Origin of the sequence: Pseudoalteromonas citrea (assembly GCF_000238375.3) — a bacterium.
In the GTDB taxonomy this organism is placed as follows: Bacteria; Pseudomonadota; Gammaproteobacteria; order Enterobacterales; family Alteromonadaceae; genus Pseudoalteromonas; species Pseudoalteromonas citrea.
In genome coordinates, this window is sequence record NZ_AHBZ03000016.1 from 1 (window position 1) to 115,343 (window position 115,343).

Annotated in this window: 86 protein-coding genes, 4 pseudogenes and 1 riboswitch (1 of these 91 running past the window's edge); of the genes and pseudogenes, 53 read left to right on the forward strand and 37 right to left on the reverse strand. The window is 39.6% G+C overall.

Annotated elements, in window-relative coordinates:
* From PCIT_RS10335 to PCIT_RS10345, 3 genes are all read left to right on the forward strand, one after another.
* Positions 1-480 (forward strand): hypothetical protein (locus tag PCIT_RS10335; protein ID WP_021032345.1); only part of this gene is annotated, 480 nt, incomplete at its 5' end.
* 206 nt (positions 481-686) lie between these two features.
* A complete protein-coding gene (locus PCIT_RS23115; RefSeq protein WP_238348016.1) occupies positions 687-905 on the forward strand; it encodes a hypothetical protein in 219 nt (72 codons plus the stop codon).
* A gap of 134 nt (positions 906-1,039) precedes the next feature.
* On the forward strand, positions 1,040-1,291 hold the full coding sequence (locus PCIT_RS10345; protein ID WP_010367552.1) for a hypothetical protein: 252 nt from the start codon (positions 1,040-1,042) through the stop codon (positions 1,289-1,291).
* Positions 1,292-1,333: 42 nt separating this feature from the next.
* On the opposite strand, the gene PCIT_RS10350 is transcribed toward PCIT_RS10345, so the two are convergent.
* The 5 genes from PCIT_RS10350 to PCIT_RS10370 all read right to left on the reverse strand — a co-directional run bounded on the left by PCIT_RS10350 (position 1,334) and on the right by PCIT_RS10370 (position 7,004).
* Positions 1,334-1,519 (reverse strand): hypothetical protein, encoded by a 186-nt coding sequence (locus PCIT_RS10350; protein WP_010367550.1) that lies wholly within the window; start codon positions 1,517-1,519, stop codon positions 1,334-1,336.
* Between the two features lie 286 nt (positions 1,520-1,805).
* Positions 1,806-2,360: a DUF4136 domain-containing protein gene (locus PCIT_RS10355; protein ID WP_010367546.1), complete on the reverse strand. Its 555-nt coding sequence runs from the start codon at positions 2,358-2,360 to the stop codon at positions 1,806-1,808.
* 63 nt (positions 2,361-2,423) lie between these two features.
* Entirely contained in the window at positions 2,424-5,207 is a 2,784-nt protein-coding gene (locus PCIT_RS10360; RefSeq protein WP_010367544.1) for a hypothetical protein, read from the reverse strand.
* On the reverse strand, positions 5,204-5,755 hold the full coding sequence (locus tag PCIT_RS10365) for a condensin complex protein MksE (RefSeq protein ID WP_010367541.1): 552 nt from the start codon (positions 5,753-5,755) through the stop codon (positions 5,204-5,206). The genes PCIT_RS10360 and PCIT_RS10365 overlap by 4 nt, the downstream gene beginning before the upstream one ends.
* Positions 5,742-7,004 (reverse strand): hypothetical protein, encoded by a 1,263-nt coding sequence (locus tag PCIT_RS10370; protein ID WP_010367538.1) that lies wholly within the window; start codon positions 7,002-7,004, stop codon positions 5,742-5,744. Before PCIT_RS10370 ends, PCIT_RS10365 begins: the two co-directional genes overlap by 14 nt.
* 149 nt (positions 7,005-7,153) lie before the next feature.
* Here PCIT_RS10370 and nhaD point away from each other — a divergent pair, with 149 nt between their 5' ends.
* The 4 genes from nhaD (at position 7,154) to PCIT_RS10390 (ending at position 12,195) form a co-directional block, all read left to right on the forward strand.
* Positions 7,154-8,401 carry a sodium:proton antiporter NhaD gene (nhaD, locus tag PCIT_RS10375; protein WP_010367536.1) on the forward strand — a complete coding sequence of 416 codons (1,248 nt, stop codon included), beginning with the start codon at positions 7,154-7,156 and terminating at the stop codon, positions 8,399-8,401.
* Between the two features lie 118 nt (positions 8,402-8,519).
* Positions 8,520-8,693: riboswitch (Lysine riboswitch) on the forward strand.
* Between the two features lie 86 nt (positions 8,694-8,779).
* Positions 8,780-10,126: a lysine-sensitive aspartokinase 3 gene (lysC, locus tag PCIT_RS10380; RefSeq protein WP_010367535.1), complete on the forward strand. Its 1,347-nt coding sequence runs from the start codon at positions 8,780-8,782 to the stop codon at positions 10,124-10,126.
* A 103-nt stretch (positions 10,127-10,229) separates the two neighbouring features.
* Positions 10,230-10,760: a DUF924 family protein gene (locus tag PCIT_RS10385; protein ID WP_010367532.1), complete on the forward strand. Its 531-nt coding sequence runs from the start codon at positions 10,230-10,232 to the stop codon at positions 10,758-10,760.
* Between the two features lie 112 nt (positions 10,761-10,872).
* On the forward strand, positions 10,873-12,195 hold the full coding sequence (locus tag PCIT_RS10390; protein ID WP_010367531.1) for a sodium-dependent transporter: 1,323 nt from the start codon (positions 10,873-10,875) through the stop codon (positions 12,193-12,195).
* Between the two features lie 56 nt (positions 12,196-12,251).
* Here PCIT_RS10390 and PCIT_RS10395 read toward each other — a convergent pair whose 3' ends face one another.
* Complete coding sequence (locus PCIT_RS10395; RefSeq protein ID WP_010367529.1) at positions 12,252-13,559, reverse strand: NAD(P)/FAD-dependent oxidoreductase; 1,308 nt, start codon at positions 13,557-13,559, stop codon at positions 12,252-12,254.
* 148 nt (positions 13,560-13,707) lie between these two features.
* Positions 13,708-14,574, reverse strand: a complete 867-nt coding sequence (locus tag PCIT_RS10400) for a helix-turn-helix domain-containing protein (RefSeq protein ID WP_010367527.1) — start codon at positions 14,572-14,574, stop codon at positions 13,708-13,710.
* 316 nt (positions 14,575-14,890) lie between these two features.
* On the opposite strand from PCIT_RS10400, the gene PCIT_RS10405 reads away from it, so the two are divergent.
* The 4 genes from PCIT_RS10405 (at position 14,891) to PCIT_RS10420 (ending at position 22,686) form a co-directional block, all read left to right on the forward strand.
* On the forward strand, positions 14,891-17,854 hold the full coding sequence (locus tag PCIT_RS10405; RefSeq protein ID WP_010367525.1) for a TonB-dependent receptor: 2,964 nt from the start codon (positions 14,891-14,893) through the stop codon (positions 17,852-17,854).
* A 185-nt stretch (positions 17,855-18,039) separates the two neighbouring features.
* The gene (locus tag PCIT_RS10410; protein ID WP_010367523.1) at positions 18,040-19,299 is read left to right on the forward strand and encodes an MFS transporter; all 1,260 of its coding nucleotides are present in this window, start codon (positions 18,040-18,042) and stop codon (positions 19,297-19,299) included.
* The gene (locus tag PCIT_RS10415) at positions 19,296-20,162 is read left to right on the forward strand and encodes an ROK family protein (RefSeq protein WP_010367521.1); all 867 of its coding nucleotides are present in this window, start codon (positions 19,296-19,298) and stop codon (positions 20,160-20,162) included. Before PCIT_RS10410 ends, PCIT_RS10415 begins: the two co-directional genes overlap by 4 nt.
* Positions 20,155-22,686: a family 20 glycosylhydrolase gene (locus PCIT_RS10420; protein ID WP_010367519.1), complete on the forward strand. Its 2,532-nt coding sequence runs from the start codon at positions 20,155-20,157 to the stop codon at positions 22,684-22,686. Before PCIT_RS10415 ends, PCIT_RS10420 begins: the two co-directional genes overlap by 8 nt.
* A gap of 88 nt (positions 22,687-22,774) precedes the next feature.
* Here the strand turns inward: PCIT_RS10420 and PCIT_RS10425 are convergent, their stop codons facing one another.
* Both PCIT_RS10425 and PCIT_RS10430 read right to left on the reverse strand, forming a co-directional pair.
* Complete coding sequence (locus PCIT_RS10425) at positions 22,775-23,755, reverse strand: 2-hydroxyacid dehydrogenase (protein WP_010367518.1); 981 nt, start codon at positions 23,753-23,755, stop codon at positions 22,775-22,777.
* Entirely contained in the window at positions 23,721-24,236 is a 516-nt protein-coding gene (locus PCIT_RS10430) for a glutathione peroxidase (RefSeq protein ID WP_010367516.1), read from the reverse strand. The genes PCIT_RS10425 and PCIT_RS10430 overlap by 35 nt, the downstream gene beginning before the upstream one ends.
* Positions 24,237-24,375: 139 nt before the next feature.
* Between PCIT_RS10430 and PCIT_RS10435 the strand changes: the two are divergent.
* Positions 24,376-24,765, forward strand: a pseudogene (locus PCIT_RS10435) (NAD(P)-dependent oxidoreductase); the annotation flags it as partial.
* A 174-nt stretch (positions 24,766-24,939) separates the two neighbouring features.
* Here PCIT_RS10435 and PCIT_RS10440 read toward each other — a convergent pair.
* Positions 24,940-26,019 carry a hypothetical protein gene (locus PCIT_RS10440; RefSeq protein ID WP_010367513.1) on the reverse strand — a complete coding sequence of 360 codons (1,080 nt, stop codon included), beginning with the start codon at positions 26,017-26,019 and terminating at the stop codon, positions 24,940-24,942.
* A 182-nt stretch (positions 26,020-26,201) separates the two neighbouring features.
* On the opposite strand from PCIT_RS10440, the gene PCIT_RS10445 reads away from it, so the two are divergent.
* The 4 genes from PCIT_RS10445 to PCIT_RS10460 are packed head-to-tail and all read left to right on the forward strand — an operon-like array spanning position 26,202 to position 32,348.
* Positions 26,202-28,271 (forward strand): hypothetical protein, encoded by a 2,070-nt coding sequence (locus PCIT_RS10445; protein ID WP_010367511.1) that lies wholly within the window; start codon positions 26,202-26,204, stop codon positions 28,269-28,271.
* Between the two features lie 25 nt (positions 28,272-28,296).
* On the forward strand, positions 28,297-30,480 hold the full coding sequence (locus PCIT_RS10450; RefSeq protein ID WP_010367509.1) for a hypothetical protein: 2,184 nt from the start codon (positions 28,297-28,299) through the stop codon (positions 30,478-30,480).
* Positions 30,470-30,994 (forward strand): hypothetical protein, encoded by a 525-nt coding sequence (locus PCIT_RS10455; RefSeq protein WP_010367507.1) that lies wholly within the window; start codon positions 30,470-30,472, stop codon positions 30,992-30,994. The genes PCIT_RS10450 and PCIT_RS10455 overlap by 11 nt, the downstream gene beginning before the upstream one ends.
* Entirely contained in the window at positions 30,969-32,348 is a 1,380-nt protein-coding gene (locus PCIT_RS10460) for a tyrosine-type recombinase/integrase (protein ID WP_010367505.1), read from the forward strand. The genes PCIT_RS10455 and PCIT_RS10460 overlap by 26 nt, the downstream gene beginning before the upstream one ends.
* Positions 32,349-32,372: 24 nt before the next feature.
* Here PCIT_RS10460 and PCIT_RS10465 read toward each other — a convergent pair whose 3' ends face one another.
* The 3 genes from PCIT_RS10465 to PCIT_RS10475 all read right to left on the reverse strand — a co-directional run bounded on the left by PCIT_RS10465 (position 32,373) and on the right by PCIT_RS10475 (position 35,085).
* Positions 32,373-33,581, reverse strand: a complete 1,209-nt coding sequence (locus PCIT_RS10465) for an IS256 family transposase (protein WP_192992771.1) — start codon at positions 33,579-33,581, stop codon at positions 32,373-32,375.
* Positions 33,582-33,820: 239 nt separating this feature from the next.
* Positions 33,821-34,375, reverse strand: a complete 555-nt coding sequence (locus tag PCIT_RS10470; RefSeq protein WP_010363059.1) for a hypothetical protein — start codon at positions 34,373-34,375, stop codon at positions 33,821-33,823.
* A 497-nt stretch (positions 34,376-34,872) separates the two neighbouring features.
* Positions 34,873-35,085 (reverse strand): hypothetical protein, encoded by a 213-nt coding sequence (locus tag PCIT_RS10475; protein ID WP_010363058.1) that lies wholly within the window; start codon positions 35,083-35,085, stop codon positions 34,873-34,875.
* Between the two features lie 317 nt (positions 35,086-35,402).
* Here PCIT_RS10475 and PCIT_RS10480 point away from each other — a divergent pair, with 317 nt between their 5' ends.
* Complete coding sequence (locus PCIT_RS10480) at positions 35,403-35,708, forward strand: hypothetical protein (RefSeq protein ID WP_010363057.1); 306 nt, start codon at positions 35,403-35,405, stop codon at positions 35,706-35,708.
* Positions 35,705-36,958, forward strand: a complete 1,254-nt coding sequence (locus PCIT_RS10485) for a type II toxin-antitoxin system HipA family toxin (RefSeq protein WP_010363056.1) — start codon at positions 35,705-35,707, stop codon at positions 36,956-36,958. The genes PCIT_RS10480 and PCIT_RS10485 overlap by 4 nt, the downstream gene beginning before the upstream one ends.
* 298 nt (positions 36,959-37,256) lie before the next feature.
* Here the strand turns inward: PCIT_RS10485 and PCIT_RS10490 are convergent, their stop codons facing one another.
* The 4 genes from PCIT_RS10490 to PCIT_RS10505 all read right to left on the reverse strand — a co-directional run bounded on the left by PCIT_RS10490 (position 37,257) and on the right by PCIT_RS10505 (position 40,392).
* Entirely contained in the window at positions 37,257-37,646 is a 390-nt protein-coding gene (locus PCIT_RS10490; RefSeq protein ID WP_010363055.1) for an antitoxin Xre-like helix-turn-helix domain-containing protein, read from the reverse strand.
* Between the two features lie 53 nt (positions 37,647-37,699).
* Positions 37,700-38,308 (reverse strand): hypothetical protein, encoded by a 609-nt coding sequence (locus tag PCIT_RS10495; protein ID WP_010363054.1) that lies wholly within the window; start codon positions 38,306-38,308, stop codon positions 37,700-37,702.
* Positions 38,309-38,432: 124 nt separating this feature from the next.
* Complete coding sequence (locus tag PCIT_RS10500; protein WP_010363052.1) at positions 38,433-39,842, reverse strand: DEAD/DEAH box helicase; 1,410 nt, start codon at positions 39,840-39,842, stop codon at positions 38,433-38,435.
* A gap of 7 nt (positions 39,843-39,849) precedes the next feature.
* Positions 39,850-40,392 (reverse strand): hypothetical protein, encoded by a 543-nt coding sequence (locus PCIT_RS10505; protein WP_010363049.1) that lies wholly within the window; start codon positions 40,390-40,392, stop codon positions 39,850-39,852.
* Positions 40,393-40,486: 94 nt separating this feature from the next.
* Between PCIT_RS10505 and PCIT_RS10510 the strand changes: the two genes are divergently transcribed.
* The 13 genes from PCIT_RS10510 (at position 40,487) to PCIT_RS10570 (ending at position 64,181) form a co-directional block, all read left to right on the forward strand.
* Positions 40,487-40,705, forward strand: coding sequence for a helix-turn-helix domain-containing protein (locus PCIT_RS10510; protein WP_010363046.1), 219 nt, complete (start codon positions 40,487-40,489; stop codon positions 40,703-40,705).
* Positions 40,706-40,814: 109 nt separating this feature from the next.
* A complete protein-coding gene (locus tag PCIT_RS10515) occupies positions 40,815-41,681 on the forward strand; it encodes a WYL domain-containing protein (protein ID WP_010363044.1) in 867 nt (288 codons plus the stop codon).
* A 51-nt stretch (positions 41,682-41,732) separates the two neighbouring features.
* Entirely contained in the window at positions 41,733-44,210 is a 2,478-nt protein-coding gene (locus PCIT_RS10520) for a type I restriction-modification system subunit M (RefSeq protein WP_010363043.1), read from the forward strand.
* Between the two features lie 2 nt (positions 44,211-44,212).
* Positions 44,213-45,514 carry a restriction endonuclease subunit S gene (locus tag PCIT_RS10525; protein WP_010363041.1) on the forward strand — a complete coding sequence of 434 codons (1,302 nt, stop codon included), beginning with the start codon at positions 44,213-44,215 and terminating at the stop codon, positions 45,512-45,514.
* A 12-nt stretch (positions 45,515-45,526) separates the two neighbouring features.
* Complete coding sequence (locus PCIT_RS10530; RefSeq protein ID WP_010363039.1) at positions 45,527-47,095, forward strand: DUF262 domain-containing protein; 1,569 nt, start codon at positions 45,527-45,529, stop codon at positions 47,093-47,095.
* Positions 47,088-49,142 (forward strand): DUF262 domain-containing protein, encoded by a 2,055-nt coding sequence (locus PCIT_RS10535; protein WP_010363037.1) that lies wholly within the window; start codon positions 47,088-47,090, stop codon positions 49,140-49,142. Before PCIT_RS10530 ends, PCIT_RS10535 begins: the two co-directional genes overlap by 8 nt.
* A 2-nt stretch (positions 49,143-49,144) precedes the next feature.
* Positions 49,145-51,907 (forward strand): NERD domain-containing protein/DEAD/DEAH box helicase, encoded by a 2,763-nt coding sequence (locus PCIT_RS10540; RefSeq protein WP_010363035.1) that lies wholly within the window; start codon positions 49,145-49,147, stop codon positions 51,905-51,907.
* On the forward strand, positions 51,900-53,312 hold the full coding sequence (locus tag PCIT_RS10545; protein WP_010363033.1) for a tetratricopeptide repeat protein: 1,413 nt from the start codon (positions 51,900-51,902) through the stop codon (positions 53,310-53,312). Before PCIT_RS10540 ends, PCIT_RS10545 begins: the two co-directional genes overlap by 8 nt.
* A gap of 12 nt (positions 53,313-53,324) precedes the next feature.
* Positions 53,325-56,366: a type I restriction endonuclease subunit R gene (locus tag PCIT_RS10550; protein WP_010363031.1), complete on the forward strand. Its 3,042-nt coding sequence runs from the start codon at positions 53,325-53,327 to the stop codon at positions 56,364-56,366.
* Positions 56,367-56,446: 80 nt separating this feature from the next.
* Entirely contained in the window at positions 56,447-58,522 is a 2,076-nt protein-coding gene (zorA, locus tag PCIT_RS10555; protein WP_010363028.1) for an anti-phage ZorAB system protein ZorA, read from the forward strand.
* Positions 58,523-58,524: 2 nt separating this feature from the next.
* Positions 58,525-59,268, forward strand: a complete 744-nt coding sequence (locus tag PCIT_RS10560; protein WP_010363026.1) for an OmpA/MotB family protein — start codon at positions 58,525-58,527, stop codon at positions 59,266-59,268.
* A 12-nt stretch (positions 59,269-59,280) separates the two neighbouring features.
* Positions 59,281-60,723 (forward strand): EH signature domain-containing protein, encoded by a 1,443-nt coding sequence (locus PCIT_RS10565; protein ID WP_010363024.1) that lies wholly within the window; start codon positions 59,281-59,283, stop codon positions 60,721-60,723.
* Positions 60,723-64,181 (forward strand): SNF2-related protein, encoded by a 3,459-nt coding sequence (locus tag PCIT_RS10570; RefSeq protein ID WP_010363022.1) that lies wholly within the window; start codon positions 60,723-60,725, stop codon positions 64,179-64,181. Before PCIT_RS10565 ends, PCIT_RS10570 begins: the two co-directional genes overlap by 1 nt.
* A 267-nt stretch (positions 64,182-64,448) precedes the next feature.
* Here PCIT_RS10570 and PCIT_RS10575 read toward each other — a convergent pair whose 3' ends face one another.
* The gene (locus PCIT_RS10575; protein WP_010363020.1) at positions 64,449-65,321 is read right to left on the reverse strand and encodes an NAD(P)-dependent oxidoreductase; all 873 of its coding nucleotides are present in this window, start codon (positions 65,319-65,321) and stop codon (positions 64,449-64,451) included.
* 243 nt (positions 65,322-65,564) lie between these two features.
* Between PCIT_RS10575 and PCIT_RS10580 the strand changes: the two are divergent.
* A pseudogene (locus PCIT_RS10580) lies at positions 65,565-66,074 on the forward strand (NAD(P)-dependent oxidoreductase); the annotation flags it as partial.
* A 51-nt stretch (positions 66,075-66,125) separates the two neighbouring features.
* Here the strand turns inward: PCIT_RS10580 and PCIT_RS10585 are convergent.
* The 3 genes from PCIT_RS10585 to PCIT_RS10595 form a co-directional block, all read right to left on the reverse strand.
* Positions 66,126-68,891: a methyl-accepting chemotaxis protein gene (locus PCIT_RS10585; protein ID WP_010363016.1), complete on the reverse strand. Its 2,766-nt coding sequence runs from the start codon at positions 68,889-68,891 to the stop codon at positions 66,126-66,128.
* A 130-nt stretch (positions 68,892-69,021) separates the two neighbouring features.
* On the reverse strand, positions 69,022-70,848 hold the full coding sequence (locus PCIT_RS10590; protein ID WP_010363014.1) for a di-heme-cytochrome C peroxidase: 1,827 nt from the start codon (positions 70,846-70,848) through the stop codon (positions 69,022-69,024).
* A gap of 160 nt (positions 70,849-71,008) precedes the next feature.
* Complete coding sequence (locus tag PCIT_RS10595; protein WP_040697816.1) at positions 71,009-73,558, reverse strand: TonB-dependent receptor; 2,550 nt, start codon at positions 73,556-73,558, stop codon at positions 71,009-71,011.
* 156 nt (positions 73,559-73,714) lie between these two features.
* Here PCIT_RS10595 and PCIT_RS10600 point away from each other — a divergent pair, with 156 nt between their 5' ends.
* Positions 73,715-74,239, forward strand: a complete 525-nt coding sequence (locus tag PCIT_RS10600; RefSeq protein WP_010363010.1) for a YaeQ family protein — start codon at positions 73,715-73,717, stop codon at positions 74,237-74,239.
* A gap of 34 nt (positions 74,240-74,273) precedes the next feature.
* Here PCIT_RS10600 and yfaE read toward each other — a convergent pair whose 3' ends face one another.
* The 5 genes from yfaE to ubiG all read right to left on the reverse strand — a co-directional run bounded on the left by yfaE (position 74,274) and on the right by ubiG (position 79,741).
* Positions 74,274-74,546: a class I ribonucleotide reductase maintenance protein YfaE gene (yfaE, locus tag PCIT_RS10605; protein WP_010363008.1), complete on the reverse strand. Its 273-nt coding sequence runs from the start codon at positions 74,544-74,546 to the stop codon at positions 74,274-74,276.
* A complete protein-coding gene (nrdB, locus tag PCIT_RS10610; RefSeq protein WP_010363006.1) occupies positions 74,546-75,676 on the reverse strand; it encodes a class Ia ribonucleoside-diphosphate reductase subunit beta in 1,131 nt (376 codons plus the stop codon). The genes yfaE and nrdB overlap by 1 nt, the downstream gene beginning before the upstream one ends.
* A gap of 47 nt (positions 75,677-75,723) precedes the next feature.
* Positions 75,724-78,009, reverse strand: coding sequence for a class 1a ribonucleoside-diphosphate reductase subunit alpha (nrdA, locus tag PCIT_RS10615; RefSeq protein ID WP_010363004.1), 2,286 nt, complete (start codon positions 78,007-78,009; stop codon positions 75,724-75,726).
* Positions 78,010-78,386: 377 nt separating this feature from the next.
* Positions 78,387-79,034, reverse strand: a complete 648-nt coding sequence (locus PCIT_RS10620; protein ID WP_010363001.1) for an HAD family hydrolase — start codon at positions 79,032-79,034, stop codon at positions 78,387-78,389.
* On the reverse strand, positions 79,031-79,741 hold the full coding sequence (ubiG, locus tag PCIT_RS10625; RefSeq protein WP_010362999.1) for a bifunctional 2-polyprenyl-6-hydroxyphenol methylase/3-demethylubiquinol 3-O-methyltransferase UbiG: 711 nt from the start codon (positions 79,739-79,741) through the stop codon (positions 79,031-79,033). Before ubiG ends, PCIT_RS10620 begins: the two co-directional genes overlap by 4 nt.
* Positions 79,742-79,935: 194 nt before the next feature.
* Here ubiG and gyrA point away from each other — a divergent pair, with 194 nt between their 5' ends.
* The 9 genes from gyrA to pyrF all read left to right on the forward strand — a co-directional run bounded on the left by gyrA (position 79,936) and on the right by pyrF (position 90,255).
* Positions 79,936-82,629 (forward strand): DNA gyrase subunit A, encoded by a 2,694-nt coding sequence (gene gyrA, locus PCIT_RS10630; protein ID WP_010362997.1) that lies wholly within the window; start codon positions 79,936-79,938, stop codon positions 82,627-82,629.
* 68 nt (positions 82,630-82,697) lie between these two features.
* The gene (gene serC, locus PCIT_RS10635) at positions 82,698-83,780 is read left to right on the forward strand and encodes a 3-phosphoserine/phosphohydroxythreonine transaminase (protein WP_010362996.1); all 1,083 of its coding nucleotides are present in this window, start codon (positions 82,698-82,700) and stop codon (positions 83,778-83,780) included.
* Positions 83,780-85,060: a 3-phosphoshikimate 1-carboxyvinyltransferase gene (gene aroA, locus PCIT_RS10640; protein ID WP_010362995.1), complete on the forward strand. Its 1,281-nt coding sequence runs from the start codon at positions 83,780-83,782 to the stop codon at positions 85,058-85,060. The genes serC and aroA overlap by 1 nt, the downstream gene beginning before the upstream one ends.
* A 161-nt stretch (positions 85,061-85,221) precedes the next feature.
* Positions 85,222-85,935 carry a (d)CMP kinase gene (gene cmk / locus PCIT_RS10645; RefSeq protein ID WP_010362994.1) on the forward strand — a complete coding sequence of 238 codons (714 nt, stop codon included), beginning with the start codon at positions 85,222-85,224 and terminating at the stop codon, positions 85,933-85,935.
* A 93-nt stretch (positions 85,936-86,028) separates the two neighbouring features.
* Positions 86,029-87,696: a 30S ribosomal protein S1 gene (gene rpsA, locus PCIT_RS10650; RefSeq protein WP_010362993.1), complete on the forward strand. Its 1,668-nt coding sequence runs from the start codon at positions 86,029-86,031 to the stop codon at positions 87,694-87,696.
* A 60-nt stretch (positions 87,697-87,756) separates the two neighbouring features.
* Positions 87,757-88,047 (forward strand): integration host factor subunit beta, encoded by a 291-nt coding sequence (gene ihfB / locus PCIT_RS10655; protein WP_010362991.1) that lies wholly within the window; start codon positions 87,757-87,759, stop codon positions 88,045-88,047.
* A gap of 27 nt (positions 88,048-88,074) precedes the next feature.
* Positions 88,075-88,338, forward strand: a complete 264-nt coding sequence (locus PCIT_RS10660; protein ID WP_010362990.1) for a lipopolysaccharide assembly protein LapA domain-containing protein — start codon at positions 88,075-88,077, stop codon at positions 88,336-88,338.
* A 2-nt stretch (positions 88,339-88,340) separates the two neighbouring features.
* Positions 88,341-89,477, forward strand: coding sequence for a lipopolysaccharide assembly protein LapB (locus PCIT_RS10665; protein ID WP_010362989.1), 1,137 nt, complete (start codon positions 88,341-88,343; stop codon positions 89,475-89,477).
* Positions 89,478-89,550: 73 nt separating this feature from the next.
* Positions 89,551-90,255, forward strand: a complete 705-nt coding sequence (gene pyrF / locus PCIT_RS10670) for an orotidine-5'-phosphate decarboxylase (RefSeq protein WP_010362988.1) — start codon at positions 89,551-89,553, stop codon at positions 90,253-90,255.
* A gap of 185 nt (positions 90,256-90,440) precedes the next feature.
* Here the strand turns inward: pyrF and PCIT_RS10675 are convergent, their stop codons facing one another.
* Together PCIT_RS10675 and sbcB are read right to left on the reverse strand one after the other, a co-directional pair.
* Positions 90,441-91,481, reverse strand: coding sequence for a metallophosphoesterase (locus PCIT_RS10675; RefSeq protein ID WP_010362987.1), 1,041 nt, complete (start codon positions 91,479-91,481; stop codon positions 90,441-90,443).
* A 174-nt stretch (positions 91,482-91,655) separates the two neighbouring features.
* Complete coding sequence (sbcB, locus tag PCIT_RS10680) at positions 91,656-93,125, reverse strand: exodeoxyribonuclease I (protein ID WP_010362986.1); 1,470 nt, start codon at positions 93,123-93,125, stop codon at positions 91,656-91,658.
* Between the two features lie 292 nt (positions 93,126-93,417).
* Between sbcB and PCIT_RS10685 the strand changes: the two are divergent.
* The 3 genes and pseudogenes from PCIT_RS10685 to PCIT_RS23120 all read left to right on the forward strand — a co-directional run.
* Positions 93,418-94,262, forward strand: a pseudogene (locus PCIT_RS10685) (transposase).
* A 1,073-nt stretch (positions 94,263-95,335) separates the two neighbouring features.
* Complete coding sequence (locus tag PCIT_RS10690) at positions 95,336-96,466, forward strand: hypothetical protein (RefSeq protein WP_010362984.1); 1,131 nt, start codon at positions 95,336-95,338, stop codon at positions 96,464-96,466.
* A gap of 490 nt (positions 96,467-96,956) precedes the next feature.
* A pseudogene (locus PCIT_RS23120) lies at positions 96,957-97,301 on the forward strand (IS110 family transposase); the annotation flags it as partial.
* Positions 97,302-97,447: 146 nt separating this feature from the next.
* Here PCIT_RS23120 and asnS read toward each other — a convergent pair.
* A complete protein-coding gene (asnS, locus tag PCIT_RS10695) occupies positions 97,448-98,845 on the reverse strand; it encodes an asparagine--tRNA ligase (protein WP_010362982.1) in 1,398 nt (465 codons plus the stop codon).
* A gap of 309 nt (positions 98,846-99,154) precedes the next feature.
* On the opposite strand from asnS, the gene PCIT_RS10700 reads away from it, so the two are divergent.
* Positions 99,155-99,589 (forward strand): AAA family ATPase, encoded by a 435-nt coding sequence (locus PCIT_RS10700; protein ID WP_010362981.1) that lies wholly within the window; start codon positions 99,155-99,157, stop codon positions 99,587-99,589.
* An 86-nt stretch (positions 99,590-99,675) separates the two neighbouring features.
* Here the strand turns inward: PCIT_RS10700 and PCIT_RS10705 are convergent, their stop codons facing one another.
* The 3 genes from PCIT_RS10705 to PCIT_RS10715 all read right to left on the reverse strand — a co-directional run bounded on the left by PCIT_RS10705 (position 99,676) and on the right by PCIT_RS10715 (position 101,600).
* Positions 99,676-100,386, reverse strand: coding sequence for a DUF1963 domain-containing protein (locus PCIT_RS10705; protein WP_162144420.1), 711 nt, complete (start codon positions 100,384-100,386; stop codon positions 99,676-99,678).
* Between the two features lie 275 nt (positions 100,387-100,661).
* Positions 100,662-101,174 (reverse strand): methylated-DNA--[protein]-cysteine S-methyltransferase, encoded by a 513-nt coding sequence (locus PCIT_RS10710; protein WP_010362978.1) that lies wholly within the window; start codon positions 101,172-101,174, stop codon positions 100,662-100,664.
* 75 nt (positions 101,175-101,249) lie between these two features.
* Positions 101,250-101,600, reverse strand: coding sequence for a hypothetical protein (locus PCIT_RS10715; protein WP_010362977.1), 351 nt, complete (start codon positions 101,598-101,600; stop codon positions 101,250-101,252).
* Positions 101,601-102,338: 738 nt separating this feature from the next.
* Between PCIT_RS10715 and PCIT_RS10720 the strand changes: the two genes are divergently transcribed.
* Together PCIT_RS10720 and PCIT_RS10725 are read left to right on the forward strand one after the other, a co-directional pair.
* The gene (locus PCIT_RS10720) at positions 102,339-103,130 is read left to right on the forward strand and encodes a hypothetical protein (RefSeq protein ID WP_010362976.1); all 792 of its coding nucleotides are present in this window, start codon (positions 102,339-102,341) and stop codon (positions 103,128-103,130) included.
* Between the two features lie 228 nt (positions 103,131-103,358).
* Positions 103,359-103,664 (forward strand): hypothetical protein, encoded by a 306-nt coding sequence (locus tag PCIT_RS10725; protein ID WP_157592852.1) that lies wholly within the window; start codon positions 103,359-103,361, stop codon positions 103,662-103,664.
* Here the strand turns inward: PCIT_RS10725 and PCIT_RS10730 are convergent.
* From PCIT_RS10730 to PCIT_RS10740, 3 genes are all read right to left on the reverse strand, one after another.
* Complete coding sequence (locus PCIT_RS10730; RefSeq protein WP_010362974.1) at positions 103,648-106,800, reverse strand: SPOR domain-containing protein; 3,153 nt, start codon at positions 106,798-106,800, stop codon at positions 103,648-103,650. The two genes, PCIT_RS10725 and PCIT_RS10730, sit on opposite strands and share 17 nt — an antisense overlap.
* 31 nt (positions 106,801-106,831) lie before the next feature.
* Positions 106,832-107,596 carry a fimbrial biogenesis chaperone gene (locus PCIT_RS10735; protein ID WP_010362973.1) on the reverse strand — a complete coding sequence of 255 codons (765 nt, stop codon included), beginning with the start codon at positions 107,594-107,596 and terminating at the stop codon, positions 106,832-106,834.
* Between the two features lie 115 nt (positions 107,597-107,711).
* Positions 107,712-108,218: a hypothetical protein gene (locus PCIT_RS10740; protein WP_010362972.1), complete on the reverse strand. Its 507-nt coding sequence runs from the start codon at positions 108,216-108,218 to the stop codon at positions 107,712-107,714.
* Between the two features lie 614 nt (positions 108,219-108,832).
* Here PCIT_RS10740 and PCIT_RS10745 point away from each other — a divergent pair.
* Positions 108,833-109,270: a GNAT family N-acetyltransferase gene (locus PCIT_RS10745; RefSeq protein WP_010362970.1), complete on the forward strand. Its 438-nt coding sequence runs from the start codon at positions 108,833-108,835 to the stop codon at positions 109,268-109,270.
* A 77-nt stretch (positions 109,271-109,347) separates the two neighbouring features.
* On the opposite strand, the gene PCIT_RS10750 is transcribed toward PCIT_RS10745, so the two are convergent.
* Positions 109,348-110,685 (reverse strand): KamA family radical SAM protein, encoded by a 1,338-nt coding sequence (locus PCIT_RS10750; protein WP_010362969.1) that lies wholly within the window; start codon positions 110,683-110,685, stop codon positions 109,348-109,350.
* 151 nt (positions 110,686-110,836) lie between these two features.
* Complete coding sequence (gene bioA, locus PCIT_RS10755; RefSeq protein WP_010362968.1) at positions 110,837-112,126, reverse strand: adenosylmethionine--8-amino-7-oxononanoate transaminase; 1,290 nt, start codon at positions 112,124-112,126, stop codon at positions 110,837-110,839.
* Between the two features lie 122 nt (positions 112,127-112,248).
* On the opposite strand from bioA, the gene bioB reads away from it, so the two are divergent.
* The 4 genes in view from bioB to bioD are tightly spaced (each overlapping or abutting the next) and all read left to right on the forward strand, a layout consistent with a single transcriptional unit that may run on beyond the window.
* On the forward strand, positions 112,249-113,286 hold the full coding sequence (gene bioB / locus PCIT_RS10760) for a biotin synthase BioB (protein WP_010362966.1): 1,038 nt from the start codon (positions 112,249-112,251) through the stop codon (positions 113,284-113,286).
* Complete coding sequence (locus PCIT_RS10765; RefSeq protein WP_010362964.1) at positions 113,286-114,419, forward strand: aminotransferase class I/II-fold pyridoxal phosphate-dependent enzyme; 1,134 nt, start codon at positions 113,286-113,288, stop codon at positions 114,417-114,419. Before bioB ends, PCIT_RS10765 begins: the two co-directional genes overlap by 1 nt.
* Positions 114,416-115,198: a methyltransferase domain-containing protein gene (locus PCIT_RS10770; RefSeq protein WP_010362961.1), complete on the forward strand. Its 783-nt coding sequence runs from the start codon at positions 114,416-114,418 to the stop codon at positions 115,196-115,198. The genes PCIT_RS10765 and PCIT_RS10770 overlap by 4 nt, the downstream gene beginning before the upstream one ends.
* A protein-coding gene (gene bioD / locus PCIT_RS10775) for a dethiobiotin synthase (RefSeq protein WP_010362960.1) crosses the window boundary here: on the forward strand, positions 115,195-115,343 show its start. It continues 535 nt past the right edge of the window; only the first 149 of its 684 coding nucleotides appear in the window; its start codon is at positions 115,195-115,197; its stop codon lies beyond the right edge, outside the window. The genes PCIT_RS10770 and bioD overlap by 4 nt, the downstream gene beginning before the upstream one ends.

Genomic DNA, 115,343 nt, shown 5'->3' on the forward strand with positions numbered 1-115,343 from the left:
CTCACTGGGTGCAGTGTGTTAAGCGGTAATATTGATTATATGCTGGTTGGCTCAGGCACAGTGCACGGCAATGAGATAATGGTCAGTGAACTCAAGTTTGATGATGCGTGGGGTGGCGCACCGGGCCGCTTAGGCTGTTGCCCGCTCAGCGCCGGTAAAACAAGTAGTATTAGTGACGTTCCTTTTCCGAAAAAACTATCAGTCACATGGACTGATATCAGTCAAAATCGAATTTACTTTGGTGAGGTGGCCATTGACAGTAAAAAAGGCACGGCATTTACAAAGAATATGCCGCCGTATACTTATGGTTCAGGCAGAAAAAATATGGACCCCAACCCTTATCTAATGGTTGAGTTTGGTGAAAACGGGGAGATTGGAGTATGGGTGGCCAGCGCAGCTTATGTGAGTTACTCCGACCGAGTCATCACTCAAGTAGGGGCGGGGCAAGCCCAGTGGCGAGCGGTACCAGAAGATAATTAAATGGCTTAGCTATTATTTTATTTCCTTTTAAAATCAATGTTATATAGACACGCATCATATACATAAATACCGCAAGGAGTGAGTACTGCATGGTAAGCAAACTAGGAAACATATTCAGCAGCAAGATAAAATTTTTTAAAATAAAGGCCTGTAAAATACTAGGCTGTCTAGTTTTAGGGTATACCGCACTGCTCAGTGGGTGCAGTGTGTTAAGCGGTAATATTGATTATATGCTGGTTGGCTCAGGCACAGTGCAAGGCAATGAGATAACGGTCAGTGAACTCAAGTTTGATGATGCGTGGGGTGGCGCACCGGGTCGCCTTGGCTGTTGCCCGCTCAGCGCTGGAAAACGCAGCAGTATTCGTGATATTCCTTTTCCGAAAAAACTATCAGTCACATGGACTGATATCGTAAAGAATAAATAACTTTGGTGTTTTCAATCTTGTTTTCACTGAGCTTTGCGTTTTGAAATGTTTTGTCAGGTAGTGAGGCGAAATTAGAATACACAAACATAGCGCTATCTCTGATATACTGTCGCTCTTTATTTTTGGGGGGTGTTATGGAGTGTCGTCTGCATTGTGGGGCATGTTGTATTGCACCGAGTATTAGCTCTAGTTTTCCTTTGCATCCAAATGGTAAAGCCGCAGGTGAACGTTGTAAAAATTTATCTGACGACAACCTATGTAAACTATTTGGCCTGCCAGAACGACCCGCAGTATGTCATGATTTTAAAGCGGTAGAGTGGGCATGTGGCAAAACGTCGGCAGAAGCAATGGCAATTTTAACTGAAATGGAAACGCTAACAGGTTAATCGAAGCTGCATCACATCTATGCAATGCAGCAGTATGCGTTATTACTGTTCTGCTTTATCTGATAGCGGTCCGCCATCACGCACATAATCCAGAGAATCACCGCCAAAACACTCTCCTTGAGAATAGTTATCATAGGCTCTTGTATCAACATAGCAAAAAACTGAATTGGCCAATGCGGTGTCGTTCAATACGGTTGCGCCGAGTAACGCTAATATAGACTTTTTCATTATTAATTTCCTTTTAAGAATAATTCAATGCAACCTTGGTGTTCAATATAGCAACTTATGTGGGTTTTTATTGTTCAATTTGAGGTCGGTTGTTCTTGGGCTTCAAGAGGAGTATTGATTGATAATGCACACTTGCCTTACTTCAAGTTAATACGAGTATACAGGCGTTTTATTGAGGTGGTTTTTCAAAGTGTGTTAGATAAAAGTGAGCTGTGGCGAGATAATTTATTTGACGTGGAGGGATAAAAAAGAAGCCACAACAGCAATGTGTTGTGGCAAGTTTTGTTTAGTGTGCTTGATTTGGAGGGAAGTTACCCAAAATGGCAGACACTGTTTTATTCACTGACGCTGTGCGTTGATCTGGAGTTTGTTTATTGCGTAAACGACCTTCTTTGGCACCACGCCAAACTAATTGGTTTGATGTTTTGTCTATGATATCGATGACTAATGTGCCTACATCATACTCACGCGCGTGGGTTTGCGTTTGGTAGCCAAAGCCCCAATAATTCCAGCGTGCTGTGTAGCTGGTATTAAAAGAATCCGCTTCAATTTTACTGTCTACTGAGGCATGGTAATTCACTAGAATATCGGCATTTTTAGCCTCAACGAGTTTGATATTGTGTTTAAGCATTGCCTCTATTATGGCGTTACGCACACGTTTTTCCATTAGGTCATTTATTTGGTAAGCATTACCGCCATTATTTTTTAGATCCGCATCAGCAGACCAAGCAAAGGTTTTGTAGTTGGCAAACTCTACAGATTTGTCATAGTCCCAATCAGGGGTATTAGTACATGCACTTAAAATAAGCACTGAAGCGGCTAAAATGATATTTTTTAACATATTTTATCTCCTTGAGGGCTGAGGTTATATCAGCCCATACTGCGTGATGCCGTGTCTGACTCTTTAATTAGTGGAATGTTCCACTTCTATCCAATCTTTTTCTGAAACCCAGTTTTGACTGCCATTTTTAACACTGCGTATCGGTACAATATAGTCGCAGCTTATTTGTGGCTTAACCGAGGCGAAAATTGGCACAAACCCAAAACTCAAAGCGGTTTCAATAATTGCTTTTTGGTTTTGTGGGTCAATATCTGCGGCCTCATCAATGTAAATAGGAATACGGTATAAAGATTGTTCTTGATCAGATAATAAGTAACGTATGAATAACATACCACATAATAGCTTAATGGTAATACGAGTACCGTTTGATCCTGCTGAGTCTATTTTATCAAAGTGCTCAGTGTCGCCTGCACGGTTAACAATTTCAAAGCGGATATCAAAGAGATCGGTGAGTGTTAAGCCTGCTTTATCACTGGCTAGCTTGATAAGATGATCTTTGGCTTCGTTGAGTGCTTTTTCGTCTGAAGGTTGCTCAGATAGCAAGTCTAGGTTATCACCTTGTTCATAGCTGTCTGATGTACTAATAATAGTATCAATACTCTCTACCAGCATTTTACGTGGAATAATGTTAATTTTGAACGATTTGAGGTTAGAGATTCGGTGTTGACTGATCCCTCGGTTAAAGCTGTTCATTTCTCGACGTAGTCGGTCTAAGTCTTCACGAAGGCCTTTAATGGTTGCAGCAACTTCTGTGAGGGCAACCCGTGCTTGGCGGTCAACGGCATCACGTTCATTATCAATATTATGATAAGCCCCAATGAGTTTCTGATACTTGCTTGTATCATCGGTTTCATTGTCGAACTTGGTGATCCCTGCGTTATAAATATGCAGGTACGTATTTTTGACGTTAACGGCTAAATTACGTAACTCATTAGCGTCTTTATTAAATTGGTGAACAACCTCTGACAAGTTATCAAATTCGATATTTATGTCAATTGGGTAGGGGGTACTTGAACCGTTATACAAATCGAGCGTGTGGTCTATTCGTTCTGATTTAACTTGACGCAAGCGGTCGGCCTGACGCGTCAGTAAATCTTGTTTACTCTTGATTATTGAGCGCCTATCAGAAATAGAGCCGGCGTTACGTTGTACATCTTGTAAATACTCGTCTACTTGCTCACGCTCTGCGCCAAGTTGCTCTTTTAATAACTCTTGTGCATCGACTGATTGCAACATGGTTTGATATTGCTCAAAGCGTTTAACCGCAGCCTCTAGTGCCATGAGTTCGTCGTATAGTGTATCGCGTTCTTGTTGTTTCTGCGCGACATTGGCTGCAACATCACGTTGCTGCTGAAACTCTTGCAATGATTGTTGCAATGCACTTAGCTGAGCTTCTAACTGAGCTTTATTCTCACCACTTTGCATTTGTACCGGGGTTAGCTTTTTCAGCTTGATGGTCGCACCGGGTACCTTGAGCTCTGAGCCTTTTACTGATGTTGATAGTTGACTTAAAAATTCACCAAATGCGTCATCATCGGTGATTGTGATTTCCCCTTGGCTGGTTGTAGCAAACGACAGTAAATCAGGGTTTAGAATACGAGAGATCTCTTCGACTTCTTTTAATGACAAGTCTTCACGCATGCGAGTGAATAAATTGAATTCCAAGTTTTTAAGTTGCAGCTTTAAACTTTTTATCTGTTTTTGGGTTTCACTAATTCTAAAATCAAGCGTATGCAAACTTTGCCCGTGTGCGCTATTAATTGAAAAAGACAGCTGTTCGTATTCTTTCTTTAACAACTGCAAGCTGGTTTTAAGTGTCGCGTGATTAGTAAGCTCAAATTCTGTTTTTAATGCATGATAGTTTACAAACCATTGCTCTATTTGTGTTTGGCGGCGTTCAATATCTCGCGACTGTTGCAGGTATAGTTGCTGCTTTTGCTCAAAATCATGTTTCTCTTGCTCGATATTGTGTAGTTGCTCGGTAAGCTCGGTGTGCTGAGATTGCTGATACTCCTCAAATTCAACCAGTGCAACATCAATTTTTGGCGCATAAGCCGCCAGCTTGCCTTTGAGCGTTGCGTCAGTGCTAAGCATATTCTCCAATGCTGCAATAGGTTCTTGCATTGACTCTAACGCACTGAGCTCGCGCCGTGAGCGATTTACTTTGTCGAATGCACGACGCCACACTTCATAAAAGTCGACTCGCGAGTTAGACATATGGCGCTCAAATACTCTTAGCATAAAGCGTTTAACATCTTGCGCCCCTAATTTGTGTAAATTAAGAATGCGTCGGAATATTTCTTTATAAATTGCGGCATCTTGCACGTTGTTGAGCGGGATCATTTTTAAATTGATATCGCCATCAAACTGTGTGGCTCCCCCGGTTAACAGCGCATTTAGTTCTGCGGCCTTTAGTTCAACGGGCTTCATGCCTTTACTTTGTAGGTGTTTGAATAGCTTTGTATATTTTATGATGCTTTTACCTTCGGTAAAGTCATCAAGATTGAGTTTACCTGGGTAGCAAAAAAATTGATGGGCAAAGCCGGCTATTTTACCAAGGCCAGCAACACCAATTACCACATCGCCATGGGGCAGGTTTGCTTCAAGTAAAATGTAGGATTGATCAGATGAAAAGTAGAACTTTCGGGTTTCTTCTAAATCATGGCCATCCCACTCGGTGAGTCGCAAGTCGTTGATCAATGGAAATTGTAAGGCATTAATTACTGAGCTTTTACCGGTATTATTAGGGGCACAAATTGAGGCACTTTTGTCTAATGGGATCACGCACTTTGCATAGCCGGCGGTATTTAATAATGCGAGTTTGCTTAGGCCGTATAAGTCGCTCATAGTGCTTCCTCTAGTCCATCAAAATTATTTTCATTGACTTCCATTAATGCATCAATGTATCGGTATAAAGGTGCCAAATGCATAAAACCTTGTTCGGTTTCGCGGGCAAGGCCTAAGCGCACCATTCTTAAATACACATCTTTACGTAAGTCTGAGCCTGAGAAAATTTCGAGTTGATCGAACAAGTGCTTATTAAGTTGCACTAAGGTTTGCATTAATTCTAAATCGGCGGTTTCATCAAAAATAGCGCGCAGTGGATCTTTACCCTGATTGGCAAAGTGTTCAATAAGAATAAACACAGTCAACGCAATCGCGCGAGAAATTTTCCCCATATTCGGTGTACTTTCATCACTTGCTAAATAGTAAAAACCACGAGCATCGTGTTGTAAGTCATGGCCTAAGGCGCAAAATAGCGCTTGGTAGGTCTCTATATTTTGGTCGAGCTGCTGCCATAAGGTGGTGTCTTGCTCACTGATATGGTAACCACTGGCCAGCTTTTTATTGATGGCTTGCAGTTCAGTTAAATCTGCTAAATTAATTGTTGTCATTGGTATGTTCTATTTTTGTACTGGCATTAAATGGATATAATAAGAAGTTTTGCTCTGCAATGGTCACTGTGACGCGCTGCTGATCTTGCTGTAGTTCTAGTGCGTCGTCACTGACGAGTTTTTGGTATAAAAATAATAATTCGTCTGCATCCAAGGCCGGGTAATGCTCGGTTAAAAAGCCTAACAATGCTTTTTTGGTTTTTGCCGTGCCTGAAAAGCGTTTTTTAACTTCGCTATAATCTGGAATATTTGGACTTTGATATTCAGGTACGTCATTTTGGTCGGGTAGTTGATATTCTTCGTGCTCAAATTCAGCAAGTCCAGCCATATAAGCCACCATATGACGCTGTTGTCCGAGTGAGAAGCGTTGTATATCTGACACAAATTCAGGTTGAACTGGGCTTAGCATTCTATCTACGCCATTTTTTCGGATCATGCCTAGTACTTTTGATGCTTGACGTGTGATCAGCGAATTTCTGCGTAATTCCTCACGCAAAGGCATTAACATATCGGCACTTTTTCTTAAGCTTTCACGGCCAATCAGGTGCATATCTAAAATACGTGTGCGCAACTGCTCAAGCATTCTTTTGTCTTGGGAGCCTCGACCATAGAGTTCTATGTTGTCTATTTGTTGGCTAAGCTGCGTTTCGATGATGTGGAAGCAGGCATGAAATTCACCGCGAATATCGACCATTTCAAGCATAGGTTCTATGTATTCATCAAACGCTTCAATCACGGCGCGGTAGCGCTTTTGCAGTGATATGGCGCTACTATCTGATTTTGCTTGTTCTACAATATTAAAAATTGCATTCTCATTATGAATAAAGAGCTTGATGATTTTTCTAACCCGTTCATCCATGATCCGGCTAAATCGACGAAGTTCACTGTGATCGTTTTCATCAGCAGCTTGTTCTAGACGATTCCCGAGTCGTTCGAGATCTTGCACTAGTACAGTGATCTCTTGCGCTAAACCAAGGTGCTCTTCTTGCAATAAAAAGCTGGCAAAATCAGCTACCGCCCGATTAATTTCTAGCTGGGATGATTTGGCTAAGGGAATGATAATCTCTTGATTAAGCAGCCGGTTTGTTTCTCTAAATATTCTTTCGCTGGTCCATTGAGGGTTTTTATGTTTTATGATGTTTTGCACATCTTTAACGCTGAAGTCGGTCATTTTAAAGCGTTTAAAAAGTAGCTCTAATACACTCCAATGTTCATTTAGCGTATTTAAAACTTTTTTAGCTGGGATCATAACTTTCCAGTGTGTATCTTTTATGTGACGTTTATCGGAAATAAATTGAGCTTAGTCATAGCGCATCCTATACGTAAGTGCTAGACTCCGCGCCGAATTACCTTACCGTTCTAAATTTTTAACTTATAATTACAGGTTGTTTACGCATTATGGTTACGCCCATTATCCTTACCCTGATAGCGATTGCGTTTGTGCTTATCGTTATAGAGGATATCATCCATGTAAACAAGGCCAAAACTACCCTTTTTTTTGGTACTTTATGTTGGATTATCGCTTTTATTTCTCCCATTCATGGTCAAAGCCCAGAAACTGTACAACATGAGCTAGATCATAATATTCTTGAAATCGCCACGTTGTGGTTGTTCTTAATGGCTGCGATGACATTTGTGGCTTATTTGAACTCAAAAGGGTTTATACAAAACATCGTGCATCGTGTGATGCCATCGCAGATCAGTGAGCGTAAGCTTATGTTCTTAGTTGGTATTGCTGCTTTTGTATTTTCTTCTATTTCTGACAATATTACCGCAACTTTGATTTCTTTGGCAGTAGTTATGTCGTTGAAGCTAGATCCAAAGAAGTTAATTAAGTATGCAACGTTGATTATTTTTAGTGTTAACTCTGGTGGTGTATCACTCATCACCGGAGATGTAACAACATTAATGATTTTCTTAGCGGATAAAGTCACTATTCCAAACTTATTATTACTGGTTGGCCCTGCGCTGGTGAGTGTCATGGCACTGGCTGCCATGTTGTCAATTGGTATGAACGAGCAACTCCATTTTGAAAAACAAACTCAAAGGCGTATTGAAAAAACAGATATTACCATTGCAGTAATATTTACTTCGACGATTTTCGCGACGTTATTTTTGAGTGTACAGTATCAAGTTCCCCCTCTACTTACATTTTTGTTTGGATTGTCATTGATGTTTTTGGTTGCGCAATTCTTGATGCGAAAAAAGGATGTGAACAAGAAGATTATCGATTATATCCGCGAGATTGAATACGATACCTTGCTGTTTTTTGTTGGGGTGTTACTCCTTGTTGGTGCGCTAAAAGAAGTAGGGGTGCTGGCTATGTTTACTGATCTATATGTCTATATTCCTCCGGAATATGCAAACTACTTAATGGGGCTACTTTCAGCAGCGGTTGACAATGTGCCGTTAACAGCCGCGTTATTAAAAGCAGAGATTGTCATGACGCCTCAACAATGGCTTATGTTTACTTATGCTACGGGTGTAGGCGGGTCGATGTTAGTGATTGGTTCTGCGGCAGGTATTATTGCAATGAGCAAGGTAAAGGCGCTTACGTTTATGAGCTATTTACGTATGTTCTTGTATTTATTAGTTGCGTATACCGTAGGCTATGCAGGCGCTTATGTTGCGGGTCAATATATTTAGAGACGTGTAGCCGGGCCAAATTATTACTTGACACCTAGACGTCTAAACGGTACTTTGTTTTTAACCCGCAGTAATTGCGGGTTTTTATTTTGTGTGTGTTCAGTTTTGAACGGGCAAAATAGACAGAAGAGGTGCGATACTTAGGTATTTAGTGAGAGGTGACGAACGCCGCAGACCACTAAAGAGGGGAGTACTCGCCGAGGAAGTTCATAATACGTCATTATGCACTTTCGGTTTACGAGGTTGAATCCTTGGAACTGTCACCGTTTTATGGTGGAGAGCTTCTGGCAATGGTTACTTCTTTTCATACAAAGCACCTTAATTGCCAAGTTCTCCTTTTTATTGATGATTGCTCTGCAGCAATCATGAGGAGATATCATGAGTTCACAGTACACGGTCGCTAAATTTGGCGGCACAAGTGTAGCCGATTTTGACGCCATGCACCGCTGTGCACAAATTATTCACGATGACACGAATGTTCGCATTGTCGCGGTTAGCGCCAGTGCCGGTGTTACCAATCATTTAGTAACGTTAACCCAGCAAAAATCCAATGAAGATGAACGTTTAGCGTTGGTCGATAATATAATTACAATTCAAAATGCGATTTTGGCGAAGTTAACTTTAGATGCAGATTTAGCTCAGTCTTTTGAATTGACGCTAAATGAACTTAAATCACTTGCGACTTTACCTGCGTTAAGTGCGCAACAATGCGATGAAATGCTGAGCTTTGGGGAGCGTTTGTCGTCATTTTTGTTCACCCAAGTATTACGTGATCTTGGTGTTAAAGCGCAGCGATTTGATGTACGTAAAGTATTAAAAACAGATAACCGGTTTGGTAAAGCAACTCCAGATATTGCCGCGACGGCATTGGCTGCGCAAAAACATCTGATCCCGCTGCTCGAAGAGACAGTGATTGTCACTCAAGGTTTTATTGGTAGTGATCCATACAACCAAACAACCACATTAGGCCGTGGCGGTTCTGACTATAGTGCTGCTTTATTGGCTGAGGCAATAAAAGCGAAAAGTGTGCACATTTGGACCGATGTAGTGGGTATATTCAGTACAGATCCGCGTTTGTGTACTAAAGCATCGCCGATAGCGAAATTAAGCTTTGATGAAGCCGCGGAAATGGCAACATTCGGTGCGAAAGTGCTACACCCCGCAACGATCTTACCTGCGAGTAGAAGCAATATTTCGGTGTTCGTTGGGTCAAGTCGAGACCCCCAAGCGGGCGGTACATGGATTGAAAAAAACACCTCATCGCAAGCTGGGATCCGAGCTGTCACACAGCGCAAAAATCAAATATTACTGACGCTTAAAAGTCCTGAAATGTTATTAGCAAGTGGCTTTTTAGCACGTATTTTTACCACGTTAAGTGCCTATAATATTTCCGTCGATTTAGTGACAACTTCTGAAATCAGTGTGGCGATCACCCTAGATAATGCATTTAATGCGTCACGTCCAGAGTTGGATCAACACTGCTTAGATGAACTGAGCGAGTTTTGCCATGTAACAGTTGAAAATAATCTGACTTTGGTTGCCTTGATTGGCTCGCAAATTCAGTTACGTCAGCATGAGGTGAACTTGATGGAAGTTTTGAGTGACTTTAATATTCGTTTAATTTGTCATGGCGCGAGTAAACATAATTTGTGTTTTTTAGTTGAGCAGGCAGACTCGGATAAAGTTGTTCAATCTATTCATGCTAAGTTACTTGAAGTAGCCTAATTATTGGCAACATTTATAAAACAATATCTAGTGATTAAGTTTTAGATTGCATGACGGTAAAATCCCGAGTAAAGTGCTAATTAAGCCGTATTGGGGAGCCGTCATGCAGTATCAAGATATATATCAATTTTGGTTTGTTACTTGTTCAGAATCAGACTGGTGGAACAAATCAACTCACTTCGATCTTAAAATTCAATCACAGTTTTCAGTACATCATCGGATGGCGATGCATGGCGAACTTGCGCATTGGCGTAGTGACCCTATCGGTGCGTTATGTGAAATAATCATCTTAGATCAGTTCTCGAGAAATATGTTTCGAGATACACCCGGTGCGTTTGCGTCTGATGCGCTGGCATTATGCCTTGCACAGCACGCTATCGAAAAAGGAGTCGATAAACAGCTTAATGACACGGAATTAAGCTTTTTGTATATGCCTTTAATGCACAGTGAAAGTAAAGTTATTCATCAACAAGCCGAAAAGCTTTTTCGCGACTTACCCAATTATGAATTCGAGTTGGCTCACAAAAAAATTATTGACCAATTTGGTCGGTACCCACATAGAAATCACATATTGAATCGAGTTTCTAGTGACGATGAATTACAGTTTTTGACGCAAGCAGGGTCTAGTTTTTAAATCTTACTCAGATTTGTTTTGGCAGGTTCCTTAATTTGGGCCTTGGAGAGTCGCATTTTTTAACAAGTTAAGTATAATCAGCGGTCCAAAACAATAATCATATAGAATCGGTATGGCTCAATTGCGCGATGGTTTTCAAAGCCGACTTGGCTTTGTTCTTGCTGCTGCTGGCGCAGCGGTCGGGTTAGGTAATATTTGGGGGTTTCCCACTCAAGCTGCAAACCATGGTGGTGGCGCTTTTTTACTAGTCTACTTCATTGTTATTTTTCTTTTGGCATTGCCTGCGCTTTACACCGAGTTATACCTTGGTCATCAAGCGCAATCAAACCCGGTAAAAGCACTTAAACAAGCATGGCAAGAAAAAGGGCCTAAAATAGGCGCATCCGCCGGATATATCGGCCTGTTCGGCGCTATAATTATGCTGAGCTTTTATTCAATCGTTGCCGGGTGGATGCTCGCTTACTCAATCGAGCCCATTGCGCGCTTTTTGGGCTTTGAGCAATTAAGTGCCTTTTTAATTGGTGATTCAACACTACGTAACTTTATTTTTACGCCCATTATGTTGTTGCTGACCGCAAGTATTATATTGAAAGGGGTCAAATCTGGCATTGAAGCTTGGTCTCGTCGTTTGATGCCTATGTTATTGCTATTGTTAGTTGCTTTAATTGGTTACATTGGCACCTTAGATGGCGCAGCTGAAGGGTTTAAAGCCTATTTAGTCCCAGATTTCTCACAAATTACGGATCCAGACTTGGTCATTGCTGCTATGGGTCAAGCGTTTTTCTCACTATCACTGGGTGTCGGGTGTATGATGATTTATGGCTCATACCTCAAACCTAATGCAAATTTACCTAAACTTACCGCCAGTGTGGCGCTACTTGATACCGGTGTTGCGTTTCTTGCCGGTCTGTTGATCATACCCGCTATTTTTGTTGCGCAGCAAAATGGTGTTGAGGTTTTTCAAGATGGTAAGCTTATTGGTGAAGGGCGTTTAATTTTTGCGGTTCTACCAGAGTTGTTTGCCAGTATGGGGGAGGTGGGTTTACTTGTAGGGCTGACGTTCTTTATTTTAATGTCGATAGCCTCTTTGACCTCTACAATTTCATCAACAGAAATCCCAGTTGCGTTTTTGGTTGAAAATCACAGTTTTAAGAGAAATAGCGCTACTTGGTGGGTAACGGCAACAATTTTACTTGTCTCAAGCCTCATTATTTTGAACTTTGATTGGTTATTTGGGTTGGTGATAAGTTTATTTACACAATACCAGTTACCACTTATGGGCTTGTTTTACTTCATTACAGTAGGCTGGATGTGGAAGCGCGGTAACCAATTGCATTTAGAGTGTAAAGGGCCACATTATTGGTTTGCGCAATACGTGCGCTTTGTATGCCCGATATTAATGACAGCCGTGTTTGTTAATGTTGCGCTAAAATAACGTACAATCTTTTAGGCTGAGCAGTGTGCTCAGCCTAAATCAACGTTGTAGATATACTAATGCAGCTTCATTTTTGGTCGCACTATTTTTAGCATTTTCTCGCTTATCCAAAGAATAAACGTACGTAACGAACCATGTATAGCACGCTGGTGCATTCGATATAGTGATACATACATAAGCCGCGCAATTTTTCCTTCTATAAAAAAACTGTTTTTTGTTAAATTCCCCATGAGATTACCGACGGCGCTAAACTGAGATAAATTCACCAGTGAACCATGGTCTTGATAATTGAATTGCTTTAGGGGCTGGTCGAATATTTCAGCAATTAGATTGTGTTGAACACATTTAGCCATTTGATGTGCTGATTGCGCGCGCGGAGGTACAATGCTCCCATCGGCTTGAGTGAATGAACAGCAATCACCAATGGCATAGACTGAATCACACTGGGTACTTCGCAAGTATGTATCGACGTTGATTTGGTTATTTGCATTGAGCTCAAATATATTGAGTTCTTTAATAAAATCAGGTGCTTTAACCCCAGCAGCCCAAACTTTTATATCTGCATCAATCTCTGTTTCTTGATGGGTTTTAAACGCCGTTGCAGAGGCAGATTTTACCTTAGTATTTTCAAATACTTTTACGCCGAGTTTCAATAGTTCTCGTTTTGCTGAACTGGCTATTCGTTCAGAAAGGGCGGGAAGTATACGAGGTCCAGCTTCGATTAAGTTTATTTGCAGCTGCTCAGCGGTCATATTGTTTAGCCCATATGTTTTTAGTAAATATGTCACATGGTAAAGTTCAGCTGCTAGTTCAACACCCGTTGCACCGCCGCCAACGATAGCAATATTCAGAGTTTTATTTGGGGCCATGTTGCTTTGATGAATACGGGTGAAATGGTCTAGTAGTGCGTGTTGAAAACGCTCAGCTTGTGCATGAGAGTCTAAAAAGTAACAATGCTCTGTTACACCTGGGGTATTAAAGTCGTTACTGACACTCCCAATAGCAAGTACAAGCTTATCGAATTGAATATGTCGCTGCGGTAGTATCTGTTGCTGACACTCATTAAGTAAAGGCTTGAGTGTGAGCTGTTTTTGGTGTGTATTTAATGCAGTAAATTCACCTAAGATAAAGCGATAATGATGCTTAGCGGCATGTGCCGAATACACCACGCCATCTAAATCAGCATCTAAAGATCCTGTGGCTACTTCATGGAGTAAGGGTTTCCATATATGATTTCGATTTTTGTCAATTAGTATAATGTCTGCGTGCTTTTTCTTTCCTAATTTATGGCCCAATTGTGTCGCAAGTGCTAACCCACCAGCACCACCACCAACAATCACGATTGTAGGGCGTTGTGTAGACATAAGTATTCCTCATAAAGTAATAAAGGAATACTTATTATTGAGCGTGTCAAGATTGCTATATCGCGCTGAGTAGTCCTTTACAACCTAGTAGCATGAGGATGTATACCTACAAGTTAACATGGATTTGACTCCAAATTAAAGACGAATACTAAATTAATGTTGCTTGATGAATTCGTGATCTAAATTCACTCGGCGTACATAGTTTTATGGCTAAGAAACGTCGGTTAAAATTGGAGATATTATTAAAACCACATTGGTCACTTATTACTGATATGGGAGCTGAGCTGTTAACCAGTAATTTACAGGCTTTGGCGATCCTAAGTTGGTTGATGAACTCAGTAACGGTGCACTCAGTACGTTTTTTGAAAAAACGATGAAAGTGGTTGGTACTCATATGGGTATACTGAGCGAGAGAATCAGCACTCAGCGGATCACAGTAATTATCGTAAATGTAGTTGAGTACTTTTTCGAACTTGTCTTTAGCAGGATCCAGCGTTCTTGGGAAAGAAAATTCCTGGCTGGATAGGGTATATGATTCACTCACGCTTAATGTATGGAGTAAAGACATCAATAAGTTGAATCGGACCATGGGTTCAGCAGTCTCCATTGCTTCAAATAGAGGACGCAGAGATTTTGCGGTTTGCTCGCTAAAACGCACTCCGCAGCGTGCTTTACGTAATAAATGATTTAAATCGGCTAATTCCGGATTGCTTTGTACTAACCCTTCAATCCATTGAGAGGGGATTTGGGCAACATGTACCAGTTGTTCAGTGCCATCAAAGTTAGGCTTCGATTGCCAAGTATGTGGTAAATCAGGGCCGAGTAATACCAAGTCAAAGTCACCATATGGTGCTATATGATCACCAATATGGCTGACACCTTTGCTGTTAAGGGTTAAGCAAATTTCATATTCGGCATGATAATGCCAATTGAATGGAATTTCGTTTAATTTGTAGAGGCAATATCGCCATGAACAGTTATTTGATGGGATGATTTTCTCACATAGAGCCCTCATAAATCACTCCTTTTATTTAAGCTTAACAAACCATTAATACATGATGAATAGTTAAACACTTTGTAGTGATACGATTCTATTAACCGTTAGTATAATTCTCACCACTTTGGTTGTAACTTACTCAGAAATATACATTAAATTTTTATTTTGTGTAAATGGCGTGTAATGACAGCGATGTCAACCAAGTAGATAAGTACTAATAGATGATAGATATTGCGCACTTTTAATAAAAACAACTGTTGAAATAAGGGGGTACCAAATTTTTGGTAGCAGATATGAAATTACCTAACAATATAAAAATTATCAGAGGAATGACATGAACAACAAGAGATCATTCAAGCTTTCCCTTATCAGTTACGCAATTTTAGCAGGTGTTATGTCTAGTCATGCCTTAGCGGTTGACGGGCAAAGTGAAGAGGAACTTGAAGTTATCGAAGTGCGTGGTATTCGGGCTTCTACAGAAAAAAGTTTAAATACCAAGCGCTTTGCTGATGGAGTTGTTGACTCTATCACTGCTGAAGATATTGGTAAGCTCCCAGATGCGACAATTGCAGATTCGCTGCAGCGTATTCCTGGAATTCAAATTAGACGCAGTGCGGGTGAAGGGTCGACAATTAATGTTCGGGGTATGCCTCAAGTCACGACGTTGCTTAATGGCGAACAGTTTTTAAGTGCGGGTTCATTAACGAAGGTACAGCCAGACTTTACAGACATTCCATCCAGTTTGGTTGGGGCAATGAATGTAATGAAGTCACCGACTGCAGATACATTAGCTGGTGGTATATCAGGTACTGTTGATTTACAAACGAGAAAGCCATTTGATTTAGCTGAGGGATTCACCGGTGCTGCGTCAATTGAGGCTGCGAGGGGCTCTTATTCTAAAGAAACAGATCCTAAAGCCATGGTATTTGCAGGCTACAATGGCGATAAATTTGCGGTGTTAGCTACCTTATCAAAAGATGAAGTGACATTGGCAAACTATCGCTTAGGTGCCACGAACCACGGTTGGGTTGGGGCTGTTCCTGAGTCCGGTGAGTGCTGGTATTGTCCGCAAACAGATATGAACGGCGACGGTGATACAAATGATGCGGAGTACACCTATGTCAGCTATGGTATGGTCAATCGCTTTACTGACCGTGAAAGAACGGGGGCAAATGTCAGCTTTCAGGCGCAGTTATCAGAGTCATTCGAATTAAGTGCCGATGTGTTTTATACCAAAATGGATGATGCAGACCGTCAAAGAGGATTAATGGCGGACAATGCGTGGGGCGGGCATTGGCAATGGCAAGACCAACATGACCCAATTAATCGAGGTGAAATATTAGCGTCTGGCCATAGCTTGTATACTGCGCAAGATATTACGTTGAATGCCCCTCGTGTGGTTGCGCACTCAGAAAGCCACACCAATAAGAGAAAATCGACCAATTACAATATTGAGCTTGTTTACCAAGGTGATGGCCCTTTTTCAGGCAAAATGCGCTTTATCACGGCAGATGCATCTCGCAGTCATACTGAAAATGTTGCGCAAGGTTATTTAACCAATGGCTTAGCGCATGGTCTGCGCCGAAATGAAGGTAATGGCCCGATAGCGGTTAACCCGGGTGGATATGGCCCAAATACAGTGCCAATGCGTTTTGACTTTACGGGTAAATATGCGAGATTAACGCCGCCAGTCTCGTTAGAAGGTGAAGCTTTTGGCTCCAATATTAATCGCTATTCCGTCACATCGACTTACTCAGAAAATAATTATGATGAAGATGCATCTTTAGATGTATTACGTTTGGATGGTGAATACGAGTTTGACAGAGACCATCTAAATGCGATGCGTTTTGGCGTACGCTTTTCTGAGCGGGATATTTCGCGAGATCAATATGTGCTATTAGCGCCATTTAATAACCCTTTGGGTGAAGGTAGCGTTAATGTTATGTGGAAAGATCAAGGGTTAGCGGCATTTGATACAGATGGAAGTGGTGGCACGCCAAGTGCTTCAGCAGGTGATTTAACCATGGGCCATGATAATCTGATCACTTTTGCGAGCCTCCCTGAAGGCTGGGTGCAATCAGTTTCTGATTTTGGCCCTAATAGCATCGGTAGTATCTACTTTATTGATCCAAAGCAATTAGATGATCCTTTTGCTTTCCAAAATAGGTTTTATCCGGGGAATGTGCGGGGCATGGTACCTGGCAGTTCTTATAAAGTGACTGAGCAAACGCAGTCTCTTTATTGGCGTGCAGACTTTACTGGGGATAATTACCAAGCTAATGCGGGTTTCCAATACATTAAAACTGATTTGGAAATAGCTCAAAACGTGATAGGAGATTCTATTTGTACTAACTGCCCAGGCACCGTTGCCGAAGATGCAGGTGATGTGATCACAGATAAGTCTTTTTCAGATTTTTTACCGTCGTTTAATTTAAGTGTTAATTTAAGTGATGACGTTGTCTACCGCGCTGCGTGGGGTAAGACAATGACAAAACTGGATCTGCAGCAAATAGCTGGGGGGCTAACCATCAGTCGCACTCGTGCAGGTGATGACCTAGCTGCTCGAGAAGGGATTTCTCCAGATTTACTCATCGCGACAAATGCAACGATGCAAGGAAACCCAGAGTTAAACCCTTGGCGAGCAGAAAATAGCGATATGGCTGTAGAGTGGTACTTTTCACCGAGTGCGATGGCAAGTATTGGTATCTTTAATATTAAATTGGCTTCATTTATTGAATCAAGTACCTGGTTACAGGCAATGCCTGATGGTGATGAAGTCGTTCGTAGGGAAGTCACCGTTAATGGCTTGGTAAACGGGGCTGGTGGCACTATGAGCGGCGCTGAGTTTTCATATCAGCAAGCGTTCGACTTTTTACCCGGTATGTGGAGTGGGTTAGGGGCATCTTTTAACTATACTTATAGTGATAGCGAAAGTGGCCGCACTGATTTAGATGGCGAGCCATTGCCGTTGGAAGACAACTCTAAAGAATCTGCCAATGCAGTATTGTGGTATGAAAAATCAGGGTTTCAATTCAGATTGGCGGCTAATTACCGTTCTAAACGGTTAGCTGAAATTTCGGTTCCTTACGGAATGGGCGATACGGCAATTTGGACTGAACCTACTACTTACATCGATATTTCAGCCAGTTATGATGTTGATGATAATTTCACGGTGTTTATGTCGGGCAGTAACCTGACCGAAGAGTATGAAACTAATTATGCTCAGTGGAAGGATAATCGCATTTCTCAAAATATTTATGAGCGACGGCTGACGTTTGGTCTTCGTGCACGTTGGTAAATATATAACGCTTAAAGTGAGTGCTGCATGAGCGGCACTTACTTTATAAAAAGCGCTTTATAGCAAACGCTTGATAGTACAAAAAATCTCCCAAATCTAAGGCAATGCACCCCTTGAGTCATGTGTTTATATCGTTATGAACATACTCTAACGCTATTGCCTTATCTAAATTTCGAGGTATGAACATGAATGTGAAATATAGGGTTGTGGTGTTGGTATTGATTACTTTTTTTATGGTGTCGTTTATTACCAATATACTTGGCCCGATTTTCCCTGAACTCATCGATGACTTTAATATTGGTATTACGTTGGCCGGCTTTTTTCCGTTTGCTTTTTTTGCAGCATACGGAGTGATGTCAATTCCTGCTGGCTTGCTGGTGCAGGCGAGAGGAGAAAAGCCGGTGATGCTACTCGCATTCACCTTGGCTGGCGCTGGATCTTTGAGCTTTGCGTTGTCCCCGTCTTTTTTGGTAGCAATGTTTGCATTATTTACCATCGGATGTGCGATGGCACTTTTACAAGTTGCCATAAACCCATTATTACGTGTGAGTGGCGGGAGTAAACATTTCGCTATGTACTCAGTACTTGCACAGCTGATGTTTGGTGGTGCAGCGACTTTGTCTCCGCTCATATATAGTGCTTTTGTCGAAGGGATTGCGCTCAATAAAGGAGTCGGTCATTTATTTATCGGGTTAGTACCCAGCTCTATGGCGTGGTTAAGTATGTATTGGCTGTTTGCAGCATTGTGCTTGGGTATGGTGGTTTATATTATTATTACCCCGATAAAAAAGGTAGTGCGTAATGATGATGAATTACTCACTATGAAACAAAGTTTAGCACTGTTAAAAAACCCAATTGTTGTTAAGTTTTTCTTTGCGATTGTCGCGTATGTTGCTTTAGAGCAGGGAGTTGCAAATTCAATGTCATTGTTTTTACAGTCTTATCATGGTCTAGATGCAAAAACTCATGGTGCAACCGCAGTAAGCCAATTTTGGTTATTTCTGACATTAGGCTGTGTGATTGGTTTATTACTTTTGAAGCTTGTTGATGCTCAGATGCTATTAATGGTCTTCAGTATTGGTGCAGCAGGTGCCTTATTGCTTGCGTTATTTGGGAATAAATTAACATCGTTGTGGAGCTTTTCGGCCGTGGGGTTCTTTTTATCTATTATGTGGTCGGTGTTGTTCTCGCTCGCGCTTAACTCTATGCAAGTAGGCCATGGTGCAGTGGCGGGTATTTTGTGCACGGGGATTGTCGGGGGGGCAATTGCTTCTCCCATTTTAGGGTTGGTGAGTGAACTCGCTGGCTCTTTGCAATTAGCAATGCTGGTGTTGTTGATCCCGCTTGTCTATATATTCAGTGTCGGTATGTGGGCCAAACCCCTTATTAAGAATCATACGGTGAGTTTATTTAATCGTCGAACAGAGGTATCACAATCATTATGACCGGTGTTCTGTGTATTGATTTAGGTGGTACGAAGGCCCATGTTGTTGAAGTTTCGCAAAATGGTCTTGGCAAAGTACATCGTTACGATGTGCCTTCACAAGGCTCAAAGCGTGAGGTGTTGGCGTTTATATATCAGATTATTACCTCTCATTTGAATGCGAGTTGTATTGGCATTTCGCTCGGCGTACCAAGCAGCGTTAGAGTGGCTGACGGCTATATTATCGAAACTGTTAACATTCCGAATTGGCATTCAGTCTCATTGAAAGAGCTGCTATGCAGTAAATTTGGTTTACCGGTTGTGGTACATAATGATGCGAACTGTTTTACGTATGGGGAATACCAGTATGGTTCACATTTACCATGCGATAATTTCGTCGGGATCACCTTAGGGACTGGGTTAGGCTCCGGGGTGGTACTTAACGGAGAACTCTATACCGGGAGTAATGGTTTTGCTGGAGAATTTGGCAGCTTTACATATTTAGAGGGGATCGTAGAAGGGTATAGCAGCGGGCAATTTTTTAAACTGCAGGGGCTTGATGGTGCACAAGAAGCAGAAAAGGCCATGCTCGGAGATGCTAAATCTCAAATGTTATTTGATCAATTTGGCGTGCACCTCGGTCATGCATTATCTCTGATATTGTTGGCGTTTGATCCGGATAAAATAGTACTTGGAGGATCTATTTCTTTGTCATATTCGTTATTCAAAAGCAGTTTATTTTCCTCTCTTAGCGAGCATAGTCACGAGATGCTTGTATCACGTCTTTGCGTGCAGCCTAGTCGATTGCAATATGCCCCCTTGCTAGGGTCATTTGCTTTATTTATTAATGAAATCCCCCATGCTAAGGAAGTATTAAATGGTTAAGTATTTAATTGCAGTGTTGTTTATTATTAGTTTTAACGCTATTGCATTAGAGCAAGTTGATTTAGATAAGATGTCACGTCAATTAGATGTGAAATATACACTGATAGAGGCAAGTGCAACGTGCCCTGCACATGTGGCGCAGTGTTATTTATCTGAGCTTGCACTCACATTACCTTATGATTTCGTAGATAAGAGTTGGGTGATTTATTTTAGTCAACTCATGCCAATCATACATGGCTCAAATCAGCAGTTTGACATCACGCATATTAACGGTGATCTGCATAAAATTAGCCCATCAGAGTCCTTTACTGGGTTTATTGCTGGGAAAGCGCATAAACTACGGTTTTATACTCAAAATTCACAGATCACTCGTTCTGAGTTTATGCCTAATTATTTGCTCTCAGACAGTAAAAAGGTGTTGGCAGCGAAGGTTATTGAAAGTACTTTAGTTGATGAAGATGCAACGACAGGTCTTGAAACTCAGCCCTACCTTGCACCGTTTACTTCACTATCACAATTGCGCACGAGTAAAAATGACAAAACCCCTTGGATGGGACCGCGTTATCATTTTGAAAATAGCGACCAACCGATAGAAACAAATTCTCCTGAAGGGATCATTCCAAAACCAAGCTCTATGCAGATTACTTCAGATAGAATAGTTGATCTGTCAGGGGGGATTCGCTTAGCTCTTAATGGCATTAAGCGAGCACATATTTCAGCAGCTTTAGAGAGAATGTCGGCTTTAGGAGTAAATGAGCGAGAAAGCGGAGTGTTACTTGATATCTCATTACGCAAAAAGAGTGAAACGAGGGATGAAGCCTACACTTTATCGGTATCAGAAACGGGTATAAATATTACGGCTAACACCAGTACAGGGGCTTTTTATGCACTGCAAAGCTTGATGGGGTTATTAAGTGGTAAGTCTTTAGCTGTTAAAGAAGTTGAGATCACAGATGAGCCACACTACGCATTTAGAGGGCTTCATATCGATGCTGCTAGAAATTTCCGCTCTAAACAGTTCGTGTTTGACACCATCAAGCATATGGCTAGTTATAAATTAAATCGCCTGCATTTACATTTAGCAGATGATGAAGGTTGGCGATTAGAGATTGATGGACTTGCAGAGCTTACTGAGGTCGGCGGGTATCGTTGTTTTGATTTATCAGAACAACGCTGCTTATTGCCGCAACTGGGCGCGGGGAACGATAAGGGATCACCTGTAAATGGGTATTACAGCCGCCAAGACTATATTGATATTCTTCGTTATGCCGATAGGCATCATATTACTGTGATCCCGTCGCTTGATATGCCCGGGCATTCTCGTGCTGCTATCGTATCAATGGAAGAACGCCATCGGCGTTTAATGGTGCTAGGTAAACATGCAGCTGCGCAAAAGTATCGTTTAGTTGATGTTGATGATAAGACCTTATATAGCTCTATTCAACACTACAATGACAATACGTTAAATGTATGTTTGCCACAAACCTATGCTTTTATAGATAAAGTGCTAGACGAGGTGCAGCGATTGCATCGTCAAGCTGGCGTGCCGTTAACGACTTATCATATTGGTGCAGATGAAACGGCAGGTGCTTGGTTAAAGTCACCGGCTTGTATAGATTTGCTGAAAGGTAATGCGTCACTTAACGGCTATTTTATTGAGCGGATCAGCCAAATGGCCACTAATAAAGGGATACAAGTTGCTGCATGGAGCGATGGTTTAGGCGATGTTCGGCCAGAAAAAATGCCGCCAAACGTGCAAAGTAATGTGTGGGGAACGTTGGCAGAGGGCGGACATGTAGTTTCACATGAACATATGAATAGAAAATGGCAAGTTGTTATCTCTAACCCCGACGTAACCTATTTCGATTTTCCATACACATCACACCCTATGGAGCGAGGTAACCATTGGGCGACGAGAGCGGTAGATACTCGCAAAGTGTTTGAGTTTATGCCTGACAACTTACCCGCTCATGCAGAATTATGGCGTAATAGTCATTTCCACCATTACGAGGCAAGAGATATTCAAAGTGCCCTAAAGGAAGGTGCAATGGCAACGGGCATTCAAGCGCATTTATGGTCTGAAATGATCCGCACCGACAAACAAGCTGAGTATATGTTATACCCGCGTTTACTCGCGTTTGCCGAGCGAGCATGGCATAAGCCTAAATGGGCATTAGAGTATAAAAAAGGGCGTATTTATAATGTATCTTCCGAGTATTTTGACAAGACGGCTCAATTAGAAAAAGAGGCTGATTGGCAGCGGTTTATCAGTATTTTAGGGTACAAGGAGCTGCCGAAGCTTGCCAAAGAAGGTGTTTTCTATCGTGTACCACATGTGGCTATTGGGTTAAATAAATACGGAAAAACGACCTTTTTTACCCCAATACCTGGGTTTGATATTGAAATTAAAACGGCGCAAGGTTGGCAACTTGCAAAGGGTGATATCCCTTTATCACAGGTGTTGGCTGTACGAGCTAAAAAAGAAGATAGGGCAGGTCGAACACAGTTAATGACCAGACATTAATATAGTGTGATATACAATATTGGAATAGCACTTTACTGTAGTACGTTGACGAAGCATATTGTGGCAACGATATGCTTCGTTTTAATCGTTATGTTACTTGGTTAGTAAGCGCTGCACCGGTATTACCTTCATTAAGGTTTTCGATGGTTACTTGGGCTATTTGGGTAAGTGCTTCTTGTGTGAAGAACCCTTGGTGGCCAGTTATCAGTACGTTAGGGAAGCTAACAAGGCGAGTGAAAATATCATCTTGAATTATTTCGGCGCTACGGTCCTTGAAAAAGAGTTCTGACTCTTGTTCATACACATCGAGCCCTAAATAACCAATTTTTCGACCTTTTAGTGCCTCAATACAGGCCTTACTATCAATCAGTGCACCGCGGCTGGTATTAATTAACATCACGCCGTTTTTCATTTTGCTAAATGCTTGTGCATCCAACATGTGAAAGGTGGCGTCATTTAAAGGGCAGTGCAGGCTAATAACATCACTTTGCGCCAAAAGCATGTCGAGCGTCACCTTAGTATAACTTCCTTCGCCAATATTTGGGTCGTAAACCAATACATTTGCACCAAAGCCATTTAATATTGAGATCAGCGCTTGGCCTATTTTACCTGCCCCAATGATGCCAACGGTTTTATTATGTAAGTTAAACCCTAATAAGCCATTTAAATCAAAATTGTCTTCTCTGACACGGTTGTATGCTTTGTGCGTTTTACGGCTTAGCGTTAGCATCAGAGCAATACAATGTTCAGCTACGGCTTCTGGGCTATAGGCGGGCACTCTGACTACCTTTATATTCAGAGACTTCGCAGCGTTTATATCAACATTATTGAACCCTGCACATCTTAGCGCGATAAAGCGCACTCCTAAGGTCGCTAATTGACTTAGTATATGTTCACTCACATCATCATTTACAAACACACAGACGGCATCGAAACCCTCACACAGTGGCGCAGTGCGTTCTGATAAAGGTTCGCTGAAATACGTTAGGTTTAGACTTGGGTATGGTGATTGTGCAGCATCAAAAAATGGCTTTTCATAGCTTTGCGAACTGAATAGGGCGATCTTCATTATATAAATGGCTCTCTATAACCGGTTTTAGGGTGTCAGGTTTGGTGCGAGGGGCATATCTTGAGACGAGCTCGCCCTCTGAGTTTACTAAAAACTTAGTAAAGTTCCACTTAATTGCTCGGTTTTGTGCGATGCCTCGAGTGTTTGATTTTAAATAGTTAAATAATGGATGAGCATCGGGGCCATTCACTTGCACCTTACTGCATACTGGAAAGCTCAGGTCAAAATGACTATTGTAAAACTCTTTAAGCATGGCATTTTCTAAAGGCTCATTTCTCCCAAACTGGTTGCAGGGAAATGCTAAAATTTCAAGGCCTAGTGGCTTGTATTTTTTATAAATTTTCTCCAGTGCGCTAAGCTGGCCAGCAAAACTACATTTACTAGCAATATTTGTGATCAAAACTGGCTGACCTGCTAGTTTTTTTAGTGGCAGCGTTTCACCGTTTAGCAATTGAACGCTGTACCGATAAATTGTTTCCATTTTACGCATACTCCTTCACGGGCATGTTGTAAATTAGTGTTTTTAATATCTAATTCGTGTTTTAAATTTGCTATACGCCAATTAATTGGGGTATAAAATCTCCATTGTTAATACCATATCAGCGAAATAGGACAGAATTATGTCAATCAAAGTGGCATTTATCGGATTAGGAGTAATGGGTTATCCAATGGCAGGGCATTTAGCCCAAGCAGGATATGACGTAACGGTGTATAACCGAACAACACAAAAAGCACAAACGTGGGTTGAACAGCACGGAGGCAACTATGCAGAAACACCGAGACAAGCGGCAATCGGTGCGCAGTTTGTTTTTATGTGTGTAGGTAATGATGACGACCTTAGATCTGTTGTGTATGGCGATGAAGGCGTTATAGCGGGTATGGCCGCTGACACCATTTTAGTCGATCACACGACAACCTCAGCTAAAGTGGCACGTGAAGTTGCTGAGAATGCAAAAAAATCAGGTGTTCACTTTATTGATGCGCCAGTATCGGGTGGCCAAGCGGGTGCTTTTTGTTGATTGTAACTCGTTGTCAAAATACATAATGCTACCATTTATCCATTTGAATTATATAGTTTTGTTAACATATTCTCACGAGTTAGTTTTTATATTTATCGTTTGACAATTGTCAAAATAATCACCTTTTACAGCTATTCAAATTTATACGCTTTCCTTAAATGCAAACTAGTTAATACTGATTTTATTTCGAAGGTGTGTGTTAAGGTCTGAAATTAGCCAGCGTAGACCATTACTGCTATCTGCTAGCTCATATTCTTGATGATTTAATACCTTTCCCATTTCTTCAAATATTAGTTGTTTGTTACCTTTCTCAGATGTCACAAAAATATGTTTGAGATTTTTAGGGGTAATATCTATACCGAGTTTAACGCAGCATTTAATGTATTCACGATTTTTGTTAATCAAATCAAAATGCCCAAAACCTGGTCTATTGAGACTGTGACAAAAATTTCTATCATATATACTAACGTCAGCATCAAGTGCCCTGTATTTATTAACAAGAATGTTGAGTATTTCTTTTTTGCTGTCTTTAAAGGCTGGATTTGCCAAGATCCACCCTGCAAGTTTTGCTATGGCTGAAGAGAGTTTAAAACCCCTTACATGCAGCGGTGAAGCTCTATGTATTGCTATTGCACAAGCAAGAGCTTCTATATCACCTTCTTTCAAAAACTGTTTACAAGTAAATTGGTTAACCCCTTTTATTTCTGACATACCATCATCGTCACATTTTAAAGCAATTGCTTGAAGTGATGGCCTAAGAGTTTTAAAGAATCTAAGCCAGTGTAGTTGCCTCTCTTTGAGGGTTTGCTCTTTTTCTTTTATCTCTTCAGCGTTCAATTGACAATTTTGTATTTTTTGATCTTCTGTTTTGTCTAGATAAAGGGAATCATATGAAATAATCCCATCTTCAAAATCAGTTTTATGTGGAGATAATGCCTCCCAAAGAGAGCTATAGTATAAAGCTAACGAGTTTTCAGTATTCTCCATTTCACTTATTTGTTTAAGCGTACTTTCAGAAATTGTATGTACGCCGTTGAATAGGCGATAAAATTTTTGCTTTCGCTGTATTGTGTCGTCTTCTCTTGGGTCGTATGTCGTGGTTTCAAAAACTTTTTCAAATTGGTAAGCATTGCAAGGGATCTTTTGTTCATAACAAAGACTGCGGCATAACGTTTTTGTACGCATTATTTGTATTGGACATTTTTTAGGACGTCCCATTTTTTTAGGAATCCGTTCATTAGTCATATAACTAAGCCTCGATAAAAAATCATAAAAGCCAACCAACTATCTGTATTTATTAAATAAACATGAACAGTGTAGACCCTAAATTGTAGGATCGAAAGTCGTAAGCGATCCTCCTACACTTAACCAGAATCGCTAACTATGTTTTTAAACTGGCTTTCATACAAACTTTTTGAGAGAAAACTATGAGTGAAGATAATATTAATCCTTACATAGCTTCTGTTAGTGACGGGTTTACTCTTCGCCATCCCAACTTTGAATCTTTTTCTATTTGGGGGGAAACAGGCAAAGAGTTAGTTCAGGCATACAATGACTTATTTTCTAGATACAACGGTTCATCACCTTATAGCGTTGTACGTACGGTGTTACTGCAAATGCCTGATTTTGCTCAGCAGTCGTTTGTTGATTTTAAAAGCGAAAAATCAGTAACTGACTTTCTTTATGGTTTTCGAACACATATTTACACTACTTCAAACTTAAAAGCTTCTCTACCAACTAGAAATAATTATTGGATGGCATTTCGGCTGTTTATTGAATTTGCAATGCAAGAAAAAGTTATTGCTAAAGGGCTTATTCCCCCTGGAAATAGGAAGCTCAATAATCGAAATGTTACTAGAAAGAATCAATTAACAGAGAAATTAAATGGCGACAATCCTATTGATAATAAAACTGTTATAAACATTAGTTTGTCTCGAACAGAGGATGAGTATCTAGATGAATTAGAGCAAGAATTTCGCGCCGTAAAAAATGCATTCATGAGCGCGGCCTTGAAAGAAATAAATGATGTCAAAGAAAAGTATTTAAAAGGCAGAGAGTTAGCGAGTGAAGTAAATTGGTGTAATTTACGCAAAAAGCTAAATGATGCTGTATTAAGACGTAGACCATTTCGTGACAAAGATACCGACTACAAGTTACATTTGTTTAGCCACAACCACCCTAACTTTTTACCAAACTGCTTGTGTTATATTTTTAACAATCACGACGGTTTATTCCTTGGATATGAAAATTGCGGTTTAGGTTTGTCTCCGGATCTTGCTCTTAAATACTTATCAAAAAATGAGAATACAATCACAAGCACTGAATTGGATGGGTATCTTGGTCGAGTTACGTCTCGGATTCTTGTTCCATTTTTTGTTTACTTTCTTCTAAAATTCCCCAATTTCAGGATGTACTCTCTACTCAATGCAGAGATAGAAAGTGAGTCTGATTCAAGCACAACATTGACAAGTGTAGGCGAAGATAATGACGTATTGCGTTTTACAATTGATAAAGCACGAGCACACGAAGAGAAGTCAGGTTATTTAGATAAAGAAGCACAAGAAATACTAAATTTATTAATTGATTTGACAACCCCCTTTAGAAATAAATTGAAACACGATAAAAACCCCAAATATAAGAAATTATGGTTAGTCGTGAATGGCGGAGATAGCTTCGGTGTTCCCAGAGCAATGAATCACAAATCGCTCCGAAGAACATTTGGGCTGAATGCTCGACACATCGAAAGTGGCCGGTTAGCTAGAAATGATCTGGCTGTAGCTAAAAAATCGTTTCTTGCGTCTCACGAAGAGCTTAAAAACTACATAACAACTACAACAATTAAAAAGCTTCCGGTTATTCAAGGGATTATAACATGGTTTGATACGTTGGGGGATGCAGCAAAAGCAGCAAAGGTACTTGGAAATACAAAGAAAATGGCAATGGATAGCTATATTCCGAAACCCATTCAACATTTAATGAATGTGAGAATAATACGGAGATTTCAGAACTTAATTATTTGTGCTGCGACAGCAGGTAAAGATTATATGCTAGAGGCTGCTGACTTTAATAATACTGAAGAGTTAAACGCATTCTTAACGGATATGCTATTGGGTGAACCGGAAGGCGCCAAAGATGCTCAACATACTCTTACAATAAAGGAAATATTGAATCAAAAATTACGCACACATGGTAATGAAGCTGAACGGCTCGAAACTTCTCAAGAATTAGATGGGAAAACAAATCAAGTTAAAGTTTCAATATCTGTGGACTCTTTAGCTGCACTATTTCTTTATGAGGAGCATATTGATGCTAATGATATAAATTTGCCACCCTCCCAAGATACCAACTGTCCAACCTTTTGGCGTGATTTGGCAAAAACACTGCATAGATTGTTACCTGAACATCCTTCGAATCGGGAACTTAGCTATATATACCATCAATCGTTAATTAGGACTGATGAATTAAGGGATAAAGTTACTTTTCCTAAATTTAGTTAAAAATTGAAATAGAAGGGTGTTAACTATGTATGATGGTCAATTAGCGTTTTTAAATGAAGAACCACCAAATGATGATACTAAACCAGATGCATACTGGCTGGAAGACTATTATGCTGATGTTTGGGTTCTGAAAGCAGGTCAAGAAAAGATTGAATTAAGTTGGGATTTTGTACTACCTGATGGAAGTAAACTGGTAGACCTGAGTAATTCAATACTACTGGAAGCTTGTCGTCGCACATTATTCAACTTAAAGAATCCATACTACACCACTAGGGATGTGAGTTGTAAAAGAATTAAATATTATTACCACTCAATTGTTTGTGTCGCAGAGTGGGCAATTCTCAACAATGATTTATACAACACCAAAAAATATGGCTTTGCTAGACTTGATAGTGACGCTATTCGAGATTTAATTAGAATATTTGTTAATGACGGCAAAGATGGTTTGCAAGGACTAATTAAGCGAACACAAACGGGATTCGAAAAGTTGCTAGCCGACACTAGTACAATGGAGTATGTATCAAGAAAGTTGCATTCAATCCCCAAAAATATAATTCGGTCAGACTGGGTTAATCTTAATTTAATAACATTTTCTATAGATGAATCTAGCAAACTGAGAGCATGGTTATATCTAAACGGATTTTACCATAAAGTGTATACACGTTCATTTACTGATATTGACAATGATAGTGTTGCATATGTTTTAAATAAAAATTTCTTGAGCGCTTTCATTAAAACACGCAATATTCAAATCGGATGTAAAACTAGGCTATTTTTACGCCAGTTTGAAATGGCTGAAGATTTTGAAAAAGTAGATTTAGCTGGCAGGTATGAAACGATTGAGTATCTTCCTTCAGATTATTTAAGCCTCGAAGAAAAAGCCTTGATCCCAGCAACTTTAGGCTCCAGTAGACATATTACCGATTTGTTGGAAGTTTTTCGTGCTTTATCACCTTACGTTAAAGGGTTACCCGACCAAAAAGTTTTGACGTCGATCAACTTTACTAAACTAGCTATTCATTTTGGTGCTGGAGGAGATAAGCATCATCGGACCACACCACCTGAAATAGCGTTAAAGTTAATCGATTTAAGTATCGAGTACATTATCGAATACGGCGATGACATCATTGATACTTACCTCGACTGGAAAATTATTTGGCGAGAAATAGAAGATAAAAATAAAGGGATATGGAATAAGCCTAGAAGTGAGCTTAAAGAAGAATGTTTCAAAGAGTTGGTATTTCCGCAACGACTAAGAAAGTTAAACATCCACAAGGAAATATCAGTCTGGAGAAATGAAGTAGGTTTTATTCGAAATGAATTTGGAGGTCATCCTTGTGCTAGCATTAGCAGAACTAAAATGACGCTAAATGATTCAGTAAAACTTTTGTTTGCTTCAACATACTGCCTTATAGCATCTTTCTCTGCGAGAAGAAGAATGGAGCTAGCTGAACTAAAGTGTGGTTGTGTTAAAGGCTCCCATGGTTCGTATGAACTTGAGTTTTATTTGCGAAAATCAGAGTTTGAAGGTAAGCGGACAAAAATTAGGAGGCCAATTCCAAATATAGTTGCTAGAGCTATATTTTTATTAGAAAAATTACATAAAGGACTGAAACAGATTTATGGTAAATCAAATAAAGCTTATTTATTCTCAGTTCCTTATAACGCTCAGAATTATGACAATAATAAACCATCAAATAAGAGCATTGACCTGTTTGTTTTCCATTTTTGCGACTACATAAACCTAGACACTGTAGAAGTAAACAGAAGGTGGTATCCGAAATCTCATGAATTTCGTAGATTCTTTGCAATAGTCTTTTTCTGGCAGTTTAAGTTTGCAAATTTGGCTGCTATATCCTGGATGTTGGGCCACGTTGAAACTGAACACACATATGCATATATAAAGGAGATTATTGGAGGTAAAGAGTTAACCCGGGTCGAGGCTGTATATTCTGCCGAAGCTATGCTCAATTCTAATAGAGGTGCTGATAACGAAGGTTCTTTAAACATACTTCGAAATATAGCCATGCAGCACTTTCAATGTGAAGATATAGAAGTTATTGAAAAAAGCGATCTGGAACTTTACCTCGAAGAATTACTTGAAGAAGGAGTTTATAAAGTTAGACCTCATTCATTTATTACAGCTCAAAATGTAAAGCATAAAATGGTATTTGAAATTGCTTTGGAGGGAAAACTAAATGAGCAATGATAATTCTAAATTTACCAGCATCACTAATACATTCAACCTCCTAGAACGTATCATTTCAGACGTTAAAACGGCAAAAAACATCGATATTTCATTTTTTGAAGATCAAAAAAGGTTTGCTCATCTTGATTTACCACATGAGAGCATAGTGCCTATGAGTTTAAACTGCTGGAAGCATTATGCTGATGAGGTTTTACCAAATGGCTGGAAAAGCCTTGACACACTGAGAAAAAGAGCGTTACAAGCAATAATTAAAAAAAACAAACAAAAAGAGACATCACGAGGATCAAAAAAAGACCTTCAGCGAAAGCTAGACGAGTCTGATTACCTAGCTCAATCATATCTAAATGATATTCTCCGTTTTTCTGAACAATATAAACACCTCCTTGAGATTTGCCACATTCAAGCAAGAAATGATGCTGACTTCGCCGGTTTATTTTCTAGACATTTGAAACGATATGCGAACATCGATGTAACCCTGAGCGTTATCAATGGTAAAAAAACTAAAGATGAATAATAGGCAACTTTGGAAGAAAACAAGTAATGAATGCCAACTGGTAGATTTTAGTAACGAAAACGGTTCTACACTTGTTAACGCGCCAAATATTCCAGTTATGTTTTGGCCTGATGGAAGTGTGTGTTGGCCAATAACAATATGGCTTATGGAACGGGGAAAATCCTATTTAGCTAGGTCTAATTCAAAGGGAATAAGAAATTCAAATGGAGGAAGCTCGAATACACATGCTAGTTTAATTTCGCATTTTGTTAGATTTGTACATAATTATCACAGTAAAGATTTTACATCGTTGTACGATGATGACCTCAAGAGGTGGGCTAAAAATTTAAAAGAAGAAATCGACACTAAAAGGCCTAATTCAAAAAAAAGAAAAAATACCCAAATCGGCACTATCATGAGAAGTGCGTTAACGTTTTTGTTTTGGTATCAACGACACATGCTTTATCACAACAAACTTATTGGAGAGGATATTGGTAATCAAATCACTATTTCATATAACACTATAAAGACCAAAAGCAAAACGGGAAAAACCTCTCGTCAGAAATATATCCATCATAGACACATTCCGGACAACAACACTCCTAAAAAAATTTTCGCAATAGGTCATGAAAATATCACTAAGTTATATGATGCATTACGAGAAACAACGTTAAATATTCAGGTTAGAAAGAGAAATGAATGTATTTTAAAATTACTTGAGGCTACAGGAGGACGGCGTGTAGAAGTTGCTGAACTAACAATTGATGATATTGAATTGGCACTTACTACTGAGCGACTAATGCTGAGGACAGCGAAAAGCAACAATAATGAACGTGAAGTGCCTGTTGCGAAACAATGGATAGAACCAATTGCGCGATATATTAATACATTTAGGAAAAAGAAGGTAAAAGAACTAATTAAAAATGGTAAAATCAGTGCAGACCCTAGATCGTTGTTCATCAACTTAAACAACGGATCGAAATTGTATGAAACCTACATTTCTAAGTTAGTGTCAGATCTCAGAAGAGCAGCGAATATCAATGAAAAAACATGTGCTCATATGTTTCGTCACAGGTTTATCACTATTCAAGTTGCAACCCGTTTAAAAGACTTTAGAAAAGGTGATTTACCAATAGATGTTGCGAACTCTATATTGACCAAAGTAGCTTCTTTGTCAGGTCATTCCAACCCCGAAAGTTTAAGACCTTACATTGATTTAGCTTTTGCTGAATTAGACGCATGGGGTACTGCAGATAAGGTATTAGAAATGCGCTCTAAGCTTGAAGGAGCATATCGAGAAATACAAATTATTAAAGGCGAGCTAGAAATAGATAAACTTTCTAAACAACAACTATTTTATAAAATGACCCTGTAAATAATTCTGTGTAACTGCTCTTAGTTACAAGTATTCAGTTAGTCGGTCTTCAAACATAATCATAAAACGGTTTAGAGCTTGCTTCCAGTTATGAATAGGCATTGTCCACCTCTTGGAAGCATCCATTATCGCTAAGTACACCACCTTGCTAGCGGATTCATCTGTCGGGAACAGTTTACGTTTCTTGGTCGCTTTTCTGATCACACTGTTCAGAGATTCAATAGCATTTGTCGTGTAGATAGCTTTACGAATATCTTGAGGGTAGCTAAATAGAGTATTGAGATTATCCCAATGAGCCGTCCAGGAGCGGCTGATTTGAGGGTACTTTTCATCCCATTTATCACCAAAGTGCTCTAACGCCAACAGGGCTTCATCTTCCGTTGTTGCTTGATAGATTTCTTTTAAGTCAGCGGTAATTGCCTTGTAGTCTTTCCATGGGACGTATTTCATTGAGTTTCGCACCATGTGTACGATACAGAGCTGAATTTGAGTTTTTGGATAAACAGCGTTGATGGCATCAGGAAAGCCCTTCAGGCCATCTACACACGCGATGAGGATATCATTCACGCCTCGATTTTGAAGTTCGGTGAGCACGCTAAGCCAGAACTTCGCTCCTTCGGTTTCGGACATCCACATCCCAAGAAGTTCTTTCTGACCTTCCATATTTACGCCAAGTGCGAGATAAATGGCTTTGTTGATAACCTGTTTATTCTGGCGTACTTTCACGACGATGCAATCGAGATAAACGATGGGATAGACCGTATCAAGCGGGCGAGATTGCCACTCAACCACTTGTTCTAAAACAGCATCTGTAACTTTAGATATTAGACTGGCGGAGATATCCGCATCGTACATTTCTTTGAATGTTGCGACGATTTCACGGGTGGTCATTCCTTTGGCATATAGGCTTAAGATCTTGTCGTCCATCGATTGAAATCGGGTTTGATGTTTACGAACAAGCTTGGGTTCAAAGGACGCGTCACGGTCACGAGGGACTTCTAACTGGATCTCACCATCGTCTGTAATTAGGCGTTTAGATGAGTAGCCATTTCGACTGTTACTATCGTTAGTTGGTGAGTTTTTTTCGTAACCGAGGTGCTCATTAAGTTCAGCATTTAAGGCTGTCTCAACCGTCACCTTGGTTAACATTTTCCTAAAGTCATCAAGATCAGAAGGAGTCTTAATCGACTTAGCTGCTTCGCGAGCGAAGGCTTCTAGAGCTTTCTTATCCATATTGCTTATCCTCAGCCATTACTGGCTTAATTATAAGCAGATACACAATTTAAATTACAGGCTCTATAAAATTGACAGTCTTTTGGCGGAGCTTTTATCGGCAACTAGTTAGCTGTATTTGTATTAGCTCAGATGTACCAGATCAGACATGACCTGTCAGGTTTGCTTTTAGAGCCCATTGAAATTTATTAGTTTCATGGTGCCATTTTCTTGCGGTAATAACACCATCATTTCATATATTATTGATTCCTAGAAGATATATTCCATAGCCTTTCAGCTTCACTCTCACAAAAAGCAATATGGCTAATAATTTCAATAGCCGATGAATCTATGATACAAAGACTTACTTCTTCTTTTGTCTTACTTTCTACTACATTTGGGTAACTAATTGCCTTAATACCGTGTTTAATTAACACTTCAGCAAATTCTTTTCTTTCTTTAAGAAGGTCTGTTTTGCCATTAGCTTCTTTTTTTGCATTTATAAGTTTAACTCTGACTTCTTCGATATCTTTGGCTAACTCATCAGATATTTTATTTCGCCATCGTTCTTTAAGCATTTCTACTGCGAAACTTTTTGGGTTTGGAGACCCTACATCGATAAATTCAAATACTTCGTTTTCATTTATTTTTAACTTCACTTCAACTATATAGGGATCCCCGTTATGGCCATCTTTGTACTTTTTATTTGCACAAACCATTTTTGCAGATTCCACATCTCCAAAGTGCGATAAAGGCCAAAACTTCGTAATATTTTCAGTTCGAGTTCCGTGATACCACGATTCTTCTAAATCCATAATTTAATAGTTCCAAAATATTAATATTAGCTCGAGACCTATTACAGCTTATTAGTCAGACATTTCTTGGCACCCAACATATTAAGGTTGAAATGGCGATAAACCATAAGTTGAAATGGCGATAAACCATAAATAGGTGAACAAATAAGGCTTCAAAAATTATATTAAACCCAACACTAATCAAAATAATAAGAAATCACAACAGCATGAACTATTTATACCACCTAAAGACATTCGAGATATAAGAAGAATAATCGAAATCAGAGATTACGATATTGAAAACCCATAACTCATAAACTTGAACTGTATAAAACAGCTCTGAGCGATTGTAATAATGTCCTTTTCAATTAAAGACTTTGAAAAAAGCGTATTGGTTGGCGTGATATTGTGAAATCATTCACCATCATTATCAAATGAGTGAACTCCTGACTCACTCCATTACAATAACTGTGACAAGAATTCTTAATTATTGACGATATTAATTATTAATGTTCGGGCTAGTTATTGTAAATACCGTAAGCGTCAAGTGCATCAGCTAGCTCATTCATGATAAGTGAGTTATCAACTTCGTTATCCTCAGCTACAACTAGTTGCAAGGCATGATTTACGATATCAGCAACACTTTTGTCACTTAAAGTAACCTTTCTAGCTTCTGGCATAACAACCTCTGCGTTACCATTGAATTCTGCTACAGGGATAGTTATTTTCATTTTTTGTTCTCTTCTTATTGCGTTCTGAGTGGATTAAACGCGGATAGATATTTCTTTATTAAAGTTATTTTAGCAATCTAACACTTATACAATTTTTACTTCAATTATGAGGCGTTATTGAAACCATGAGTATCTAATGACGCACTCGAATTTTCATTAAAATGGATAGCTATCCTCTTTACAATGCAATTAACGGGATAATTATCCCTAATCAAAACAGCTACCTTAAAACTCAAACTTGAATGATTTTATTTTTAAGGGATAATTATCCATATTAGGGTGTAAATAACGGGATAATAATCCCTTGCGAGTTGAGTATGGCAAGTGTAGCTGGTCACAAAAAACTGTTTCCCAAACAAAAGAAGATCCTTACCACTTTTGGTGAAGACTTATTTCTCGCTATGAAACGAAGGGAATTTACTAAGTCATTGGTATCTGAGCGCACCGGACTAGATCCGAAGACAATAAATAAAGTATTCAACGGCGACCCAGGTGTAGCCATTGGCGCTTACTTAAAAGTGATGGCGGTATTTGGCATGGAAAGTAACTTTGCTGAGATGGCTGGTAATGATGAATTGGGAAGAAAGCTTCAGGACATGAAGCTACTGGTGAAAAAGCGATGAGCCTAGTTACCGCTGAAGTTTATGCTTCTTGGTTTCCAATAAAAGAGCCTACTTTAGCTGGCCACCTTTTATTTCAGGAAACATCACGAGGTGGCGTATTTAGCTTTGAATACGATAGAGATTTCTTAAAATCTCCATTTCGCATGCAGTTAGACCCATCACTGGCATTAACATCTGGCGAACACTATAACGACAGGAGCGCTAAGAACTTCAGCGTGTTTCTTGATTCTTGTCCAGACCGTTGGGGCGAGTTATTAATGAAACGACGAGCAGCGCTCGATTTTAAAAATGGCCACAGAGCGACCGCCAGAATGACAGCCATGGACTATTTACTTGGCGTTCATGACTCATACCGAATGGGTGGCTTACGATTCAAAACAGCACCAGAGGGTAATTTTTTAGATGATAATGCTGAGTATGCCGCATCGCCAATGGCCTCACTTAAACAACTAGAATACGCCTCAATGATGATCGAAAACGATGAAAACATTGATAGTGATGAGTATTACCGTTGGTTAAGTATGCTTATTGCACCTGGCTCTTCATTAGGTGGTGCTCGCCCTAAAGCGTGTGTGCACGATGACAACAATGATCTGTGGATAGCCAAGTTTCCAAATAGTAACGACATTACAGATGTTGGCGCTTGGGAAATGGTCTGTCACAAGTTAGCCCTTGGTGCTGGCATTGACATGTACCCATGTGATATTCAAAAGTTTAACTCCACTCATCATACGTTTATCACTAAACGATTCGACCGGGATAAAGGTCAGCGAATACATTTTTCATCAGCTATGACTCAACTTCAATACTATGATGGCAGAGACGAAACAGAAGATGCAAGCTATTTAGAGCTAGCAGAATTTTTAACAGTAAATGGCTCACAAACTCAAAAAGATTTAGCGCAACTATGGCGCCGTATTGTGTTTAATATAGCTGTATCTAATACAGATGACCATCTACGAAATCACGGCTTCTTACTGACAAAAAAAGGATGGGCACTTTCACCTGCTTATGATTTAACCCCGTCTATTGATATGACCGGCTTGCAACTTAACATTGACGACATATCAAACGAGCTCGATTATGACTTGGCATTTAGTGTCGCTGATTACTTTAACTTGAAAGAATCTGAAGCTAAGAAAATCTATGATGATGTGATGCTCTCAGTGAAAAATTGGGAAGTGATAGCATCTGGCATTGGTATTAGCAGGCAAGAGCAACTTGGAATGCAAAAAGCATTTAGAGTATAGAATAATCACAACCTTGGATTTTAGGCTTAAGCATTAATTGACCAGAAAATAGTCAAACACTCCCTTCGTACGCAACTATCTATATAAAAAAGGTAGATAGTTGCGCGTGAAGCGCTCTAGGTGAAACTATCTATAAATAAAATATTCTTAAGTATAGTGCCGTTTGGCGTTAATAAATAAATATAAGAGCTGAGCATGTTGGTATAGGATTCATGGTTTGGTTTTCGACGTTTTTGATTCAATTTATGGTTTGGTTTTCAACATGTAAGTTAGTTAAATGAAACTATCTTTAGATTTACTAGCGACCATAAACCAAATTTTCGATGTGCCGATAGGTGACTCGCATATTTTCTATGCTGCCTTCAAGCAGCAAGTCAACAGGCCTTCTTCCATTAAATTCGCTGTTATAGTTTTTTAGGAACATGAAGTTATCGACATTGACTTGATTGTTAAATATCAGTCGAATTAATTGGTAAATATTTAGAATGTAGCTCAGTCGTGTTTGTTGATCGCGTGAGAGACTAGCTTTCTCTGGTGTTTTTATATAGCGGCTAAGTGTGCTTCGAGGGATTGCCAATATGATGGACATTTGAGAGCGACTACATGACCATGACTCCATGATTTTAATAACCACCCTTAACGCGGTTGGCGTAGCTTTTGATAACTTTTCTTTGTTTGGCTCTTTCAAATTGCACCTCTCAAATTTCATGAGCTTGTTTAATAGCAGATATTATTTATTCACTACAATGAATATTGCAAAAGTGTCTTTAAGTAAAGCCCATAAGCATGATCTACTTCAGTTTGACTTAAAGGCATAACACTATCCTTGTTAGTCAGTTTTCTATTTGCTGGCATCAAATAGTTAATCTGGTCGATTGAATAACCAAATAAAGATAATAGGTTTGATTGAATAATCGTAATATCGGTTAACTCAAAGCAGTGTATTGCCAATTTTAGCCTGTTACTGAAATTTTGGTTTGACTCACATATTTTGTGTTTTAGATCACAAAATACTTTATTCAGAGCCATTGATTTAAAGCCGGAGTCAATGCAAAACTGCTCACCAGAAAATGTATGTTCAATATAGCTAGTACACGGCAGCTTATATATACCATCAGCATATTGGAAAAATACGTGTTGCTCTTTAGCCTCTAAGCTTTTCATTGAAAGCAGCACATCAATGGGAGCAAAAATATCACAAGTCATTTGCAAAATTGTGTTGAGTACTACAAAGCTATTACCCTCTATATCAGGATGTTGTGCTAACAAGTTGCTGTTACTTAAAATGAGCAACCATACTCGAACTTTTTCGCTTAATTCGTCTTCAGAAAAGGGTAAATGTACTGCCATTAGTTTTCATACTTACTTGATTTTGTATGACGCGACCGTACATGAAAACACGAATACCCTACAGAAGAATCGTTTGTCATCGATTAAATGTGATCGTTCATCGTAAGCTGGAATAATTTTATCGTTAACCTAATAGCTTTAGCTCGATATCAAGCGCTTCCTGTTTATACTTCCCGAAAATATTTACCATGCTCTCATAGGTGGCAGAAAGCAGATTATCTTTATCATCATCTAAAGCATTAGTTTTATAACTGTTAGGCAGTGTTACGAGCTCTAAACTAGTTTTATGGTGTGAACTTTGTTTTTTCTTATTCTCTAACTTCGAGCTTTTGATGGCTTTAAAATTGGCACTAATTTTTTCAAAGTGAACAACACCAGCCTCTACGGGAACGTCTTGAGAAATACGATATGCATACTCTATAAGCTTAGGTTCGGCTGGCATATATAGGATTGCTTCCTGATTTGGTTCATTGGTCATACGTAAAATACGCCCAAGAATTTGTCTGAAATGCATTTCCGTTTTTATATTGGTTAGGTGACAACAAACCTGCAAACGTGGGACATTCGTTCCCTCACTTATCATTCCAACTGAGATCACCCACTTAGAACAACTATATCGATAGCTATGAATTATTTTTGTTGGTTCATCTTCTAAGTAAGTAACTATCGTTGCTTTTTCATCAAAGTGTTCGAACAATAGTTTTGAAATTAGGTGAGCATGATCTACAGAAGAGGCAACAATAAGACCTCCCGCAGAAGGCGAGCTTTTTCGTAATAGGTTTAGCTTTTGATTGGCTTGCTCGATTAAATGTATAATTAACGTTTCGTTGTATATGATCTCTAGATAAGGAAATACTGATTGAGTCAATAGCTCTTTGAAACTATTAAACGACTTTTCCCCATCATGTTCTTGCAAAGATATATTGTCATTATCAATAGCTATTACCTTAGGAATACGACACACTTTATCTTTAATTGCGTCTGCTAGCCCATAAACGTAATCACATTGAACTTTATCTGTAATATCAGAGTATGTTGCAAGTGCAATCGGAGAAGCATCTGAACGCCAAGGAGTACCAGTTAGTGCAATGGTAAACTTAGCGCTTCTCTGAATGTTCAAAATGATCTGTTCACCCCAGGCATTTGCATTTTCAACACTCGAACCAGAACAATGATGAATCTCATCAAAGATCACGAACACGCGGTATTTTTTAAATATACTCCAAAAGTCACTATCGAGATATTGCATACTCTGGTAAGTCAAAGACTGACCTTTTGAGCCGATTAACCCATCGAACTTTTCGCCAATTACTTCTTCAAGTGCTTTGCTAAAATCAACGCATACAACAGAGGAAGGTGAGAAGCACATAACAAGGTCACATAATTTGTTCTCAAGCATCTGCTTTGCAAGTGCTGATGCCATGATAGTTTTACCTGCTCCGGGTGTTGCTAAAGCTAAAAAATGCTTTAAACCAGATTTATATTTTTGTAGAGCTAAACCAATACACTCAATCTGCCAATTTCTCAATTTCATGTTGTTTTTACTGCTTATTTAACGTTAAGTTTTCTATAGCTCTTATACTTCCAAGTAGCTTACTGTTTTGCTCCCTAATTAGATTGTATTTGGGCTGTAATGTTGTACATAGCTCAGGAAATTTGTTGCATAGTTGTTTGTACTCATCAGCTTCTCCAAGGCCAGACAACAGTTCATTTTTATAATGGGCAAGACGTTCAATAAGTTGTTTGTTGATAGCTTCATCTGCACCTGATGAATTGCCAGAATTTACAGTTTTGTATTCTTCTCTGAAATCTAACTCATTTGGATTAAAGTCCTCTGTTTTTACAAAAGTCGTGATAGCTTTCTTTTTAGATATAGACTTTCTAAGCCAACCTTTTTTCACCAGTTTTAATAGTTCTGTATACACAAAGCGACGCGCATAATTTGGATCTAAATTTGGGTCTCCTTTCATTGCTAAATAAGCAGTTCTTAACTCTACAGCAGTAAAGTGATTGACGTTATCTAGAGAAAGTATGTTGCCAACGATGTTGTCTATCTTCATCACAAAAATACCTAATTCAACCATAAAGATGCTTATAAGCATCAAAATGGTTATTTTAAGCGGTCGAGTGGGTTAAGGCAATATGGCATATTTGTTCATTTAATCTTAAGGCTATTAAATGAATGAAATTGCGGAAGTTTTAGGGAAAAAAATTAAGTTGCTTCGGATTGAAAAAGACTTCACTCAACTAGATCTGTCATTTAACGCCAGGATAAACAGAACTTATCTCGGAAAAATAGAGAGAGGAGAAGTTAATCTAACCATAGATAAACTTAATAATATTGCTAATGCGTTGGGTTGTAAGCCATCTGATATATTAGCTGCAGTTGATATGTAGGTAATAGTCTATGTGTTATTTTAATGATGTTATCAAAATGATTGCTTCTCATAACTAAATCATGTAACTTTATAATTAATAATCATAAAAATCACTTATGAATTACTAGATGGATTTAGAAAAACTAAATTATGCACAACGCGAGCGCCTTGCGTTTATTGATTTTTGCCTGCAATTTATAGGGCAAATAGCGCGTGCAGATCTGATCAATCACTTCAAAACAGGCCTTGCTTCATGTTCTCGAGACCTGACGCTATATAGAGAATTAGCGCCTAATAACCTTGAATTAAAACACGAAGACAAGCAGTACTATCGTAAAAACGAATTCCAGCCTCTATTTACCCATAATCCTGAAGCCGTTTTGAACAGCCTTTGCAGAGGTTTTGGCGATGGTTTATCGAATGGTTTACACCCTTCAAGTCATTGTTTTGATGCAACTCGTTTGATACACCCTGATTCAAATGTAATTGCGACTTTAATGCGTGCGATCAATAACAAAAAACCAGTCAGGTGCGATTATGTTTCTCTGTCGTCTGGTGAAAGCCGAAGAGAGATTGTTCCACACTCCATTGCGAACAACGGTCAACGTTGGCATGTAAGAGCTTTTGATCGTAAAACCGATGAGTTTCGTGATTTCGTTTGTACTCGATTACAAAACGTTTCAGAAATTCACCAGCCAGTAAGTGACAATCAACTCGCAGCAAATGACATCAGTTGGAATAACATTATCAATGTTGAGTTAAGAGTTCATCCTTCTGTTAAGCACAAAAAGGCAATAGAGCTAGATTACAACATGATTAATGGTGTATTGCGCTTAGAAGTAAGAGAAGCTCTGCTTGGCTACCTTATGCGTCAGTGGAACGTTGACTGTACAAAAAATGCATCTTTAGAGGGTGATGAATATCACCTTTGGCTAAGCCATATAAACGAATTAGAAAATGTGGCGAGTATGAAAATCTCGCCCGGGTACCAATAGAATTTTAAGAATTAACCAAAGCGAAAGAGTCGCTTTATTTTAGGAAAAACAATGGATCACAGCGCACATAACAAACTTATCTCTTTTATCTGGTCAATTGCTGACGACTGCTTGCGTGATGTATACGTACGTGGTAAATACCGTGACGTAATTTTACCTATGGTAGTATTACGCCGTTTAGATACCTTACTTGAGCCCACTAAAAAAGCGGTGCTTGATGAAGTTAAGTTTCAAGTTGAGGAAATGGAAGCAACAGAGCTTGATGATGCGCCGTTAATTGATGCCGCAGGTTATGTGTTTTACAACACCTCTAAATGGACATTAACCAGTATTAAAGAAACCGCAACTAATAACCGCCAAATTATTTTGGCGAATATTGAAGAATACCTAAACGGTTTCAGCGCCAACGTTAAAGAAATTATCGAATGCTTTAACCTAAAATCTCAATTTCAACATATGGCAGGTAAAGATGTACTACTTGATGTATTAGAAAAGTTTGTTTCACCAACTATAAACCTAACACCTGATGAAGTTGAAGATCCTGAAGGTAATAAACTGCCAGCCTTAAGTAATTTAGGTATGGGTTATGTGTTTGAAGAGTTGATCCGTAAATTTAATGAAGACAACAACGAAGAGGCCGGTGAACACTTTACCCCACGTGAAGTAATTGAGTTAATGACTCACCTTGTATTTGATCCTATCAAATCCGATTTACCACTAACACTTACTGTTTATGATCCTGCTTGTGGTAGTGGCGGTATGCTTACCGAAACGCAAAACTTTATTAATGAAAACTACCCAGTAGAAAACACCACCCGCGATATTAATTTATACGGTAAAGAAATCAACGACGAAACCTACGCTATTTGTAAGTCAGACATGATGATCAAAGGCAACGATCCTAAAAACATCAAAGTAGGCTCAACCCTTTCTACTGATGAGTTTGCCGGTCAACGCTTTGATTTTTGTTTATCAAACCCGCCGTACGGCAAAAGCTGGGCAAGTGAGCAAAAGCATATTAAAGAAGGCTCAGACGTTATCGACTCACGCTTTCAGGTCGTGTTAAAAGATTACTGGGGTAACTTACCAAAAGAAGGCTTTGTTGATGCCACGCCACGCTCATCAGACGGCCAATTACTGTTCTTAATGGAAATGGTTAGCAAGATGAAATCAATTGCTACCAGCCCGTTAGGCTCTCGTATTGCCTCTGTTCATAACGGCTCAAGTTTATTTACCGGTGATGCAGGCTCTGGCGAAAGTAACATTCGCCGCTACATTATCGAAAACGATATGCTCGATGCCATAGTACAGCTTCCTAATAACCTATTTTATAACACAGGTATCACGACCTATATTTGGTTACTGAATAATAGCAAACCAGACCAGCGCAAAGGCAAGGTACAACTGATTGACGCTAGCTTGTTGTTTAAAAAGCTGCGTAAAAACTTAGGGAATAAAAACTGTGAGTTTTCACCAGAGCATATTACTGAAATTACCCAAACCTATCTTGATGCAGCAAGTGTCGAACGCCAATTGACGCAAGAGAAAGGTCCAACAGGCATTGCAGCCAAAGTATTTAATAATGATGATTTTGGTTACTACAAAGTAAATATTGAACGCCCAGATAGACGCAGCGCTCAGTTTAAAGACGACCTTATTGCACCACTGCGTTTTGATAAAACCCTTCGTGAACCAATGGAGCACCTTTACGTTGAATATGGCGACAAGGTTTATCAAGCTGACTTTTTTACAGCTGACAATAAAGCGATGGAAAAGGACGTTATTGCTTGGTGTGAAGATAACGACATCAACTTAAACGCTAAAGCGAAAGCTAAGTTGCTCGCAACTGATACTTGGCTTAACGGTAAATTATTGGTCGAGCTTGCAAACAAACTTGCTGAAACCATTATCGCAGAGTACAACGACTACAACCTGTTTAAAGCTGATGTCGAAGCCCAATTCAAACAGATTTCAGCTGACGTGCTAGCAGACATTAAACCAAATAAACGCAAAGCTTTTTACATTACAGTGGTTAATGCTATGAGTTGGTACGACGAAAATGCTGAAAAAGTCATTAAGAAAGTGGTTAAATTCAAACAAGACAAACTAGATGAGTTATTACATCACTTAGGCTGTGAACAAGCTGGCTCTTTATCTGAGGTGATGGCTGACTTTGGTTATTACGCTATTGAAGATAAAAAACTAGAATTCACCACTTATGAATCAAATTCTGATTTACGTGATGCTGAATCTGTACCGCTAACTTACAACGAAGGTAATGATAGCGATAACTCTGAAATTCACCAATATTTCCTTGATGAAGTACAACCACATGTTTCTGAAGCGTGGATAAACCTAGATAGCACCAAAATTGGTTATGAAATTAGCTTCAATAAATACTTTTACCAACATAAGCCATTGCGAGCAATGGATGAAGTAGCAACCGATATTATCAACCTTGAGCAAAAAGCCGAAGGCTTAATTGCTGATATTCTTGGTGTTGATATTGCTAAAGTACATGGAGCGTAGTTATGGGTGAACTAACGACTATGCCTAAGTATGAGGCATATAAAAATTCTGGAGTAGAATGGTTAGGAATTGTGCCTAAACATTGGGATTTAACTCGAATTGCTACACGGTTTGAAGAAAGAAGAACAAAGGTTTCTGATAAAGATTTTCCTCCTTTATCAGTAACAAAAAATGGTGTTGTGCCTCAGTTATCTAATGCTGCGAAAAGTAATGACGGTGATAATCGAAAGCTAGTAAGAAATGGCGATTTTGTAATCAATAGTCGTTCAGATAGAAAAGGGTCTAGTGGCGTAGCTGATCGTGATGGTTCTGTTTCATTGATAAACATTGTAATGGAACCCAAAAATATAGTTCCTAAGTATTGTGAGTATTTATTAAAAAGTTACAACTTCATTGAAGAGTTTTACCGTATGGGGCACGGTATAGTCGCTGATTTATGGACTACTCGATATGATGAAATGAAAGCTGTGATCATCAGTATACCACCAATACCAGAACAAACAGCTATTGCCAACTTTCTCGATAAAAAAACAGCACAGATTGATGAAGCGATAGCCATCAAAGAAAAGCAAATTGAGCTGTTAAAAGAACGCAAGCAAATCATCATCCAACAAGCGGTTACTCAAGGCTTGAACCCTAAAGCTCTAATGAAAGATTCAGGCGTCGATTGGATTGGTGAAATACCTGAGCATTGGGAAGTAAAGAAGATTAAGTATCTCACTAAAATATTTAGAGGCAAGTTTACTCACCGACCTAGAAATGATCCTGCTATGTACGATGGTGAATATCCGTTCTTTCAAACTGGAGATGTTGCTCGTGCTGGAAAGTATTTATCAAAATATAGACAAACCCTTAATGAAAGAGGTTTACAAGTATCAACTTTAATTCCAAAAGGCACTGTTGTTATTACTATTGCGGCTAATATTGGAGATGTTTCAATATTAGATCTAGACGCCTGTTTTCCTGATAGCATCGTAGGTTTCAGCCCAAAAAAAGGAGTCGTTCGAGACTTTTTGTATTATGCACTTGGTAATATGAAGCAACAGTTTATGGATTCATCGATTAAAAATACTCAGATGAATTTAAATGTTGATCGCATAGGTAGCAACTCCTTGTGCCAACCACCATTCGAAGAACAAAACCAAATCGTTGAGTTAATTGAGAGCAAGTCAAAATCTATTGATGATGCAATAGGTCTTCAAAAGAAACAAATAGGAAAACTCAAAGAATACAAAACCACGCTAATTAACAGTGCGGTAACAGGCAAAATTAAAGTACCTAAAGTGGATTCAGAAATTAACTAACAAGGAAGTGGTATGTCGGTTGAAGTGGCAAGTTGTACCTTAGCGCAGTTATTCAGTAATGAAAGTATTGTTAGTGCTAATAATACTGAAATTCATGGCGAATTAGCTATACCTGAATATCAGCGCCCTTATCGTTGGGGTGAAGTGCAAATAAAAAAACTGTTAAGTGATTATCAGCTTTTTTTAACTGATCTAGCACAAAGTGACACTGCTTACGGTTATTACCTAGGCAGTGTTATTTTGCACCAGTCAGCTGAAAATGGTCAGTTAAATATTATTGATGGTCAGCAACGCTTAACCACTTTAGCATTGATTGCCTATGTACAATATTTAGCTAACACGCCTAATGGGCAAGTTGAGCTTAGCCCTTTTGAATTATCGCTTAGCTACGACTCACCAGAATCGCAACAACAAATCATCAAAAACCTGACTTGGTTACAGGAGTGGCTACAAAGCAATGCTAGCCATATAGTCACATTTGATGCTAATAAAATAAACTTAACGCTGGTTGTTACACGCTCAGAAGACGATGCCTATCGCTTTTTCGAAACCCAGAATACAGGTGGGGTAAGGCTAAGTGGCCCAGACATTATAAAAGCACATCACCTTAGAGCCATTGCACGACAAAGCCAAAATGAGTTTGCTGCTAAATGGGAAGCATTAGGCGATTTAAACCCAGTTGTTGGTTCATTAGTTAAAGGGCGCTACTGGCAAAAACTGTATAACCGTAATGTACCTTCTCATCGTCAACCGCATTTAGTAAGAAGTGCTGTAGTCAATGAGCTTGGAGAAACTACGGGCAAGGGTGATGACATAGCCTTTGGTCGGTTTGAGCGAGCATATTTACCTGATGGTGGTCAAATAGATAAACAAGCACAACAAGGTTATGAACTAAGACAGCCATTAAATAGTGGTATTAATACCATTCACTACTTAAGCTATTTTGAACAATTAAGAAGCAAATACTTAACCAGTCTAGTTAAAAACAATAAGGTCAAAAACAAAAAGATAACTGCAAAAACTTCCGTTCAAGCGTTAAATCAAGGAGAAAATACCCTTGTACGCTTTTCTCACTTTTATCAAAACCTGATCTGCGAACTTGACGGTTGTAGCTATGTAAAAGGGTTATACGATACTGCACTGCTTATTTACATTAGCCAATTTGGCGAACAGCAATTAGACATAGCTGCGAAGAAACTGTTTCGGGTTATCTACTCCCCAAGAGTAAGCAATCAAAAAGCGGTGAGAGAAAACTCTATATCAGCGTTTGTCCGTGATAACCCTGTACTTGACTGGATTGCAGCCAGTTATACACCAAACATGTGTTTCGATTACTTAGATCGTTTTAGCTTTAAAGCTGACCCCGCCAACTTAGCCGTTGATAAAAACAGTGTAAAAAAACGCTTTATAATTAACGTATTAAAGCATTTTGGAATAGAGGTAATTGAAGGTGGCTCAGCTCAAGCACTTGCTAACACTTATACCGCAGGGTTGGATGCTTATATCCTTCCTTTAGGCACTGAAACAGTAGCTGCGAATCAGATGAGCATGCGCAAAAATAATGGAGAGCAACATGGGTAATGTATTTACAGATGAAGCTAATGCAAAAGGATGTCAGGTGACACAACATCATGTTGAAACACAAGTGCTCACGTTAAATTACATTCAAAGCAATGAATATCAATTTAGTATTCCAAGTTATCAGCGTCCCTATGTTTGGCCAGATGAAGCTGTATTAAAGCTATTTAAAGATATAAATGATGCTCGTGTTGCAAAAGAGCCTAATTACTTTATTGGTACGGTGCTTACTTCAATAGAGCAAGATGAAGATGGTAATAGTATTTATGAGCTAATTGATGGGCAGCAACGCACCACTACGTTAATGCTTATTGCGCTTGCCTTTAAAATGGCAAAAGTTGATTCAGCTATTGCCGGTATTGCGGCTTTTAAAAAGCAACCGAGACTGCAATTTACTATTCGTGATCAAGTTCAACACTTATTAGGTAGTTTAGCTGGCTTAGATGATTATGTATTTCCAGGGCTAGAAGCCATTGGTGAAAACCCATATTTAAAACGCATATATGCAGCGTTACAAGTTTTAGAGCAACAAGTTAAAGCGCTTGAATATGAGGATCGTATTTTATTAGGTGATTATATTTTTAATCATGTGCAATGGGTGAATAATATTGTACCTCAGCAAATGGATTTAAATCGCTTATTTGCCACCATGAATACAGCCGGTATACAGCTAGAACAGGCTGATATTTTAAAATCAAAACTGCTTAAACAGGTTTCTACCGATAAGCCTTTATTCGATGCTATGTGGTTAGCATGTGAACACATGGAAAATTACTTTGAGCGCAATGTTCGTAAAGTGTTTCCTAACGCTCCGTGGAATGATATTAAATCAGAACATTTAGCTTGTTTTGATGAAGCGTTATTTGTGAAAAATTCAGGTAGTACTGCGCATAAGCAGGGCTTAACCATTTTGCAGTTAGCAGAGCAATTGAAAGCAAGTGCAGCGGACACAGATAAAAACATTGATGCTAGTACAAACACGGATCATGGCAACGAGCAGGATTCTGGTATCTACGATTTAGAAACCGAAACCGTTTATTGTCGCCCAATTATTAGTTTTCCATTATTACTTATCCACGCTTATCGCATCTATTTAGCTAACCGTGCTGTTGCGTTAGGCGATGGTACAGACGATGTTATTCCTCGAGTGCATGCTGACAAGTTACTAGAAACCTTTGAACCACTGACCAAGGCCAGTGAAGACGAAGTAAAAGAATTCATCAAAACCTTGTGGCAAGTACGTTATCAGTTTGACCGTTGGGTGGTTAAGTGGGTAGAGCGTGACGATAGTGATGATGAACAGTTACGTTTAACGTACCTGACAAGAAGTGAATCAAGTGGAAAACAGTACATTAACCGTACTCAAAAAGAGTTAAACGAATTAGTGATGCTGCAAAGTGTGCGTAACTTTACTGGTGAACGCAGTGCTCAGTATTGGATCACGCCTTTCATCGCAGGCTTGATGAAAGATAATATAACTGAAGATTCACAAGCTATAGCCTTGCTTGAGAAAATTGATAACGATTTATCATTGGCTGGTGAGTCGGAAACTCAAAAAACAGCTAGCTTCAAACAAGCAAAACAACAGCAACCTGAAGTAAATTCTTGGCAAGCAAACGTTGATTATTTTGCCCAAGCGAGAGGTACTAGTTTTGAACATTATTGGTTTCAAAAACTAGAATATATATTATGGAAACAAGAGCCAGATAGGCAGCTAGAGCAGTTTAAAAAATACCGTATAACGGCTAAGAACTCTGTTGAGCACGTATATCCTCAGCATGAAGAGCATCAAAACATGTTGGAACGAGACTTCTTAGATGCATTTGGTAATTTAGTTTTATTAAGTCCAGGTGAAAACTCGTCATACAGCAATCAAGCGGTTAAGAAGAAGTTGGTTGATTTTGAAGCTAAGCCACAATATGACTCTTTAAAATTAAAAGCCATGTTCAAATTATTAAAAGAACAAAACGATTGGCAAGAAACACAAATAAGACAGCATCAAAAAGAGATGTTAAGTGCTTTAGCAGCGCATTATGGTGACAAGGAGTAACTATGGGATTTAAAGCCTTTAGAGGGAGCGCATTTAACCACAGTCATGAGAACCAAGCGTTTAATGCTTTGCATGACATGCTGCAAGCTGAGTGGGATGAACGTGATGATCAGTTATATTTGTTCGGTAACTTTTTTGTTGCAGGCAAAGAGTTTGATGCATTAATCGTTAAGAATAATGCGATCATTGTTATCGATTTTAAAAATTTTGGCGGTGAGCTAACATTTTCTGAAAATGGCCCTTGGTACTGTGATGATGTTGTTGTTAAAGGCGGTAACAGTCGAAATCCATTTTTACAGCTTCGCAGCAATAAGTTTGCTCTACTCGATTACATAAAAAGCGGGCATATTGAAATTCAATCTAAACCAAACCTTGGTCATATAGCGGGTTTAGTGATGTTTCATCAACCAATAGAAATAGATGATACTCAGATACCACAACAAATTAAAAGTTGGTTTCATATATGTGACTTAAGTAAAGCTATTCGAACAATTGACGGTATAGCAAGCGCAGAGATTGATATGTCTTTGCATGAGCTTAATATGATTGCTGATGCTTTTGCCGCGCCTGAATACTTCCCTGATGGTAAGCCTGTTACTAGAGCAATATCTGTTGATCCTGATACCTCATTCGAAACTGAATTTACGCGTATTGGGTTTCAAAAAGCAGCCTTAGAACAAGCAGAGCGATGGTTAACATCCGATATATGTGCTTTGGTTTTGAAAGGCATGTCTAGCACGGGTAAACGAACCTTAGTTAGAGAAATAATTAAGCGAATAGAGAATAAAAATAAGAGTTTGTTGCTCTTGACCCCGAATGCGCGTATTGCGAATAAATATACGGAGATGGGGCTTGGAGAATTTAACTCAATATATCAAGTACTCTACAGCAGTAAGAGTGATGGAGTAGTTAAGAAATCAAATGGTGTTGAGTTAGCTAAGCACCCAGTGATTCTTACTAGCGAACAAGTTAAAGACAAAGTTTTGGTTGTTGTTGAGTCGCATTTAATTAGCAATAGTTACTATGACATGGATAATGCGATTTTTGGGTCAGGTCATATGGTTAATGATCTATTAACTGCGTTTGAGAATAATCCGCCCAAATTACTTTTGGTGGGCGACCCATATCAATTATCTCGTGGCGACCTAGACCAATGTTTGCTATCTGGTCAGGCTATTCGAGACAAAGAATTAACGATTGACGAAGCATTTTTAGAACAACAGATCGAGTCTGATCCTAAAGAGTTACATGACTTTCAGTTTGAAATTGCACAACAGATGCAACACAAACACTTTAATAAACTGCCTAATGCAGATAGTGAAGTCGTATCACAGATAGAAAATAGTCCGACAATTGGGACTGATATTACATCAGGGCGCTATCACGGTGTTTATTTAACAGCATTGAATGATATGGCTCAGAAAATCAATTTTGCCGCTAAGCAAAAAGTTCTTAAACAAGCCAACCCTTATGTTCTAAATGCTGGAGATCTCATTGATTTCCACACTAGTACTCCAGTTAACAATCCACTCAATAGCAACACTGAAATCGAGCCAAGCAATGATTGGGTACATTCAGGAGAAATAGCTACCGTTACTTCTGTTGAAGAAAAGATTGATACCATTGAACTGTCACTAAAAGGCCGCGATAAGCCGTCAGTTGTGCGTATAGGTTATTTGAGTTGCCGAGTGCCAAGCTTAGGTGATGTGAACGTTTCTTACATTATTGATTATTTACATGCAGAAAAGCCGGAATTAAGTACTGATCAAATGTTAGTGCTAAGCATTAAAGCAAGAGAGCAAGCTGTCGAAGCATTTAAAGGGCTTAAAGGTAAATTAGACAGCATCAATGACAAGAAATCTGATGAATATCGATCAGAGAAGAAAAAGTATTCTGAATTAATACAAAATCATATCGCCCATAGTCCTTTATTAAATGCGGCTAGAATTAGATATGCATACGCCATGACGGTACATAGAGCGCAAGGAAGGCAATGGAATTTAGTTTATTTGGATGCTAGTAGAGGCCCTAGTGGTGACTCTATTACCAATGATGGTTTTTTTAGGTTTTTATATACAGCAAGTATGTCTGCTGAAAATGGTTTGAAGTTACTCAAGTACCCTAAATTAACTCCGCTATACCAGACCCAATTCATTCCAAACAACAATTGTAAAATTGGAATATTCCCTGTAAGTAAAGGTTTTAACTATCAAATTCCTGAACAAACAGAATTAGAAAAGTTCAATTACCCTGTTGGAATGAATACTGATGTAGTTGAGCTTAAAGCAATTTGTTTTTCGGTTTCAAATTGTTTGAGTAACTCTTCGTGGCGAATAAGCGAATTAAAGCAGCATAGCTATCAAGAGCTTTATACTTTTGAGCACAGTACAGGTAAGAAAGTTCGTGTTCGATTTACCTATGACAAAAATATTAAAGTCAAAACATTAGCTTTTCCTGATGAGTCAAAAGAGCCGAGTTTAAGCGAAGAGTTAAAAACACTCTTAGCAAGCGAAATAACTTTTGATGAATCTAGACTAAATACGGCTCTACAATCACTTCGAAATTTTGTGGAAGAATTAGGTTTCGAAGTAGTTGACGCAAAGCGTTCAGGTGACTGGGAGATGCAAGTTCTTTGCGCGAAAGGTAATGAGGCCATTCAACTTAAAACTTGGGTCGTAAAAACTGGATTACTATCAAAAATAATGCCTGAAAAAGCGACTTCTGAAGAGGTTATAGTTCTTTTTAAGGAAGCTTTAAATGAGTAGTGAAGTATTTGCCCAAATTCGTGAACTGAAGCAGCAAGGAAATTTTGTCGATGCATGGAATTGTGGTTATATGGCTTTTCAAAATGAACCACAAAATACATATTTAAGAACATCCTTATTTTGGGTTTGTTATGCTGCAATAAAGGCGATTCAAGACCCGATTTTAGCTAGGCAAAGTAAGGCTCCCAATGTCAATGAGCAGGAAATAGTTAATTCATGGATTAATTGTATAGGACAACTCAATTTAACAGTGCCATGTGAAGAACTAGATTTCAGATTCTTCAATTTATTTAAGGGCTGTGGAGAGCATTACCAGTCTTATATCCAGATGTTAACTTATTATGGCTCTAACCTTTATCAACCTGCTGATCTAAAGCCATATAAAACAGAAAAAGGAGAATACCCAAGTTTACTAGTTAGGTTATCAAGGCAAACAAGTAAAGCGTGGTTACAACATCATAAACAATGGGATTTGAATCTGGATGGTATATTAAATTTACTTAATTATGCGCTGAATAATGCTCTTGATAGGAACAAAACTTGGCTTCAGTTTGATATTTCTAAATGCTTGGTTAGTGCGGGTAGATATGATGAGGCAAGAGAATCTGCTTTATCAGTTTTACGACAAAAAATGTCTGAATCTTGGGCTTGGGGCGCTTTAGCTGATACTTATATTAGCCAAGAGCCTAAGGCCGCAATAGCTTGTTATAGCAAGGCAATTTTGGAAGCTCACGAACCTCCTTTTTGTATTCCAATGTTTTACGGGTTAGCCCAGCTTTTTGCCAATAAACAAGAGTTTGATTTTGCATCAGCGGCGTTGAGTAAATTAATAGAAATATACAACGCAAATGGTTGGCAGATAAAACCAGAGCATGAAGAGCTTATTCAGCAAGGGTGGTTTGATGCCTCTGCTATTGAATCTGTTAACTTTAATGAAGTTATTAAAACCAGAGCAAATGATGCTCTTCAATATGCAACTAAGAAGTTAGAAGTGGCGGTAGGTATTGTTGATTCGCATCATCGTTCAGGTAAGGGATTTAGTATATATCTCGACTTAAACAAAAAAGTAAGCGCAAGAAAAGGCGTGTTTTTTGGCAAAGGATTACCTGAGGTGGGAACATGGCTAGAGTTAAAAATTGCTAATGACGGACAACAGTTAGATGTAATGGAAGCACACAAGGTTGAACCAAAACAAAGTGAGCGAGTGAAATTAATTGAAGGCACTCTTAAGTTGAATCCCAAGGGCTTTGGCTTTGTTGATGATGCTTTTGTTGCTCCTTATTTATTGAACGGTTTCAATGATCAAGAGCATGTCGAAGCAACAAAAATTTGGGATAAAGATCCCAAGAAAGGAACCCCTAGTTGGCGTGTAATTAAAATAGTTAAAAGCCAGTCAACGCATTAAGGAGAATAAGAAATGGTTAGTCAAACAAACGAACAAGCGCTTGAAGCTGCAATAGAAAAAGCATTAACAGGAATTTGCTTAGAAGACATCAAAGCAGGTGTGCAAGAAGCTGCGCCTGATTTTGGCAACAAGTTTTATAAGCTTGGTCAACCGACTGACTTTGACATGCATTATGCGTTAGACACTAATTATTTCTGGCAGTTTTTAGAAAATACTCAAGAAGATGAGTTGGAAAAACTTAAGCGTAATAGCCCTAATGATTGGCAGCGCAAAGTACTTGAGCGTTTTGATAGGCTTATTAAAAAACATGGCATTTTGCATTTACTTAAAAAAGGCTTAAGTGTTGAAGATGCACACTTAAACCTGATGTATCCAGCACCATTAGCTAGCAGTAGTGATTCTGTTAAACAGAACTTTAATGCCAATATATTTAGCTCAACGCGCCAATTAAGGTATTCAAAAACTAATCCGTTACAAGAAATTGATATGGTGCTGTTTATCAATGGTATTCCGTTGATAACACTAGAACTGAAAAATGCATGGACCGGCCAAAATGCACGTTACCATGGTCAAAAGCAGTATCGTAATGATAGAGATACCTCGCAGTCGTTATTGCAGTTTGGTCGTTGTTTAGTGCATATGGCTGTTGATACTGACGAAGTGTATATGACCACCAAGTTAGCAGGGAAAAGCACCTTCTTTTTACCGTTTAACAAAGGTAACAATCATGGTCAGGGTAATCCACCAAATACTTCTTTATTTGGTTCAGGGGGACACAAGACGGCATATTTATGGGAAGAAGTGTTTACCAAAGAAAGTTTGGCTAACATTATTCAGCACTTTGTTCGCTTAGATGGCTCAAGCAAAGATGACTTAAAAAAGCGCACGCTGTTTTTTCCTCGTTATCACCAAATGGATGTTGTTCGTAAGTTAGTAGATCATGCCGCCACGCATGGTGTGGGCCAAACCTATTTGATACAGCACTCTGCTGGTTCTGGTAAATCAAATTCTATTACTTGGGCTGCGTATCAGCTTATTGAAACTTACCCAAAATCAGCAGATGCTCCAGGAAGCAGAGGGATCGAACAGCCGCTATTTGATTCGGTGATTGTTGTAACCGATAGAAGGCTTTTAGATAAACAGCTAAGAGATAATATTAAAGAGTTTTCTGAAGTTAAGAATATTGTTGCTCCTGCTTTTAAATCATCTGAACTAAAGTCAGCACTCGAAAATGGTAAGAAGATCATTATCACTACAATTCAGAAGTTCCCATTCATCATTGATGGCATTAGTGATTTAAGTGATAAACGTTTTGCTGTAATCATTGATGAAGCCCATAGTTCACAGTCAGGCTCTGCGCACGACAACATGAACCGAGCGATGGGTAAATCTGAAATCGAAGAGGCCGAGGACGCTCAAGATAAAGTACTTCAAGCTATGCGCTCAAGAAAGATGAGAGGTAATGCATCTTACTTAGCATTCACTGCAACACCCAAAAACAGTACTTTAGAAAAATTCGGGCAGCAGCAAGAAGATGGCAGTTTTAAGCCATTCCATTTGTATTCAATGAAGCAAGCTATTGAAGAAGGCTTTATTCTTGATGTCATAGCGAATTACACTACCTATAAAAGTTATTACGAGATAGAAAAATCGATTCAAGACAATCCAGAATTTGATACTAAAAAAGCGCAAAAACGATTACGTGCCTACGTTGAAACCAGCCAACAGACCATAGATACCAAAGCTGAAATTATGCTTGAGCATTTTATTCCGCATGTAGTAAATGCCAAAAAGCTACGTGGTAAAGGCAAAGGTATGGTTGTTACACAAAATATTGTAACCGCTATTCGCTATTACAAAGCCTTAAAACGAGTGATAGAAGCCCAAGGTAGCCCATTTAAAATAGCGATAGCATTTTCTGGCACCAAAGAAGTTGATGGCATTGAGTATACTGAAGCTGAAATGAATGGTTTTGCCGAGAGTGAAACAAAAGATAAGTTTGATACTGATGAGTATCGCTTGTTGGTTGTGGCCAATAAATACCTAACGGGTTTTGATCAGCCAAAGCTTTGTTCTATGTACGTAGATAAAAAGTTAGCAAGCGTGCTTTGTGTACAAACATTATCACGCTTAAATCGCTCTGCACCTAAGCTTGGTAAAAAGACTGAGGATTTATTTGTACTCGATTTCTTTAATAGTGTTGATGAGATAAAAACGGCATTTGACCCATTTTATACTTCAACGACTTTATCTGAAGCAACTGATGTAAATGTATTACATGAGCTAAAAGATGCGATGGACGATATTGGCGTTTATGAATGGTACGAAGTTGAAGACTTCGTTAAGCGCTACTTTGATAATGAAGACGCTCAAACCTTAAGCCCAATTATTGATACTGCGGCTAATCGGTTTAATTTTGAATTAGAGCTAGAAGATGACGATAAAGTCGATTTTAAGATCAAAGCTAAACAATTTGTGAAGATTTACGGACAAATGGCTTCAATCATGCCTTATGAAATTGTTGTTTGGGAAAAACTGTTTTGGTTCTTAAAATTCTTAATACCAAAGCTGATTGTTAAAGACCCTGATTCTGAAGCGCTTGATGAATTGTTAGAGTCAGTTGATTTAAGTTCCTATGGTCTTCAGCGTGTTAAGTTAAATTACGGTATTGGACTTGATGCAGAAGAAACAGAACTAGCGCCACAGAACCCTAACCCTCGTGGAGCGCATGGTGGTGAAGAAGAGCGAGATCCGCTAGACGATATTATTAAGAATTTTAACGAGAGATGGTTTCAAGGCTGGAGTGCAACTCCAGAGGAACAGAAAGTTAAGTTCATCAATATCGCTGAAAGCATTAAACAACATCCAGATTTTGAAGCTAAGTATCAGAACAATCCAGATCCACATAACCGTGAACTAGCATTCGAAAAAATGCTGAAGGAAGTTATGTTGGCTAGACGTAAAGATGAACTAGAACTTTACAAGCTTTTTGCTGGAGATCCCGCTTTTAAAGCATCTTGGATGCAGAGTATGCAAAGAACGGTTAGTTTATAAAAATAATGGAAAACAAGCGGTATTAGTTTTTACCGCTAAAAACAAGAATAACAAGTGAATGTCATTTTGTAGGAAACATTATGGAAAAATTAGATTGGTTAGTCCCTGACTTTTTAAGTTTTAGTACACTGAATTTTGAGTCGCAATTGAGTGCTATTTTTGTAGCATTCCTTTTGGGGATAACATTTTTCTTTCTTGCCAAATCAGGTAATTCGTTCAGAAAGGCTAAAAAAAGGATAAAGGTCTTAAATGAGGCTCTGAAAGGTATTTCAACAGAAAATATTTCATCTAAAAGAAGAGACTTGATTAGCTTTATCACCGAAAAAGATAAAGAGAAAAGTCAGCCTGTAAGACATATCTGGAAAGAATTTGATGAAACACTAATAGAAGTTAAGGCTATTGGTAATGTTCATCTACATAATACGTTTGATGCTTCACATTTTTTCAATACTCACACTCTGGCAAAAGGTGTTACAGATAACAGACTAATTGCTGCTGTACCGGGTTTTTTAACCGCTGTTGGTGTTATAGGTACTTTTGTTGGTCTTCAAATTGGTCTTTCGGAGATGAACATTTCTTCTGATGTCTCAGTTGAAGAAATGAAAGCAGGTGTTTCTGCGGTGATTGGTGGTGCTAAAGTTGCCTTCATGACATCTGTTTGGGGTGTATTGTTAAGTGTTTTATTTAATTTTATTGAGAAATCATTAGAGCAAAGCATTAGAAAAAGAATAAGCATACTCCAAGATAAAATTGACGATATTTTTCCGCGTTTAAGTCCTGAATCTCAACTTCAAATTATTGCTCATAATAGCATTGAATCTAGGGAGAGTTTACAAGGTTTAGCTGAGCAAATAGGCATTAAAATGCAGGAATCAATGCTAACTGCAACTCGAGGAATCAGTGAAGCATTAGAGACAACGCTAAATGAAATAATGGCGCCTGCTATTAATAAACTCGTGGACGAAACTTCAGAAGGGAATCAAAAGGCGTTAGAGGATTTGTTAACGAAATTTATGGATGGTTTTGGCGCTCAAGGTAATCAACAAAGAGTCGCAATGGAAAATGCTTCAGAAAAAGTTAACGAATCAATTTCTGGTATGAATAGCACGATGGAAGCGTTTATTTCTAAGATTGAAGCGTCTCAGCAAGCATCAGGGGAAAGGGAAAAAGAACTTATCTCTTCTATTTCATTGCAAGTTTCTCAATTAGTTGAACAAAGCAATGAGCAAGGTCGTAAGATGACTGAGTTGATGGAAACTCAAATTGGCAGTTTAAATGATGCTTTTGATAGCAGCCAAGCTCGTGCAAAAGAAAGAGAGCAAGAGTTTACGAACAACATTGAACAACAAATTAAGTCGCTAACAGAAGGTATCGCGTCTCAAAGTTCGGTGTTAACTGAGTTTGTTCAGTCACAGATGTCCTCATTAAATGAATCATTTACCAAGCGTGACGAGCAGAGTGCTGCAATATCTGAGCAAAGGAATGCTGCCTTAGAACAGCAAACACAAGCAATTTCAAAGTCAACACAAGAATTAGTTTCTCAAATAGAATCAAGCATACAGAACCACAAAACGAGTTCAGAGCAGATTATTGAACAAGGCAAATCACTTCAACAAAGTGTTGAGTCATCTGTATTAGCAAGTGCTAAAGCAACTGATAGTATGCGTGAGTCTGCGACAGAACTTAAATCAGCGGCAGAAAAAATGAGTATATTTGGTTCTCATGTCAGAGATGCCGGAAATAAACTATCTGGTGCCGTTACTGAGGCTATTGAATCAACGAAAGATTTAGCTAGCCAAAATCAAACTACTTCTGAGCGAATGGAGAATTTACGAGAGCAATTGATTGCAGATACAGGGCGTTTCAGAGATTTAGCTGATCAAATAAATAGCATGATCGTTAATGCAGGCAATACTTTTGATAGCTTGAAGTCATCTCAGAAAGAATATTTGTCACAATTACAGAAAAATGTAAATGAACTGGCAACTCAAATGACCAACTTGCTTTCAGACTATGCTGAACAAGCCAATGCTCAGACTAAAGATCATCTGACTATATGGGCTGATTCTTCAACTCAATATGCAACCACTATGAATAATGCTGCAAGAGCATTAGCGGGTGTTGTTGAGGATATTCAAGACAAAGTAGGTGCATAACAATGAAATTTGCATCACGTACACATGTAAAAGTAGATGAAGAGAACCCATACTGGATCTCTTTTTCTGATCTAATGTCGGCATTGCTTGTCATTTTTATTTTAGCTGCTGTGGCACTGATCATTGAACTTACTCAACGAACACAAGATATTGATGCAGGCATTGAAGAGCTTAAAAAAGCAGAACAAGCAAGACAAGATATTTTGAATGAGGTCAGGGAAGAGTTGGCAAAGCAAAATATTAAGGTGGAAATTGCTGATAATGAGACGGTGATTCGTATTCCAGAAGAAACCCTCTCTTTTAAGTCAGGTGACGATCAAATTCCTGAAGATATGGTGGAATCAGTTAAAAGTATCGGTGCAGTTCTTCATTCTGCAGTAATGAAAAATGATCGATTCACTTATTTAGATACAGTATTTGTTGAAGGCCATACAGACAGTGTTCCTATTAAGTTCGGTAAATATTGGACTAAAGGAAACTGGGGTTTAAGTGCTGATAGAGCGATAACAGTTTGGAAGCTATGGAGTGAAGAATTAGTTTTAGAACCAAGCTTAAATGAATTATTGAATCATTCTGAAGAAAATTTATTTTCAGTAAGTGGTTACGCTGCGACTAGACGAGTTGAGTTAGATGAGTCAACACCAGAACTTAGAGCAAAGAATAGACGCATTGATATTAGGTTTACTGTAAAAAGACCTTCGATCGAAGATCTTGAAAAGATAAAACCTAATTACAACAAAAAATAAGTGGTGTTGAGTATGAGAATAAATTTAAAAAAGCTCAGATTTACAATACCTGAAAACCCTTTTGGGAAAAATACTAGCTTGATGTTGGACCTGGTGAATGGACTCAAACAAATTTCAAAAAAGGCAGGTACAGATAATGACAGTTTTAAGGCTGCTTGGAGAAAAGTTTATAATGCTGTGCAGGCGAACAAAAACCTTGAGAATGTAATTGAAAATAAATTGGATATTCGTGCACTTGGTTTCGCTCTTAATTCAAAAGTTGGACAACAAATCCAGCTTACAACTTCTATCTTAGATAAAATTGACTTTTTAACCGAAAAACCAAGTTCGTTATTTTTGGAGAGTTTTTACCAATATTATTTGAGTCGTTATAGTAGCTTAATTAATGTTGCGTATACGTCAGAATGGTTGATTAACGCTAGAAAAAAACGTAAGCAGTCAAAATGGTTTGATGAAAATTTACTTTCTCAAGATGGGCCTAAATGGTTAGCACAACAAGCTATAGATAAAAATAGAGATTTCGATTTTATCGTTAAAGAATTCGAACTTGATCAGTTTCAGTCTGGTCAGTTTATGGAGCTAGCTCAACGAATTTACTTTGTAGAACAACTCAAAAACATTCCAGTTAATAAACCTCACGACCTTCTTACAGAGGTTCAAAAAAAAGAGGTCTATGAATCTAGCTTTGATAGCTCCGAGTTATTGGGCCATAAAATTTTGAAGATACTAATAGAAAGAGCACCTTCGCACGATATCCATGAGTCTTGGCTTAATACAATTATGTCAATTGCGGGTGACCCAAGAGTACCTGTTAGCCATCCAAGATACAGAAAGTGGTGGAGTCATGTTTCAAAAGACATGTCTGCTAAAGTAAAAGGCTGGTTATCTGGGCTTGATTTAAGACTTTTTTTAGAAGCATTGGAGGACTTTTCTTATTCTTCTTATGATCCTGATATGGAACGAATGTTTCCAACTAGAAAAAAGTTTTTGGAAGGTCTTTACGATAAGAAATTAATTAAAAACACCAAGCTATATATGTGTAAAAGCATGGCTCGTTTTTTAAAAACTAAATACAAAGAAGAGCACCTACCAGACTTTTCCATAGTTGATGATGGTGAAAAATCTATTATTTATGTGGACTTAGGTAGTGCCCATATGATTGAAGGTAGCCACCAATGTAAATTGTGGATATATCGCTCTTTGCATGAATCTGCACCAGTACTTCAATATGATAAACAGCGCAAATCCTATAGGAGCCTAACAAAAGGGCTTCATGAGGCTATGAGTAACTATGGCCACGGCGCATATGACTACTTTACTCACTCTCCAGCAAACTTTAGCTGGCAGCGCAGAGCTGTAGAGTCATTAAGGGATTTAAGGGTGCCAGTAACAATAAAAGATGTTTTAACCGCAGATGATTATCGTGTTTATATTCGAAGATTTGGAGCAGATTAGTGGCACTTTCGAACTTAATTAATAAATTTTTTAAAAATGCAGATCGGTCTGTTTCGTTTAATTTTATTCCTGATGAACTCGATGGCGCCTACTTTTCTTTAGACAAAAAAGAGTTTGAAAAAGTTAGAAATGGCACTGCTAACGAGTGGCTTATACAACAATATGTCACTTTAAAAATGCTAGAAGAGCAAGAAGAGGCTGAGAGCATACCTAATGGCTTCATTGTGCCTGCTAATGTACTGTGTCGATTAGATGATTACGTTCGAGAATCTTTATCATTACCTCCACTTTGGGATGGTGTAATTTATTCTGATATAAGAGGGAATACGAGTAGATCTAATTTTAAGGTTGAGCTTGCGGTATCAGACCCTGATGGCAGGACTACTCATAGTTATTCTATCGAAGGTCCAATAATTAAATTTGGAGAGACTTCGCAATACTTACTAACTCAGGCTCAACTCATAGCATTTGAGTCAAAAAAGAAACATGAGAATTCTGCTAAAACTGAATTCGATAACTTAACCTTGCTTCATAACTTGCAATTGAGTCAGAAGCAAAATGCCAAATTACAACTTCAACATTTCGAAAAATTAAAAATACATACTCCAGAAAAAATAGCGGTTGAGGCGGAGTTAGATTCTTTTGGTAATTTGATACTTACACCTTTTATGGGGCAAGAATCAAGTCACGAAGATATACAGAAAGTGCTGGGACAAATAGTTGCACCAAATGCCAATACTATAAAAGTAGGTGATGAAATCATTCTATTTACGGAAGAAAAAATTAAAGCCGTAAAAGAAGTGTTGGACAACAGGGTTGTACCTAAGAGTAAAGTAAAAGACTTTCTGCAAAACCCAACCGCTTTCATTGATGCGTCGTTGGTAGATTTAGACCTTGGGTTTTCGTTGCGTGTACATGGGGCGACAACTTTTAAACACGCCTATTTTGGTGAAACTGATGATTCAGGAGTTGATTGGTTTGGGAAATCAGCTTCTTCTGAGCAAGTGCTTCCAATCTCAAAACTCCTTCCTTTAGTAAGTGATTCATCATCATTTGAAGACGTTAAAAAAGTAATTGATGATGCTGTGAATACAGGGGCCAATGAAATCGAGTTTGAAGGTAAATTTTTTGATATTTCTGACTCTGACAATGTAAGCAAAACTCTCGATGAGATTGAGATGAAATTACGCTCTGGTAATGATGAAGAAGAGGTTGATACAGGTCTTGATTCAGATAGCGAAGAAGAGGCAACAGAAACAGAAGAAACAATAGTAGTAGATATCGACCTTAATGATGAAGAACTATCCGAAAATTCACCGATTGTTTCAGAGAAGATAAATGATGTATGCCGAATGGGGGACTTAGATTGGGGCAATTACTTAAGAACTCCATATAAGCATCAAGATATTGGAGTTCGATGGATTCTAGGGCTATTGGATCAAAGCCACGAAAATAGCGATATCAGTGGCTCTTTGCTTGCTGATGACATGGGGTTAGGGAAAACGTTCATGGCACTTTCTGCTGTGGAACATCATTATCGTGAAGTAAGTCAAATTAATGAAACTCAGAAACCGACATTGATTGTTGCTCCTCTGAGCTTGCTTGAAAACTGGAAAGATGAAGTAGAAAAAACCTTTAAAACATCTCCATTTAGAGACATTGTTATTCTTCAAACTGATGGTGAGTTAAATCGATTTAAAAATGGTGGTGTTGAAATCAGAACAAACACTTCAGATGGTGACGAATTTGAACCTCGCTATTCGTTAAACATTGGTAAAGACTGCGTCGATAGACTTGATATGCCGGGTCGATTGGTTATAACAACATATCAAACCTTTAGAGATTATCAATTCTCTCTTTGTCTTATAGATTGGGGTTTAGTCATTTTTGATGAAGCACAAAATATCAAAAACCCTAACGCCTTAGCAACCAGAGCAGCTAAAGGGCTTAAAGCCCAATTCAAATTAGTTGCCACTGGTACTCCTGTTGAAAATAGCTTAGCGGATTTCTGGTGCCTAATGGATACTGCCTGTCCTAAATATTTAGGAAGTTATCAGGATTTTAGAGCCAAATACATTTCACCAATATTACAAGCTGCAAGCGATGAAGTTGAAGATATTAGAAATAGAGTTGGTCGGGAGTTAAGGGTTAAAGTTGGGGCTATAATGCTTCGCAGGGTTAAGGAAGACAATCTTGACGGGCTACCTGAAAAGTTCATGTATGTTGGAATTGAAAATACAGATTGGAAATACCTGCCAGAACTAGGGAAGACAATGACAGGTTATCAATTAAAGGTTTATGATGGTGCTATAGAGTCGATTGAAGAGTCAGATTCTAATCATGTACTGAGCACACTACAAAGGCTCAGAAATAGTTCATTACATCCGCGATTAGCGGATGGGGGTAGTTTAAATTGCCCCCAATCTAATAAAGAACTAGACGAAATATTATTTGAATCAGAGAAGTTAAAAAGTTTACTACAGCTACTAGATTTAATTAAAACCAAAAATGAAAAGTGTATTATTTTCGCGGTAAACAAACGTCTTCAAACTTTTCTTAGTATTGCATTAGGAAGGAAATACGGGCTAGGCCCTCTTTCAATAATTAATGGTGATGCAAAGGCAGTTTCAAAAAAAGTATCTACACCTACTCGTAAAACAATGATTGCTGACTTTGAAGCAAAAGAAGGATTTAATATTATTGTTATGTCCCCTGTAGCAGCAGGTGTTGGATTGACTGTAGTTGGAGCAAATAATGTGGTTCATTTCGAGCGCCACTGGAATCCTGCTAAAGAAGCCCAAGCTACCGATCGCGTATACAGAATTGGGCAGACAAAAGACGTTAACATTTACGTTCCATTACTTCTTCATCCTGAGATGGAGTCTTTCGATGTTAATCTTCATAAGTTACTCACAAAGAAAACTCAACTAAAAGATGCGGTTGTTACACCTGAAGAAGTGATCCCAATGCCCGGAGGTATTGCTGGTGCTAAAGGATTCAGTGATGAACAAGTAATAAATGCTGATGATATAAAAAAATTAAGCTGGCAGCAGTTTGAAGCATTAACAGTTGAGGTAATGAATAAAGAGCTTAGTGCAGACAGTGCTTGGCTGGCAAGCAATGGTGCTGATAAAGGCTCTGATGGGGTTTTGATAGTAAATAATGAAATGGTACTGATTCAAGCAAAGCACACTATTAGAGGCCGCTATGATGGTTATAAAGCTGTGCAAGAAATTTTTGCAGCCAAACCAATTTACGAGCATCAAATAGGTAAAACTTGTGCAAAGTTACTTTTCATTACTAATGCGACAATGCTTTCATCAAGGACTAGAGAAGTTGCAAAGCAATGTGGCGTCGAGGTTATTAATGGAAGTGAGTTGGCTCAGTTAGTTAAGAAGCATCAGATTACCTTTAAACAAATATTAATGCGTTTAGATAAGAAAAGAATGAAAGTATGACTTTTAGTAAAGTGATAATTCTAACTCAGATAATTCTTAGTTATTGTGCGAATTAGTGATTGATGCATTTTGTACAAATCTAATTTACATTTCGTCAATCCCAAATGGATAATCTAGGCTTCATTTAAGTAATTAATTAGATATTTTAGATTACACTTTAATTGAAAAGTCATGTTATCTTTTGATTAAGGTAACATGACTTGTGGTGATTTTGGCAACTTTAAAATGTCAGCAAAAATAGGTTTATATAACTCAACTAAAGATTATTTAGATTAACCTTTTGAGTAAGCTAGAGGTATCCCAACGATTGCCGCCCATTTTTTGGATATCAGCATAGAATTGATCTACAAGAGCGGTTAACGGGAGAGTTGAGCCATTTCGTTTAGCTTCGGTAAGAGCGATATCAAGATCTTTTCTCATCCAATCTACAGCAAATCCGTGTTCATATTCACCTTTAAGCATGGTTTTATGACGGTTTTCCATTTGCCATGATCCCGCAGCCCCTTTTGATATAACTTCTATTACAGCCTCGCAATCAAGGCCTGCTTTCTGGCCAAATTGTAATGCTTCTGAAAGGCCTTGCACTACACCTGCAATACATATTTGGTTCATCATCTTAGCAAGCTGGCCAGAACCGACTTCTCCTAGAAGTTGACTGAAGCGACTGTATGAATTCATAACACCTACAACTTTATCATAGTGACTCTTATCGCCTCCACACATCACTGTGAGTTGTCCATTAATGGCTCCAGCTTCTCCGCCAGAGACAGGAGCATCAATAAAACCAATGTTTCTCTTAATAGATTCTTGGCATAGAAACCTTGCAATATCTGCTGATGCTGTTGTGTGGTCAACAAGAACGCTGCCAGGCTTCATTGATTGGAGAACACCTTCGGCTGACACTGTTACCTCTTTTAGATCATCATCGTTTCCAACGCAGATGAAAGCTATGTCAGCATCTTGTGCTGCTTCTTTTGGAGTGGTTGCGATAGAGCCCAAATATTCTTTTTCCCAGCTTTCAGCTTTAGCAGTAGTTCTATTATATACCGTGACATTAAAGTCAGAATTCTTTGAAAGGTGACCAGCCATAGGGTAGCCCATAACTCCAAGGCCAATAAATGCTATTTTTAACTTTTCCATATTTTTTCTTCTTGAAGATAAATTAATTAGCCTAATGCTACCATGAATGAAAGTGACATTTTCAAACTCTCAACAATAAAAATTAAGGTTCTCAGCTTTTAGAGTTTTCCGCAAAGATACTAATTTCGAATGTTCAAAATTTGTATCTTCCGGCAAATATAATTTTCTGATTTGATTCCTAAAAAAATAACATTTACAACATTGAAATTAATTGACAACTTTTAAGGATAATTGTCGCATTCAACAAAAGGTGCTGAAAATGGGGTGTTAACGGTGATGGCGGGTGGTGAGCAAACCTGTTTTGATAAGGCCCAACCAATCATGGCTGCATTTAGCCGCTTTAGTCAGTTACTTGGTGAAGTGGGTAGCGGTCAAACCTGTAAAATGGTCAATCAAATTTGCATTGCTGGCGTTGTACAGGGATTGGCTGAAGGCTTGCACTTTGCTAAACAAGCAGGACTTGATGCAGAAAAGGTTGTTGAAACCATTTCTAAAGGGGCTGCAGGGTCTTGGCAAATGGAAAACCGTTATAAAACCATGAATGCGGGTGAGTACGAATTTGGTTTTGCTGTTGATTGGATGCGCAAAGATCTTGGTATTGCGCTTGATGAAGCGCGCAGCAATGGTGCGACATTGCCCGTAACCGCCATGGTTGACCAATACTACGCAGATGTTCAAGCATTAGGGGGCGGGCGTTTTGATACATCTAGCCTGCTGGCTAGGCTTGATGCAATACATAATAAAGCAAAGTAATTTAACTCAAACACAGTCCAGAATAAGTTTCTGGATTGTGTTTTATCTCATTTATACCTCGAATCCTGACATAAACCGATTGAGCTCATTGGCCTGATGAGACAGGGTATTGCTTGATGAGTTTGCACTTTCTACCAAGGATGTATTTTTTTGAATAATGCCATCCATTTGTTTTATCGCAACATTAATTTGTCCAATGCCATTTGATTGCTCGGTACTTGCCAGTGCTATGTTACTCATAAATTTTGAAAGTTGTTGTATACTGCTCACAATATCACTGAGTGTTTGGCCTGACTCAGTAACAAGCTGAACACCATGGTCAACTTTAATTGCGCTATCGTTTAAGAGTGCGGATATTTCTTTCGATGCATTAGCACTGCGCTGTGCCAGTTCTCGCACTTCTGCTGCGACAACCGCAAATCCTCTGCCAGACTCACCGGCACGCGCAGCTTCAACTGCGGCATTTAATGCCAATAAATTAGTTTGAAAAGCAATTTCGTTTATCACTTCGATAATATTCGATATCTCACTAGAGCTGTTACTTATTTCCTTCATTGCACTCACTGTAGAATGGACAAGCTCACCACCTTGCTGTGCTTGTTTATCGGCTTCATTGGCGAGGGAGCTGGCGGAATGAGCATCTTTTGAGTTAACCGTAACCGTATCGGTTATATCGTTCATGGATGCGGTTGTTTGTTGTATAGAGGCGGCTTGTGACTCGGTTCTTTCACTTAAATCATTCATCCCAGATTTAATACCACTGGCTGAGTTATTTATTGTATTTGCAGTTGCACGGATTTGGCTGACCATTTTCGCCAAGTTAGATACCGAGGTATTCACTGATTGTTTCAAGGTGTCAAAGTCGCCTTCATATTCACCTTGTACGGATTTAGTCAAATTACCGTTAGATAACGCAAACATGACGGTTTTACATTCATTTAATGGTTCAGAAATCGCATCAAGCGTTAAATTAATGCCCCCAACAATCGCTGCAAATTCGCCATGATGCCGCGCATTGTCTGCTCGCTCATTAAGTTGTCCATTACTCGCTGCTTGAGCGAGTTTAGCGGTATCTTGCACCATATTTTTTATGGCAGTAATTGACGTGATAAGACTATTTTTTATCTGTAGAAAGTCACCATGATAATTGTCACTGATATTAGAAGGAAGCTGACCTTTTGCAATCTGATCTAAATAGTCGGCGGTAAGACGAACTGGCTCGACAATAACATCTAACGTGGTATTGAACCCTTTCACAATACTTTGAAAGTCACCTTGGTGTTGTGTAATGTCTGCACGCTTAGATAACTCCCCTCTGCTCGCTGCTTCCATGAGCATATTGGTATCACAGATAAGTGCATTGATGGCGCTTGTAGCTGTTTTTAAACTCTGGTTTATTTCTAAAAACTCACCGCTATAGTCACCGTTAATGGTATCGGGTACTTGTCCAATCGCAATTAGGTTCAGGGTATCTTTGGTTTGCTGAATTGGCAGGGCGATGGCATCTAATAAGGCATTAATACTGTGTGCTAATGTGTACATAAAGCCAGTGAATTCATCTAAATTTAGCCTTGCAGCAAGTTGACCTTGAGAGGCAGCTCTAATTATTTCGCCAACCTGTGTCTCTGCGTAGCGTTGCTCTGTTAGATCTGAGAACTCATAGACAACACCCAAAAGAGTTTGCTCTTTATCTAATACAGGTCCTGCAACAACGTTAAAAATGACGTTTTTAAAGGTAACTTCATTGTTTACTTGATGTGTAATGGCAGTTTTAAGTGACTCAAAGCTTGCTTGGTTGTCGAACAAACTGTGTGTATTTGAACCTAACAAAGAGTTGGTATTTGCGTTTGGTTGAACAGCACGAACTTGCTTTGTATATCGTTTGAATAGCTCAGCACATTTTTGGTTTACATAAATAATATCACCACAGTCATTACCCAGCATCACAGGGGCTGCTACGTTATCAAGTGCTTGTTTAATTCTGCCATTTTCTTGGGCTTGAATCTGTTGCTGTGCCATTTGTTGTTTTAGGTTTTGCGTTATATTGCTGAGGTTTTGTTGCATGATTGCTAAGTTATTTAGGAGCAACCCAACTTCGTCTTTGCGATGACCTTGGATGTTATTGTCTAACTTTCCGGAAGCAATTTGTTCTGCAAAAATAGATGCCTGCTTTATAGGCCGAGTCACAAGGCGCTGTATATAAAGAGTCATAAGCAGCAGTATTACTGCCGATAGTATAAACATGATGATGAAGCTTTTTATTAACACTAGCTCTTTTTTTGAGGTTAGTTCTTCAGAACGCTCGGCAACAAGCTTCGTAATTGAATGTGTTATATTGTTTAGTAAAGTGGCTGATGTGCGGTCAATGCCCTTAACTGAGGTATCGCCAATCTGTGTGTTAAATTGTGACGCTGCATATTGCTCTAACCCAGAGCGATATAATGTTCCTAGCTTTTGGTGTTCTATTTTAAATTCTTTTAACTGTGAAGCTATAGCACTATGTAAGTTTGGGCTTTGTAATAGTTTGTCTACATTTTTTTGAATTGCGCGTTCGTTTTCTTCAAAGCGTTGCCAATATTTTGTATACAGCTCTACTTCATGACCGCGGATCAATACATTCTTCCATTCTTGAACTTGTGTTTTAAATTGATTTGACATTAACCCTACGTGTTTGCGAGTCATTAATTCATTATGAATGAGAGAGTCTAATTCAGCGGCGACATTTTTTACTGAAAACAGGGTCGTTAGTGCACCAATTAAGATCAATGAGAGGCCACTTATTACGCAGAGCATTAATTTGGCTTTTACGCTATTCATTGATGTCTTCCTTGCTAGTTTTTGTTTATACACCTTAATCAAAGGTAGTAAAAATTTACACAAACTCAAGGTGTTGTTGAATACTCAATAGAGTGGGGCATAAATTTGTATATTTATGCCCAAAACACAACTAAAGCGTTTTCATGTACTCGACTACCTGCCACTTCTCAGTATCAGTTAACATGGTGCCATAGTCATGACCTAAATTAGAATTGCCGGCTTGGGGCTGTCCGTTACTTGAATTAACTTTGAATAAGTTTAACCCTTGGCGTGTGTCGTAACCCACATTAACTGGATCAAACTCTCTACTCCCAACCCAAAACTGATCTGAGCGATTGTCCGGTTGTTTTAACAGTTCCCATAAATTTGCGACTGATCCATTGTGTAAATAGGGGGCTGTTGCCCAAATTCCATTGAGCGGCCTGCCTTTATAAACGCCACTATCTAGCTTGCCATCTTTACAATCAGTCTCAATGACTTGCGCTTTTTTATTACGATCATTTAAATGTGCCGATATTAAGTTTTTAAATTCGGTGAGACCGCTGATTTTTTTGCCATCATCACCGACTCGCTCAGCGATGTTGCCAGCTTTAAGCGCAAGCGGGATATCTTTAAGTACTAAACCGACAACACCATTTACAGGTATATCAATGGCGTTATCTTTTTTATCAAACGTATTACCAATTAAAATACGCTCTTTAGTGCCTTCTAGAATGAGGGTTTTAGCCATGTGACATGATGCATTGTATGCAGTCACTGGATCTGTTTTAAGCTCAGAAATTAGTGTTTGATTAGCGATGTATCGTTTTAATTCATCTTCTCGTGGGATCACCTGATGGCAGGTTGCGCAATGGGCTTTATAGAGAAGCGCGCCTTTAGCGGCTTTGTTATTATCAATGGCAGGAAAATATTCCAAAGGCCACTGTGGTGAGCGAAGTGTTTTAACCCAAGACTCTAAATTTCCTAGCCCCATGATATCGACCGTGGAAGAGTAGCGAAGTTTTTTGCCCCATAGTCGCTGCCAAAAAGGCGCTTCTTTGATCTCCAAACTACCAAAGACGCCAACAACTTCACCGATGTTACGGACTAAAGGGCCAATAATAGGCGTGTTTGGCGCAGAGGCGTTCCATTGAACGACATCTGATTGGTGTGTGCCCCACAAAAAAGGGTAGGAAACCGGCCCCGTTGGCGTATTACGATTGTTCAAATCATGCAGGGCAAATGCAGTGCCCGCATTTTGTATGTTACCAAAAGCATCTAATCGAGCGTAACTGGTAAAGTCGTCTGGGTAGTGTGAGGGAAGCTTGTTCACTTCTTGCCGCTCGGCTGAAGCCAGTGTCACTTGCTGTAAACGGTTTTTTAGTTCAGTTAACTCATTATTTGTTTTGTTTTCTCCCAACACGTTTGTCGCAAAGCGATTGAATTTTCTTTCATCTGCTAAAGTCTCGTTCATGGCTGCTATGAGTTTTTTGAAAAATAGTACAAAGTTACCGAGTGTAGGTGCACCTTCAATGAGTATCTTTTTGCCTTTGTAATCTAACTGATTGGTGTGGCATGCCGCACATGTCATACCGACCCAGTTTTCTCCTGTAGTCTGGTTATTATGTAAAGCAAATCCTATTGGCAAGCCTCCAGGGTTGGCTTTAGAGGCGTTCATAGGTAGGTATCTGAGCATTTCCATGTGTTCGGAATGGCGAAATAACTGCTGACTGTTAGCTTGCTCGAGCCATACAAACCAATCGTACGGTATGATTTGTGCGCCTTGATTTGTGAACCAAAAATTTTCCCTGGTTTCTGCGTCCCAGCCTTGATCTAACCAAACTCTCTCAATGCTGCTGCCTTGCGCTGGAGTGATTTTAGGCAGTATTTTTGGAGGGGGGGATTGTTGGGTGCTGCACCCGATAGCCGTGACGAAGGCTATCAAGCTGATCAAAGTAATAATACGTAACGTGCTCATTGCGAATTTCCTTACTTATAGAGGTTCGCAGAGCATAGGAGGCAATGTAGAAGTGCGCCATTACAGTAAATTACAGAGAGCTACATGTATAAAAGTGGATATTATGTGCAGAAGGAGGGATAAGAGGAGCCAAGTATGGAACTTGGCCCCTTGTTATGTCTTAAAAGTAAGCGCGTAAACCCAGTTTCAGGTTTCTACCAGGCAATGGTGCTTGCTCTTTAATAAACGAGCTGTGCACAAAACCAAGCTCATCAGTTAAGTTATCGATATTTGCATATCCTACAAAATCTATACCTTGTGCCGAGAAGTCATATTGTAGACTTGTATCGACTAGGGTATACCCATTAGTTTTGGTCTCGTAGCTTGTAATATTAGACTGACTATTATAACGAGTAATCGTCATATTTGCTTTCCAACCAGCATGTTCAAATTCATACTTTACGCCTAACTTATTGCTAGGAATTCGAGGTAAGTACTGATCATTATCTAATTTAGCGGTAATTGAATCAGCGAATACCTTTACGCGATTCTTATCGTTGATACGATAGTGTGCATCAAGTTCAATACCATAAAGTTCTGCGTCGTTGCTTACGAATTTGAATACTGGAGAAGCACCTTCATGGAAGTGATCTGCTTCTTCTAAACCATGTTCCGCGGTATACATTAAACCAGTATTTTGCTGGTAGTAGTAGTTGGCGATATCGTTGTAAAAAACATTAACAGTATAACCAAAATCGCCCATGAAACGTCTAACGCTAAAGTCGACATTTGTTGCTGTTTCTTGCTCTATGGTTTGTGGTTCAAAGTGGATTTCACCCTCTTCAATTTCATACCCTAAACCTAGTTCGTAGGTGCCAGTCGCAATGTGTGTGCCATTTGACAGTAGTTCAGCAGTTAGTGGTGCACGTTCTGAGCGAGAAAGGTTAACTGCAAAGTTATGTCCTTCAGCAAAGTTATATACGCCGCCAATTGAGGCGCTGAAGTTAGTCATATCTAATTCATAGGCAACTGTTTCAAACTCAGCGTGGTCGTCATGATCATCGTGTTCGTGGTCGTCATGATCATCATGTCCGTGGTCGTCGTGATCATCATCTGCGTGGTCATCATGATCATCATCGTGATGAGATTTATTTGTTACTAAGCTAGACAGCTGAAAATCTTCAATACGAGCACCTAGCTCTAATGTAAAGTCACCGAACGTACGTTCTTCAAGTAAGAAAAGAGCGTGAGACTTAGTTTCAGTCGCTGGGGTGAATGCTTCAGCACCTTGCGCTTCATAATCACTGTCAGAGTAGTGGTAACCAATGATACCATGCCACTCACCAATACGATGTTCTACACCTGTGCGCAACTCAGTGGTTTTGTTTTTAAATGTTGTACCAGTAGCACCATGTTCAATTTCGCTGTGCTCATAATCGGTATAGCCTGCTCTTACATTAATAGATTCAATCCACTGGTTATGCAGTGAGTAATTGAATAGAGCCTGCCAGCGGTCTTGTTTTACACGCGCATAGACAGCTTCTTCAGTATGCTCATCAGCATGGTCATCGTGGTCGTCATGTGCATCATGATCGTGGTCATCGTGGTCATCGTGGTCGTGGTCATGACCTTCATGGCTGTGAGCAGGGATCCCATAATCCGTTTCAATGCGCCCGAATGCAAGCCCCAATGTTAAATGGTCATTTACGTAGCTTGTACCAAAGTTCACTTGCTGTGAATCAATATACGTATTATCTACTTTATTCGCTGTTTCTGGCGCTTCTTCATGGTGATCGTCATGATCTGCTTCAGAACCGTGGTCATCATGTGCGTCGTGATCATGATCGTCATGATGATCATCTTCACCGTGCTCTTCATGTGGGAGGTTAAACTGCGGCGTCTCGTAATCACCGCCTTTTCTGCTCACGCCATCAAAATGAAAATTAAAGCCTTCATGACCGGCTTCAAGTACTGCTGCGTAAGTATTGGTGTTGGATACCGTGTCATGACTATATTCGGCAGCACCAGAAAGAGATTCGATGATATCTGTAGGAATACGGTTATCGACGACGTTTACAACGCCACCAATGGCACCTGAGCCATACAATAACGTTGCAGGGCCACGTAATACTTCAATTTGTTGTGCTGATAAGCTGTCGTTAGTGTTCGCGTGATCAGGGCCAACGCGAGATGCGTCGCTACTGTCTAAACCATTTTGGGTGATTTTTACACGAGGGCCATCTAAGCCACGAATAATTGGGCTTGATGAAACAGGACCAAAGTAGCTCGAGTTTATACCTGGTTGCCCTTTTAGAGTTTCGCCAAGTGTTGGCTTTGCAGCATTTTTTAATTCATCCCCAGCTAACACAGTAACAGGTGATGCCATTTCAATGCTATTTTTATGTAGTGCTGATGCATAAACAACAATACTTTCTACTGCACTTGGCTTCAAAACAACGGTAACGTATCCATTACTTGTTGTTACGTCTAAACGCTCATCTAAATAATTATTTTTGGTAATGTGAAGTTGCGAATCTACGTCAACATTAATGGTAAACTGACCATTTTTATCTGAGGTAACTGATTGGCTTTTGCCATGCAAATGTATCTTTGCACCACTTACTGGCTGGTTATTGTTGTCGAGTACTTTGCCTTTGATATCTGCGGCAAATACGTTACTAGAGAAAAGTGCAGTAAGGATTGCACTGCTGATCAGAGATTGCTTCATCATAGTTTATTAGGCACTAACGTTGAGGTTGAAATAACTTGCGATAATATAACACCACATATATGACAGTTCAATGATGTTATAGTATAACCTTGAAAGATTTTTGCTAAAATCGACACAAAGTCTATAGTTAGAGCGTAGCGGGTTAGGGAAATTAACATGACTAAACCTTTTGTGTTTAAAGCACGCGTAAATGTGGCTGATCTCTTTCATCATTCCAATCACCAAGAAGTGTTTACCACTGCGTTGCAAAAATCAGAATCCTTATCGCATTTTGTGTTAAAAATAATGGGTTTGTGTGCTATTTCTTATGAACACACAGCGCATTTAAATTCACACTCAGACAGGCAAAAGCCAGATGTATGGCTTGAAGATGATACTGGGTATATTACCTTAGCATTATATGCCAGTGAGTTAGAGTTGGAAGAAATTACACGGGTGTCTAAATTGTTTGGTAAAGTTGTGATGCTCGTTATAGAGAACCCAACTTGGTTTAGTGAAATATCTGAGCGCATACACCAAGTAGAAAATGTCAGTATCTTCTCTTTAGAGTCGCAATTTGTTGAGTCATTAAGCGACGCTTTGAGTCGCAGCTTGCATTGGGATGTAGTAATTGAGCAAAACCAACTGAGTGTTAGTGATAAAAATGAATATTACGAAACACACGTGGTGCAGCTTGTGTAATAGCTAAGTTTATCTGGGTGTTACATGGTTGGTTTTAGAGAAGGGTAATTTTGATATCTGTAAGAGGTCGCGAGCAACACAATAACACCTCGCCGTCTCTAACAAAGGCTAATGGCTCCTGTATATAAGCGACTTGTCCATCATTCAGTTGTGCTCGGCAAGCCCCACAAAACCCTTCTCTGCATTGATATTGGACGTCAATATTAGCGGATTCTAAAGAATGAAGTAAAGTAGGGGAATGAGCCGCAAACTCTAGCGGCTCATCAACATCATTTAACGTTATCTTGGGACAAGGCTTTTCAACCATTATAAATCGAAGTCACCAAAGTCAGATGCGTCCACTTTTGAATCTATTTGACCAACAAGATATGAGCTGATCTCAGCTTCTTGCGGCGCAACTTGCACGTTATCAGAAATTAACCAAGCGTTGATCCAAGGAATTGGGTTTGATTTGTTTTCAAATTGTGCTGGTAGTCCAACTGCAGTCATTCGTGTATTTGTAATATATTCAACATACTGACATAAAATATCTTTGTTCAAGCCAATCATAGAGCCATCTTTGAATAAGTATTCTGCCCATTCTTTTTCTTGCTCGGCAGCTTCAACAAACATTGCTATGGCTTCTTCGCGACACTGTGCTGCAACTATGGCCATTTCAGGGTCATCTTTACCTTCTTGCATAATGTTAAGCATATGCTGTGTACCAGACAAGTGCAGGGCTTCATCACGTGCAATAAGCTTGATGATTTTCGCATTGCCTTCCATTAGTTCACGTTCTGCAAAGGCGAAAGAGCAAGCAAAGCTTACATAAAATCGAATTGCTTCGAGAATGTTGACTGACATGACGCAAAGATAAAGTAACTTTTTAAGTTCAAACAAACTGATAACAACGGTTTTACCATTGATCTCATGTTTGCCTTCACCATATAAGTTAAAGATAGAAACTTGCTCAATTAACGCATCGTAATACCGTGTAACGGCATCAGCACGTTCATTAATTTTGTCGTTACTGACTATGTCATCAAATATTAGCTCAGGCGACTGAGTTACATTACGAATAATGTGCGTATATGAACGACTATGAATCGTTTCACTGAACGCCCATGTTTCAATCCAAGTTTCTAACTCCGGAATAGAGACAATCGGAAGTAGAGCTACGTTAGGAGAACGACCTTGAACACTATCTAACAGAGTTTGATATTTAAGGTTACTCAGGAAGATATGTTTTTCATGTTCTGGAAGCGCTTGAAAGTCGATTTTATCTTTACTTACGTCGACTTCTTCAGGTCGCCAGAAGAATGAAAGCTGTTTTTCAATCAGTTTTTCAAAAATCGGATATTTTTGTTGATCGTAACGAGACACATTCACAGTTTGGCCAAAGAACATTGGCTCCTGTAATTGGTCGTTGTGTTTTCTGCTAAACGTAGAATAGGACATAGTTAATACTCAATACTAAAGAAAGCGGGCATAAAGCCCGCTAAAACTTAAATTTTACACGCGCCGCCTTCACAGCCATCATCTTCAACTTCTGGTTTCATCTCATCATGAGCATCAGAAGCACCATCACGGGTGTTATGATAGTAAAGCGTTTTTACACCTAGCTTATATGCTGTTAGTAAATCTTTAAGCAACAACTTCATTGGTACCTTGCCGCCTTCAAATTTATTCGGATCATAATTGGTGTTTGCAGAGATTGTTTGGTCAACAAATTTTTGCATAATTCCGACAAGTGCAAGATAACCATCGTTAGACGGAATATCCCAAAGCAACTCGTAGTTATCTTTTAATCGCTCGTACTCTGGCACTACCTGCTTTAAGATCCCATCTTTACTGGCTTTTACGCTGATATGTCCACGAGGTGGCTCAATACCATTGGTCGCATTTGATATTTGCGATGATGTCTCAGATGGCATTAGAGCTGATAGTGTTGAGTTACGCATGCCATGTTCTTTAATGCTGGCACGAAGCGCATCCCAATCAAGTTGTAATGCTTCATCACATACTTTGTCTAGATCACGTTTATAGGTGTCTATTGGCATAATGCCTTGAGAGTAGGTGGTTTCATTAAATAATGGACATGCACCACGCTCTTTAGCAAGACCATTTGAAGCTTTCATGAGGTAATATTGAATTGCTTCAAATGTTTGGTGTGTGAGGCCATTTGCGCTGCCATCAGAGTACTTAACACCATTTTTAGCGAGGTAATATGCGTAGTTAATTACGCCTATTCCGAGTGTTCTTCTACCCATTGTCGCAGTATGCGCTGCAGGTACTGGGTAATCTTGGAAATCAAGCAAGTTATCCAGTGCTCTTACTGCAAGGTCGGCAAGCTCTTCAAGCTCATCTAACGACTCAAGTGCGCCTAAGTTAAATGCAGACAATGTACATAAGGCGATTTCACCTTCTGCATCATTGACGTTATTTAATGGCTTAGTTGGTAACGCGATTTCTAAACATAAGTTAGATTGGCGAATTGGTGCAACCTTTGAGTCAAATGGGCTATGCGTATTACAGTGATCTACGTTTTGTAGGTAGATACGACCAGTACTAGCGCGCTCTTGTGCAAACATAGAAAACAGCTCAATCGCTTTAATACGCTTTTTACGAATAGACTCATCTTGTTCATATTTAACGTATAACGATTCAAACTTGTCTTGGTCTTCAAAGAATGAATCATATAAGCCTGGTACATCCGATGGGCTAAACAAGGTAATATAATCGTCTTTAATTAGGCGAGAATACATTGTTTTATTAAATTGTACGCCGTAGTCAAGGTGACGAACACGGTTTTCCTCTACACCACGGTTGTTTTTAAGAACCAGTAAATTTTCGACTTCCAAATGCCACAATGGGTAAAACAGTGTCGCTGCGCCACCACGTACACCACCTTGTGAACAGCTCTTAACCGCTGTCTGGAAGTGCTTATAAAAAGGGATACATCCAGTATGGTACGCTTCACCATTGCGGATTGGGCTACCTAGCGCTCGAATACGTCCAGCGTTGATACCAATTCCAGCGCGTTGGCTTACATATTTTACTATTGCAGACGACGTTGCATTAATCGAGTCAAGGCTATCGCCACATTCAATTAGTACACATGAACTAAATTGGCGTGTAGGCGTACGCACACCTGCCATGATTGGAGTTGGCAATGAAATTTTGAACAAAGAAATTGCGTCATAAAAACGTTTGATATAACTCAGGCGCGTTTCTTTGGGGTAATCAGAAAATAAACTAGCAGCAACGAGTATATATAAGAACTGAGCGCTTTCATAAATTTCACCCGTTACGCGGTTTTGAACTAGATACTTACCTTCAAGTTGTTTAACCGCAGCATAGCTGAAGTTTAAATCGCGGGCATGGTCTAGATAGTCGTCTAATTCGTCGATCTCTTCTTTTGTATAGTCGACCAATAGGTGTTGGTCATAGCGCTTATCTTCTACCAACTTTGTGATATGTTCGTATAAATGCGGCGGTTCAAACTGACCATATGCTTTTTTACGAAGGTGGAATATAGCCAATCTGGCAGCAAGGTATTGATAATCAGGAGATTCCTTATCAATGAGATCTGCGGCAGCTTTGATGATTGTTTCATGGATATCTTCGGTACGAATACCATCATAAAACTGAATATGTGACTTAAGTTCAACTTGTGACACAGATACATTATTTAGACCTTCCGCAGCCCACGTAATAACGCGGTGGATTTTATCTAAATCGAGCGGCTCTTTACGACCGTTTCTTTTACTGACAGATAGCTGTTGGTTCATAGTTGCGCCTGTATTCCCTCGGAATGTGTATTTTTTATATTAATGGCTGAGGCCTGTAAAGCGTTCAGATTAACTGCTTATCTTTTAACCACTATATATGGTGGAAGTGCCCCTGCGGATCACAAGATAGTGGGGTTATGGCAATTTTGCAATAGAACAACTCACTCTCAATTGTGGATAACTTAGGGATAATTGCATTGTGTTAGTGCTTATTAACCTTTGAGGTTTTATACGCTAAGCCGCCATCAAAAAATCAACCAAGAGAGGACTATTTTTTCTTAAATTGAAAAAAAAAACTGACTGATTTTTTTATATGCAGCTTGGTGTTAAAATACAGACAAAACACTACATATGGTGTCTTGTCTGTTTTAGTAATACTAAATGTGCTTAAGTAGTGCTTCTGGGTTAGTAAGATTGAGATCCGCTTCCCAAGACAAAGCGATTGCTTCACTTGGGACGTAACCCCATAGCGCTACAACGGATCGCATTTTAGCTGCACGAGCAGCTTGAATGTCACGTTCAGCATCACCAACGTAGATACAGTCATTAGGGTTGACCTGTAATTGTTCAGCTGCGTGCAATAATGGTTTTGGGGAGGGTTTCGCTTCGTCCAGAGTATCACCGCATACGACCACCTGAATATCTTTTAGCGCCGCTATATGTTTTAGCAAAGGCAACGTTAAAAAGGTTGGCTTGTTTGTCATAATTGCAACTGGAATACCCGCGCTTCTTAGTCCATCAAGTAGTGCTTGTATGCCGTCAAAACAATGACTATGGACGGCAATATTTTGCGCATAGTAATCCAATACTTGTTGGCGAAGCAAGTCTTGGTCAAACTTTTTTAATTCGCTGCCAAACCCGACATCAAGCAATGCTTTAACGCCGTTAGAAATTGCAGGGCTATAGTCGACTTTCTCTACTTGTGAAAAGTTGTGTAGATTTAACGTGTGGTTAAGTGCTGCGCCTAAATCTTCGCAGGTATCGACTAAAGTGCCATCTAGATCAAATATTACTGCAGCGGTCATGCGAGCTTCTCAAAGTGAAGGATATAATTAACACTGACGTCATTGGTAAGTGTAAATGTTTGGCCAATTGGATTGTAATTAATACCAGCACTCGCGCGAACTTTCAGGTTATGCTGCTCAGCCCAGCTAATGAGTGTTGAAGGTCGAATGAATTTGTCGTGGTCGTGTGTACCTTCAGGTACCATCTTGAGTATCTTTTCTGCGCCTACGATAGCGAGTAAGTAAGCTTTCGTGGTTTTATTTAAAGTAGAAAAGAAGACGCTAGCACCTGGTTTTGCTAATTGTGCCACGGCTTTAATGATGGATGCAGGATCTGGTACATGCTCAAGCATCTCCATACAAGTTACTACGTCGAATTTTTCTGGGTTTTGTTCTGCAAATGTTTCTGCAGGTACTTTTTTATAATCTACAGTTACTCCCGCTTCTAGGCTATGAAGCTTTGCAACATTGAGTGGTTCTTGCCCCATATCTATGCCAGTGGCATTTGCCCCAAGTTTGGCCATACTTTCTGTGAGTATGCCGCCACCACAGCCTACATCGAGGACTGTTTTACCAAATAAACCTTGGCTTTTATCGTTAATAAAGTCTAATCGTAGTGGGTTTATTTCGTGCAATGGTTTGAATTCACCTTGAGTATCCCACCATTGTTGAGCGATCTCTTCGAACTTAGCTATTTCTTGTGGATCTACATTTTGATGTTCGGTCATAAAAAACTTCCTCGTTAATCTGAGCGCATTATAAGCTGGGTCAGATTAAAATCACTAAAATCTTGCGCCTGTAAATTAATAAAAAGTGTGTTAGCATAGCTATTCAGAAATTAATAATAACTCAATCTCTTTGTCATACTTAGTCTGACTAGTTTGACATAAAAGAGGTAGACACTGAAGGAAAGTGGAATCGAATGACTGATCTCGCCAATGAAATCCTACCAGTCAATATTGAAGATGAACTCAAAAATTCATACCTTGATTACGCAATGAGTGTAATTGTAGGGCGTGCCTTACCTGACGTACGTGATGGCTTAAAGCCTGTACACCGTCGTGTATTGTTCGCTATGAACGAGTTGAAAAATGACTGGAATAAGCCTTACAAAAAATCGGCTCGTGTAGTCGGTGATGTGATCGGTAAATATCACCCACATGGTGATAGCGCGGTATACGATACGATAGTACGTATGGCGCAACCATTTTCTCTGCGTTATATGTTGGTTGATGGCCAAGGTAACTTCGGTTCAGTAGATGGCGACTCAGCCGCTGCGATGCGTTATACCGAAGTACGTATGGCAAAAATATCACATGAGTTACTGGCTGATTTAGAAAAAGAAACGGTTGATTATGTTCCTAACTATGATGGAACAGAACAAATCCCTGACGTTTTGCCAACAAAAGTCCCTAGCTTACTAGTTAATGGTTCTTCTGGTATTGCTGTTGGTATGGCAACAAATATACCACCGCATAACTTAACTGAAGTGATTAACGGGTGCTTGGCTTTAATACAAAACCCGGATTTAACCATTGAAGAGTTAATTGATTATATTCCAGGCCCAGATTTCCCAACAGCTGCCATTATTAATGGCAAGAAGGGCATTGAGCAGGCGTATAAAACCGGTCGAGGCAAAATATACGTTCGAGCGCGTGCGGAAGTTGAAGTTGACGAAAAGACCAATAAAGAAACGATCATCGTTCATGAGTTACCATATCAGGTTAACAAAGCACGCTTAATTGAAAAAATCGCTGAACTTGTTAAAGACAAGAAAGTTGAGGGGATCAGTGCGTTACGTGACGAGTCTGACAAAGACGGTATGCGTATTGTAATTGAAGTAAAGCGCGGGGAAGTAGGGGAAGTAATTCTAAATAACCTTTACTCGCAAACACAATTACAAACAGTATTTGGCATGAACATGGTGGCGTTGGATAACAATCAGCCAAAGTGTTTTAACCTAAAAGAAATGCTCGATGCGTTTATTATTCACCGTCGTGAAGTCGTTACGCGTCGTACTGTATTCGATTTACGTAAAGCAAGAGATAGAGCGCATACGCTTGAAGGCCTTGCGATTGCACTGGCGAATATAGATCCGATCATTGAGTTAATTAGAAAATCACCAAGCCCCTCTGAAGCGAAGCAAGCCCTTGTTGCACGCCCTTGGGAGTTAGGTACTGTTAAGTCGATGCTTGAAAAAGCAGGTGAAGACAATGTAGCACGCCCTGATTGGTTAGAAGCTGAGCTAGGTATTCGCGATGGTCAGTACTACTTATCAGAACAGCAAGCTCAAGCAATTCTTGACTTACGCTTACATAAGCTTACTGGCTTAGAGCATGAAAAAATCTTAGCTGAATACCAAGAACTATTAGAAGTTATTGCTGAGTTACTCTTCATTTTGTCTTCTCCTGAACGTCTAATGGAAGTAATTCGTGATGAGCTAGTTGAGATAAAAGAAACTTATGGTGATGAACGTCGCACTGAGATCAGTGCTGCCGCTCATGATATTAGCCTTGAAGATTTGATCAACGAAGAAGATGTTGTTGTTACCTTATCTCACGAAGGGTATGTTAAATACCAGCCATTATCAGACTACGAAGCACAGCGTCGTGGTGGTAAAGGTAAAGCGGCTACTAAGATGAAAGATGAAGATTTCATCGAACGACTCTTGGTTGCGAATACGCATGACACCATTTTATGTTTCTCTACAGCGGGACGCATGTATTGGTTGAAGGTATATCAATTACCGCTTGCTTCACGCACAGCACGTGGTAAGCCAATCGTGAATTTACTGCCTTTAGAAGCGGATGAGCGCATTACTACAATATTGCCTGTTCGTGAATACGAAGAAGACAAATACGTATTGATGGCCACGGCTAATGGTACGGTTAAGAAGACGCCATTGACTGCGTATAGCCGTCAACGTGCAAGTGGTATCATCGCGATAAACTTAAACGAAGGTGATAACTTAATCGGTGCAGATATTACTGATGGCAGCAATGACATCATGCTATTTACAGACCACGGTAAAGTAGTTCGCTTTAATGAAAAGCTGCGCGATTCTGACACTGGTGAAGTGAAAATTGACCCAGAAACAGGCGAAGAAATGTTAGCGTTACGTCCTATGGGCCGTACTGCAACAGGTGTTCGTGGTATCAAAATGCCAGATGACGTGAAAGTTGTATCATTGATAGTACCGAAGAATGATGGTGCTATATTAACAGTGACTGAAAATGGCTATGGTAAACGTACACCATTAGAAGAGTATCCAGCGAAGAGCCGAGCTACACAAGGTGTTGTGTCGATTAAAGTGAGTGATCGCAACGGGAGTGTTGTTGGTGCAGTTCAGGTTGAAGATAATAACGAAATAATGTTAATTTCTAACCGCGGCACTTTAGTACGTACTCGCGTCAGTGAAGTATCTACAGTTGGTCGAAATACCCAAGGGGTCATTTTGATCAGAACAATTGAAGATGAGCAAGTAGTAGGCCTACAGCGCATTGAGGAAATTGAAGTGGATGACTTACTTGAGGGTGAGGATGGCAATGCGGATGTTGCAGAGAATGCAGACGCAGAGCAAAACACGCAAGTGAACGACGATTCACCGAGTGAATAAAGAAAACTAAAAAGCGGCTGTGGCCGCTTTTTTTATCTGTAAATTATTGTTGTTTAGGAATGAGGAAAATGACGGTATATAACTTTTGTGCAGGGCCGGCGATGTTGCCCCCTGAAGTAATGAAGAAAGCGCAAGCAGAGTTTTTAAATTGGCAAGGATTGGGTGTGTCGGTGATGGAAGTGAGTCACCGTGCTAAACCTTTTTTGGCGATGGTAGAAGAGTGTGAAGCGTCTTTACGTCGTTTAATGAACATCTCTGACGACTTTGAAGTTTTATTTATGCACGGTGGTGGCCGAGGTCAGTTTGCGGCTGTGCCATTAAACCTGCATCAAGGTGATGCGCCAGGCTTTTATATTGAAAATGGTATATGGTCAAGTGGCGCTACCAAAGAGGGGGCTAAATTTACCAACGTTGAATCGTTGAACATTCGTTGTGATGAGCAAAGTACATTTGATATTCAGCCTGTAAACGATTGGCAACTGCCAGAAAAAGCGTCTTTCATTCACTATTGTCCAAATGAGACAATCGATGGTATTGAAATATTTGATGTGCCAAAACACCAAAGCGCACCTATTGTCGCCGATATGTCTTCAATGATTTTGTCGCGCGAAATTAATGTAGACGACTTTGACCTCATCTATGCGGGCGCGCAAAAGAATATCGGGCCGTCGGGTTTATGTATTGTTATTGTGCGTAAAACATTACTTGAAAGAGAGGGATTGCCTCGTCCAGCGATACTGGATTACGCAATTGAAGCTAAGCAAGGCAGTATGTATAACACGCCTCCAACATTTGCTTGGTACTTAGCTGCTGAAGTGTTTTCATACCTAGAAGCCCAAGGTGGCGTGCCAGCTATGGAAGCGCATAATAAAGAAAAAGCGGCGCTTTTATATAAGTATATCGATAGTTCAGATTTTTATAGTAATAAAGTAGCTGCACATTGTCGTTCATTGATGAATGTACCCTTTTGGTTACAAGATGATGACTTAAATGCTGCGTTTCTTGCCCAAGCAGAAGCTGCTGGGTTAGTTGCGCTAGAAGGGCATAGGTTCGTTGGCGGAATGAGGGCAAGTATTTATAACGCCATGCCAATCGAAGGCATTAAAGCCCTTATTGCATTCATGGATAAGTTTGCTAAGGAGCATAGCTAATGGAGCAGCTTACCTTAAAGCCGATTTCAAAAGTATCCGGTTCAGTTACATTACCAGGCTCAAAAAGTTTATCTAATCGTATTTTGCTATTGGCTGCATTATCGCAAGGTACGACAGAGGTACACAATTTACTTGATAGTGACGATATTCGCTATATGTTAGGCGCATTAGAGCAGATGGGCGTGACGGTTACTTTAAATGCAGATAAAACAGTCGCAACGGTCGAAGGGTGCGCTGGGCAATTAAAAACACCAAAAGATGCATTGTTTTTAGGTAACGCTGGTACCGCTTATAGACCATTGACTGCTGTTCTTGCTGCAACTGAAGGTCGCTTCGAGCTGATTGGCGAGCCGCGTATGGAAGAGCGACCTATTGGTCACTTAGTAGATGCCATGGCCAAATTAGGCGCAGACATCCGTTATTTGAAAAATGCTGATTACCCGCCGCTATTAATAGAAGGCAAGCCGTTAAGTGGCGGCCAAGTTGAAATTGACGGCAGTATTTCTAGTCAGTTTTTAACGGCATTATTAATGGCAGCACCACTTTTTACAGGCGACACGCATATTCGCATTAAAGGGGATTTAGTTTCTAAGCCATATATCGACATTACGATTGGTGTGATGGCCCAGTTTGGCATTGAAGTGGTTAATGATAACTACCAAGCTTTTATGGTCAAGGGTAATCAAACATATCAGTCACCGAAGCGAATTATGGTTGAAGGGGATGCCTCTTCTGCATCCTATTTCATCGCAGCTGCAGCTATTTCAGGTGGTGAAATAGAGATTAACGGTGTTGGTAAAAAAAGCGTACAAGGTGATATTGGGTTTGCCAATGTAATGGAACAAGTGGGTGCTAAAATCGACTGGTATGATGAAAAACTGATAGTGCGTAAAGGAGAGTTAAAAGGCGTTGATATTGATGCCAACGAGATCCCTGATGCAGCAATGACGTTAGCAACTGTTGCTTTGTTCGCTAAAGGGCCGACGGCTATCCGTAATATCTATAACTGGCGAGTTAAAGAAACAGACCGCTTAGCAGCAATGGCAACTGAGTTACGAAAAGTGGGCGCTGAGGTTGTTGAGGGGCATGACTTTATTGAAATTACACCACCGGCGGCTATTAATTTGGTTGATATCGATACCTATAACGACCATCGTATAGCGATGTGTTTTTCTATGGTCGCTGTAGGTGGTCATGAGGTGATCATTAATGACCCAGGCTGTACAGCCAAAACATTCCCCACGTTTTTTAAGGTTTTAGCATCAATCACTACCCATTAATACTCACGGTAAAATTGTAATAGAGTCACTGTAATATGGCTCTATTCATTTCTAACTTAGTACCTATTTAACAAAAAGTTACAGGTAAGTAAGGATATATTCATTAAACTTGCGTATAATGCACGCGGTAAATTTAAGGTGGGCATTTCAGGAGGTTTTAAATGCAGGCATCGATGCCAGTTATCACCGTAGACGGCCCAAGTGGTTCAGGCAAAGGAACAGTTTGTCGCTTGTTAGCTGAAAAACTAAATTGGGATGTATTAGACAGTGGGGCGATTTATCGTGTTCTTTCTCTCGCTGCACTACATCATCAAATCGCTTTGGATAATGAAGAAGCACTTGTGCCATTGGCGGCCAATTTAGATGTACAATTTTTAATTGACCCTGCCACAAAAAACGGCAGAGTCATTCTTGAAGGAGAAGACGTAACAACCACTATTCGTAATGAAGACGTGGGCGCCGCAGCTTCAAAAGTCGCGGCACTACCTCGGGTGAGAGAGGCATTGTTACGCAGGCAGCGCGCATTTAGAACTGAAGCAGGCTTGATTGCTGATGGTAGGGATATGGGAACGGTTATTTTCCCAGATGCCGAAATCAAATTATATTTGACAGCCACTGCAGAGGAACGTGCGAACCGCCGATTCTTAGAGTTGAATGGTCGTGGACTAGATGTTACACTAAGTGGTCTGCTAGAGGACATAAAAGCGCGTGATGATCGCGATATGAATCGCACTGTTGCGCCTTTAGTCCCGGCTGTAGATGCGATAACGATTGATACAAGTGAGTTAAATGCTGAACAAGTGTTTGCTACTGTTATGGAAATTCTAGAAGATGCGGTACGTACCGGTAAACTAGATAAGTCGCGTTTAACCTAATTTATTAATGCATTGGCAGGAAGCTGATGTTTATTTAACTACCCCATGCAGCATGGTTGCTAATTGGAATATACTTTATGAGACGTATTTAGTATGTCAGAAAATTTTGCGCAGTTATTTGAAGAAAGCCTAAAAGGTTTTGAAGCAGAGCAAGGCTCTATCGTTAAAGGTACAGTAATTTCAATCGAGAACAATATCGTTCTTGTTGATGCTGGTCTTAAATCAGAAAGTGCTATCCCTGCTGAGCAATTCAAAAATGCTGCTGGTGAACTAGAAGTTGCTGTTGGCGACGAAGTAGATGTAGCGCTAGACGCAATTGAAGACGGTTTTGGTGAAACTATCCTTTCTCGTGAGAAAGCGAAGCGTCACGAAGCTTGGATCCGTCTTGAAAAAGCATGTGAAGAGCAAGAGACTGTTATCGGTGTTATCAACGGTAAAGTTAAAGGCGGTTTCACTGTTGAAGTTGACACAATTCGTGCGTTCCTACCTGGTTCACTTGTTGATGTTCGTCCAGTACGTGACACAGCACACCTTGAAGGTAAAGAGCTTGAGTTTAAAGTAATCAAGCTTGATCAAAAGCGCAACAACGTTGTTGTTTCACGTCGTGCAGTTATCGAATCAGAAAACTCACAAGAGCGTGAAGAGCTTCTTGCTAACCTTGTTGAAGGTCAAGAAGTTAAAGGTATCGTTAAGAACCTTACAGACTACGGTGCGTTCGTTGACCTTGGTGGTGTAGACGGTCTACTACACATCACTGACATGGCGTGGAAGCGTGTTAAGCACCCTTCAGAAATCGTTAATGTTGGCGACGAAATCGCAGTTAAAGTTCTTAAGTTCGACAAAGAGAAGACTCGTGTTTCTCTAGGTCTTAAGCAACTTGGCGAAGATCCATGGGCAGCTATCGCTGGTCGTTACCCAGAAGGTGCTAAGCTTTCTGGTCGTGTAACTAACCTTACTGACTACGGTTGTTTCGTAGAAATCGAAGAAGGTGTTGAAGGTCTAGTACACGTTTCTGAAATGGATTGGACTAACAAGAACATCCACCCTTCAAAAGTTGTTAGCCTAGGCGACAGCGTTGAAGTTATGGTTCTTGAAATCGACGAAGAACGTCGTCGTATTTCTCTAGGTCTTAAGCAATGTATTGCTAACCCTTGGCAAGAATTTGCTCGTCTTCAAAACAAAGGCGACCAAGTTACTGGTAAGATCAAGTCAATCACTGACTTCGGTATCTTCATCGGTCTTGACGGCGGCATTGACGGTCTTGTTCACCTTTCTGACATCTCTTGGAACACTCCAGGTGAAGAAGCTGTACGTGAGTACAAGAAAGGCGACGAAATCACTGCAATCGTATTGCAAGTTGACCCAGAGCGTGAGCGTATCTCTCTTGGCGTTAAGCAAATCGAAGCTGACCCATTCAATAACTACCTAGACGTAAACAAAAAAGGTGCTATTGTTAAAGGTAAAGTGACTGAAGTTGACGCGAAAGGCGCAACTGTTGAGCTTATCGAAGGTGTTGAAGGTTACATCCGTGTAGCTGACATCGCTCAAGAGCGTATCGAAGATGCAACTACTGTTGTTTCTGCTGGTGACGAAATTGAAGCTAAATATGTAGGTGTTGATCGTAAGAACCGTACTATCAGCCTTTCAGTTAAAGCTATGTTCGAAGCTGAAGAGAAAGAAGTTCTTGAGAAGTTGAAGAAAGAAGAGCCTGCGTTCGAAAACGCAATGGCAGCAGCTTTCAAAAACGCTCAAAAAGACTAATATTTAAGTCTTATCAGGAAGGGCGCTTTAGCCCTTCCTTTTTATATTAAAGGAAACATTATGACAAAGTCAGAATTGATAGAACAACTTGCCGAGCAACACGCACATGTTCCTGTAAAAGATGTGGAAAATGCTGTGAAAGAAATTCTTGAACAAATGGCAGGTTCATTATCATGCTCAGATCGCATTGAGATCCGTGGGTTTGGTAGTTTCTCATTGCACTTCCGTTCACCTCGTACTGGCCGTAACCCAAAAACAGGTGATACAGTTGAATTAGATGGAAAGTATGTACCTCACTTTAAGCCTGGTAAGGAATTACGTGACCGCGTAAACGCCAGTATTGCTGACTAATATACCTGTACATTGACGGAGTAGCACTTGGTAAAGGTAGTAAAAAAAGGATTCATTTTAGCACTCATATTATTAGCGTTTGTAATTGGCACACAAAACCCTGAAGTGGTTAACGTTAATTATTTAATTGCATCTAGTGAAATACCTCTAGCGACTTTAATGAGTATTTGTTTTTTTATAGGTGTTATCGTTGGTTGTATTGTAAGTGTAAAAGTGTTCTCTCAATTAAAATGGCAAAACTATCGCCTTAGAAAGACTAACCGTCAATTATCGCCTGATACTGACCGCTGACCATGATTGAGCTGTTATTTTTACTGCTTCCTGTGGCAGCTGCATACGGCTATGTGATGGGGAAAAATAGCGCTAAAAATCAAGCCCATGAACAAAGTCGCCAAATAACCTCCCAGTATAGTAAAGGTCTTAAATTTCTTCTTGATAGAGAAGAAGATCAGGGCTTAGAACATCTAATACAACTCCTCGAAGTCTCTGCTGATTCAGTTGAACATTATCTTACTTTAGCAACCTTATTTCGTAAACGTGGTGAATTAGACCGCGCAATAAAAATTCACGAACTGCTTCTGAATCAACCAAATTTAAGCGATGTAAATACAGAGTCTTGTAGGTTAGAGCTTGCCAAAGATTATATTTTGGCTGGGTTACTCGATAGTGCAGAAGAGCACTTAATTGTGTTAGTTAAAAACGCGAATAAAGAATCCCTTGACCTTATTATTAACTTGTATTCCCAAATGCGTGAGTGGCATAAGGGAATAAGTATGTACGAAGCGCATAGCGACTTATTTACCAAGCCGCAGCATTGTGCTGCTGTAGCAAATTTTTATTGCGAAGCTGCATTGGCAGACAAAACGCCTAAGCTTATGGAAAAAACATCGGCATTAGAACATAAAACAATTCGTCCGTTGTATGAATTAGGAAAAGACGCTTTTGAACAACAGGATTATGTAAAAGCAATTTATTACTGGCGTAAGTTAATTAGTAGCTTTACGCATACTGCTCCGATTTACATCGCCGAGTTGGAAGAGAGTTATACGCAATTAAACTTAACCGAGCAGTTCAACGAATTAATCATAGAGTTACTCCCAAAGGGAGGCGTATTAATTCGAATTAAACACTGCCAAGCGTTACTCACTAAAGGTGAGCAACAACAGGCAATCGATTTTTTAACCGATAGCCTCAAGCGCGAGCCCTCAATACGTGGCTTTAGCTTCTTATTACAATTGTTGGGTAACAGCAATAATAGAATTCACACGGTGCTAGCGGAAGTTGATAAGCTGGTGCAGTCATATATTGCTACTAAGCCAGAGTATCAATGCAGGCATTGTGGTTTTACAAGTCATACGCTTTATTGGATTTGTCCGTCGTGCAAGCATTGGGAGTCCATCGCACCGAGTAAAGGATTAGACGGTTATTAATATGTATTTAGCGCAGGCTAAGTACGCCTTATAAAATGCTATTTCTGAAAATTAGGTCAACCTTAGGAATATTATGTCCCAAATAGATTCAAAGAAAGTGCTGATCGCACTAGATTACGATAATGAACAAGCAGCATTAAACTTTGTTAAACAGCTGTCACCAGATCAGTGTCGCTTAAAAGTGGGCAAAGAAATGTTCACTTATTTTGGTCCTCAATTTGTTAAGCAATTGGTCGATTTAGGGTTTGATGTTTTTCTGGACTTAAAATTCCACGATATTCCAAACACAGTCGCTAAAGCAGTTACGGCGGCTGCAGAACTAGGTGTATGGATGGTCAATGTTCATGCCAGTGGTGGTCTTGAAATGATGCAAAAAGCCAAGCAAGCATTGGCAAGCTATGGTGAAAAAGCCCCATTACTCATTGCTGTTACCGTATTAACCAGTATGGATCAGGCTCAATTATTACGTTTAGGGATTGAAAAAACACCACAGGATCAGGTGGTGTACTTGGCGAAACTATCACAAGAAGCTGGATTAGATGGTGTGGTATGTTCGGCACAAGAAGCTAAAACGTTAAAAGCCGAATTAGGCAATAACTTTAAGCTTATTACACCGGGAATAAGGCCTGTTGGCGCTGATGCTGGCGATCAAAAACGTATCATGACACCACAAAAAGCCATTGATGCGGGCAGTGACTATTTAGTGATTGGTCGACCAATTACCCAATCAGATGATCCGGTAAAAACACTCGCTGAGATAAACGAATCTATCGCCTAGTCTATATTTTATAAAAGCAGCGTTTAGCTGCTTTTATATTTTTAAAGCTGTGTAATACGGTCTATGTTTACAGCGCAGAGGCTTAGCCCTTTAGAGCTTATACATATTCTATTGGTATGCACCCTCTAAAATATCGAGTAATTTTACCTACCTTTAACGCGATTAGTATTAACTTAGTTGCGCTTTTAAGGCAGCAATTTCTCAGTCTCACCATTATATTTGCCACGAAATAATGTATTGTCTTTGAACAAGAGTAGTTCGCCTTGCTTTCCATGTTTTATGCTACTGTCTATCGCAATAATTTTTTGATTAGCGGTGGTTTTTACCTTTGGTTGAGAGGTGTGGCCAACCACGATATGATCAACTTTGTAGTACTTCAGTAAAGTGCTTACATCTTCATCTGGTATAGAATCGAAATATCCTCGGTACCAAATTGGACCATTACGACCGAATAAATGTTTTGCCGAGTCTGGGCGCTCTTGACTAACAAGGTGTTGTGAAAATGCAGAATTGATTTTACTCAAGGAGGTTTTGTTATGAGCAAAGCTTACTGGGAGTCCACCATGCATAAACAAAGCATTATTGAGTTTTAAAATAACATGTTTACTGCGTAACCATTGACCAAGTACTGTATTCTTTCCGTAAAGCTGATTAATATTTTTTTCTAAAAGACGCTCTGTCTGTTCATATTTCTTATGTAAATATCTATCATCATTATTCAAAACCATGACTTCGTGATTGCCTAATAAAAGATGGAGTTTTCCACCATGACTCAGTGCTTGTGCCTCAAGAGAATATAAAAGCCATAAAATTTTTGTCACATCAGGGCCGCGGTCGAATATATCGCCCGTGATAATTAAGTGGCCTGCACCAAATTTCCAATTGTTGTTAGCATCAATAATTTGGTGATTGAAAAGTAACGTTTGCAATACGCCTAATTGGCCATGCACGTCACTTAGGGCTGCATATTTTTTCACATCGTGATAAATGAAGGGCGCTTTATGTGTGTGTAATGGGGTCTCAATATCTATATTACACTCGTTGAACTTGAGTATATTCGCTTGCTTTATGACCTTTGAATACGCCTTATTATTACAAACCCAATCAATTGTTACCCTGTTATCGATTACTGATACATAAGGGCCATCAGAGAAAGCGGCTACGGCTGTTTGGCTCAGGCTAGCTGTTAATAAGGCTAGCACGCTGAGAAATGAAAAATACGTCATAATATCCTTTAATTGCCTGCATGAACTTATTGTCATGCTGTAATTATTCGAGAAAGTAATAAAGCGCCTAATAGTTAAAGTGGTGAAACAGGGTACTGTTTCACCAAAATAGCGCCTTCAAATCAACCTGTTGGTCGTGAGGTTTACATTCAGCGCTTTAAATGAGCGTAAATGTTATAAACTCTGCGCGTAATGATAGAGTGACTTGAGTACATTTAAGTTTTTCTCATTACCATCATTTTCATGTACCAAGTTTTCAAGCGTTAACATAAAGTCTTCAGCTGAAATGGAAGGGTTATCTTCACCGTGCATCAGTTTATTTTGGCAATATTTACGCCATGAATCGAGCTCTGAAGGGGAGAGTAGTTCAGGCCAGTTTCTTGCACGATACCGAAAGAGCATGGTAGTAAACTTAGCGTCTTCAAATTCAAGGTTCAGTGCACCAAGTGCACTTGGCTGAGCATCTCTGACAACTGCAAACTTTGCTTTGTCAGATTTACTAATAAAGCCATTATATAACTGATAGTCAGGGTTAGTAGTCGCGCTAAAATCACCTTGCTCATTAAACACTTCTGCGACCTTGTCTCTTAGTTCAGGGTGCTCTTTCAGTACTTTTAAATGGGTTAAACATTGTTCACGATCAATACCTAGCCGAGCTGCATTTTCAGGTAATAGTGTTTTTGCGGGTGCTAGAATAGGGCACTTATTTACATGAACTAGCTTTAAACCAACAGGTAAATCACCTTCAGCCATATCAACACGTTTGGTATACAAACGCTCTCTGAGTTCTGCAACTGACAAGTCGAGTAGGACTTGCGGGTTCTCTGTTAAGTTAAAACATACCACCGCATTTTTGTTACTCGGGTGAAAACTCATTGGCGCCACCCAGGTTGTACATCCTTGCGTAGCAGGAATTCGAGAAGAGGTGTGCACCAAAGGCTGCATGTTGAATACATCTATAATATCGAGTAATGCTTTTTTGTTACGCAGATTAAAAAAGAAATCAAACAGTTTGGGTTGTTTGGTTTTTATGAGTTTAGCTAAGTCAATTGTGGCTGTCACGTCGCTGAGTGCATCGTGTGCTGCGCCATGTTCAATGCCATTGGCAACTGTTAAATGTTCTAATTTAAAACTGGGCGTACCATCTTCTTTTAGTGGCCATTCAATGCCATCAGGGCGTAGTGCATAACACGCTCTTACTAAATCGATAATATCCCAACGGCTATTGCCGTTTTGCCATTCGCGCTCGTATGGGTCATAAAAGTTTCTGTATAAGCTATATCGCGTGACTTCATCATCAAAACGAATGCTGTTGTAACCTGCGACACATGTACCCGGGCGGCTAAATTGCGCATGAATTTTAGCCATAAACTCAGCTTCAATGAGACCGTGCTTTTGGGCATGTTGTGGCGTGATCCCTGTGATCAAACAAGCTTCAGGGTGAGGTAAATAATCGGGTGCCGGCTTACAGTATTCAATTAGCGGCTCACCAATAATATTAAGGTCGTAGTCGGTACGAATTCCGGCAAACTGACTTGGCCTGTCTTTTTGAGGGGTTGCTCCAAACGTTTCATAATCGTGCCAATAGATACTTGGTGTATTCTCGTTGTTTTTTTGTGTGTCTTTACCGTTACTATTATTCATTAATTCAATGGCTTATAATTTATTTGTTGTTTGGCTAGTTTCTGCTGTTTCTCTAAATTACGCACAAGTGTGTATATGAAAAACTTTGCGTGTGTATAAAAATAAATGGCTCTTACTGATACAAACTGCGAAAGCTCGCAAACAAGACAGGCGACCCAATTACATTATCTCATAGAGACGGCCTGCGCGTAAAACGTAATAAAAACGGCTGTGTAATTTGGCAGTATCGTTGTCGCTATTTAAGCAAGCCCGTGCCAAAGTATTTTGTATTGATGTGTGTGCGTATGCAGTAATGAGTAATCATACGCATATTGTGCTGTATGTAGATGATATAAAAGCTAAAAGATTGAGTGATAAAGCGATTATCATCAGATGGCATAAGCTATTTAAAGGCACCATACTGTCTCACAAGACCCTTCAAGGTGAGCGGTTAGACTCAGCCCAGCAATACTTTTTAAATAAAGACATTGAACAATTTAGAGAACGCTTAGCGAGTATCAGTTGGTTTATGCGGGTACTGAATGAAAGCATCGCTCGAAAAGCGAATAAAGAAGATAACTGTACAGGTCGATTTTATTCGCTGCCATCCATGGCGCTCACCCTGCGGGCTGCCTAACGGCATTCAAATTAATTCCTTATTAATTTGTGGGAAGGGTGCTTTAAATCACAAGCTTTACTTGATGAAGCTGCACTGGCAGCCTGTATGGCGTATGTTGATTTGAACCCAATCAGAGCAAAATGGCTAATACACCCGAAACCTCAGACTACACGAGCGTTAAAACTCGTTGTGAGCATGCCAAAGAAGGCAAGCAACCTAAACAATTGGCGCGTTTTGCAGGCAGCCCCCGAAAGCACATGCCCAAAGGTTTACCGTTTGAATTAAAGTCATACTTAGAATTAGTAGAATTAACCGACGGATGTATGAGAGCAGATAAGCGAGGCTACATCAGCCCAGTTAACTCCCCAATTTTAGACAGGCTCAACATAGCCCCTGAAAACTGGTTAAAACTCACCACGCAATTTACTAAAGTATTTCACGGCGCAGTAGGGCGGCCTCAAAAGCTTGATAATTATTGTGCAAGCCTAGAAATTAAACGGCGGGCTAATTATAAGCAATGTGAAAGGCTACTGGCTTAATTTTTCGACCATCAAGGTAATCTCTAGATAAAAAATACATCATAGCGTGGCGGCTTAGCCATGCCTTATTACTGGGCATGAGTTCAGTTTTTCTCTATTTTGGAGCTTATAGCGCATTTACTTGATTTGATTTTACTAACCAAGTGATATTTCAGATTGAACGCGGCTTATTTCTTGGTATTATTTTTAGAGTGGGTGTCGTCTTAATCCGTTGTAAAAAACAACCTAGCGGGTTAGTTATGGCTTGACAGTCAATAAGCGTCCATATATGTCATTGCTAATTTGAAAATTGAATTAATACCCCTTTAGCACGTGTTTCATCTTGCTCAATGGTTGATGATCTTAAGTAGGCACCTGTGCGCAAGTTGTTCATGATAGAAATAGCTTATCTTAAATAGTATTTGGTGCTTAGTGGACTATAAAAACACTTAATTTTCGACAGTCAACATAAGGAACACCTTTCAGCACCAAACCATATGAACGAGCTTCGAGAAGGTAGCCTTATGTAGTTAAGCAAAAACAAGTCTGCGGGGCTAAATGTCACTTGCAGTGAGCTGTTTTGATCCTGGCTCTGATCATTGACTGATAACTCACCTATGAAGATTTACGAGCATCGCTTAAAAAATATTTGAATAGATATTTATTTCACAGCCTTGATGCGTTATCTTCTTGATATAAATTTGTTAAAAAAATAACATCGGCAAATTTATATCAAGAGTTGGCAGTCAGAATTTTTCTGCAACCCTTAACACTTCTAGAAATAAAATATTTAAATTAAGGAAAATTTAAGATGTTTATTATCAACACTTTAAAGTGGTGTGCACTTTTTATATGCACAGCCAGTTCATTTCAGCTTCAAGCACACAAACAAATCAGAAACTAGTTGAACCACTTAGATACATACACGGGGATTACGTTTAAAATAAATGTAAAGTACGATCTCAACTTTAAGAAAGGCGAAATATCTGTTTCAAGAAATGAGCTAAATTCTGAGCATATATTGTCAGATAGCCCCTATCTTGAACAAGTTGAGTTACTCCACCCCAATTACAAGCTGAATACGGATATAAACTATGCTTAATCGAATTGTGATTACCTCACTATGCTTTTTCTTCCTGTCGGCTTGTGGTGCTGATAGTGACGGTAATGTGGAAGAGCAGGACAAGACACGAATAGAAGAAATGTTGGATTTGGAGTTTGATGACCATGACTATTCCGCTGTGGGCATAAAAGTTGATATTCCAGTTAAAACAGTCTCATTAATACCCGTCGATGCCCACTTTATTTCCGGTCCGAGCAGAGTCATGGCTGATAACGGTGATCGTGTTTTTTCTGGAGCTGAAACAGGACTGACCATATTCAGTCTGAACACTAATGGTTTATTTGACAGTGTTATTACAGAACATTCGGGCCTACCAGGAAACTACTTGGCAAATATAAAGATGATGCCCCCCTACTATGGTGGGCAAAGCGCAACAAATATTCAAGTATATACGCTTACAGAGCAAGGGTTTGAGCCTTACTATGAGTACTCACCCTCTCCAAGACAAATGTCTTATATTAATTTTGAAGTGATGCAGAGTTGCTTTTACTGGGTCATTCGAAGTGAAAGTGGAAGAGATAGCAGAATTGAATCCTGGTGTCCCAACCAGAATACTAGCCATCCGAATCTAGCGTATCACTATCCACAGAGGGTTCAAAAAATACAAGTAATCAATGATCAATACTTGGCGGTATCAGGTGATGGGCCTGAAAAGGGTTTTTACCTCAATTTATTTAGACCAGAAGACGGTCTATTGACATTATTGGATCAGAAAAAGCTGAAAGAAGTGGGGGGGGGATTGGATTTTGCTTATCATGATGGCCTACTATTCTTCCATACTAGTGATGAAGTAGTATATTTTGACATACGTCAAGGCAAGCTTGATAACATGCGTCTGCTACACAACACGTACCCAGATATAGATGGTTACCATCTTACTGAAGCTCCAGGAGGGGTTATTTTAGTGAATAACCGCCAGGTTTATCGCTATTTCTTTGAGGGTCAAAAGCCAGTACGTGTAGTCACGGCCGAACTACAAAATTCTGCAGATACAGTCCATGTATTTAAAGACTGGGTGCTCATTAATCTGGATGATCCGCCTATGCCTGATCAAGCTGGAGTTCAAGAGCTACAAGTATTTCTCTTGTCTGATTTAGAATAGTGGAATAAACCTTTACCTATTTATGGTTTGAGTAAGCCTAATAAGCAATATTAAGCATGTCCAGAGTTTCGGTAAAAGGCCTTATCTATAAAGGCTGCAAGCTAACCCTAGTTTTTCAAAACTAGGGTTAGCTTGCTTTGTATACAGTTCTGTTTAGGTGTACTTAAAATGAACTACATTTCCTGATACTCTTTGAGGCACTGATATCGTAGTGTTAGTTTGCTTGGCATGTAGTGAGGTAGCGTGCTCAGGGACTTATAATAGGGGGGTATTTTCTACATCTAATCAGTATAACCAAATTATTATGACAGCCATCTTTAATTATTCAGAAAGTTATTCCCTAGTTCTAAGTAGAAGTGCACCACTTCTACTTAGAACTAGGGAATAAAAAACAGTCAATTAAAGATGGGTGATGAGATGGACACTCCCAAATCGGCGTCAATGCGCCAAACTAATGGTGTGTTTATAACGATAGTTAGTAGGAGCAGCCATCAGGAATAACGTTAGTATATTAAGCATCGATTTAGCAAAAAATGTATTTCAACTTCTTGGAATTGATGAACACGGAAAATCTTGTTTCTCAAAGCGGGTTTCCAGAGTAAAACTCCATGAAATAATCCTTAATTTACCGCCTTGTGAAGTCGTTATGGAGGCTTGTTCGTCCTCTCACTACTGGGGCAGAGCATGTTTAAATTCTGGTCATCAAGTTAATTTAATTCCTGCACAACATGTCACCCCATTTTTACGTGGTAACAAAAATGATAAGAATGATTGTTTGGCAGTATATGAAGCGAGTAGAAGGCTTAGCATTCGCTTTGTTCCCGTTAAAAGTGAACAGTAAAAGCTGGGAAGTCCAGACCGTTGTTCTAAAGCATGTATGAAAACTATGAGTATATAAATAGCGTAACCGTGTAATCTGATCTCCATCAACAAAAAACCCCGTATACACGGGGTTTTTTTATATTATACAAGCTTTACTTATTAGTAAGTTGCACTGCCTTTGGTACGAGGGAAGGCGATAACATCACGCACGTTGCCCATACCTGTTACATAAGCAACTAGGCGTTCAAAGCCTAAGCCAAAGCCAGAATGGGGTACTGAACCGTATTTACGTAAATCGCGGTACCAGCTGTAGTCTTCTTTGTTTAAGCCCATCTCTTCTAGGCGAGCGTCAAGTACGTCTAGGCGTTCTTCACGCTGAGAACCACCAATGATCTCACCAATGCCAGGTGCAACAACATCCATTGCTGCCACTGTTTTACCGTCTTCATTTTGACGCATGTAGAATGCTTTAATGTCACGCGGGTAGTTTTTAATTACTACCGGTGCTTTAAAGTGTTCTTCAGCTAAATAACGCTCATGTTCAGACTGTAAGTCAACACCCCATTCAACTGGGAACTCGAACTTTTTACCACATTGCTCAAGAATGGTGATCGCATCAGTGTAATCAACCTGTGCAAAGTCTTTTTCTACAAACTCTTCTAGGCGAGTGATGGCTGTTTTTTCAATGCGCTGTGCAAAGAATTCCATATCATCACGACGCTCAGTTAATACAGCATTAAATACATACTTCAGCATGCTTTCAGCAAGGTTTGCAACGTCGTCTAAGTCAGCAAAAGCAACTTCAGGCTCTACCATCCAAAACTCAGCCAGATGGCGAGATGTATTTGAATTCTCGGCTCTGAATGTTGGTCCGAATGTATAGATTTTTGACATCGCACTTGCGTATGTTTCGCCATTTAATTGGCCTGATACTGTTAAGAATGCTTCTTTACCGAAGAAGTCTTCACTGTAATCAACATCGCCTTTGTCTGTGCGAGGTAGGTTATTCATGTCAAGCGTTGATACGCGGAACATTTCGCCAGCACCTTCACAATCACTTGCCGTGATAATAGGGGTACTGATCCACATATAACCTTGTTCGTGGAAGAAACGGTGTAGCGCTTGAGACAAACAGTTACGAACACGTGTCACTGCGCCCATTACATTTGTACGTGGACGTAAGTGTGCATGCTCACGAAGGTATTCAATACTGTGACGCTTTGCAGACATCGGATACGTGTCTGGGTTTTCTACCCAACCAAGTACTTCAACCGTGTTTGCTTGGATCTCGAAAGATTGTCCGTTACCTTCTGATTTAACTAAAACGCCAGTTACTTTTACAGAACACCCTGCAGTTAAACTTGTAACTTCGTCATAATTATTGAGCGAATTCGGCACAACAGCTTGAATAGGGTCAAAACAAGAACCGTCATGGACGGCTAAGAAAGAAATACCTGCTTTTGAATCGCGGCGTGTACGGATCCAACCTTTAACTGTTACTTGGCTGTCTACCGCAACGGTGCCTTTTAGTAGCTCCGTTATCGCTATGTGGCTCATCTTCACTCCAATGATATAAGTTACCTAATAATTAATCGAGTGTGCCCGCGTTCATTCGCAGGCACATAAACCATATCTTACCTTTGATACGGCAATAAAAAAACCGCCAAGAGCAACTCTTTTGCAACTTGTTCCATTTTTGTTGTAATTCACCTAGCTTCAGCATTTGTTTGTGTGTATTTTGTACTGTTAGGCGTGTTTTAATTTGCCGTACAGCTATAGTTCATGATTATTCATAAAATTTATGGCATTATGCTGGCAATAATACTCACTTTATTTGCTCATGAGCTTAGGTAATAACAATTGTCGATGAAACAAGTTTTTATCCTTAGAGGTTTGCCGGGAAGCGGCAAAAGCCATTATGCTGAATCTCTGTCTGATGAGATGGTTGCAGGTGACGAAAGCCAGTTTTTTATCTGTTCGACCGATGACTATTTCTATAATGAAGACGGTGAATATCACTTTCAAAAATTCAAATTACCGCAATATCATAACTTAAATTTGGCACGGTTTATTAACGCGTTGGCGGAAGGGATCCCATTGGTGATTGTAGATAACACCAATATTCGTAAATGGGAATTCGTCGCTTATAGCACGGCAGCAACCGCAATGGGTTATCAGGTAAAAGAAGTGATCGTTGGGGAAGTGAAAGATAAATCTCTACAGCATTTATATGCTAAACGTAATACACATGGTATTGCGCTAAAAACCATTAGTAAAATGGCATATATGTTTGAGTGGTAACTCAACGTTTTGTGATAGAAAAGCCAACACAAACTGTGTTGGCTTTTTAGTATAAAAATACTTACTGCACTATATTCATTAGCGGGTTAAGTACACTCGTAAATTACCTGTGCATCACTGAAGTCAGATTGAATTAAATCTTTTTTAGGCACATGAAGATACAGCGAACCATCACCAACTGCGTTTTCTATGTTTAAGTAATCCAGTTGAAGTACTAACATCATTTCGTCTTCACTAAATGGTTCTTGTACCGCCAGAGAATATCCGCCAATTTTACTATATGCCGATAAGCTATCGAATTTTTCAATGACTTCTTCAAAGTCACGGTCAGTCATTTTATGTTCTGTTTGGATTTTTTCTAATAGATCCGAAACGGTGTCACACTCTGGGATACTAATAGCGGTGTCGTTGCCTGAGTTACCAAAATCATTTTGTGTCTTGAATCGAAGTTGCTGTGTCGGTGTAGCTAAGTATTCATCTTCTGCGATTTCATCAAGGAATGCGAAATCTGATAGCGGGGTGTCTAGCATTTGTTCTGGGGAAATAAATTGGATAACCGCTGATTCATAGATTGTACAGTCATCACTTTCGCTAAACACCTGCAAAATCCCTGCTGTTGGAAACCCGTCAAGCTTTGGGAGTTCGCTGAAATTGATCTGCGCAATAAGGTACATTGGTTTTTTATTGTATTTACCAACGGGGTAGTTCATGGTTTTCGGAATAAAAGGTTTTCCACAAAATTTCGATGTACGAAGATCCAACGTATCATCTCGCAATTGACAATCAAGAGATGTCATTTCGATTCTGATGGCCTGCTTTTTGATTTTGTCAAATTCCGCGCTATATGTTGAGAGTAATTCAGATAAAGTCATTACTATATTCCTTTAAAATACCTGGAGTTTACGTGGTTATATATAACCATAAGTTCTATATTATAACATAGATTATCTGGTAGACGGTGAGGCTGTTAAATTATTTAGTTGAATTCAATGAGTTATTGTAGGTAGTTTATTCTTCAGGTTGCACTTTGAGTTGTCAATTGGAGTACTATTTTAGTGAGATCAGTAAGTATTTAACTGAATAGGCTATGTTCTAACTCTAGTAGGCGCTTTTTGAGTACTAGACCACCGCCATAACCAATTATACTGCCCATTGGGTCAATGATACGGTGACAAGGCACGATAATAGCCAGCGCGTTTTCTCCATTGGCTTTGGCGACGTTTTCGATGCTGTACGTAGTTGATAATTGTTCTGCTAAGTTCGAGTATGTACTCACCTCGCCATAAGGAATTTTAGCAAGCGCGTGCCATACCGATTGCTGGAAGTGGTTACCAACCATCTGAATTGGGATATTGAATTGTTGCCTTTCTCCCATAAAGTACTGGGTTAATTGAGACTTGGTTTGTTCTATTAGTGCATCGCTTTTTTCTACAAACGTGGTTTTGAGAGATGCTTGAATATGTTTATCAATTACATTTCGCTTTTTTCGGTATCTGAAGTCGCAGATACAGATTTTTGACTTGTACGAACCAATAATAAATTCAGCGTACTGATGTTTAAAAAAGTGTATGTGTATTTGTGCCATTTACCTTGCTCTATATGGGGTGCGCAGACAGTGTTGAATGTCTATTGCATCTTAACGTTTGACCAAAATGCTAAATTAAAACTGTGTAGGGGAGTGTTTGGTATCATAATACCCTGCACAAAGCGCATTTTCATGGATCATACCGATCCCTAGACTGGTAACTTTTTGGTTTTTTGACCAAGTTAAATGAAATATATCGCCACTTTTAACTATTTTTAAGTCAAGGTATGCGACTTCTGTTTCGTGTATATCAAGGTAGGTTACTTGATAGGTGCCTTCAAACTCAGAGGTGCATGTTTTAGCCACTGCGACTCCGGTACCTTGCCCATAATCATTGTGAACCCAAACAGCTTTTAACGTTCTTGATGTTTGGGTTTTTGTATATTTAACATGCCCTATATTCGTCAAGGTACTGCACTCTATCATTTGCTTTGCTATACCATAACGTATGAGGACTTTTAGTAAAGAGAATTGCTAAGCACATGCGATGTGCCATTGCTCTTGACTGACGGATAAAAAATTTTAAATAAATTTACTTATTATAAATTCCTTAAAATCATATTGTGATTCAATGAATGGTGGTGGGTTTTGCATTAGATAAATTTATCAATTGTGATATTGAAAGGCATGATGGAAAAGTTTTTATAAATTATTTTATAATTTATTCTGTTTTTATTTGTTTCTATATTTTTAACAAACAACACGGTTTTTATAGGTGAATTTGCGGTTTAACTTAGGCTTTATTTTCTTTGATTCTATTGCGCTATAATATCTATGTTGTTTGAGCTTTATTTACCAGATTATAAAATACCTCTTACTTTTTGAATCTCAATGTATAAATTAATTGCTTTTTAGTTTTTACTGCATTTTTCTTTCATTATTTACTAGCCACCTTTATTTTTTAACCGCTTAAATACAATTGATTGTTATGACAGTTTTGGGTTTTATTCGGTCCTTTTAGCCTGTTTCATAGAAATTTCATTTTATGTGATACACACAACTCACTTGTTAATTTTATGTTTTGTTTTTTGCTGTTTTGGGTTTTTTGTGATTTTTATGTGTTTGACAGCGCTGTCTTTAGTAAATAGTATCCGCACCAGCTCAGGGCAACATATTTGTTATCTTGAGTACTGTGGTTTGTTATTCTTACAAGGAATTATTTTAATGAAAAAAACTAATGTGACAGTGGCGTTGTTTGCTGCTTTATCTGCTACCTCAAGCTTTGCGGCCATCAATAATATATATGACATTGACGGATATGAGCGTGTAACGCGTTATGCGAACGGGCCGATAGCAAGTTCTGTCATTACCAGTGAGCTTGCGCATAATCTGAATGTATACTTACACTCAAGTACAAGAACGAATGGCTGTAATTATGCGAACGTGTATACAGAAATTGAGGGTACATTTGTCGCACATGCGCATGTTACTGACGTTGATAGCCGTTATGGTATTAAACAAGCAACCGCGTTGATCCCAGATGAATATGTTGCCGTGAACAAAAAGTTAGTGGCGTCATGTGACGGTGAAAATGGTGAGCAGTATAATGTGCATGCTAAAGTGCCAGCAGCGCCAATTATTGATTGGAATATGACTGTAGAACCTGAAGTTGACAGTGAATTTGTTCGCCAAACTAATTCATATAGCTACCACTCTGCATACAAAGTACAAAGCACACTTCGTGTTGAAAACCAAAGCACAGATTCATATTGCCAAACGGTAACAGACAGGGGCGTTTATTTAGGGCTGTTTAATGGCCAAGGTGGCGCAAGTAAATTTAATTCTAATGTATTTTTTGCGACTAAATCTGTAGATAATACGCAAAACACGCAGCCTGTAGTGTACCAAGCCGTTGAATGTCAAAATGCTGCTGGGCGTACAAAAGCTGTTAAAGTATTTAGTTTGACGGATAGCGCGGGCATCGAACTGATTGAAGAACACATTATTTATAAGTAAATATATGTAAATTAATATAAAGGAAAACACAGCTATGCTGTGTTTTCTTATATGGGCGTATTTAAAACTGCATGAAGCAAGTGACCTGTTAACTGAATTCGCATTGGCGGTGTAAGGAGCTTTATTGGTACTTTATTGTTGCTAAGAACCCGCTAAACTTATTCCATCAATATGATGGATGTTTAGTCTATGTATCGTAAGTCTTCAGTGTTGTTGGTTTTGGGTTTTATGGTAGTAAGTTTATACTTTTTAGCGCCGGTACAAGGTAAACAGAGCTTTAAAGCTGGCGTGATAGCACAGGAATTACATCTCAATCATCAAATAACTCAATTGGGCGTGTTTTCGAGCTGTAAAGTGGTTAACGCCATAAAACAAGATTTACACAGATCAGCCTGTATGCTGTATTCAAAATCAGATAATACATGGCAGCTGGATTCATTTGGGGCTATTTGCGAAGTCCATTGCACAGACGTAAGTCATATGAGCGAAATTGATTCGTTGGTTATTTTTAATCGTATTAATACAGTAGAGTAGCAAGACTTGCCCAAGCCAACCTAGTTCTTTGATCTTTTATGGGATGTGGTGGCGCATTACACCTTGTTTTGCTTGATCCCATATGAGGGCCTGTGAGCGCTAGGTATTGTTTGCTTTTTGATTTAATTAAAAAGGCATTATCAACGCCAGTGATCACCGCTTGTGCTTTTTGCTTTAAAGGGGTGCGTGCATATAAACAGAAGAAAGACTCTCCATCGTTACTTCTTTCGAACGCGCCTAATTTTTGCCACTCTTTTGACTGGTAACGTCGAGCATCAATCATAAAACTACCAAATAAAGATGGTATGTTATACACGGAATTGATCATAGCCTGCGCGGCTGCTTGTGTTTTATAAGGTCCTGAGACCAGATAATAATTATTATGCGAGCGGTTCTTATAAAACCTTAGACTTGATACGTGTGCTCTCAATTTTTTAGCCACCACGAGGGCTGAGCTAAACTGTTTAAAAACGCCTAGCTGAACAAAGTAATGAGAAGAATGTGTATTTGGCGGCGATGTATTTTTAGAATTTGTGACATGAGTGTTGCTTGCAGTCAGGATTATATCTCGCAGAATTAATGTATCACCTGCTTTTGGGGTAATGATTCTTTCAGGTATATTTTGAGCAGTAAATTGCTCTATATTGAGCTGATTCGACTCTATATGCAATGTATATGTACCAGCGAGCACATTGGGAAAATAATAATATCCGTCGTATTGGGTGATCGTTTCAAGCTGCTTTTTACCATTTTGTAGCAGAAATACAGACACGCCTGCTGCGGGCTTACTTAAATCTGAATCTGCCACATAGATTGTACCTTCCACTTCGTTGAATATAGTAACAGGTAAGTTGACGGTGCTGACGCCACCGCGATGTGATAGCGTTTTTACTTTCCCATGTGTTGAATGCAAATAAGGGTTTGGTAAAGATCTAACATCAATTTCCAATATTTGACCACCGCTACTGCTGGGCAGAAGTGCTTTTCCAGCCTGATTTGTATGGAGTTCTTTCCATTGATAATTTCCAGTTAAAGCGATGTCACTCAATGGCTCATCATGTAGGTCAAACACTTTGTTATTATTCCAGTCGAGAAATGAGTGGACTTCTAATTGTCCGCTATTAAGTGCTCTAGGCGCATTAAATGTTAGTGCTTGATCTACATAGTCAAAGCTAAATGTACCGCTTAACCCAAAAGATACTCGCCAATCGTCTTGGCTATCATATTGCCCTGATAAACTCATATTAAAATAACGGTGGCGGAAGGTGTATTGATGGCCCAATAGCATTTTTGCCTTGGCATTCGGGTTATAAGATAACTGTGTTTGGTTAAAGCTGTTTTGTGTTTGTGGCCAGCGTAGCGTGCTACGCATGTTTTTTAATGCACTACTTTTTATAGGAAGCCAATCGATTGCATTAGTCCAACGCCACCGTGCAATGTCTTGTGACCAATAAATCCTATTTAAAAGCGACGCTTGAGAGTCATCATATTGAAATTGATTAGACCAGGTGCCGCCTAAATAGCTACTATTCAATCCGATGGATGTAATGTTACGTGACGATGTATGCTTTCTGTGCTCGTGTAGCCACCTCAGATCCCAATTAATGTTGTCTGTATTCGCTAGTTTACTGTTCATTGCCAAAGAAAAGCGACTTTTTAGGGGGCTAGCTTGATCAAGAAAGACGCCACTGGTGAAATCGTCAATGATGCTGGTTTCTAGGTTAAGGCTGATCTCGTGCTCAGTCCACTGGCTGATCACGCCGCGATAGCCTGCAAACAGAGCTTGACCTGCGTCGACTTGTTTGGCAATGGCTAATTTGTAGCTGCCTTGTGTCGTGATACCGTGAACGCCAGAGCGGAAATAAGGAACAAGTTCTTCGCTATTGAGCAATGTGAGGTATGTATCAATGGTTAATGTATCTGTAAGTCCATAAGATACACCTGAGGCAAGCATAGTTTTAAATGGTTGTGTATTTGATTGCTTACTTTTAAATAAATTGTTCTGCGCATCGAGTATGTCAAATTGGTAGTTGATTTGGCCAGCGGCAAGCGCATTTTTACCGACAGTAACTTTTTGTACTCGGGTTATTTGCTCTCCTTGAGGGCCAAATAATTTAATTTCATATACGTTATTACCATAAAACGTTTCAACATTTTCAAAACGTACAACATTGTCATTTTGCGCGTCAGAAGCGCTAATATATTGGCCGTTACGGTATAATTCACCAACCCAACCTGGCAGTGTTGGTTCTTCGATGGTAATGGTAGAAAAGCTATCAGACGACTGGGGGTTGGCATTAGAAAGGGTCAATCCGCGACCTTGGGTTGCTGCCATGATCAGCGGATCTTGGCGGGTTTGAATATCGCCTAATTCATAGCTAGGACTGGTTAAAGATGTGTCATCTGATAATAAATCAATGTGCTTGCTTAATTTGAAGAAATTGTGCGTTTGCTCGTTGTTTTGATTCAATCGCCATTGCGCTTGATGATTCATCAGGTCGAAGTAGCTATTGAGCCGCAATGCACTTTTCAGTTGACCTTGGCGAGCGTTATATTGTGTCGTTATATCGTACTCAGTAACCGGATAAGTAAAGGTTTGATATTCGTCATCAATGCTATGATCAAATTGTACCGTTGTTTGCCCAGAGCCATTTAATTGTGTGCGCATATTTGATTGAGTGGCATCAACCAGTGTGGTGGAGAATGACACCTGCATAAGAGAGTAATTAAACTTTGATTGTGTGCCTAATATCTCATTTAAGAATGCGAGGTCGATGTAATGATCAAAATCATCTTGTACCCATAGCCAGCTGGTGGACTGCTGCTGCGCATCGGTTAATAATGAGGTGGCATAGGTTTTTTCTTGTTGTGCTAAATGAGCGAGCAAAACCCCGTCATTAATATCAATGGTAATATCGAGGGTATTATTAAGTAAGCTTACAGGCATGAGTAAGCGTTTATTTTCGGTGTAGTAAGCCTCCATATCGGATGTGATTGAGCGACCATTTAGTTTTACATTGACGATCACAAAAGCCTCTTCATTGAGAGGCCACTGAATAAGTGGGTTTAGGGATTTTGTTTGAGTAAAAGCAGAAAAGCTGCACAACAAAATACCAATAACCAATAGCTGACGCATGTTAAAAACGCTTGGGGATTATGTTTTTAAACTAAAGTTGCATAGGGACTTTTAGTTCAATATTACCACCGTATTGCGTGCTTTCTACGTAATGTATTGTAACCGGCCCTTGAACTGGTGTGTTTAGCGGAATATATACTTTTCTGCGCGAAAGCGGGGTATATACGCCGACATTACGTACTTCACCTACGATCTGTTCATTCTCATTTAATACCATAAAGTCGCCATACAAAGAGCGATTACCTGACAATGTTTGCCATAGCATTACGGTTGGCCGGCCATTTTGAGTGATAAATTGTGGGTTCACTAATGCAGAGTCTGCGGTTAAACGACCATGTCTTACAATAACCGGAATACTATAAGCGACCTTTGGTTTGATGCTGATCCCCGAGGCTGATGGGTCGGACGACTCTGACGCGATGATGCGCAAAACGGCACGATATTCGCCGTGAGGTAAATCTGCTTTTTTACGCACGGTCATACGTATTGCTTGCATTTGTTTTGGCGCAATAGTGCCTCTACGCGGTGAGAAGCGAAGCATACTTTTTGCTGAGCGCTCTGCGACTTCAGATAGGGGAACATCTATTAATGCGCCATCTTCTGTCATGTCTTTGTGCGTTAACATAAGTCGAAAATCAAGGCGTTTATCTGATGTATTACGGATCATCAGCGCATTATTTTTGGTTTGACTATCGAAATATAGCCGATACTCAGACAATGCCAAATTGGCGAATACGTTATGCGAAAATAAGACAATGACAAGAAGCCACAGCTTGGTGATGTTTTTTCGGATCATGATACAGCTTACCGACTCGAATATATTAGGATAAGACAAGGTGGAGCGATACTCCACCAAATTGTGCATTACATGGTTAGTTAAAAAACTACCTTATAAGGTTAATGCGAACTGTTTATTGAAATGATACGTCTACCGTATAATCAACGCTGTAGTCGGCACCGGCAGTTAGCGCAGTGTCTACAGACATTTGGCCGTACACGTTAATTGTTATGTCAGAGGCTGAGCCATCAGTTGTGAAAGCTGTTGCAACACCGTTTGCAGTTGTTTCTGTAGATGTACCATCTGTTGCGGTTGTGGCAGGTGCGAATGTTAAATTAGCACTTGAACTGCCTGATACCGTGATATTCATTGCTGAGTTAGGCGCAAGACCTGATACCGTGATCCCACCGAGTTGAATGTTTGCATCTGATGCATCACAATCACCTGTTACTGCACCCGCATTATCCATGGTACATGTTGAGCCAGAAGCAAGACGTATTTTACCAAAGTGCAGCGCATTTGTTTCTGCAAAAGTAGGTTCACTCCAACCGTTTATGCTGGCTTGAAACGTTTGGTTTGAAGCAAATAGCGTTGTTGATGAAAGCGCGAGTACTGCTGATACAAGTATTTTTTTATTCATATTATTTACCACAATTATTGTTGCTCTTTAATATTCACATCCGTGTAGTAAACTTATTGCCATAAAAGAAATAAATTTTTGAGTCCTTAAGGTGTAATTTAACCATAACTTGATGCAGATCAAAATATTTTATTTTTACATTAAGTTTGTTTTTGAAATAATTCCGTAACAGTTCAGGTGCTAATTCTCGCACTTTTATCTTAAGTAACTGTTTTTTATATATTCTAAGAATCGTAAATGTAATCAAAAAACAGTACTGCTAATCGACAAAAAATTTACAATGAGCACTATTTTTATGACTTAGGCTGTACTTTCATTGTAATTAATCAATTAGTTGCGGATTGAAATGTCGATATTTAGCAATTAACACCCAATTAGATATGGCAATAATGAAATAACCTCTAATCGTATTGAGGTACGCCAATTCGTGTCTAAATAGTTCTCCTCGTTTTAGCTGGGATAGCGGGGAGGAAAACACTCTATTTAAACTCGGTGAAGCGGATCAACAATGACGAATTTTTTCATTATTAAACCGAGCAGTTTTTCTTTTGAAGGTACAAGGTTATTGATAGTATGAATGAATAGTTTGAACTGAATGAGCACAAGGAGTGAGAATGATAAGATTGGCGGCAAAAGAAGACCTTGCGGGGGTGCTTGCACTATATAAAGAACTACGGCCACACGATGTGGAGCTTGAAGCGCAGTTTGCAAAAGCAAAATGGGGTGAATTAATTGATGATCCGAGCATGCTTGTTGTGGTTGCAGAGTGTGATGGTGAATTAGCATCGACCTGCGCGCTTGGTTTAAACCGCAGTATTGCAAATGGGGCTCGGCCTTTTGGGATCATCGAGCATGTTGTTACCAGTCAAAGCTTTCGCAAGAAAGGGTTAAGCAGAAAAGTACTTGCGTATGCACTAGAAATTGCTTGGCAACATGACTGTGCAAAAGTGATGGTGTTATCTGGAGAAACACTTACATCAGCACATCGAGTATATGAGTCGGTTGGGTTTAAGAGCGGGGTAGAAAAAGGCTTTGTAATTAAGCCAACTTAATTTTTTGTTTATTGCAAAAAAAGTGACCTGCGCAATGAGGTCACTTACTAATTTAGTCACGTCTTAAAACAGCGTGTTTACATCGCGTCGTATTCATCTTGCCAGAAGAACTTTTCTTCACCAAAAGCAGGGACTAACCCATCAAGCCAAGTGGCTTTTTCATCATATTTAGCAAAGAATGGTCGCTGAACCCAATCTGGGTTTCGAGCTTGAATAAAGCGCAGTACGAACACTTTTTCGCCATTTATTTCACTCACGCCAGACACTTCAACCTTACCGGGGCCTGCGCTCATTGAAGGGCCACGTACCGTTCGGCTTACGCCTGATACTTCTTTATAAGCCTCGCGGAAAATTTCCCAATTCTTATATAGTGGTAACTCGAAATAACGCTTAGCACCCGTATCACGTTCAATGAACATGTAATAAGGGATCATGCCCATTTGTGTTTGCTCTTTCCACATTTCTGACCACATTTTAGGGTCTGTATTGATGTTGTTAAGCAGGGGAGCCTGTGTTCTGATCTGAGCACCCGTTTGACGAATTAAGCGAATAGCTTCTTTTGTTACTTCGGTACGTAATTCTTGCTTATGGTTGATATGAGCCATAATAGAAACATGTTTACCGGCATCTACCAGCTCTTTTAATAGCACGAGTAACTCTTGGGCATCAGGGTCGGTAACATAACGGAATGGCCAGAATGTCAGAGATTTAGTCCCGATCCGAATTGTTCGAATATGATCGAAGCGTGGCTCTTTTAATGCCTCTAGGTATTTACGTAGCTTAACAGTACGCATTACCATCGGATCGCCACCGGTCATAAGTAAGTCAGTGACCTCGGTGTGCTCAGCCAAGTAGTTATGAAGTAGGTCTTCATCATTGTTATTAAAGCGCGTTGCTTTACCAACAAACTGCGCCCAACGGAAACAGAACGTGCAATATGAATGACAGTATTGACCCTGTGAAGGGAAGAACAATACGGTTTCTTTATATTTATGCTGAATACCGTCAACGCGCTCGCCGTCGTATTCAGGAACGTTTTTTTCCATTTGCCCAGCAGGGTGCGCATTAAATTTTTGGCGTAGTTCCGTTGCTAAATTGAATACGTCTTCAGGGGTATGCTCACGTTGCAGTAAAGCGGCCATCTCATCATATGACTCGTCGTCAAGCATTCCCCTTTGAGGGAAAGTCAGCTGAAAAACAGGATCGTTAGGCACTTTGTCCCAGTCAATCAATTCTTCTATAACAAAATTGTTTACCCTAAATGGGAAGACATTAGCAACAACCTTCATTTCAAAACGAAGGTGCTCAGGTAGTTTGTCCAGTTGTTCAATCTTGTCAATTTGACGATGTTGATAAACGGTGAATCGAGGCGCTTTATACGCTTCGACTGGCTGCAATTTGACGGTTTGTTGCATATTTGCCCTTTTTTGGCTTGCTAGATTAAAAAAGGGCGTAGTCTATCAGGTTTAGGAACAAAGTTCAGTTTGAATACGAATATTTGCAATAATTTCGATTTAAGACCTGTCAGGTGTCAGTATTTATAGCCCTAACCCATAGCATAGCCTGTTAGTACTGTTGTTGCGCGATTGCCGCGTAAATACCATTACATAGAGCAGTAATATGTTGGTCAGTGGTAACATACGGTGGCATGATATAAATGAGTTTACCAAATGGTCTGATCCAAAGTCCTTGGCTAATAAAGAATTTTTGAATTTTGGCAACATCAATGGTGCGATTTACCTCTACAACACCTATCGCACCAAGAATACGAACATCCTGAACGTCATCTAACTGTATACACTGGGTTAAGGCTTGCATGGCTTTGCTAATGCGAGTCACTTGCGCCTGCCAGTCATTTTCAAATAATAGTTCTATGCTGGCAGATGCAACAGCGCAAGCTAATGGATTACCCATAAAGGTTGGTCCATGCATTAATACTCCCGCACTGCCTTTACTAATTCCTACTGCAATATTATCGGTCGTTAATGTTGCTGAAAGCGTCATCATTCCGCCAGTAAGCGCCTTACCAATACATAAAATATCAGGGCTAATATTGGCATGTTCACTGGCAAATAACTTACCTGTACGGCCGAACCCCGTGGCTATTTCATCTAAGATGAGGAGCACATTATATTCATCGCACAATGCTCTTAATTTTTCTAAATAAGCGGGATGGTAAAAATTCATCCCCCCTGCATTTTGTACGATGGGCTCTATTATGAAGGCTGCTACTTCATGATGATGTTGCTTAAAAGCGTGCTCTAATTCCAGTAGTTCTTGCATATCGACATCGCCCGCAATAGATGCACTTGGTGCTGGAACAAAGATATGTTTCGGTAGAAAGCCTTGATACATGCTATGCATAGAGTTAACTGGGTCGCATACACTCATCGCAGCAAAGGTATCACCATGGTAACCTTTTTTAGCAGTCATCAACTTAGTTTTTGTATGCTCTCCTTGGCTGATCCAATATTGCAGTGCCATTTTTATCGCGACTTCGACACTGACTGAACCACTGTCGGCTAAAAATACTTTTTGCAGAGGTGCAGGGGTGATCTCGACAAGCTTCTTACACAGTGTTATTGCGGGCGCATGCGTAATACTGCCAAACATGACGTGGCTCATGGTGGTCGCTTGCTTTGTGATTGCATTAACCAGTTTAGGGTGGTTGTAACCGTGAATCGCACTCCACCAAGAGGCCATGCCGTCGATAAGCTGTTCACCACTTTCTAAGTAGAGGTAAGCGCCGTCTGTGTGACTAACAGGGTATACCGGGAGTGGATCAATCATTGACGTGTAAGGATGCCAAATATGCTTTTTATCAAAATCTAAATCTATTGCGTTATTTTTACTCACTTGTAAACCCTGGTGGTTGCTTAGTCGTTGACAATACTACGCCACTGCGTAGACTAAGCCAATCACCGTCAAGCTAAGTGCGCGTTATTTAGACACTTGTAACAAGAATAAAGAGAATTAATATGACCACAGTTCGTCACGATTGGACACATAAGGAAGTAAAAGCATTATTTGAAATGCCGTTTAATGATTTACTGTTCCGAGCTGCGAGTATTCACCGCGAAAACTTTAATCCTAATGAAGTGCAAATCTCGACACTACTTTCAATTAAGACCGGTGCGTGCCCAGAAGATTGTAAATATTGCCCGCAATCGGGGCACTATAAAACGGATCTTGAGCGTGAACGCTTGATGGAAGTTGAAAAAGTAGTTGAACAAGCTCGTTTGGCCAAAAACAAAGGCGCTACGCGTTTTTGTATGGGCGCAGCATGGTCAGACCCCAAAGACCGTGATATGCCGTATATTGAAAAGATGGTAAAAGAAGTCAAAGAGCTTGGCTTAGAGACCTGCATGACCTTGGGTATGCTAGATAATGATAAAGCTCACTCATTAAGAGAAGCAGGTCTTGACTATTACAACCATAACCTTGATACATCGCCAGAATACTATCAACAAATAATCACTACACGTACTTATCAAGATAGATTGGATACCATTGATCATGTGCGTGATGCCGGAATGAAAGTGTGTTCAGGTGGTATTGTCGGTATGGGTGAGCAAGCATCTGACCGTTTTGGTTTGTTGATCCAGTTAGCAAACCTTGAACAACAGCCAGAAAGTGTGCCAATTAACATGTTAGTTAAAGTAAAAGGTACGCCATTAGAAGATGTGGAAGATTTGGACCACTTTGAATTTATTCGTACCATTGCTGTAGCGCGTATCATGATGCCGTATAGCTATGTACGTTTATCGGCGGGTCGTACTGCCATGAATGAACAAATGCAGTCTATGTGTTTCTTTGCGGGTGCAAACTCAATTTTTTATGGTGATAAGCTTCTGACAACAGAAAACCCAGAAGCGGATGCCGATATGAACTTGCTGAAAAAGCTAGGTATGAAGCCTGAAGAGCGTCATGATTATTCAGACGAAGCTTATGAAGCCTCGCTATCATCCGCTATTGCAGATAAAGCCACATCAGAGTTATTTTACGAAGCAAATTAATGGCGTTTGAATTTATAAAGCACAGTGTTCAGCAGCGACGTGATGCGTCGTTGCTTAGAACACGTATTTGTGTTGAAGAGGCTAATGCACGGCATATCGTTGTTAACTCAAAGCAGTATATTAACTTTGCCAGTAATGATTATTTGGGCTTAGGGGATTGTGAACTTGCAGCAAGTGGTGAGTCAGGTAGTCGAAGTTCTTCTTTAGTGACGGGTTATTTAGCGATTCATAAACAGCTAGAAACAAAGCTGTGCGATTTGTTGGGATATGATGCCGCATTGCTTTTTAGCAGCGGGTTTAGTGCCAACAGTAGTGTACTTAAATCCTTGTTTAACGAGCAGAGCGTCGCGAAAGACAGTGTCATATTTCAAGATAAGCTTAACCACGCAAGTTTAATTGACGGTGCTTTGCAAAGTGATGCGAAACACATACGCTTTAACCATAATGATATGAATCATTTACGTGCTCGATTAGAAAAGAGTCACGGCACAAACAAGCTCATAGTGAGTGAAGGTGTGTTCTCAATGGATGGAGACACTGCACCGATTGAGCAATTGAGTGCGCTAAAAACGCAACACAATGCCTGGTTAATGATTGACGATGCGCATGCATTTGGTGTGGTTGGTGAGCAGGGGCTCGGGAGTGCTGTTGGGGCGAATAAACCCGATATACTGGTGATTACATTTGGTAAAGCGATGGCAAGCCAAGGTGCTGCTGTGCTTGCTCGCCAAGATATTATTGACTATTTATTGCAATGTAACAGAGAGTACATTTATTCAACCGCTATTTCGCCATTAATGGCAACAAATGCGTTAACTCAGCTTGATAAGCTTATTGACGCAGATGAACAGCGTCATGCTTTACAAACCAATATTGCGTTATTTAAAACACTGTGTGTAAAGAAAAACATTCCTATATTAGCATCAAATACGCCAATACAGCCGATAGTTTTAGGCTCCGCAGATAACGCACTGCAAGCGCAAATGGCGCTTAAATCACGCAATATATGGCTAACCGCGATAAGACCGCCCACGGTACCCCATAATACCGCACGATTAAGAGTGACTATAACAGCAGCTCATCAGGCTGAAGATATAGAATATTTAGTCGACAGTTTGAGTGACGTACTATGACTGCATTGATGACAAGTACTGACCTTAGTCAAAGTGTTAAGCAACATACTGCCCAGTGCTTTTCGAAAGCATCGGGACAATATGGGCAACATGCAAAAGTACAAGCAAAAACGGCACAGCTGTTATTTGGCATGTTACGCACAGGTAATAAGAGTTTGCTTGATTTAGGGGCGGGACCATTATTACATCAGCATCGGCTCGCCAATTACTCAGAGCAGATTGTTAATATGGATCTAAGCCATGCAATGTTATTGCAAGGTGAAGCGGGTGATCACCGTATATGTGCTGATATGGACAGTTTACCGTTCCAATCACAGGTGTTTGACGTGATTTTCTCAAACTTTGCCATTCAGTGGAGCCAAAACCCGGCTAAGCTATTTGTTGAGTTAGCAAGGCTATGTAAACCTAATGGGCAAGTTGTGTTGTCGTCTGTATTAACAGGCTCCTTATATGAGATAGATATGGCATGGCATGCACTCGATGGTAGGGCACATGTTAATCCATTCTTAGCATTATCGACATTGCAAGCGTACGCCATAGACGCGGGTTTTGAGATACGCACTATGACACAGGAATGTTTAGTTGATGAGTATCCTGATGCAAAGGCCGCGCTAAAGTCGATAAAGCAAATTGGCGCAAACCAATTGCAATCTGGGCGTGCTAAAAAAGGGCTGATGGGCAAAGCTGCTTACACTAAAGTTCTTAATAATTACCCTTTAACAAATCGCTGTGCACCCGTTACTTATCAGGTTGCATTAATGGAGTTAATAAAACGATGAGTGCATTTTTTATTACCGGCACCGACACCGAAGTTGGCAAAACGTATGTTACCTCGTTATTGCTCAAGTTTTTGGTCAAACACAAGCGTCAAGCAATCGGTTTCAAGCCCATAGCAGCAGGTGCAGAAGAGGCGTTTGGTCAGTT

Bases quoted from the DNA above. Each gene is read 5' to 3' on its own strand.
- PCIT_RS10345 (WP_010367552.1), top strand. From the start codon at position 1,040: ATGGAGTGTCGTCTGCATTGTGGGGCATGTTGTATTGCACCGAGTATT.
- PCIT_RS10350 (WP_010367550.1), bottom strand. From the start codon at position 1,519: ATGAAAAAGTCTATATTAGCGTTACTCGGCGCAACCGTATTGAACGAC.
- PCIT_RS10355 (WP_010367546.1), bottom strand. From the start codon at position 2,360: ATGTTAAAAAATATCATTTTAGCCGCTTCAGTGCTTATTTTAAGTGCA.
- PCIT_RS10360 (WP_010367544.1), bottom strand. From the start codon at position 5,207: ATGAGCGACTTATACGGCCTAAGCAAACTCGCATTATTAAATACCGCC.
- PCIT_RS10365 (WP_010367541.1), bottom strand. From the start codon at position 5,755: ATGACAACAATTAATTTAGCAGATTTAACTGAACTGCAAGCCATCAAT.
- PCIT_RS10370 (WP_010367538.1), bottom strand. From the start codon at position 7,004: ATGATCCCAGCTAAAAAAGTTTTAAATACGCTAAATGAACATTGGAGT.
- nhaD (WP_010367536.1), top strand. From the start codon at position 7,154: ATGGTTACGCCCATTATCCTTACCCTGATAGCGATTGCGTTTGTGCTT.
- lysC (WP_010367535.1), top strand. From the start codon at position 8,780: ATGAGTTCACAGTACACGGTCGCTAAATTTGGCGGCACAAGTGTAGCC.
- PCIT_RS10385 (WP_010367532.1), top strand. From the start codon at position 10,230: ATGCAGTATCAAGATATATATCAATTTTGGTTTGTTACTTGTTCAGAA.
- PCIT_RS10390 (WP_010367531.1), top strand. From the start codon at position 10,873: ATGGCTCAATTGCGCGATGGTTTTCAAAGCCGACTTGGCTTTGTTCTT.
- PCIT_RS10395 (WP_010367529.1), bottom strand. From the start codon at position 13,559: ATGTCTACACAACGCCCTACAATCGTGATTGTTGGTGGTGGTGCTGGT.
- PCIT_RS10400 (WP_010367527.1), bottom strand. From the start codon at position 14,574: ATGAGGGCTCTATGTGAGAAAATCATCCCATCAAATAACTGTTCATGG.
- PCIT_RS10405 (WP_010367525.1), top strand. From the start codon at position 14,891: ATGAACAACAAGAGATCATTCAAGCTTTCCCTTATCAGTTACGCAATT.
- PCIT_RS10410 (WP_010367523.1), top strand. From the start codon at position 18,040: ATGAATGTGAAATATAGGGTTGTGGTGTTGGTATTGATTACTTTTTTT.
- PCIT_RS10415 (WP_010367521.1), top strand. From the start codon at position 19,296: ATGACCGGTGTTCTGTGTATTGATTTAGGTGGTACGAAGGCCCATGTT.
- PCIT_RS10420 (WP_010367519.1), top strand. From the start codon at position 20,155: ATGGTTAAGTATTTAATTGCAGTGTTGTTTATTATTAGTTTTAACGCT.
- PCIT_RS10425 (WP_010367518.1), bottom strand. From the start codon at position 23,755: ATGAAGATCGCCCTATTCAGTTCGCAAAGCTATGAAAAGCCATTTTTT.
- PCIT_RS10430 (WP_010367516.1), bottom strand. From the start codon at position 24,236: ATGGAAACAATTTATCGGTACAGCGTTCAATTGCTAAACGGTGAAACG.
- PCIT_RS10440 (WP_010367513.1), bottom strand. From the start codon at position 26,019: ATGACTAATGAACGGATTCCTAAAAAAATGGGACGTCCTAAAAAATGT.
- PCIT_RS10445 (WP_010367511.1), top strand. From the start codon at position 26,202: ATGAGTGAAGATAATATTAATCCTTACATAGCTTCTGTTAGTGACGGG.
- PCIT_RS10450 (WP_010367509.1), top strand. From the start codon at position 28,297: ATGTATGATGGTCAATTAGCGTTTTTAAATGAAGAACCACCAAATGAT.
- PCIT_RS10455 (WP_010367507.1), top strand. From the start codon at position 30,470: ATGAGCAATGATAATTCTAAATTTACCAGCATCACTAATACATTCAAC.
- PCIT_RS10460 (WP_010367505.1), top strand. From the start codon at position 30,969: ATGGTAAAAAAACTAAAGATGAATAATAGGCAACTTTGGAAGAAAACA.
- PCIT_RS10465 (WP_192992771.1), bottom strand. From the start codon at position 33,581: ATGGATAAGAAAGCTCTAGAAGCCTTCGCTCGCGAAGCAGCTAAGTCG.
- PCIT_RS10470 (WP_010363059.1), bottom strand. From the start codon at position 34,375: ATGGATTTAGAAGAATCGTGGTATCACGGAACTCGAACTGAAAATATT.
- PCIT_RS10475 (WP_010363058.1), bottom strand. From the start codon at position 35,085: ATGAAAATAACTATCCCTGTAGCAGAATTCAATGGTAACGCAGAGGTT.
- PCIT_RS10480 (WP_010363057.1), top strand. From the start codon at position 35,403: ATGGCAAGTGTAGCTGGTCACAAAAAACTGTTTCCCAAACAAAAGAAG.
- PCIT_RS10485 (WP_010363056.1), top strand. From the start codon at position 35,705: ATGAGCCTAGTTACCGCTGAAGTTTATGCTTCTTGGTTTCCAATAAAA.
- PCIT_RS10495 (WP_010363054.1), bottom strand. From the start codon at position 38,308: ATGGCAGTACATTTACCCTTTTCTGAAGACGAATTAAGCGAAAAAGTT.
- PCIT_RS10500 (WP_010363052.1), bottom strand. From the start codon at position 39,842: ATGAAATTGAGAAATTGGCAGATTGAGTGTATTGGTTTAGCTCTACAA.
- PCIT_RS10505 (WP_010363049.1), bottom strand. From the start codon at position 40,392: ATGGTTGAATTAGGTATTTTTGTGATGAAGATAGACAACATCGTTGGC.
- PCIT_RS10510 (WP_010363046.1), top strand. From the start codon at position 40,487: ATGAATGAAATTGCGGAAGTTTTAGGGAAAAAAATTAAGTTGCTTCGG.
- PCIT_RS10515 (WP_010363044.1), top strand. From the start codon at position 40,815: ATGGATTTAGAAAAACTAAATTATGCACAACGCGAGCGCCTTGCGTTT.
- PCIT_RS10520 (WP_010363043.1), top strand. From the start codon at position 41,733: ATGGATCACAGCGCACATAACAAACTTATCTCTTTTATCTGGTCAATT.
- PCIT_RS10525 (WP_010363041.1), top strand. From the start codon at position 44,213: ATGGGTGAACTAACGACTATGCCTAAGTATGAGGCATATAAAAATTCT.
- PCIT_RS10530 (WP_010363039.1), top strand. From the start codon at position 45,527: ATGTCGGTTGAAGTGGCAAGTTGTACCTTAGCGCAGTTATTCAGTAAT.
- PCIT_RS10535 (WP_010363037.1), top strand. From the start codon at position 47,088: ATGGGTAATGTATTTACAGATGAAGCTAATGCAAAAGGATGTCAGGTG.
- PCIT_RS10540 (WP_010363035.1), top strand. From the start codon at position 49,145: ATGGGATTTAAAGCCTTTAGAGGGAGCGCATTTAACCACAGTCATGAG.
- PCIT_RS10545 (WP_010363033.1), top strand. From the start codon at position 51,900: ATGAGTAGTGAAGTATTTGCCCAAATTCGTGAACTGAAGCAGCAAGGA.
- PCIT_RS10550 (WP_010363031.1), top strand. From the start codon at position 53,325: ATGGTTAGTCAAACAAACGAACAAGCGCTTGAAGCTGCAATAGAAAAA.
- zorA (WP_010363028.1), top strand. From the start codon at position 56,447: ATGGAAAAATTAGATTGGTTAGTCCCTGACTTTTTAAGTTTTAGTACA.
- PCIT_RS10560 (WP_010363026.1), top strand. From the start codon at position 58,525: ATGAAATTTGCATCACGTACACATGTAAAAGTAGATGAAGAGAACCCA.
- PCIT_RS10565 (WP_010363024.1), top strand. From the start codon at position 59,281: ATGAGAATAAATTTAAAAAAGCTCAGATTTACAATACCTGAAAACCCT.
- PCIT_RS10575 (WP_010363020.1), bottom strand. From the start codon at position 65,321: ATGGAAAAGTTAAAAATAGCATTTATTGGCCTTGGAGTTATGGGCTAC.
- PCIT_RS10585 (WP_010363016.1), bottom strand. From the start codon at position 68,891: ATGAATAGCGTAAAAGCCAAATTAATGCTCTGCGTAATAAGTGGCCTC.
- PCIT_RS10590 (WP_010363014.1), bottom strand. From the start codon at position 70,848: ATGAGCACGTTACGTATTATTACTTTGATCAGCTTGATAGCCTTCGTC.
- PCIT_RS10595 (WP_040697816.1), bottom strand. From the start codon at position 73,558: ATGATGAAGCAATCTCTGATCAGCAGTGCAATCCTTACTGCACTTTTC.
- PCIT_RS10600 (WP_010363010.1), top strand. From the start codon at position 73,715: ATGACTAAACCTTTTGTGTTTAAAGCACGCGTAAATGTGGCTGATCTC.
- yfaE (WP_010363008.1), bottom strand. From the start codon at position 74,546: ATGGTTGAAAAGCCTTGTCCCAAGATAACGTTAAATGATGTTGATGAG.
- nrdB (WP_010363006.1), bottom strand. From the start codon at position 75,676: ATGTCCTATTCTACGTTTAGCAGAAAACACAACGACCAATTACAGGAG.
- nrdA (WP_010363004.1), bottom strand. From the start codon at position 78,009: ATGAACCAACAGCTATCTGTCAGTAAAAGAAACGGTCGTAAAGAGCCG.
- PCIT_RS10620 (WP_010363001.1), bottom strand. From the start codon at position 79,034: ATGACCGCTGCAGTAATATTTGATCTAGATGGCACTTTAGTCGATACC.
- ubiG (WP_010362999.1), bottom strand. From the start codon at position 79,741: ATGACCGAACATCAAAATGTAGATCCACAAGAAATAGCTAAGTTCGAA.
- gyrA (WP_010362997.1), top strand. From the start codon at position 79,936: ATGACTGATCTCGCCAATGAAATCCTACCAGTCAATATTGAAGATGAA.
- serC (WP_010362996.1), top strand. From the start codon at position 82,698: ATGACGGTATATAACTTTTGTGCAGGGCCGGCGATGTTGCCCCCTGAA.
- aroA (WP_010362995.1), top strand. From the start codon at position 83,780: ATGGAGCAGCTTACCTTAAAGCCGATTTCAAAAGTATCCGGTTCAGTT.
- cmk (WP_010362994.1), top strand. From the start codon at position 85,222: ATGCAGGCATCGATGCCAGTTATCACCGTAGACGGCCCAAGTGGTTCA.
- rpsA (WP_010362993.1), top strand. From the start codon at position 86,029: ATGTCAGAAAATTTTGCGCAGTTATTTGAAGAAAGCCTAAAAGGTTTT.
- ihfB (WP_010362991.1), top strand. From the start codon at position 87,757: ATGACAAAGTCAGAATTGATAGAACAACTTGCCGAGCAACACGCACAT.
- PCIT_RS10665 (WP_010362989.1), top strand. From the start codon at position 88,341: ATGATTGAGCTGTTATTTTTACTGCTTCCTGTGGCAGCTGCATACGGC.
- pyrF (WP_010362988.1), top strand. From the start codon at position 89,551: ATGTCCCAAATAGATTCAAAGAAAGTGCTGATCGCACTAGATTACGAT.
- PCIT_RS10675 (WP_010362987.1), bottom strand. From the start codon at position 91,481: ATGACGTATTTTTCATTTCTCAGCGTGCTAGCCTTATTAACAGCTAGC.
- sbcB (WP_010362986.1), bottom strand. From the start codon at position 93,125: ATGAATAATAGTAACGGTAAAGACACACAAAAAAACAACGAGAATACA.
- PCIT_RS10690 (WP_010362984.1), top strand. From the start codon at position 95,336: ATGCTTAATCGAATTGTGATTACCTCACTATGCTTTTTCTTCCTGTCG.
- asnS (WP_010362982.1), bottom strand. From the start codon at position 98,845: ATGAGCCACATAGCGATAACGGAGCTACTAAAAGGCACCGTTGCGGTA.
- PCIT_RS10700 (WP_010362981.1), top strand. From the start codon at position 99,155: ATGAAACAAGTTTTTATCCTTAGAGGTTTGCCGGGAAGCGGCAAAAGC.
- PCIT_RS10705 (WP_162144420.1), bottom strand. From the start codon at position 100,386: ATGACATCTCTTGATTGTCAATTGCGAGATGATACGTTGGATCTTCGT.
- PCIT_RS10710 (WP_010362978.1), bottom strand. From the start codon at position 101,174: ATGGCACAAATACACATACACTTTTTTAAACATCAGTACGCTGAATTT.
- PCIT_RS10715 (WP_010362977.1), bottom strand. From the start codon at position 101,600: ATGATAGAGTGCAGTACCTTGACGAATATAGGGCATGTTAAATATACA.
- PCIT_RS10720 (WP_010362976.1), top strand. From the start codon at position 102,339: ATGAAAAAAACTAATGTGACAGTGGCGTTGTTTGCTGCTTTATCTGCT.
- PCIT_RS10725 (WP_157592852.1), top strand. From the start codon at position 103,359: ATGGTAGTAAGTTTATACTTTTTAGCGCCGGTACAAGGTAAACAGAGC.
- PCIT_RS10730 (WP_010362974.1), bottom strand. From the start codon at position 106,800: ATGCGTCAGCTATTGGTTATTGGTATTTTGTTGTGCAGCTTTTCTGCT.
- PCIT_RS10735 (WP_010362973.1), bottom strand. From the start codon at position 107,596: ATGATCCGAAAAAACATCACCAAGCTGTGGCTTCTTGTCATTGTCTTA.
- PCIT_RS10740 (WP_010362972.1), bottom strand. From the start codon at position 108,218: ATGAATAAAAAAATACTTGTATCAGCAGTACTCGCGCTTTCATCAACA.
- PCIT_RS10745 (WP_010362970.1), top strand. From the start codon at position 108,833: ATGATAAGATTGGCGGCAAAAGAAGACCTTGCGGGGGTGCTTGCACTA.
- PCIT_RS10750 (WP_010362969.1), bottom strand. From the start codon at position 110,685: ATGCAACAAACCGTCAAATTGCAGCCAGTCGAAGCGTATAAAGCGCCT.
- bioB (WP_010362966.1), top strand. From the start codon at position 112,249: ATGACCACAGTTCGTCACGATTGGACACATAAGGAAGTAAAAGCATTA.
- PCIT_RS10765 (WP_010362964.1), top strand. From the start codon at position 113,286: ATGGCGTTTGAATTTATAAAGCACAGTGTTCAGCAGCGACGTGATGCG.
- PCIT_RS10770 (WP_010362961.1), top strand. From the start codon at position 114,416: ATGACTGCATTGATGACAAGTACTGACCTTAGTCAAAGTGTTAAGCAA.